Genomic DNA, 115343 nt, shown 5'->3' with positions numbered 1-115343 from the left:
CGCCAGGCGGTGCTTCAAGCGTTCGGCAATGTCGCGGACTCGCTGACCGGGCTGTCGACCGACGCGCAGGCGCTGGATGCCGCACAGCGGGCCAGCAACGCGGCGGGCCAGGCCCTGACCTTCGCCCGGCGGCAACTGGCGCTGGGGGATGTCGGGACGCTGCAACTGCTGAATGCGACCGCCACGGACGCACAGGCGCGGTCGCAGCTGATCCAGGCCAAGGCGGCACGGATGACCGACACGGTCGCCCTGTTCCAGGCAGCCGGAGGGCCGGTTACGGGGTCGTGAGGGTGTGGGGGATGGGCTGACACCGCTCACCCCATCCCCGTTCCGTTCGGCCTGCGCGAAGGTTAGGGGTTCGCGCGGAGGCGCAGAGAACGCGGAGATGCCGTTCTTCGCAGCGACGCCTTCTCCAGATATTGCACTCTTCCCCGGCGAAGGCCGGGGCCCAGGTGCCAGGCACCTGAAGGCGCGCCGCGCCGGTGCAAGGGAGGCCAGGGCAACCCGCTATCGACGGCGCACCGCAACTGGGCCCCGGCCTTCGCCGGGGTGCCGAAAATATTGATATCGGGCTACGCCACCTCTGCGTCCTCCGCGCCTCTGCGCGAACCGAATCCCTTGGCCTTCGACTACGCTCAGGCTGAACGGAGAACAGGATTTGCCCCCCAACGAAAAAGGGGAGGCCCTCGCCCCCCCCCTTTTCAGAACAGCTTGGTCAGCAGGTAGAAGCCTGCCCCCATCGCCGCGGAGGCCGGAATGGTGATGATCCAGGCGATCACCACATTGCCCGCCACGCCCCATCGCACCGCCGAAGCGCGCCGCGCCACGCCCGCGCCGATGATCGAGCCGGTGATGGTGTGCGTGGTCGACACCGGAATCCCCAACGCCGAGGCGCAAAAGATCACGATCGAACCCGCGGTCGAGGCGCTGAACCCCTGATGCTGCGACAGCTTGGTGATGCGGCTGCCCATCGTCTCGATGATCTTCCAGCCGCCGGTCATCGTGCCCAGCGCCATGGCGACATAGCAGGAGATGGCGACCCAGTGCGGCACCTCGAACGGTCCCGTAAGACGGCCGGTCGAATAGAGGAGGACCGTGATGATCCCCATCGTCTTCTGCGCATCGTTCAGACCGTGGCTGAGCGAATAGGCCGCCGAGGAGACGAGGTGCAGCGCGCGGAAGCTGCGCTCCGCCTGCCCCGCCGTCGAGCGGCGCAGCGCCCAGCTGCTCAGCAGCATGACCAGCATCGCCAGCATCATGCCGAGCAGCGGCGACAGGACGATGGCGAGCAGCGTCTTGTTGAGGCCCGCCCACTGGACCGCGCCCATGCCCGCATGGGCGACACCGGCGCCGATCAGGCCGCCGACCAGCGCATGGCTGCTCGACGACGGGATCCCGCGCAGCCAGGTGATGACGTTCCACGCCATCGCCCCGCCCAGTGCGCCGAAGATGACGGCGGGCGTCACCACGTCCTGGGCGATCAGGCCCTTGCCGACCGTCTCCGCCACCTTGTGCAGGCTGGGGAAGGCGACGGTCAGGAAATAGGCCGCGAAGTTGAAGAAGGCGGCAAAACCCACGGCGGCGACCGGCGACAACAGCCGGGTCGCGACCACCGTGGCGATCGAGTTGGCCGCGTCATGCAGGCCGTTGAGATAATCGAACGCCAGCGCGACCAGGATCAGGCCGGCCAGCAACGGAAAGGCGAGTTCGTGCATGTCCCTCGCCTCAGGCGTGGTCGATGACGATGCCGTCGATCTCGTCGGCGACATCCTCGAACGCGTCGAGGATGCGCTCCAGATGCTTGTACACTTCCTTTTCGATGACGAAGCGCAGCGTGTCGCGCTCGCCGCATTCGTCCAGCGTGCGCTTCAGGCCCGCCGCGTGCATCTCGTCGGCGCGGCCCTCCAGGCGGACCAGTTCCTCGGTCAGCGCGTGCAGGCGGTCGCCGTTGCGCGCGACGTCGCGCATCAGCGGCATCGCCTCGACGGTCAGCCGGGCCGCCTCGACCGCGACGGCCGCCATCTCGCGCATTTCGGGCGCGAAGCTGGTCAGGCGGTACAGGCCGATCGCGGTGGCGGCGGCGTGCATCTCGTCGATGGTGTCGTCCATCGAACCGATCAGCGAGGTGATCGAGGCGCGGTCGAAAGGCGTCAGGAAGGTCGAACGCACCGAGGTCAGCACCTGGCGCGTGATCTCGTCGGCGTCATGCTCGCGCGCGGCGACGACCGCGATCTCGTCGGCGGTGTGGCCCTTGGCGTCGAAAAGACGGACGGTGGCTTCCGCCCCCGCCAGGATGGTGGCGGCTTGCGCCTCGAACAGCTCGAAGAAATTCCCCGTCTTCGGCAGGAGGCGTTGGAACCAGGCGAACATCAGTCGGTAACCCCGATAGTGATCCGAAACCGTGCGTGGTCTTTACCCATGGCCGATCGGGCCACGGCGAAACGCCGGACCGCGAAATGGTCATGGACCCAGGTTGGCACGAACGTCGCCCCCCTGACCAGTCGCGGCCCCTCCGTCAAGCAAAACGCTGTTACACCAATGTGACACTCGGGTCATCAGCCGCAGTCATGGCAGGACCGGCGGCTGATAAGGCAATGTGAAGGACAGCGCCCAGAGCAGGAACAGCACGACCGGCAGATGGACCAGCAGCTGCAAAAAGCTGAACCCCACGATATCACGCGCCTTCAGTCCCAATATGCCGAGCAGCGGCAGCATCCAGAACGGGTTGATGAGATTGGGCAGCGCCTCCGCCGCGTTATAGATCTGCACCGCCCAGCCGAGATGGACGTGCAGTTCGTTGGCCGCCTGCATCACATAGGGTGCCTCGAGCAGCCACTTGCCGCCGCCCGACGGCACGAAGAAGCCCAGGATCGCCGAATAGGCACCCATGGTCAGCGGAAAGGTCGCCGCCGTGTTGAGCGCGACGAAGGCGTGCGCGATCTGGTCGGCGACGCCGATCCCCGCCCCGTTCTTCGCGCCCGTCAGCATCGCGGCGATGGCGGCGTAGAAGGGATATTGGATCAGGATACCTGCCGTCGCCGGGACCGCGCGGGACAGCGCGATCAGGAAGCGCTTGGGCCGCCAGTGGAGCACCAGTCCCGCCATCAGGAACAGGAAGTTGTAGGTGTTCAGGTTGGAGATGGCGACCATCCAGTCCGCCCCCGCGAACTCCTGCACCAGCCAGCCCGCCGCCAGCAGGCCGATCAGGACAGTGACGAGCGGCGCATGTTCCAGCCATTCGCCCGGCTGGGTGCGCGGTGGCAGGGCGTCGTCCTCGCGCGCCGGGTCGATGCCCATGTCCTGCGCCGTGACGGCCGCCTCGCGACCGGGGGCGGAGGCCATGGCGATGACGGTCGACAGGACGACCAGCACGCCCGCGATCAGCATCGACTGCCACAGGAAGATCGTCTGGCTGAACGGGATGACGCCGGTGATGGGCAGCAGCGCAGGCGGCAGGCTGGCCGGGTTCGCCTGCAACTGCGCCGCCGAGGAGGAGAGCCCCATCGCCCAGGTCGCGCCCAGCCCCAGATACGCCGCCGCCCCCGCCGCGCGGTAATCCATGCGCAGGTCAAGGCGGCGGGCACAGGCACGCGCCAGCAGCCCGCCGAAGATCAGGCTCAATCCCCAGCTGAGCAGCGAGGACAGCATCGTCGCCAGCGCGATCATCCCGATCGCCCCCCGTGCGCTGCGCGGCCGCTTTGCCAGCCAGTCGATCAGCCGCTGCACCGGCGCGGAGGTGGCGACGACGTATCCGCCGATCGTCACGAACGCCATCTGCATGGTGAAGGGAATGAGCGTCCAGAAACCGTCGCCGAAGCTCTTGGCCACCGTGGGGGCGGAGGCTCCGTTGGCCAGCGCCGCGACCGCCACCACGACGACCGCGATGGCGACGAAGATGAAGGCATCGGGGAACCACCGCTCGGCCCAGCCGGTGAAGCGCAGGGCGATCCGCGCCAGCATACCCTCGCCCGCCGCCCGTTGCGTTCGTCCGTCCGCCATGCCGCTCCCCTTTCTGTTGCACCGTCGAAACGGCCGCAGCGCCAGAATGCGGCAAAGGATCGAACGTTGCACGGCCCCGCGCATACGCTTTCGCCCGATAGTGTGACATGCCCGCATCACCTCTGTCACGCGAGCGCCATAATGCATCCCTAACCGCCCGGCCTACCGGGAGAATAGCAATTAGTCGGGCGCCATGAACGCCCGCCGGAGCGTGGGGAATATATGAAGTCCGTTATCAAGACCGCGGCGCTGCTGGGCGCCGCGTGGGGTACGCTGGCCGCCGTGCCGGCCATGGCGCAGACCGCCGATCAGGGCGCAACCACCGCCGCCGCCGCAGAGGCGCAGGGCGAGCAGCAGGGCCTGGGCGACGTCGTCGTCACCGCCGAGCGCCGTTCGGAAAGCCTGAACCGCGTGCCGGTGTCGGTCGGCGTGGTCAGCGGGTCGAACCTGCGCACCTTCCAGCAGGGTGGCGAGGATATCCTGGCGCTGTCGGGCCGCGTCCCCGGCCTGTATGCCGAGACGACGACCGGGCGTATCTTCCCGCGTTTCTACATTCGCGGCCTGGGCAATATCGACTTCTATCTCGGCGCGTCGCAGCCGGTGTCGATCATCCAGGACGATGTGGTCCTGGAGCATGTCGTGCTGAAGTCGAACCCGGTGTTCGACGTCGACCAGGTCGAAGTGCTGCGCGGTCCGCAGGGCTCGCTGTTCGGTCGCAACACGACCGCGGGCATCATCAAGTTCGACACGATCAAGCCGACGCAGACCTTCCAGAGCCGCGCGACCGCCTCGATCGGCAGCTATAACACGATCAGCATGGATGCCGGTGTCGGCGGCCCGCTGATCCGCGACGTGCTGGCCTTCCGCCTGTCGGCCTTGGTGCAGCACCGCGACAACTGGGTCGACAACACCTATTCGGGCAACAGCTTCGACGGCACGCTGACCCCGAAGAACAACGCCATGGGCGGCTTCACCGAGCGCGACGTGCGCCTCCAGCTGCTCCTCACCCCGACCGACACGCTGTCGTTCAACCTGTCGGGCCATGCCCGCTGGTATGACGGCACCTCGACGCTGTTCCACCGCGGTGCCCTGACGAAGGGTTCGCGCGACGTGTCGGCCGAGCCACGCGACCGCGTCGCCTATGACGAGGGTCGCGGCAACCCGCAGTCCTATGACACGCAGGGTGCCTCGTTGCGTGCCGCCTGGAATTTGGGCGCGGCCGAGCTGACCTCGATCACCGCCTATGAAACGACGGCGGGCTTCAGTAAGGGCGACACCGATGGCGGCGCTGCGGCGAATTTCCCCGTCAATGGCGTGCCGAACGGCTATGGTCTCAGCCAGGGCCAGGTTCGCGGGCTCGACCAGTGGACGCAGGAAGTCCGCCTCGCTTCGAACGGCACCGGCCCGTTCAAGTGGCAGGTCGGCGGCATCTATTTCGACAGCCGCGACATCACCGACTTCTATCAGCGCCGCTTCTTCCTGCTGCCCGCCTATAACCCCGCGGCACCGGGCAATCCGAACACGAACAATCCGGACAACTGGGTCCGCCTGCACGACGTCAACACCTCGTGGGGCGTGTTCGGCCAAGTCAGCTACCAGGCGACCGATCGCCTGACCCTGACCGCCGGTGGCCGGATCAGCGAAGACACCAAGCGGACCCAGCTGCTCAAGGCACCAGGCCGTCCCGATGGTGGCGTGCGCTATCTCGGCCGCCGCGACGTGCGCCTGTCGGACACCCAGCCCAGCTGGGACCTGTCGGCCTTGTATGAGGTCAATCCGAACCTGAACGTCTATGTCCGTGCAGCGCAGGGCTTCCGTGGCCCGACGATCCAGGGTCGCTCGGCGGTGTTCAATTCGGACTTCTCGACCGCCGGTTCGGAGACGAACCTGTCGTTCGAGACCGGCTTCAAGTCGAAGCTGTTCAACAATACGCTGCGCCTGAACGCGGCGGCCTTTGCCTACCGCGTGAAGAACATCCAGCTGAACGGCAATGATTCGGACGGCAACGGCGTGCTGCTCAACGCCAACAAGGCGGTCGCCTACGGCCTGGAAGCCGATGCCGAATGGTTGCCGGTGCGCAACCTGGCGCTGTCGGCGGGCGTCAGCTTGCTCCACTCGGAAATCCGGGACCGCAATGTCAGCGTCCAGACCTGCGGCCTGAACGGCGTGATGGTCTGCACCGTGCTGAACGGTCCGGTGACGACGCGCACGATCTTCGGGTCCAAGGCGTTCTTCGTGCCGATCAACGGCAACCCGCTGCCCAACGCGCCGGAATACAACGTCAACCTGGCGGCCAAGTATGACGTGCCGCTGGCCGATGGCGGCAAGGCGTTCATCTCGACCGACTGGAACCTGCAGGGCTATACGAACTTCGTCCTGTACCGAACCAAGGAGTTCACCTCGAACGGCAATTTCGAGGGCGGCCTGAGCGTCGGCTATTCGGCGCCGGGCGACGCCTGGAGCCTGTCGGTCTTCGCGCGCAACATCACGAACGAGAAGAACCTGAAGGGCGTGATCGAAAACTACATGGCGGCCGTGTTCAACGAGCCGCGCATCATCGGTATCTCGTTCAGCGGCAAGTATCGCTGATCGACCTGACCGGTTAATGGAGAAGGCCCGTCCCTCGGATCGAGGGGCGGGCCTTTTTGTTGGTGTGCGACTGCCGTTCCGCTCGAGCGCGGTCGAAGGCCACGCCCCTCACCCTCCGCGAGCGCCTCCGACCCTCGCTCGCGCATGTCGCTCGGCATGGGCGAGCAGCGTGTCCAGGTCCTCGCGCGCGATGTCGAAACTGTCGTGCATGTCCTCCAGCGCGGCATCGACATCCTCCGCCCGGATGCGCGCGGCATCGTCGACCGGCGGGGCGAGCGCGGGTTCGTGCGGATAGCCGCGCCCGGTCGCCCGGTGGAAGAACATGCCCAGCGCCACCAGCGCGATCGAATTGATCGCCACCGGCGCAAAGGCGAAGGCGAAGCCCGCCGCGTGGATCCCCTGGCTGCCGATCACGGCGGTCAGCGCCGCCGCCCCGCCCGGCGGATGCAGGCAGCGCGCGAGCGACATGACCAGGATCGCACCCCCGACCGCACAGCCTGCCGCCAGCGGTAGCGAGGGGATCGCCTGGAACATCGCCACCCCGACCAGCGTCGACAGGACATTGCCGCCGACCACCGACCAGGGCTGGGCCAGCGGACTGGCAGGCACGGCAAAGACCAGCACCGCCGAGGCGCCCAGCGGCGCGACGATGATCGGCAGGTCCGGGCCGAGCGAGGGCAGGCCGCCGCAGACGATGATGGTCAGCGCGATGCCGATGACCGCGCCGGTACAGGCGATCAGGCGGCCGGACAGCGTGGCTCCAGCGAGCAGGGGTTGGAAGAAGCGCATGATGGGTTTTGTCGTTGGGGGGACAATGATCGTCATGCAAGGACGTAACCCGTCATCAGGAACAACGACTTGGCTTTGGGCCCCTCCTCCCGGCAGGGGAGTTTCAGGTAAACGATGCCGGGTATCGTTTACCTGAAACTGGCTTGGGGTGGGGGCTCGGCCACGAGCGATAGCCTCGGTGAGACACCTTACCCTCCCCCATCCCCTCCCGCATGCGGGAGGGGCGTGTTACGTGGCAAGGGCTGAGCGCGCCTCAGACCTCGGCCAGGAAGACCACGCCGGGAATCGCGATGCTTCGGCGGGTCGGGGTCAAGCGGCCGTCCGGGGCGATGCGGAACGCCACGACCGTCCCCGACCGCTCATTCGCCACCAGCATCTCCCCACGCCCATCACGCAGCAGGAAGAAGCGCGGCCAATGGCCGCCGGTCGGAACATGCTGCACCAGGCTGGGCTCGCCCTTCGCATCCAAGGCGAAGACGGTGATGACGTCGGTCCCGCGATTGGAAACATAGAGCGTCCGCCCCGCCCGATCGATCGCGATATGCGCCGCGTAGGAGGCAGGCCCGCCCTCGGGCACCAGCGTCCGCTCGCCGATCGTTCGGAAACGGCCATCGGGCAGCGCCTCGAGCACAAACAGCCGGGTCTGCAACTCGCAGGCGACATAGGCGCGCGGCAGGGTCGGGTGGCGGACCATGTGGCGTGGCCCCACCCCGGCGGGCGCGACCCAGGCGATGACCGGCTCGGCCAGCGTCCGCGCGACCGGATCGAAGCGATAGGCGAAGATCGCATCCGCCCCCAGGTCGACCGAATGCAGCCAGCGCCGGTCGGGGCTGAACCCCACCCAATGCGCGTGCGGGCCCGCTTGACGCTCGGCATTGGGGCCCTTGCCCTGATGCTGAAAGACCCTGGCTTCACCCGGTACGCCGGTCTTGCGATCGAGTTGATAGAAAGCGACCGATCCGCTGGAATAATTGGCGACCGCAAGGCAGGCGGAGCTACGGTCCAGCGCGACATGGCACGGGTCCGCGCCGCCGGTCGACGCGCCACCCCGGACCTTCCAGCCGGGGCCATAGCCCTTCACCTGTCCCTCGGTCTGTTCGCGCAGCAGGTAGAAGGCGCCGCCGGGCCCGTTGCCGACCCCGTAGGAGGCGTTGACGATCCCCGTCACCGGCGCCCCCACCCGACCATCGACGATCGGGTAGATCCCCTTGCCGCCTTCATTGGCGTAGGTGCCCGCGATCAGCCGATCGCCGCCCGGCAGCCGCGCCATCGCCGGGGAAACCACCGAGCCCAGCCCGATCGCCGCCGCGCCCGCCATCACCTCACGCCGTGTCGTCGTCATGCACCTGCCCTTTCGCGTCCGCCTTGAACGCGAAAGGGGGCGGGAAGGCAATCACCTTCCCGCCCCCTCCGGCTCACGATACGCTCAGCCGATCAGATCGCGACCACGCCGCCGTCATTCTTGGTAATGACGATGGTAGCCGAACGCGGGCGGATGGTCGCCGCCGCGCTGCCGCCCTGGCTGTCGGGCCAGTTGCTGGTCGGGGCCGCCGGGCTGCTGGCATCCTCGCCCGGATGCTGGATATTGACGAAGACCGAGGTGCCGTCCGGCGTCGAGTGGATGCCGGTGATCTCGCACTGCTTCGGGCCGACCAGGAAACGCTTCAGTGTGACGCCGGGCGCCTTGCCGATGCGGGTGGTGACCGTCGCGGACGACCCGCCGGCGCTGCTGGTCACCGAGCGGGTGCCGCCATCGCCGACCCGACCGGGGATCGCGGCCAGCATCATGCAGTTGGTGACGTCGGTGAAGGCACCGTCGTCGGTCTGGATCCACATCACCGGCGTCTGCTGGCCCGCGACGTTGCTCGGCAGGCTGAACCACAGGCCGTCGGGCGACGAGAAGTCGTTGGTCGCGTCCAGCCCCGACAGGTTGATGTTGGTCGGGTCCAGGTCCGCCCCCGCGCCGAAGGCGTACACGTCCCAGGTGAAGCTGGTCGCCTCGGTCGTGTCGTTCGCTTCGCGGATGCGGATGATGTGGCCGTTGCGGTTGCCGACAGAGGTCGAGGGCGGATCGACATAGGCGCGCGGGTTGGCCGCATCGACGGCGGTCAGATTGCCCGAGGCGACCGGACGGCGCGAGGCGTTGTTGGTCAGCGTGCAGTACATCTCGCCGGTCGCCGGGTTCACGGCGGTCCATTCCGGCCGGTCCATCTTAGTCGCGCCCAGCACGTCGGCGGCGAGCCGCGTGTTGATCAGGACATCGGCCTGGTCGGCGAAGGGATAGACGCTGTTCGAGCTGGTCAGCCCGTTCTGGCCGAACACCAGCGGCATCCACATGCCGGTGCCGTCCGCGTTGAACCTGGCGACATAGAGCGTGCCGTTGTCGAGATACTTGTCGCCCACCGCCAGACGGTCGGTCGCGCTGGCGTCCGCGGCGCTCCACGGCGTCGCCGAGACGAACTTGTAGATATATTCGTTCTGCGCATCGTCGCCCATGTAGAAGGCGGGGCGGACGCCCGCGATCATCCGGCCGTTCTGGCAGCCTTCATGATTCATGCGGCCCAGTGCGGTCCGCTTGCGCGGGGTCGAAGTCGGGTTGAACGGATCGATCTCGACCACCCAGCCGAACTGGAACGGCTCGTGGCGGAAGTCGGCGGTGCCGTCGGCGGCGAGGGCCGCGTTGGCGGTCGCGTTCCAGCGGCGGAAGACCGTGCTCGACGCGTCCGACGGCGTCACCGTCGTCCAGCCATAATTGCCCGAGCGCCCCTCGGTGATGCCATAGCGGGCCAGCGAGACATTCTGCTTCGCGCTGGTCGCGGTGCGCACCGCCGCGTCACCGGCGGTACGGCGGAAATAGCCCGCCCAATTCTCTTCGTTGGTCAGATAGGTGTTCCACGCCATCGTCCCATTGGCGCAGTTGTTGATCGTGCCGCGCCCCATGCTGCCATCGGTCGAATAGACGGTCTTCAGCCAGGCCGCGCCCTTGACCGGGCCGCTGAACGCCATCGGCGTGTTGGGCGTGATACGACGGTTCAGCGCCGAGCCCTGGACATAGGCCCAGGTGCCGTTCGCACGCGTGACCTCGACCACCGAGACGCCGTGGCACTCGATCTCCTTGATCGCCTCCGATTCGGGACGCGGGCTGGGCGTCGGACCATTGGCGTGCAGATAGAGCTGGGTGATGTTCTCGTGGTTGAGGACCAGCAGGCCGCGCGTGCTGCTGTTCGGATCGGGATTGGTGCCCGTGGACGCCAGGCCGAAATAGCTCATGCCGTCATGATGGTCGCCCGCGCGCTGGGCATAGTTGGTGTCGGTGCCGTTATTGGCGAAGGCGGGCACGCTGCCGCTGATCGGATCGCCCAGGCGATAGAGCACGGTCACGCTATAGCCCGACGGCACGGTGACGATGTCGGCCAAGCTGTGCGGCACGGCGGTGAAGTCGAGCGCGATCGGGGTCACCGTGACGGTGACGGTGTTGTTGGTGACGACGCCGTCGCGGCTGGTGATCTCCAGCTTGAAGGCGAGCTGCGTCGCGGTCGCGACCGCAGGCGCGCGGAACGAGGCGACCAGCTGGTTGGCGTTGGTCAGCGTGACCGACGGGCCCGCCGTCTGGCTCCAGTTGACGTTGGCGACCTGTCCGGTGCCGACGGTGCCGGTCAGCGTGACCGGGCGGCCCGCCGCCACGCTGGCGGTGCTGCCCGCCGCGGTCGCGGTGACGCCCTGCGGGTTCTCGTCGTCGCAACCCGCCAGCAGCGCGCCGCCGAACAGCGCGGTGGTCATCGCCGACACGCCGTGGCGCAGCGTCTGGCGACGCGACAGGCGCGTGGCGATCAGATCGCTCATATGCGTGTTGGTCGAGCGGTTGGTATCGATGTCGCCATCGTCATAGGCGACCAGGTTGTTGATATCCGACATGGAAAATCCCCCGGTACCGCGCGAGGAGTGCTGCGGTCAGTGTGGCGGGCTTTGCCGCGCAACCAAGTCACGCAAGCTTCATTTCGACGTCATCTGGATGACCCTGGCATGACTCGATGATGACATAGGCTTCATCATGCGGCAGCGCTTGACTCGCCGTCCCGGCTGGCCTAACGGCAGCCCCGCATCCGGCGGGCTTGCCCGTTCGGATTCCGTCCAAGACAGCAGGTGCCGGGGAATATGCCCTAGCTTAATCTCCTGCCGAGACGGGGAAAAGGATTTTGCCGGTCGTGCCACTTGCTGGTCCCGCCCGGTCTGCCCCGCGTTTCTCACGCGTCGGTTGCCCATTCCCCATCGCTGGACACCCCGAGGGGTGGTCACACCCCCCGGTCAAGCAACCGGGATGGTCGTTCGCGGCCGTTCCAACCATGGAGAATGGCATGGATCGCGATCAAAAGACCCAGGCCGTCGCCGAACTGAACCGTAACTTCAACGAGGTCGGCGTGGTGGTCATCACCCGCAACCTCGGCATGACCGTCGCCCAGTCGACGGCCCTGCGCACGAAGATGCGGGAAGCCGGCGCGTCCTACAAGGTCTCGAAGAACCGGCTTGCCAAGATCGCAGCCCAGGGCACCGACTATGCCGGTGTCGCTGACATGCTGACGGGTCCCGTCGGCATCGCCAGCTCGATCGATCCCGTGGCCGCCGCCAAGGTGGCCGTGGATTTCGCCAAGACGACCGACAAGTTCGAGATCGTCGGCGGATCGATGGGTGCGAACGTCCTTGATGTCGCAGGCGTGCAGGCGCTGGCGACTCTGCCCTCGCTGGACGAGCTCCGGGCGAAGATTGTCGGCCTCATCGTGGCACCTGCCACGAAGCTGGCAACCATCACCCAGGCTCCCGCGGCGCAGATCGCCCGCGTCCTCGCGGCCTATGCCGACAAGGACAAGGAAGCCGCCTGATCTTCGGGCGTACACGATTGAACTGACACACTCGGGCCAATTCATGCGGCCCGTATTGGAGATAAGAACATGGCAGACCTGAACGCGCTGGTTGACCAGCTGAGCGAGCTGACCGTCCTCGAAGCCGCCGAGCTGTCGAAGATGCTCGAAGAGAAGTGGGGCGTCTCGGCCGCCGCTGCTGTTGCAGCTGCGCCTGCCGCTGGCGGCGCTGCCGCTCCGGCCGCTGAAGAGAAGACCGAATTCGACGTGATCCTCACCGGCGACGGTGGCAAGAAGATCAACGTCATCAAGGAAGTCCGCGCGATCACCGGCCTGGGCCTGACCGAAGCCAAGGCGCTGGTCGAAGGCGCTCCGAAGCCCGTCAAGGAAGGCATTGCCAAGGACGAGGCCGAGAAGATCAAGAAGCAGCTCGAAGAAGCCGGCGCGACCGTCGAGCTCAAGTAATCGGACTGCGGGGGAGCAACCCCCGCACCCGTTCGCTTGGCGAGCTGAAAGAAAGGGCGGCCCCTTTGCGGGGTCGCCCTTTTCTTTTGGGCGATGGCCCGATCAATGCCAGCGTCCGCTCGTCAGAATCCCGAAGTTTAGCGAGGATCAATGCTCCCCCGAAATTCCTCCCCTGTAAGGGGGGCGGTGGAGAGGTGTCGCTGGTCGCGAGATTTGACCACTTGCTCAGGCGAGGACACCTTCGGCCTGCCATCTCGCCTTTGAGATGAATGTCGACTGGCCCTAGATTCTCGACCAAGGCTGCCGCTGTCGCATGTCGAGGCGACAGACCTGACGCAGTCCATGGCGCGCCAGATAGCGCGCCACTCGCGCGTCGTAATCGCCCCGCAGCGGGTCGGCGAAATTCCAGTCCGGCGGGTTGAAGGTCGAAAAGCCGTTGATCGTCGGCACCCGCCACTGCTCGGCCAGGAACATCGCATCGACATTGTGCGGGTACAGCGCGTTCAACTCGGCATTGATGTAGGTCCGCTCACCCACTCGCGACGCGACGACATAGAAGCTCGCGCAACCTGACGGCGGCGGCGGGATCGCGTCGAGCGCGGCACGCTGTTCGCGGCGACTGAGCTGGGCGGCGGTTTCCGCACTCAGATTCTCGGCCATCAGCAGCGCGACGATCGCCACGCCCCACCAAGGCCGGGTACGCAACAGCGCCGCCATCCGCGCGCGCCAGGCAAAGACCATGATCAGCAGGAACGGCAGCGTCAGCCACAGCTGGTAACGCGATACGACCCGCAGGCCCTTGGCGCCGGGCACCAGGAAGAAGACGAGGTTCCACGGCGATGCGACCCAGAATTGCAGCGTTAACGCCCAGGCAACGACCATCGCCAGCGTAAAGGCGCGCCACGTCACCGAGGGGATTCCCCCCTCACCCACCGGATAACGGCGAAGGATGCGCCACGCGGCGATGACGAGCAGGATGCAGAAGACGGGCGGGAACCCCACCTCATGCTCGCCGCGCAACACCCGGCCGGGCAGTGCGGGATCGTCGGGTAGCAGCTGGTGCACCAACGCCAGCAATGGGCGGAACAGCCACCCCCACAGGTAATTGTCGGGCCCGACATTGACCATGTCGATCACCGGCGTGACGAGATAACCGAGCATCTCATAATAGCCCTCGCCCCCCGTCTCGCGCAGCTTGGGCAGATAGACGGCGAGGAACGGCAGGATCAGCACCGCAAAGCTGCCCAGCCCCCAGGCGATCGTGCCCGCATGGCGGCGGACCAGCCCCAGCATCGCCGACGGCCGAGCATGATCGCTCAGGATCGCCCAGCACAGGACGAACAGGCACGCGGAGAAGATCGTGAACCAGGCCATGTAATAAGAGGTCATCAGCCAGGCCGCCATCAACGCGGCGAGTGCGACGGCCATCTCTCGCGCACGGCGGCGGCGACCGCCGATCTCGGCGCGGACGCAGGCGATCGCCAGCAGCATGGCGACCGGCAATAGCGCGACGCTTTGCAACTGGGCGTGGACCGCCTGGAGCGAGATGTTGCTCGCGATCGTAAAGCCCGCCGCGACGAACAGCCCCGCGCCGCGCCCCCATCCCAGGCCGCGCCGGACCAGCGCATAGGCGCCGACGAAACCGATCGCCTTGAAGGTCAGGATGTTCAGCGTGTCGGCGTGAAACGGATCCGCCAGCATCCGCCAGACGGAGTAGGACAGGCCATAGAGGAAATAGCCGTCATTATACCCCAGCGTGTCGCCATAGGGATGGAAGTAGAAACCGCGGTCCCATAGCGACACCCCCGCCCAGACATTGCGCCAATGCTCGAGGATGGTCATCTCGATCAGCGCATCGCCACGCTCGCCGAAACCCAGGTCGAAGCCGCTGGCGATCGGGACGCGGAAGACGACGAACAGGGCCAGCGCGAAAGTCGCCAACCACAGGGCGGCAAAGGCGAATGATCGGGTCGAGCGGGATGACCAGAGCGGCAAGAGGGTCGAACGGATGGTCGTCATGCCGGTCGCCTAGGCACCGTCCCAATGGCTGTCGAGCGCCGCTTTTCGGGTGTCGTGGGACAGGGAAGATTTGCCGTGGAGTTCCAGCGACATGGCTTTTTGGAGGCTGAGCGATCGTCAATATCGGCGCGCCGCCACATGATCGAGAGGAGCGCGACGCCGTCAGGTCTGCGATCGGGATGATATGGGATGACGTTTGGAAGCCCGCGACATCAGGCAGGATAAGATTGCCGCGTTCGCCCCATGGCTTCAGCCGCTCGACGGCTGTCCTGACCCTGCAAAGAGTGGGGGTTGTCCGTGAGGATGGCGAAGAGGCGTCCCCGGACCTTCGTAAAGTCGCCCTCTCCGGCTCGAAATCCCTCCGGCGATTTTATGCGCCAACACCTCCTCTTGAAGGTTTGAACGGTCCCATACCGGTCGATTGATCACGCAAAACAGCGACAGATAGGGAAGAAAGCTCGAATCGCTTTGGGCATCTGAAAGCGCCGAATTGGCGAAACCGGGTGATCCCGTTTCTTGGCCGATCGGGGCCGAATTGCACAGGTTCCGACACAAGGGGTCGGACTGCCCCACCCCAATTTTTGGAGGGGGCAGTTCGACTTACTCTGCCGCTTCGATCACTGCGCCCGATTGGGGCTGGCTATAGACGCGGTCCAGATAGTGGTTCGCGATGATGTAATGCGCTCGAACCGCGGCAGGGTGGGTCGCCTTCTGGGCCAGTTCGAGTTCGGTTTCGGCACGTTGGTAGAAATAGTCTTCGTCAATCTCAAGCGACGTCATTTCAGGTCTCCGGGGCCCCATCGGCACGCCAATAACCCGCGCGCGTCCGGGATCTTCTCCAATATTCGTATATGGTTGGGAGGGCATTTCGGTTCCCGCTTCTCGGCCCTGCGCGCCCTCCATTCGGCGCAAAACCGCTGATTTGCACGTTACAAATCATGACCCGCAACCGGGGCCGTGTTCCACCTCAAAAAGCAATCGGATCGGCGTCAAAAAAAGCCGCCGCCCGGTTGCCCGGACGGCGGCCCTTGTGTTCCGATCCGTCAGCCGGATCAGTCGTTCAGATACTCACCGGCATCGGCGTCCGTGCCCTGGCCCGAGGGCGCAACCTCGGCCAGCGGATCGTTGCCGGTGCCGCCTGCGTCGCGCACCGAACGCGCCTGTTCGGCGGCACGCTCTTCGGCGGCGGTGACCGGGGCGATGATCGCCTCGGCCAGCTTGCGCTGCTGCGCACGGAGCGCCGCGTCGCGGCTGGATGCCGCCACGCGCAGGCGGTTCATGCCCGCACCGGTACCCGCCGGGATCAGGCGGCCGACGATGACATTCTCCTTCAGGCCCATCAGCGTGTCCTGCTTGCCCTGGACCGCCGCCTCGGTGAGGACGCGGGTGGTTTCCTGGAACGACGCGGCCGAGATGAAGCTGCGGGTCTGCAGGCTCGCCTTGGTGATGCCGAGCAGGACGGGCTTGCCCTGCGCACGTACTTCATTGGCGCCGAGCTTTTCGTTGATCGCGTCCATTTCCTCGCGATCGACCTGCTCGCCCTTCAGCAGCGTGGTGTCGCCGCCGTCGGTGATCTCGACCTTCTGCAACATCTGACGAACGATCGTCTCGATGTGCTTGTCGTTGATCTTCACGCCCTGGAGTCGATAGACTTCCTGGATTTCGCTGACCAGATACTCGGCCAGCGGCTCCACGCCCATCGTTTCCAGAATGTCGTGCGGATCGGGCGAACCGCCGATCAGGTTGTCGCCACGCTTGACGTAGTCGCCTTCCTGAACGTCGATCACCTTCGACTTGGGCACCAGATACTCGACGACCTCGCCGCCATCCTCGGGCTGGATGCCGATCTTGCGCTTCGCCTTGTAATCCTTGCCGAACACCACGCGGCCCGAGACCTTGGCGATGATCGCCGAGTCCTTCGGAATACGCGCCTCGAACAGCTCGGCGACGCGCGGCAGACCGCCGGTGATGTCGCGGGTCTTGGCCGATTCGCGCGCGACACGTGCCAGAACGTCACCGCCCTGCACATGTGCGCCGTCCTCGACCGAGAGCGTCGCGCCCGGCGCCAGCATGTAGCGACCGGCCTCGCCCGAATTGTCGTCGAGCAGGGTCATGCGCGGACGCAGATCCTCCTTCGACTTGGTCGAGGCGCGATATTCGGTGACGACGCGCTGGGCGATACCCGTGGCTTCGTCGACCTGCTCGGTCAGGGTCTTGCCCTCGATCAGATCCTGGAACTTCACCGTACCGGGGTTTTCGGTGATCACCGGCATGGTGAACGGATCCCACTCGGCCATGCGATCGCCCTTCGACACGATGTGGCCATCGTCGAACAGGACATACGCACCGTAGGGGATACGGTCGACCGACAGTTCGCGGCCGTCCATGTCGACGATCGCGATCTCGCCCGAACGGCTCAGCACCACGCGGCGACCACGCTGGTCGGCGATCAGGCGAAGGTCGCGGAACTGGACGACACCGTCCACCGCCGCTTCCAGGTTCGACTGCTCGTTCAACTGCGCCGCACCACCGATGTGGAAGGTACGCATCGTCAGCTGCGTACCCGGCTCACCGATCGACTGCGCCGCGATGACGCCGACCGCTTCGCCGATGTTCACCGGCGTACCGCGAGCGAGGTCACGGCCATAGCACTTGCCGCAGACACCGATCTTCGATTCGCAGACCAGCGGGCTGCGGATCTTGACCGACTGGGTGTTCGCCGCCTCGATCCGCGCGACCATCGGCTCGTCGAGCAGGACGCCCGATGCGATGATGACTTCGCCGGTCTTGGCGTTGACGATGTCCTCGGCCGTGGTGCGCCCCAAGATACGCTCGCCAAGCGACGCGATGGTCGAGCCGCCCTGCACGATCGCCTTCATCTCGAGGGCGCGGGTCGTGCCGCAATCCTCTTCGATGATGACGCAGTCCTGCGACACGTCCACCAGACGGCGGGTCAGGTAACCCGAGTTCGCCGTCTTCAGTGCCGTATCGGCCAGGCCCTTACGCGCGCCGTGGGTCGAGTTGAAGTATTCAAGAACGGTCAGACCTTCCTTGAAGTTCGAGATGATCGGCGTTTCGATGATCTCGCCCGACGGCTTGGCCATCAGGCCGCGCATACCCGCCAGCTGCTTGATCTGCGCGGGGCTACCACGTGCACCCGAGTGGGCCATCATGTAGATCGAGTTGATCGGCTTTTCGCGGCCGACCATCGGGCCGTCCTCGTAATGCCGGACCGCCTTGATCTCGTTCATCATCGAGTTCGCGACCTGGTCGCCGCAACGGCTCCAGGCGTCGATCACCTTGTTGTACTTCTCCTGCTGCGTGATCAGGCCGTCCTGATACTGCTGCTCGAAGTCCTTCACCTGATCGCGCGTCTCGTCGACCAGACGATCCTTGTCCGGTGCGATGATCATGTCGTCCTTGCCGAACGAGATGCCGGCGCGGAACGCGTGACGGAAGCCCAGCGACATGATCGCGTCGGCGAACAGCACGGTCTCCTTCTGGCCGGTGTGACGATACACCTCGTCGATCACCTCGCCGACGTCCTTCTTGGTCAGGACGCGGTTGACGATGTCGAAGGGCACCTTGTGGCTCTTCGGCAGCGTCTCGCCCAGCAGCATGCGGCCCGGCGTCGTCTCGAAGCGCTTGAGATACTGGTTGCCCTGCTCATCGGTCTGCGGAACGCGGCTGATGATCTTGGTGTGCAGCGTGACGGCACCGGCGAAGAGGGCCTGATGGACCTCCTCCATGTCCGCCAGCATCATGCCCTCGCCCGGTTCCTTCTGCTTTTCGAGCGAGAGGTAGTACAGGCCCAGCACCATGTCCTGCGACGGCACGATGATCGGCTTGCCGTTGGCGGGCGACAGGATGTTGTTGGTCGACATCATCAGGACGCGCGCTTCCAGCTGCGCTTCCAGCGACAACGGAACGTGCACGGCCATCTGGTCGCCGTCGAAGTCGGCGTTGAACGCCGAGCAGACCAGCGGATGGAGCTGGATCGCCTTGCCCTCGATCAGCACCGGCTCAAACGCCTGGATGCCCAGACGGTGGAGCGTCGGCGCGCGGTTCAGCATGACCGGATGCTCACGGATCACCTCGTCCAGGATGTCCCAGACCTCCTTGCGCTCCTTCTCGACCCACTTCTTGGCCTGCTTCAGGGTCATCGACAGACCCTTGGCGTCCAGACGGGCATAGATGAACGGCTTGAACAGCTCGAGCGCCATCTTCTTCGGCAGGCCGCACTGGTGCAGCTTCAACTCCGGACCGGTCACGATGACCGAACGACCCGAATAGTCGACGCGCTTGCCGAGCAGGTTCTGGCGGAAGCGGCCCTGCTTGCCCTTGAGCATGTCGGACAGCGACTTCAGCGGACGCTTGTTGGCGCCCGTGATCGTGCGGCCGCGACGGCCGTTGTCGAACAGCGCGTCGACGGCCTCCTGCAACATGCGCTTTTCGTTGCGGACGATGATGTCCGGCGCACGCAGCTCCATGAGACGCTTCAGGCGGTTGTTGCGGTTGATGACGCGGCGATACAGGTCGTTCAGATCCGAGGTCGCGAAGCGGCCACCGTCCAGCGGCACCAGTGGGCGCAGCTCGGGCGGGATGACCGGAATGACTTCCAGGATCATCCATTCGGGACGGTTGCCCGATTCCAGGAAGCTCTCGACGACCTTCAGCCGCTTGATGATCTTCTTGGGCTTCAGCTCCGACTTGGTCGTCGCCAGCTCTTCGAGCAGCGTGACCTTCTCGCCTTCCAGGTCGAGATTCTCGAGCATGATGCGGACCGCTTCCGCACCGATCCCGGCCGAGAAGGCGTCCTCGCCATATTCATCCTGCGCGTCGAGCAGCTCGTCCTCGGTGAGAAGCTGATACTTCTCCAGCGGGGTCAGGCCCGGCTCGATGACGATATAGGCTTCGAAGTACAGCACGCGCTCGAGCTGCTTCAACTGCATGTCGAGCAGCAGGCCGATGCGGCTCGGCAGCGACTTCAGGAACCAGATGTGCGCGACGGGGGCGGCCAGTTCGATATGGCCCATCCGCTCGCGGCGGACCTTCGACACCGTAACCTCGACACCGCACTTTTCGCAGACGATGCCCTTGTACTTCATGCGCTTGTACTTGCCGCACAAGCATTCGTAATCCTTGATCGGACCGAAAATGCGCGCGCAGAACAGGCCGTCACGTTCCGGCTTGAACGTGCGATAGTTGATCGTCTCGGGCTTCTTGATCTCGCCGAACGACCAGGAACGGATCTTGTCGGGCGACGCGATGCCGATCTGAATCTGGTCGAAGGTTTCCGGCTTGGCCACCGGATTGGCGAAGTTGGTCAGTTCGTTCATTTTGCTTTCCTCACAGGGAGGGAAAATTCATCGGGCGAGCGAGAAAGGCGCCGGTGGGGCAGGTGGCCCCACCGGCTCCGTATCTTACTCCGCCGCCTCGGCCAGACCGTCGTCCTGGGTTTCTTCGACCGTCTTGAGGTCGACGTTGAGACCCAGCGAGCGCATTTCCTTGACCAGCACGTTGAAGCTCTCCGGAATGCCGGCCTCGAAGGTGTCGTCGCCCTTGACGATCGCTTCGTAGACCTTGGTGCGGCCGACCACGTCGTCCGACTTCACCGTCAGCATTTCCTGGAGCGTGTACGCCGCGCCATAAGCCTGCAGCGCCCACACTTCCATCTCACCGAAGCGCTGGCCACCGAACTGCGCCTTACCGCCCAGCGGCTGCTGGGTGACGAGGCTGTACGGGCCGATCGAACGCGCGTGGATCTTGTCGTCGACCAGATGGTGCAGCTTGAGCATGTAGATGATGCCCACGGTCACCTTGCGGTCGAACTGATCGCCCGTGCGCCCGTCGAACAGGTCCGACTGGCCCGAGGTGTGCAGACCGGCCAGCTCCAGCATCTCCGACACGTCGCTCTCACGCGCGCCGTCGAACACCGGGGTCCCCATCGGCACGCCGGTGCGGATGTTCTGGACCAGCTCGGCCACTTCCTCGTCATCGCGCTTCTGGATGTCCGCGGCATAGTGATCGCCGTAGATTTCCACGAGGCGCGACTTCACCGCTTCCGGCACTGCGCCCGGCTTGGCGTCGGGATTGGCTTCACGCCAATCCTCCAGCTGCGCCGCGACCTGCATACCCAGGTTGCGCGCCGCCCAGCCAAGGTGCGTCTCGAAGATCTGACCGACGTTCATGCGCGACGGCACGCCCAGCGGGTTCAGCACGAGATCGACCGGCGTACCGTCCGCGAGGAAGGGCATATCCTCCTGCGGCAGGATGCGGCTGATGACGCCCTTGTTACCGTGACGGCCGGCCATCTTGTCGCCCGGCTGCAGCTTGCGCTTCACCGCGACGAAGACCTTGACCATCTTCAGCACGCCCGGCGGCAGCTCGTCACCACGCTCCAGCTTGTCGCGGCGGTCGTGGAACTTGTCCGTGATCCGCTTGGCGGCTTCGTCATACTGCGCCTTGACCGCTTCCAGATCGCTCTGGCGCGCATCGTCGGCGACGGCAAACTTCCACCATTCGTGACGATCGACCGATTCCAGCACCTCGGCATCGATGACGATGCCCTTCTTCACGCCCTTGGGCGCTGCGGTGGCGGTCTGGTCGAGCAGCATCTCGCGCAGGCGACTCCAGGTCGCCCGGTTGAGGATCGTACGCTCGTCGTCGGCGTCCTTCTTCAGGCGCTCGATCTCTTCGCGCTCGATCGCCATCGCGCGCTCGTCCTTGTCAATGCCGTGACGATTGAAGACGCGCACGTCGACGATCGTACCGGCGACGCCCGGCGGCAGGCGGAGCGAGGTGTCGCGCACGTCGCTGGCCTTTTCACCAAAGATCGCGCGGAGGAGCTTTTCCTCCGGCGTCATCGGCGATTCGCCCTTCGGCGTGATCTTGCCGACCAGGATGTCGCCCGGCTCCACCTCGGCCCCGACATAGACGATGCCCGCCTCGTCGAGGTTGCGCAGCGCCTCTTCACCCACGTTCGGAATGTCGCGAGTGATGTCTTCCGGCCCGAGCTTGGTGTCGCGCGCCATGACTTCGAACTCGTCGATATGGATCGACGTGAACACGTCGTCCTTCACGATCCGCTCGGAGATGAGGATCGAGTCCTCATAATTGTAGCCGTTCCAGGGCATGAACGCGACGAGCGCGTTGCGGCCCAGCGCCAGCTCGCCGAACTCGGTCGAGGGACCGTCGGCGATCACGTCACCGGCGTTGACCACGTCACCCACCTTCACCAGCGGACGCTGGTTGATGCAGGTCGACTGGTTCGAGCGCTGGAACTTCATCAGTGTGTAGATATCGACGCCCGACTTGCCCGCATCGACCTCACCGGTCGCACGAACCACGATACGCGCCGCATCGACCTGGTCGACGATACCGGCACGCTTCGCCGCGATCGCCGCGCCCGAGTCGCGGGCCACGGTCTCTTCCATGCCGGTGCCGACGAAGGGCGCTTCCGCCTTCACCAGCGGCACGGCCTGACGCTGCATGTTCGAGCCCATGAGCGCGCGGTTGGCGTCGTCGTTTTCCAGGAACGGAATGAGCGAGGCGGCGACCGAGACGAGCTGCTTGGGGCTGACGTCCATCAGGGTGATCTGATCGGGCAGCGCCATCAGGAATTCGCCCGCCTGACGCGCCGAGACCAGATCCTCGACGAAGCGGCCTTCCTCGTCCGTCGCGGCCGAAGCCTGGGCGACGGTGTGCTTCTGCTCTTCCATCGCCGACAGGTACACGACCTCGTCGCTGACCTTGCCGTCCAGCACCTTGCGGTACGGCGTCTCGATGAAGCCGTACTTGTTGACGCGGGCGAAGGTCGACAGCGAGTTGATCAGACCGATGTTCGGGCCTTCCGGCGTTTCGATCGGGCAGATGCGGCCATAATGGGTCGGGTGAACGTCGCGGACTTCGAAGCCTGCACGCTCACGCGTCAGACCGCCCGGCCCGAGCGCCGAAACACGACGCTTGTGCGTTACTTCGGAGAGCGGGTTGGTCTGGTCCATAAACTGCGACAGCTGCGACGAACCGAAGAACTCGCGCACCGCGGCGACCGCGGGCTTGGCGTTGATCAGGTCGTTCGGCATCACCGTCGACACGTCGACCGACGACATGCGCTCTTTGACCGCACGCTCCATGCGCAGCAGGCCGACGCGGTACTGGTTCTCCAGCAGCTCGCCCACCGAACGCACGCGGCGGTTGCCGAGATTGTCGATATCGTCGATCTCGCCCTTGCCGTCCTTCAGGTCGACCAGCGTCTTGACGACCGCGAGGATGTCCTCGGTGCGCAGCGTCGTCACCGTGTCCGGGCAGTCGAGGTCGAGGCGCATGTTCAGCTTGACGCGACCCACGGCCGACAGGTCGTAGCGATCGGGATCGAAGAACAGGCCGGCGAACAGCGACTCCGCCGTCTCCAGTGTCGGCGGCTCGCCGGGGCGCATCACGCGGTAGATGTCGGACAGCGCCTGCTCACGCTCTTCGGCCTTGTCGGCCTTCAGCGTGTTGCGGATCCACGGACCGGTCGCGACATGGTCGATGTCGAGCAGCTCGATCGTGTCGACGCCCGCCTTGTCCAGCGCTTCCAGATTCTCGGCGCTGATCTCGTCACCGGCTTCGACATAGATCTCGCCGGTCTGCTCGTTGATCAGGTCGTACGCGCTGTAGCGGCCGAAGATCTCTTCCGTGGGGATCAGCAGCTGCGACAGGCCGTCCTTGGCCGCCTTGTTGGCGGCACGCGGGCTGATCTTCTGACCGGCCGGGAACACGACCTCGCCCGAGCTGGCGTCGACGATGTCGAACATCGGCTTGGCGCCGCGCCAGTTCTCGGCCTGGAACGGGATCTTCCAGCCGCCGTCGCCGCGAACGAAGGTCAGGCGGTTGTAGAAATAGTTGAGAATCTCTTCCGAGTTCATGCCCAGCGCATAGAGCAGCGCCGTCACCGGCAGCTTGCGCTTGCGGTCGATACGGACGTTGACGATGTCCTTGGCGTCGAACTCGAAGTCCAGCCACGAACCGCGATACGGGATCACGCGCGCGGCGAAGAGGTACTTGCCCGAAGCATGGGTCTTGCCGCGGTCATGGTCGAACAGCACGCCCGGCGAACGGTGCATCTGGCTGACGATGACGCGCTCGGTGCCGTTGATGAAGAAGGTGCCGTTCTCCGTCATCAGGGGCATGTCGCCCATGTAGACGTCCTGCTCCTTGATATCGATGACCGACTTGGCCTCGGTATCGGGATCAACCTCGAACGCGGTCAGGCGCAGGGTGACGCGCATCGGCGCGGCATAGGTGATGCCCCGCTGGCGGCATTCCTCGACGTCGAACTTCGGATCCTCGAGGACATAGTCGTCGAAGTCGAGATAGGCGGTGCCGGCGAAATCCTGGATCGGGAAGACGCTGCGCAGCGTCTTTTCCAGCCCCGAGACATGGCCCGTGGACTTGTCCGAACGCAGGAACTGTTCGTAGCTTTCGCGCTGAACCTCGATCAGGTTCGGCATCTGCACCACTTCGTGGATGTTGCCGAACACCTTGCGGATACGCCGCTTGGCGGTGCCGCCATCGCCCTTGCGCGGGGCGGAGCCGCTGTCGATCGCCTTGGTTGCCATGGGTCTGTCTGCCTCGTCAGCCGTAAATCACTGCCCGGATGCCTCCGGACCAGACGCAACGACAGACGCCGAAAGGCCGCTCGCAAGTGTCTGCGGCGGCATCCGGCGTCTGCTGAACCAGCAATCTTCCATTCGACCGACACGCTGCGCGAAGGCGCATCATTTCCCGAAGATTGTGGTGGATGATCCCGATATAGGCGCCGGGACCCGCCGTGTCAAACGGGGACACGCGCGCCCACGGGGAAAGTTCCGCCGCGCGCCGCCTCTGCCATATATTGGCCGCATATCGCGCTACACAAGGGGGTTGCATCCGTCGGGCCTACCGGGCACGGCTTGGGTGTTCGGGCCGGTGGTCCGGTCGGCCGGAAGAATATAGTTACCGCGAGGAATGATTTTCATGACATCGTCCGGGCCGCGCCGCGCCGCGCGCCTCCTTGCCCTGACGCTGGCCCCGGTGTTTTCCACCCTGGTGCTTGCCTCCCCGGCGCTGGCCGCCCCCAATCCGGCCGCGCCGCTGCAGACCGGCGGGCAGGACAATGACGCCGCCCGTCCCGCCACGGGAGGGCTCGACGGGTTCAGCCTGAGCCCGCGCGGCACCACGCCGCAGGGCACGCAGACGCCGGTGCCGACTCCGCCCGCGCCGCGTATCGTGCTGCCCGGCCAGAGCGCGCCCGCCGCGACGCCGACACCCGCCCCCACCCCGCGCGCCACACCCAGCCCGCGTGCCACCCCGCGCCCCGCGCCCTCGCCGACACCAAGCCCGGTCGCCACGCCGACCCCCATCGCCTCGCCCGAGCCGCCCGCGACCCGCCTGCCCGATCGCGAGTCCCCGGCGGTCACGCCGTCCGAACCCGACATGACACTGGCCAATGGTCAGGAGCCGACACCTGCCATCGCCGCGCCCGGCACCACCGCCCCCGAGCAGCAGGCCGAGGCGGATCGCGGCCTGCCCTTCTGGGCGCTGCTGATCGGGGTCGGCCTGGGCGCTCTGGCGATCGGCATCTGGCTGGGCCGCCGCGGCCGCCCGGTTCCGGCGCTGCCCGCCCCGGCACCCAAGACGGCCGAGGACCGGCCCGAGCCGATGGCGGCGGCCACCGCCGTCCCCGCCGCTGCGGCGACCCCGCCCGCGCCGCGCCAGCCCGCACCGCCGCCGCTTCCGCCCGAACCCAGCTTCCTGGCGGTCACCGCAAAGCCGCTGCGGGTCGGGCTCAACATGTTGTCCGCCACGATCGAGGCGGAGGTGACCGTCCACAATAGCGGCGCGACCCCGATCGGTCGCGTCGCGGTCGACCTGCGCCTGCTGAGCGCCCATGCGGGCCTGGATGGGGAACTGGTCGACCTGGCGCGCCAGCCGCAGGGACGCCCGATCGTCCCGGCCTTCGCGCTTGCCCCCGGCGAAACCCGCACGGTGCGCGGCGTCACCGCCCTGCCGCGTGAGGCGATCCATGTGATCGACGCGGCGGGACGGCCGATGTTCGTGCCCATTCTGGCGGCAGCGGCGCATACCGACTGGGGCGTGGCCCGCTGCGCCTATGCGGTGGGGCTGGAGCGTGTGGATTCGGCCAAGTTGTCGCCGATCTGGCTCGATCAGCCCGGCCGGATGTTCGACCAGGTCGCGGCGCGCCCGCATGTGATGCGGGGCTGAGACGAAGCCACCGCCTACAACTGCCGGGAAGCGGCGACTAGGCCGTGGCCTTCGACTTCGCTCAGGCCGAACGCAGGTTGGCGATCACGCCCGTGTTTCCGGAACCCGCAACTGGAGTTTGATCCAGCCAAGCTGAAACACCACCCCGGCGGAGGCCGGGGCGGTAGGGCAATGTTTCAGGTCAGGTGGATCAAACGCTAACCCGCGCGCATATCCTCGGTAATCACATGCGGTGCGGTTTCGCCGAAGGTGCGGACCAGCGTCTCGAAACCCCGGCCCTCGACACGGATCTCGTTGAACGCCGGTGGCGTCTTGCGGGTGCGCTTGGATAGGGTGCCCGCACCGATCATGCGGATGATCCGGCCGTCGCGGTCGATCGGCACGTCGAACGGGTCGTGGACATGGCCGCTCAGCACCGCATGTGCGCCCGCCGCCGCCAGCTGGGTCAGCGCGGCATCGCCGTTGCGCGTCTTGGCCGTGCCCTTGGTCGGCCCCTCGATCAGCGGGTGATGCGCGGCGACCAGGATCAGGTGATCCTTGGGCGCGGCCGCGATCAGGGCCAGCGCGCGGCGCAGAGAACCGCTGCTCACCCGCCCCTTCGACCAGTTCCACCGCCACTGCGCGCGCGCGGTGGTCTTCAGCGGCACCACCGTCACGCCCGGCAGGTCGAGCGGCCGTTCGATCATCCGTTCGATCGCGGCATAACGCTGATAGGGCGCGAACAATCGGCGGAACGGGTCCCAGTAATAGGGGATGTCGTGATTGCCGACCTCGACCGTCACCGGCACGCCCAGCGATTTCAGCCAGGCTCCGCCGTCCTGAAACTCGCGCTTGGTCGCGCGCATGGTCAGGTCGCCGGTCATGATGACCGCATGGGGCTTCTCCGCCGCGACTCGCTCGGCGAACCAGGCGAGCGCGGCGGGGTCTTCGGCACCGAAATGCACGTCGCTGACATGAAACAGACGGATCATGCCGTCCGCCCTAGCCCGCGCCGCCGCATCACGGCAACTCGGCCATGGCGCGCGGCTCGTGCATCGGACAGCCATTCACGCGGCCGCGATATTCGGCCGAGAAGCGATAGGTGTCCTTGCGCGCCCGGTTGATGTTGCCCAGCGGCTGGTGCGCGGCGAGGCCATGCCAGATGTTGTAGGACAGGGCATCGTCGATCGCATTGGTCTGGCCGTCCTGCCAGCTGATCTGCGGTTCGGCGGCAAAGGTCGCGACGGTGACATAGGGACTGTCCTCCTCGCTCCATTCGGCGGTCGCGTCCTCGATCGGCATGGCATCGAGATCGCGGTTGAGCTGGACGCGCAGCTCCCACTGCCCGCCCTGCTCGATCATCACCTCGCGAACGACTTCGCGAAGCGCGTCGGGCCGGTCATGCGTGTTAACCGTGTCGCCGGTCAGCTGGGTCAATGCCGGGCTGACCGGGAACAGCGCGAATTTGGCGATATAGTCGCCATAGCGGAACGGCGTCTGGCTGTAATAGGTCTCGCCCAGCGGATGGACCTGTTTCGATCCGCCCAGCGTCTTCAGTGTCGCACTCTCGACCCCGACCGTCTCCAGCGTCGCCTCGATCCCGCGCAGGATGCCGGACAGCAGCTTCTTGCCGCCCTCGAACTTGTCGGTCGTCGAGGCGAGCATCTTGAGGTTCTTGGCAAAGGCGTCCGCCGTGGGCGCGGTGAAGACCGGCGCGTTGGCCATGACGAAATCCTGCGTCGCATCGCCCTGCGACCCCGGCAGTCGCTCGCCCTCGACGCCGATCACCTTCAGCGCCAGCCCTCGCGGCAGAGCGATTGCGTCGTCCAGGATATCGCCCGGATTGGTCGAGATGCGCGCCACCGCATCATATGTGCCACCTTGCGCGAACAACCCTTGCGCCAGTTCCGGCGGCAGGGCGTCATGTACCGTCAGCTTGCCACGGATGATGCCATGCGCCTTGGCATGGACCGCGCGGACACCATGGCCATAGTCCTTGGACGTGGTGTCCAGGATATGTTCGAAGGACTGCTTCATCTGGTCGACGGTTTCGCCTTCCTCAGGCTTCACGTCTTCGACCTGGGGGGTGAAGGGAATGGGGGTCTTCATCGGGGCTCTCCCTGTTGCCCCCCACCAACCCATGTTGGGTGATAGCGTTCCTTTGCATGATGGACTGAGCGATGGCGCACACCCTCTCGTCTTGCCGCTCCCCTCCCGTGAACGGGAGGGGATGGGGGAGGGAAAGGCCACGGGCAACAGTCTCCGTGAGATACCCTGCCCTCCCCCAACCCCTCCCGCCTGCGGGAGGGGAGCAAGAAGAATATGCCGCTCCAAGCCCCGCCTTCCCCCTCCCACTGCAATCCGCTAACCGGGCCGACATGGCCTTTTATCATCCGCTCCTCTTCGCCCTCGATGCCGAACGCGCCCATGGTCTGACGGTCGCGATGCTGTCGCGCTGGGGGTCGCTGGGTGCGCCGATGGGGGCCGATCCGGCACGTTATCCGCGCCTGGCCACCAGGGTCGCGGGGATGGACTTCGCCAACCCATTGGGGCTGGCGGCCGGGGTCGACAAGAATGGCGAGGCGATCGACGGCTTCTTCGGCCTGGGCTTCGGCATGGTCGAAATCGGTACGCTGACCCCCAGGCCCCAGCCCGGCAATCCGAAACCCCGCCTGTTCCGGCTGGTCGAGGACAAGGGCGTGGTCAACCGCTATGGCTTCAACAATGGCGGCCTCGACGCCGGGCTGGCGCGGGCGAAGGCGGCGAAGCGCCGGGGCGTGCTCGGCATCAATGTCGGTGCGAACAAGGACGCGGCCGATCGCATCGCCGACTATCGCCACGGCGTGACCCAGGCCGCGCCGATCGCGGACTATGTCACGATCAACATCTCCAGTCCCAACACGCCCGGCCTGCGCGACCTGCAACATGGCGCGGCGCTCGCCGAACTGCTGGCGGCGTCGCGCGAGGCGGCGGGCACGGTGCCGCTGTTCCTGAAGGTCGCCCCCGACCTCGACCCCGCCCAGATCGACGAGATCGCACGCGCCGCGATCGACAACCGGCTAAATGCGATCATCATCGGCAACACCACCATCACCCGCCCCGATGTGAAAAGCGCCAACGCGACCGAGACCGGCGGCCTGTCGGGTCGTCCCCTCGCCCCGCTCGCCCGCGCGCGGCTGGTCGATTTCCGCAAGGCCACCGGCGCTGCGATGACGTTGATCGCGGCGGGTGGGATCGACAGCGGGGCGGAGGCCTATGCCCGTATCCGCAGCGGGGCCAGCCTGGTCCAGCTTTACTCGGCGCTGGTCTATGAAGGGCCGGGGCTGGCCGCCCGCATCCTGGCCGATCTCGACGCGCTGCTGGCCCGCGACGGCTTTGCCAGCGTGACCGACGCGGTGGGTGCCTGACGTTACGGCTTGGCGCAGGGGCCCGCCTGCCGCTAGGGTCGGGCGGATGAAGCACTCGCTCCTGTCCGTGGCGGCGCTCGCGCTCGCCCCCGCCATGATCCTCGCCGCCCCAGCCGCGGCGCGGCAGCCCGCCAAATCTCCGGCCGAAGGCATGGTCAGTGCCGCCGACCCCCGCGCCGCCGCCGCCGGGGTCGAGATATTGCGCGCCGGGGGCAGCGCGACCGACGCCGCCATCGCCACCATGCTGGCGCTGAACGTGGTCGAACCGCAAAGCTCCGGCATCGGCGGCGGCAGCTATTGGGTGCGCCACGACGCGCGCGGCACGAACACGATCGACGCGCGCGAAACAGCGCCGATGGCCGCCACCCCCGACTGGTTCTACGGTCCCGATGGCCGCCCGCTCAGCCATGCCGATGCCGTCCCCGGCGGGCGCAGCGTCGGCGTGCCCGGCGCGCTGCGCGGCATGGCGCTCGCCCATGCGCAAGGCGGCAAGCTGCCCTGGGCACGGCTGTTCCAGCCCGCGATCCGGCTGGCGCGCGACGGGTTCCGGCTGACCCCGCGCCTGCAGACCGCGCTGACCCGTTATGGCGGTCATGTCGACGCCGCCACCCGCGCGCGGCTGACCGGGCCCGATGGTCAGGTGCTCCCGCTCGGCAGCACGATCCGCAACCCCGAACAGGCTGCCCTGCTGGAGCGGATCGCCAAGCTGGGCCCCGACAGCTTCTATGTCGGGCCGCAGGCGCAGAAGCTGGTGACGACGGTCAATACCGCCACCCGCAATCCGTCGAAGATGACGACGGGCGACCTCGCCTCCTACGCCGCCAAGCCGCGCCCGCCGCTCTGCGCGACCTATCGCGGGTACAAGGTGTGCAGCATGGGGCCCTCCTCGGGCGGCGGCACGACGATGCTGTCGATCCTGAAGCTGCTCGAACGCTTCGACATGGCCAGGCTGGGCAAGGATTCGCCACAGGCCTGGCACCTGTTCGCCGAAGCCTCTCGCCTCGCCTATGCGGACCGCGACATGTATCTGGGCGATCCCGATTACGTCCGGGTGCCGCTGAAGGGGTTGTTCGACCCGGCCTATATCGCCGACCGCTCGGCGCTGATCTCTCCTGACCGGACGATGGCGTCGGTTGCGCCCGGCACGCCTCCGGGCGCTCCGCCACGGGTGCGCGCACCGGTCAGCGAGGTGCCCGGCACCACCGATCTCGTCACCGTCGACGCGGCCGGCAACGTCGCCGAGGTGACGACCACCGTCGAGGGTTCGTTCGGATCGGGGCTGTCGGTCGACGGCACGATGCTGAACAACGAGCTGACCGATTTCGATATCGTGCCGGTCAAGGACGGCGACCTGGTCGCCAACCGGGTGGAGGGCGGCAAGCGCCCGCGCAGCTCGATGGCGCCGACCATCGTCTATGGCCCCGACGGCAAGGTTCGCCTCGCGGTCGGTGCGGCGGGCGGCTCGACCATCATCGCGCAGGTCGCCAAGGCGATCATCGGCGTCATCGACTGGAAGCTGAGCGCGCAGGACGCGATCGCCCAAGGCCTGTTGTTCGCCCCCTACAAGGTCGCGACGGTCGAACAGGGCACCGCGCTGGAGGCGCTCGTCCCCGGCTTGCAGGCGCTGGGCGAGACGGTGGTGGTCGCGCCGCTGGGGCTGAAGGCCAATGCGATCGAGCGTGTCGGGGGCCGCTGGGTCGGGGCCGCCGATCCGCGCAGCGAAGGGGCCGCGATCGACGTGACCGGCCGCTCGGCCGCGATCCGGAGAGTGGGTGACAAGCCGGGACGCCCGGCGGAATAAGAAAACAAAGAGCCCGGTCGCGCGTTGACATGCACGACACGGGCCGATGGGAGAGGCACGGACATGCGCACGCTCGAATATTTCCCCAACCTCGTCACCATGTTCTTCACCCGCGCCGCCGAAAAGGGCGACGCTCCCTTCCTCTGGCGCAAGGAATCCGGGGCCTGGCAATCGATCAGCTGGGCCGAGGCGGCGCGCCGGGTCGCCAGCCTGTCGGCCGGATTGAAGGCAACCGGCCTTCAGCGCGGCGACCGGGTGATGCTGGTGTCGGAGAACCGCCCCGAATGGTGCATCGCCGACCTGGCGATCATGGCGGCGGGCGGTGTCACCGTGCCGACCTACACCACCAATACCGAGCGCGACCATGCGCACATCATCGAGAATTCGGGGGCGCGCGCGATCATCGTGTCGACCCAGAAGCTGGCGACGACGCTGATGCCCGCCGCGCTTCGCTCCAACCATGTCCAGACGGTGATCGGCATCGAGTCGCTGAAACTGGGGCCGAGCCAGATCGAATGCCGCCAGTATGACGCGCTGATCGCCGAGCATCCCGCCGATCCGGTGGTCGTCGCGGCGCAGGCCGATTTCACCCGCGAGGACTTGGCCTGCATCATCTATACCTCGGGCACCGGCGGCGCGCCGCGCGGGGTGATGCAGCATCACGGCGCGATCCTGCACAACTGCGCCGGGTGCAGCGCGGTGATCGCCGAGGATTTCGGCTGGGACGACGAGGTGTTCCTGTCCTTCCTGCCCCTATCCCACGCCTATGAGCATACCGGAGGGCAGCATTTCCCCGTCTCGCTGGGCGGGCAGATCTATTATGCCGAGGGCCTCGACAAGCTGGCCGCCAATATCGAGGAGGTTCGCCCGACGATCATGTTCGTCGTGCCCCGCCTGTTCGAGGTGCTGCACACCCGCATCGCCAAGGCGATCGAGAAGAAGGGCGGGCTTGGCGCGCGCCTGCTCGACCAGGCGCTGGCGCTGGGCGCGCGCAGCTATAACGGCCAGCTCCGGTTGATCGACTGGCCCGCGCAACTGGCGGTCGCCACGCTGTTCAAACCCAAGATCGCCAAGAAGTTCGGCGGCCGGTTGAAGGCGATGGTGTCGGGCGGCGCGCCGCTGAATCCCGAGATCGGGCTGTTCTTCCACTCGATCGGCCTCACCTTGCTGCAAGGCTATGGCCAGACCGAGGCCGCGCCGGTCATCGCCTGCAACCGGCCCAAGGCTGGCGTGCGCATGGACACGGTCGGCCCGCCGCTCGACAATACCGAGGTCCGGATCGCCGAGGATGGCGAGATCCTGGTGCGCGGCGAGCTGGTCATGCACGGCTATTGGCGCAACCCGACCGAGACCGAGCGGGTGCTGAAGGACGGCTGGCTGCACACCGGCGACATCGGCGAGATCGACGCGGCGGGCCGCCTGCGCATCACCGACCGCAAGAAGGACCTGATCATCAACGACAAGGGCGAGAATGTCGCCCCCCAGAAGGTCGAGGGGATGCTGACCCTCCAACCCGAGATCGGCCAGGCGATGATCGCGGGCGACCGGCGGCCCTATATGGTCGCGTTGATCGTCCCCGATGCGGAATGGACCGCCGAATGGTGCGCAAAGTCCGGCACCGGCTGCAACCGCGCCGCGCTGGAGGATGATCTCGATTTCCGGGGCGCCATCTCGGCGGCGATCGACCGGGTGAATCGCGACCTGTCCGTGACCGAGCGCATCCGCCGCTTCATCATCGCCGACGAACCCTTCGCGATCGAAAACCAGCAGCTCACCCCGTCGCTGAAGATCCGCCGCCATGTGTTGCGCGAGGTGTATGGCGAGCGTCTGGACGCGCTTTACAGGAATTGAGGGGGCGGATGGCGATCGCATTCAACGCGTAAATCTTGGCACGCCCCTCCCGCAGGCGGGAGGGGATGGGGGAGGGAAAGGCCGCAAATAATGGCCTCGGAGAGATTCCCTGCCCTCCCCAACCCCTCCCGCCTGCGGGAGGGGCTAAGAAAAAAGAAGCGGTTGCCCCGCCCCCATTACGCCGGGGTCAGCAGGCCTTCCTTGGCGATCTTCTCGCGCCATACCAGCGGGGCGAGCGTGTGGACGTTCTGGCCTTCGGCGTCGACCGCGACGGTGACGGGGAAGTTCTCCACGTCGAATTCGTAGATCGCCTCCATGCCCAGGTCCTCGAAGCCGACGACCTTCGATCCCTTGATCGCGCGGGCGACCAGATAGGCCGCGCCGCCGACCGCCATCAGATAGGCCGACCGGTATTCGCGGATCGCGTCCGTTGCCGCCGGGCCGCGCTCGGCCTTACCGACCATCGCCAGCAGGCCCTGGTCGAGCATCATGCGGGTGAACTTGTCCATCCGGGTCGCGGTGGTCGGGCCCGCAGGGCCGACCACTTCCTCGCCGACTGGATCGACCGGGCCGACATAATAGATCACGCGGCCCTTGAATTCGACCGGCAGTTCCTCGCCGCGATCGAGCATGTCCTTGATCCGCTTGTGCGCGGCGTCGCGCCCGGTCAGCATCTTGCCGTTGAGCAGCAGCCGGTCGCCATGCTTCCAGCTCTTCACCTCTTCGGCGGTCAGCGTGTTCAGGTCGACGTGGCGAGCGGCCTGGAGGTCGGGCTTCCAGTCGACCTTGGGCCATTCGTCGAGCTTGGGCGCTTCGAGATAGACCGGGCCCGAGCCGTCCAGCGTGAAGTGCGCGTGGCGGGTGGCGGCGCAGTTGGGGATCATCGCGACCGGCTTGGACGCCGCATGGGTCGGCCAGTCCATGATCTTGACGTCGAGGATGGTGGACAGGCCACCCAGCCCCTGCGCACCAATGCCCAGCGCATTGACCTTGTCGAACAGCTCGATGCGCAGCGCCTCGACATCGTTCTTCGGCCCACGCGCCTTCAACTGGCCCATGTCGATCGCGCCCATCAGCGATTCCTTGGCCAGCAGCATCGCCTTTTCGGCGGTGCCGCCGATGCCGATGCCCAGCATGCCGGGCGGGCACCAGCCCGCGCCCATTTGCGGCAGCATTTCCAGCACCCAGTCGACGATCGAGTCGGACGGGTTCATCATCTTGAACTTGGACTTGTTCTCCGACCCGCCGCCCTTGGCCGCGACGTCGATGGAGACCGTGTTGCCCGGCACCATCTCGACATGCAGGACGGACGGCGTGTTGTCCTTGGTATTGCGGCGGGTGAAGGCGGGGTCGGCGAGGATCGAGGCGCGCAGGCGGTTCTCGGGGTGGAGATAGGCGCGGCGCACACCCTCATCGACGACTTCCTGAAGGCTACGGTCGCCCGACAGGCGGCAGTCCTGGCCCCATTTGACGAAGACCGTGACGATACCGGTGTCCTGGCAGATCGGGCGATGCCCCTCCGCGCACATGCGGCTGTTGGTCAGGATCTGAGCGATGGCATCCTTGGCCGCCGGGCTCTTTTCGGCCTCATAGGCCATACCCAGGGCGCGGATATAATCCATCGGGTGGTAATAGCTGATGAACTGGAGCGCGTCGGCCACGCTCTCGATCAGGTCGGTGTCGCGGATCAGGGTCGTCATGCGCCGCCTTGTGCGACAGCACGGCGCCGCGCGCAACGCCCGCCGCGCGTGTCATGCGCGATTCGTCCGCCGCAGGGGTGGCTTCAATCTATCTTAACCCCGATTCGGCAGGGTCGGCCGAACCCCCAGTGGAAACACGAAACCCCATGCCGTCCGCCGCCGCCGACCGATTACCCTTCCTGGCCCTGCTGGGCCTTGTCGAGGACAATGACGAGTTGCTGGCGTCCTTGCATCTCGCGCGGTTGAAGACGCTGTGCCGCATCTGGCCGCTGGCGATCCTGCAGAATCTGATCGCGGTCGCGGTGATCGCGGGGATCAGCGTGATGACCGACCCCCAGGCGGTGCAAATCGACAAGGGCGTGGCGGGTGCCGCCATGCTGCTCGCGACATTCGCCTTCGGCCTGGTGCTGTGGCAGGGCCAGGCGCGGCAATGGCCCTTCTACCGATTGAAGCAGTGGCTGGGCGTGATGGCACTGGTCATGGCGCTGGCCACCGCGCCGCTGCTCCTGATCCTGGCCCATGCGCATCATGGCAGCGCCGGCTGGGCCTCGGCGCTGAGCCTGATGGCCGCGATGTGGGCGACCGCGGCGATGCTGCACCCGATACGCGGCGCGATGCTCGGCTATTCCTTCGGCTTTGCGTTCCTGGCGCCGATCGCGGCACTGGCCTGGGGCGTGGCGATCCTGCCCGTGCTGGCCGCCGTCGTCCCGCCGCTGCTGCTGCTGGTCCTGAAGGCCTATCATACCGGCCGGATGGATTACGACGCAGCACGGGCGCATGCGGTCGAGTTCGGCCAGGGGCAACAGGCGGTCAAGATGATCGCCGAGTTCGAGGAGCATGGCACCGGCTGGTTCTGGGAAACCGATCGCCAGGGGCGCCTGACCTATTTGTCGAAGAAGGTCGCCAACGACCTGGTCGGCATCGACAACCGATATCGCGGCCGCCTGTTGACCGAGATGTTCCAGATGGACCCCTCCGCGCCGGGCAGCGAGCGAACCCTGTCCTTCCACATGGCCTCGCGCACCAGCTTTTCGGACTATACCGTCTGCGCGGTCGCCCGTGGTCCAGCCGCCGCCGAGCGTTGGTGGTCGATTTCGGGGCGGCCGATCATCGACGGCATCGGCCGGTTTCGCGGCTTTATCGGCTCGGGCTCCGACCTGACCGAAAAGCGCCGGTCCGAGGCCGAGATCACCCGGCTGGCGCTGTTCGACAGCCTGACCGGCCTGGCCAATCGCCAGCGCATGAAGCTGTCGCTCGACAAGACGCTGAGCCAATCGATCACCCCCTATCGCCCGACCGCGCTGTTCCTGATGGATCTCGACCGGTTCAAGGCGGTCAACGACACGCTCGGTCATCCGGCGGGCGACCTGCTGCTGCAAATGGTCGCGCGGCGGCTGGAACAGGTGGTGGGCGATGTCGGGCTGGTCGGACGGCTGGGCGGCGACGAGTTCCAGATCCTGCTGCCCGGCATCGACGCGCGCGACCGGCTGGCGTCGCTGGCGGGCGAGATCATCACCACCCTGTCGCGCCCCTATGACATTCACGGCAACGAGGTGACGATCGGCTGTTCGATCGGCATCGCCATCGCGCCGGAGGACGGCGCGGATTCGCAGACGCTGATCCGCAACGCCGATCTGGGCCTCTATGCCGCCAAGGGGGCCGGGCGCGGCGTCCATCGTTTCTATGCCGAGGCGATGCTGGAGGGTGCGCGCAGCCGCAAGCGGATGGAGGAGGATCTGCGCATTGCTATCGCGCAGGGCCAGTTCCACCTCGCCTATCAACCCGTCGTGTCGACCAGCGACGCCACGATCGTCGGCTTCGAGGCGCTGCTGCGCTGGCGCCATCCGACCCAGGGCGACATCTCCCCGGCGCAGTTCGTCCCGGTCGCCGAGGAATGCGGGCTGATCGAGCCGATCGGCGAATGGGTGATGCGCACCGCCTGCCTGGAGGCGGCGAGCTGGCCCCGCCCGGCACGGGTGGCGGTCAACGTCTCGTCCATCCAGTTCGCCAAGCCGCATTTGCCCGCCTTGGTGGCGCAGGCGCTGGCGCAATCGGGGCTGGCCCCCGAGCGGCTCGAGCTGGAGATCACCGAAAGCGTCTTCCTGAGCGACGACCAGGAGTCGCAGCGGCGCTTCGCGGCCTTGAAGGCGCTGGGCATCCGCCTGGCACTGGACGATTTCGGCACCGGATATTCCTCGCTCGGCTATCTGCGTCATGCGCCGTTCGACAAGATCAAGATCGACCAGTCCTTCGTGCGCGGCGCGGTGCGCAGCGGCAGCCGCAACGCCGCGATCATCCGCGCGATCGTGACCCTGGCCGACACGCTGGGCATGGAGACGACCGCCGAGGGTGTGGAGATCCAGGACGAGATCGAACTGATCCGCGACCTGGGGTGCAGCCACATCCAGGGCTTCGTCTATGGCAAGCCGACGGACTCGGTCGAGGTGCACCGGATGCTGCACGACCGCGACGGACGCGCCGAACCGGTCGGCCTGAAGTCCCATCGCCGCCCGCGCATGAAGATCCTGCGCACCGCCCAGGTCCTGTCGGGCAGCGCGGTGGTCGATGTGCGGATCCGCGACCTGTCGACGACCGGCATGATGATCGAGGGGCTGCCCCCCGCCTATATCGTGTGCGGCGCCGCGATCGGCATCCGCCTGGGCGCGGACCGCCCCTTGCGCGGCTATATCCGGTGGGAGCGCGAAGGCCGGGTCGGCATCGCCTTTGCCGCGCCGCTCGACGAGGATCACCCCTGGCTGGAGCATGACGAGGAACAGGAGCCCCACCGCCAATCGGCGTAAGGCCTTGTCATTCCTCGCCCGCGCCGGCGTGGGACATCGCGATTACGGGGGAGCGGAAATCCATCCCCGCACGTTCGCGCCATCATGACCGCCACCTCCCCGAATCCCGCCCCGACGCCCGAGGCCGCCTCGCCGCGCATCCCCGCGCTCAGCCTCGTCTTCGGTTATGGGCCGGTGCTCGTCCTGCCGCTGGCCGCGCTCGCCGCCTGGTCGGGTGCGCCGCTGGCGCTGCTGATCGGGCAGATCTGGGGCGCCGCGATCCTCGTCTTCCTGGCGGGGGTGGCGCGCGGGCTCAGCTTCTTCACCCCCGGCGGCACCCATGTCTCGCAGATGCTGACCATGGTCTTGCGCTTCTCGCTGGGCCTGCTGGCGCTGATGGCGGGGCCGCTGACCGGGTTCGGCCTGTTGATTGTCGGCTATGCCTCGATCGCGCTGACCGATCCCTGGCTGGCTCGCTGGGGCGGCGCGCCACAGCATTTCGCGCGGCTGCGCCCGCCCCAGATGCTGGTCGCGATCATCGGCCTGATTGCGCTGTTCATGCTGTCGCTCGGCTGATCGGGCAGCGCTCAAAAAATATTTTTGGGGGTTGCGCTTCGTGAACCCCGCAGACATCCGTGCGTCGCGGCTTTCGAGCCCGCAGGACGACGCGCCGTTCGTCGCAACCAACCCCCTTTCCATGCTTTAGCCCCTTGCGGTGCCGCTCGGGATTTTACACTAAGGATAGTGGAAGAGGTCGGGGGTGGCCCCAAGCACTGGTAGGACAGGGATAAGGACGGCGCAGCGGAAACGATGCTTCGTCCCCTCTCTCGACGGATCGCGACGTGCACGGCGCGAGGTGCTAGACAGCCGATGACCGACTCGAACGAAACAAGAACAAAGGAGCGGCATCATGATGGATTTCAGGGATAGCCGGGATAGCGACATGACGACTGATATGCTCGAGAAGATGGCAGCGGACACGGCCCAGAACCTGGCCGAGAAGACCGCGCCCGCGCCCACCCCGGCGGACACCAAGTCGGTGCGCCCGCAACCCTATCCGGTCGAGGTCGACCATGCGCGCGACGCGCTGCTGACCGACTTCGGCAAGGAAACGCTGAACGACCGTTATCTCCTGCCCGGCGAAAGCTATCAGGACCTGTTCGTGCGCGTCGCCTCGGCCTATGCCGACAATGCCGAACATGCCCAGCGCCTGTACGACTATATCTCGAAGCTGTGGTTCATGCCCGCCACGCCGGTCCTGTCGAACGGCGGCACGGGTCGCGGCCTGCCGATCAGCTGCTATCTGAACTCGGTGCCCGACAGCCTGGACGGCATCGTGACCACCTGGAACGAGAATGTCTGGCTGGCGTCGCGCGGCGGCGGCATCGGCACCTATTGGGGCAATGTGCGCGGCATCGGCGAGCCGGTCGGCCTGAACGGCAAGACCAGCGGCATCATCCCGTTCGTGCGCGTGATGGACTCGCTGACGCTGGCGATCAGCCAGGGTTCGCTGCGGCGCGGTTCGGCCGCCTGCTATCTCGACATCTCGCATCCCGAGATCGAGGAGTTCCTGGAAATCCGGAAACCCTCGGGCGACTTCAACCGCAAGGCGCTGAACCTGCACCACGGCGTGCTGATCCCCGACGCCTTCATGGAGGCGGTGCGCGACGGTGCCGAATGGCATCTCAAGAGCCCGAAGACCGGCGAGGTCCGCGCCACGGTCGACGCGCGCGCGCTGTTCCAGAAGCTGGTCGAAACCCGCCTGGCGACCGGCGAGCCGTACATCGTCTTCGCCGACCATGTGAACAAGAACATGCCCAAGCACCACCGCGAGCTGGGGCTGAAGGTGTCGACCTCGAACCTGTGTTCGGAAATCACCCTGCCGACCGGCATGGACCACAAGGGCAAGGACCGCACCGCCGTCTGCTGCCTGTCCTCGCTCAACCTGGAAACCTGGGACGAGTGGAAGGATAACAAGGGCTTTATCGAGGACGTGATGCGCTTCCTCGACAACGTCCTGCAGGATTATATCGACCGCCACGAGCCGGGCATGGAGCGTGCCGCCTATTCGGCGGGTCGCGAGCGTTCGGTCGGCCTGGGCGTGATGGGCTTCCACAGCTTCCTCCAGGCGCGCAACATCCCCTTCGAGGGCGCGATGGCCAAGTCGTGGAACCTGCGCATGTTCAAGCACGTCAACGCGCAGGTGAACCAGGCGTCGATGACGCTGGCGGTCGAGCGCGGGCCCTGCCCCGACGCGGCCGATGTCGGCGTGATGGAGCGTTTCAGCTGCAAGATGGCGATCGCGCCGACCGCGTCGATCAGCATCATCTGCGGCGGCACCAGCGCCTGTATCGAACCGATCCCGGCGAACATCTATACCCACAAGACGCTGTCGGGTTCGTTCTCGGTCAAGAACCCCTATCTCGAAAAGCTGTTGATCGCGAAGTCGAAGAATTCGGACGCGGTCTGGAACTCGATCCTCGAGCATGGCGGTTCGGTCCAGCATCTCGACTTCCTGAGCCAGGAAGAAAAGGACACGTTCAAGACCTCGTTCGAGATCGACCAGCGCTGGCTGCTCGAACTGGCGGGCGACCGGACGCCCTATATCGACCAGGCGCAGTCGCTGAACCTGTTCATCCCGGCCGACGTGGAAAAGTGGGACCTGCTGATGCTCCACTTCCGCGCCTGGGAGCTGGGCATCAAGTCGCTCTACTATCTCCGGTCGAAGTCGGTGCAGCGCGCCGGTTTCGCGGGCTCGGGCGGCGTCGAGGCGGACAACACGATCAGCGCGCCGAAGTTCGAGATCGGCGAGACGACCGATTACGATGAATGTCTGGCGTGCCAGTGAGGTAATGCCTGCCCGACGGGAAGGTCGAAGCCATGCCCCCTCATTTCTCCGAACCTCCCTCTCCCCTTGTGGGAGAGGGAAGGGGCCCGCGGCCGCAGGCCGTGGGAAGGGTGAGGGGCAACGCTCAAGGCCTGACCAGGCGCCAGCTGCTTGCCCCGACTACGGTCAACCGATCGCGTGAGCTGCGCCAGAACGCCGGAGAGCCCGAACGCCAGTTGTGGCGCGCCTTGCGCGAACTGTTGCCGAGCATGAAGTTTCGCCGCCAGGTTCCGATGGGTCCGTACCACGCCGATTTCTGCTCACATTCGGCGCGGTTGATCGTCGAACTCGATGGCGACGACCACGCAGCCAAGCCGGAGCGCGACGCTGCGCGGACCTGCTTCCTCGAACACGAAGGCTATGACGTGATCCGCTTCGCCAATGCCGATGTGATGACCAACCTCGATGGCGTCGTGGCTGCGATCGGCGCGCGGATCGCACACAAGCAAAAGGGCCGCCCGTAATGGACGGCCCCCTCACCCTCCCACGGCCTATGGCCGCGGGCCCCTCCCTCTCCCACAAGGGGAGAGGGAGTAGAAACTCACTCGGCCTCTTCGAACTGGTCGACGGCGTTCTGTGCGGTGGCCGACAGGCGTACCGTGTCGCCTTCGACTTCGGCGACCAGGCCGAGCGGCAGGTAATGATGCTTGGCGCCCTGCCCGTCCTGGGTCTGGGGGCTGTCGTTCTTGGTCAGCTTGATGCGGTCGCCATCGACATGGTCGACGGTCCCGACATGGACGCCGTCGGCGCCGATGACTTCCGCATGTTCCTTGATCTGGCTGACATCGACCATCGTTCGTCTCCTGTGTTGGGTTCGGTTTGGGAACGCGCCACGCCGGAAATGGTCGCATGACATCGGCGTTCATCATGTACGCGGTGGCGGGGGTGCTGGCCGTGATCGGTGCGATCCTGCTGCTGCAACTCCGTGGCGTTCGGTCGGACCAGGGCCGCTATGCCCGGCTGATCGCGGGCACCATGTTCGCCACGGGCGGGATCATCCTCGCCGGTTTCGCGACCGCGCTCCGCTCCTGGGCGAGCAGCGGCTGAACCGGCCTTCACCCTATTCCCTTATCTGATTTGTATCCGGAGTAACCGCAATGTCCCTCCTTCACGCCTCCAAGCAGTACAAGCCCTTCGAATATCCCTGGGCGTTCGAGTTCTGGAAGCGCCAGCAACAGCTCCACTGGCTGCCCGAAGAGGTGCCGCTGGGTGAGGATTGCCGCGACTGGGCGCAGAAGCTGACCGATCACGAGCGCAACCTGCTGACCCAGATCTTCCGCTTCTTCACCCAGGCCGACGTCGAGGTGCAGGACTGCTATCATGAGAAATACGGCCGGGTGTTCAAGCCGACCGAGATCAAGATGATGCTGACCGCCTTCTCCAACATGGAGACGGTGCATATCGCCGCATACAGCCACCTGCTCGACACGATCGGCATGCCCGAGAGCGAATATGGTGCCTTCCTCGATTATGCCGAGATGAAGGACAAGCATGATTACATGCAGAATTTCGGCGTCGACAGCGACGAGGATATCGCGCGCACGCTGGCCATGTTCGGCGGCTTCACCGAAGGCGTGCAGCTGTTCGCATCCTTCGCGATGCTGATGAACTTCCCGCGCTTCAACAAGATGAAGGGCATGGGCCAGATCGTGAGTTGGTCGGTGCGCGACGAAAGCCTGCACTGCGAGGGCATCATCCGCATGTTCCACGCCTTCTGCCAGGAGCGCCAGTGCCTGACCAAGGCGGTCAAGGACGACATCGCCGACGTCTGCCAGACGACGATCCGCCTGGAGGACAATTTCATCGACCTCGCCTTTGAAATGGGCCCGGTCGAGGGGATGAAGCCCAAGGAGATCAAGAAGTATATCCGCTATATCGCCGACTGGCGCCTCAGCCAGCTGGGCCTGAAGCCGATCTACATGATCGACGAGCATCCGCTGCCCTGGCTGACCCCGCTGCTGAACGGCGTGGAGCATGCCAACTTCTTCGAAACGCGTGCGACCGAATATTCCAAGGCGGCGACGCGCGGCCAGTGGAACGACGTCTGGGACGCCTTCGACACCCGCCAGAAGGCGAAGGGGACCAAGGCCGCCAACGAGGAACCGGGCGAAACCGGCGACATGTTCTCGGCTGCGGGCGTCGCGGCGGAGTGATTTCCGGGAGGGCGGGCTTCGGTCCGCCCTTTTTTGTTCACGCGATGACGCGAAGAGGTTTGGTTCGCGCAGAGGCGCGGAGGACGCAGAGAAGAAGATTATAGCGGGGTGAAATCCCCCCGCTCCGTTCCGCCTGAGCATAGTCGAAGGCCACGGGATGACCTTCGCCACGCGAACCGCCCCCTGGGCGAGCACTTCCAGGAAACAGGTTGGGCTTTCGGCCCGAAACGGCTTTGTGTGGCAAAGGGATTCCCTTGGCCTTCGACTGCGCTCAGGCGGAACGGAGGGGCGGGGATGGCGGGAGAGAAGTCAGCAGCACTTCTTCTCTGTGTCCTCTGCGCCTCTGCGCGAACAAAAATCTCCGCGTCTCCGCGCGAACCAAATCACCGCCCTACCCGCGTCGGCGCGTGAAAGTCCGCTGGCTTGCCCGCAATCCAGCGCAGGAACCGCGCTATCTCCGGGTGCCCACGCAGCAGCGCGAAGTCGGCATAGTCCCGCGCCAGTTCGGCGTTGGAAAAGGTCGCATGGATGGTCCGGTGACAGATCGGGTGCACCGGCACCGTCTCGCGTCCACCCTCGCTCTTGGGGACCGGGTGGTGCCATTCCACCTTCACGCCCAGCGGACGCTCGCAAAGCGCGCAGGATGGCGGTACGATCCGCTCGACCCGTTCGGCCGCCGCCATCAACCCCGCCTTGCGCTTCACCCGTCCGACCATAAGCGGGATATGGGAATGCGGCGCGGACAAGAAAACGGGGCCCGGCATTGCTGCCGAACCCCGTTCCTTTACGCCAACTGGATCCCGGAGGGGATCAGAAGTGTGCGACCACACCCGCCATCGGGCGGAACGAGTGCGCGTCGTCGAAGGTCGAAACTTCCAGACGCAGACGCAGACCCGAGTTGCCGGTCAGGCCACCCAGACCGATGTCCTTCGGGCCGACTTCGGCGCCGACGCCGTACACGGTCGCGTGATAGTCACGCTTCAGGTCGCCAGCGACGCCCGGAGCGAAGTTGTTGAAGTTGTTCCAGCGATAACCGACCTTGCCGTAGAACAGGCCGCTGTCGCCGGCGCGGAAGCCCGCGCGGCCATAGGCGCCATACTGCCAGTCGATGTCACCCGACACGCCCTTGGCGACCGCGCCCTCGGCACCGACGAACACGGGGCCCAGCGGAACGTTGAAACCGACGATGCCCTCGACCAGCGCGCCGTCCAGGTTGTAGCCCTTGGGCTGGGTGGGGATGCCGGCGACCGACTGGCGATCGAACTGCTCCCAACCACCCATGACGGCGACGTACGGCTCGATGCCGAAAGCGCGCGTGCCATCGGGCGCGGTCGCGGCAGGAGCCGGAGCGGCGTCGGTGGTGGTCATGTCCTGGGCCATGGCGGGCACGGCGACGAACGCGGCCGCTGCAGCGGCGAGGACGGAAAGCTTACGCATACGAGATACCCTTCTTTTTTTCTATGTGGGGCGGCGGATCGAACCGCTCAGCCCAGGCCCGCTTAACCGGTAAATTGGCCATGGGTTGCACGATAGAAGAGCTTTTTGGTCAGCTTCTGATCAGCTGTGTCCCGAAAGACACAATTCCTGTCATGAACATGAACCAAATGCGGGCGGAATACGGCAGCCGCGGTTTTCCGCCACTTTTCAGCCGCTATTGTGCCTCTGATCCCGAAGGCATGGCGGTGCAGCGCAGGGAATCACCGGTTGGGCGTGTCAAAACAACCTCACCCCCCTGACCACGAAGGTCGTGGCCAAAGCCCGTATAGTGGATGCCGGAGGCTACCGGCTGTCCGGCCATGCGCAGTTCCAGATCGTCGTCGAGCCGCACCAGCGCACTGTCGTTGCGGTTGTCGAACCGCACCCAAAAGCGGCTGCCATTGTCGCAGCGAAAGGTCTTGGACATCATCGGCGGCAATGCAGCGGCGCGCGGATCGGGCAGCGTCGAACAGCCCATCAGCACGAGGCCGCCCGCCGCCAAGGCGACGGGCAAGCGCGTCATGGCCGAAGCGCGGCGCCGTCGGCGTCGTCGATCTCGCCGTCCGCTACCGTATCGTCTTCGAAATCTTCCTGAAGATCGTCTTCGTCGACATCCTCGGCGTCCATGTCGACCGTGGCGTCGCTTTCGCCGACCTCTTCGGAGTCCATCGACAGTTCGCCGATCGGCTCGTCCTCGACGGTGTCGTCGCCCAGATCGGGGGCGAGATCGGTCACGAGCACGCCGTCGCTGGGGCCATCGCGCGTCACCTCCAGGATTTCGGCACGCTGGCTCTCGTCATAGCCTTCTTCGTCCCAGCCATCGTCGCCGGATCCGTGGCTCGGGACCTGATGTCCGCCCATGTCTGCCTCCTCTTATACTGTGGAGGGTGGAACGGTGCGGCGGGCCGGGCGGTTCCCCTGCCCCGGCTTCTGCGTATTTCAAGCCGGGCGGAACATCCGTCCGCGCTCGGTCACGAAGACGAAGGCGAAGGCGGTCAGCCCGGCGACCAGGAACCCCAGGGTCAGCGGCCGGGTCGTACCGTCGAACGCCTGGCCGATGCCTGCCCCGATCAGCGAGCCGATGGTGACGCTGGTAAAGCCCTGCACGCTCGAGGCGGTGCCCGCGATCCGCCCCATATTCTCCATCGCCATCGCCGAGAAGTTGGAGGTCGCCAGGCCGAAACACGCCATGGTGATCGCCTGGAGCACGGCGAACACGATCAGCGAATCGCCCATGACCTGCGCGATCGCCAGGTGCAGCGCGGACACCGCGATCAGGATGGCGACCGCGCCGTGGCTGATCAGCCGCGTGCCCAGCCGCATGACGATCCGCGAATTGAGCAGGTTCGCCGCCGCCATCGTCACCGAGGTGGTGGCAAAGATCAGCGCGAGCAGCTTCTCACGCCCGAACGTCACCGCCATGATCGGCTGGACCGAGTTCAGATACCCGTACAGCGCCGCCATCAGCGCGGTCGCGGCCAGCGTATAGCCGAGCGACAGCCGGTCGCTCAGCGTCTCGCGCCAGCCGCCGACGATGCGGGACAGCGAGATGGGCAACTGCGCCTCGGGGGCCAGCGTCTCGGGCATCCGCCACGCGAACCAGGCGAGCACCAGCGTCGCGAGCCCGGCGATCGTCCAGAAGATCAGCCGCCAGTTGCCGAACAACAGCACCAGTTCGCCAAAGGCCGGCGCCAGGATCGGTACGATCATGAAGACCATGAAGGCGATCGACATGACCTGCGCCATCGCGCGGCCGTGATAGCAGTCGCGGACCAGCGCCACCGTCGCCACTCGCGTCGCCGCGATCGCCGCCCCGGCACATACCCGCGCGACCAGCAGCAGCGGGAAACTGCCCGCCACCGCCGAGGCGCCATTGGCGATGATGTAGATGACCAGCGCGACGATCAGCACGCGTCGCCGCCCATAGCGATCCGCCAGGGGTCCGTGGACGAGCTGCGCCACCCCGAACCCGATCAGGAACGCGGTGACGACGAACGGCCGCGCGGCAGGCGAAGCGTCCAGCGCCTCCCCGATCGCCGGAAGCGCGGGCAGCATCGAATCGATGCCGAGCGCAGTCAACGCCATCAGCGCCGCGATCAGGAGGACGAACTCGACAAAGCCGATCGGCGCGCCGGGGGGTTCGACGGTGACGGGGGTCACCGGATCAGCGGAACGGACGTTGGACATGATGGCTGCCCCATAAGGGGGAACGCAGATCAGGGGAACCGGGAAAGCGCGCCATGGGCAACGTAACGCCCGGACCTCCGCGCGTTCAGTGCCAGGACAGCTTGCACCGGGCACGCTCTGCCCCCAACTGTATTGGTACAACAGGACGCGTAAGGAGTTTGCCGCGATGACCATGGTGTCTCGAACCGCACTTGTCCTGCCGCTGGTCGCGGCGCTGGGCCTGTCGGCGTGCGATCGCCCGAGCCAGGGTACATCGATCACGGTCAACGGCGCCGATGGCGACACGCTGGCCTCGGTCGATGGCAAGTCGGGGGAGGTCAAGCTGGCGCTGCCCGGCTTCCAGGGCGCGTTCAAGCTGCCCAAGATGTCGATGGAGGCGGACAATTTCGAACTGAATGGCGTGCATCTGTTTCCGGGGTCGACCATCCGCAACGTCGATGTCGGCAATGGCCGCGACAAGGCGTTCACCATGACCTTCGACAGCCCGGCCGACCCGGCAACCGTGCGCGACTGGTTCCGTGACAAGATGGGCGATGCGGGCTTCACCCTCAACGAGCAGGGCGGCACGCTGGTCGGCAAGACGGCGGAGGAGAAGCCCTTCCGCCTGGACCTGCGCCAGACCGGTGGCGACCGATCGACGGGAACGATTACGCTGGGCGGATAAGTCGCGCTGTTCGCGGATGACGGCGACGCTATAGTGGTGTCAGCTTGTTAAATTTTCTGGACATATTGCCATGACCGACACCCGCTCCGCCGAGGTTCCGACCCTCAGCCTCGCCGACCAGGACCGCGATCCCGAAGGCTTTGCCGCCGCGCTTGGGCAATCGTTCGAGCGGTTCGGCTTCGCGATCGTCGCCGATCATGGCGTGCCCGCCGACCTGATCGACCGGGCCTGGGCGCAGACCAAGACGCTGTTCGACCTGCCCGAGGAGGAGAAGCGCGGCTATCACGTCCCCGGCGGCGGCGGCGCGCGCGGCTATACCCCGTTCAAGACCGAGATCGCCAAGGACGCCAAGGTCGTCGACCTCAAGGAGTTCTGGCATGTCGGCCGCGAACTGCCCGAGGGCCACGCTTACGCCGACCGGATGCCCGCCAATATCTGGCCCGACCGTCCGCAAGGGTTCCGCGAGGATTTCATCGCGCTGTTCTCCGCCTTCGACCAGGCTGGCGACCGGCTGCTCTCGGCCATCGCGCGGCACCTGAAGCTGGACCCGCACTGGTTCGATCCGGCGGTAAAGGACGGCAACTCGGTCCTTCGCCTGCTCCATTATCCACCGATCCCCGCCGATGCCGAGGGCGTCCGGGCTGGCGCGCATGAGGACATCAACCTCATCACCCTGTTGCTGGGTGCCGAGGAAGCGGGTCTGGAACTGCTCGACCGCGATTCGGGCGAGTGGCTGGCGATCCGTCCGCCCGAAGGCGCGATGGTGGTCAATGTCGGCGACATGCTGCAGCGGCTGACCAACCATGTCCTGCCCTCGACCACGCACCGGGTGGTCAACCCGCCGGTCGAGCGGCGCGGCTTCTCGCGCTATTCGATGCCGTTCTTCCTGCATCCGGCGCCGGATTTCCTGATCAAGACGCTGCCCGCCACGATCAGCGAGGGGCATCCGGACCGTTATCCGGAGCCGATCACCGCGCATGACTATCTGTTCGAGCGGTTGGTCGAGATCGGGTTGATCAAGAAGTAAGCGGTCGTGAGGGCATCGCCTGTGGCGTGCCCTCCCCCAGCCCCTCCCGCCTGCGGGAGGGGGCCTGTTGGAGAAGATCAAACCGCCGGGCCAGACAACTCCCCTCCCGCAGGCGGGAGGGGCCGGGGGGAGGGAAAGGGGTCTCACCGAGCCCCCCCCTCGATCACCCCAGAATATGCATCAACAGCGGCTGCCCGACCAGGCTCTGGCTCCCGCGCAGCCGCTCCAGCGCCTGGGCGACCGCCCGCTCCGGCCCTTCATGCGTGACGATCGCGATCATCACCCCGCCGTCCGCCGCTTCGCCGCGTTGGATCAGGCTTTCGATCGACACGCCCGCATCGCGCATCGCCGCGGCGATCTCGGCCAGCACGCCGACCTTGTCCTGCACGGTGAAGCGCAGATAAGCCCGGCCGCGCCGTTCGCCGCTATCCGCCTTCACCGCCTCGGTGAGTTCGTGCGCAGGCATGGCGAACGAGGCGCCATATTCGCCGCGCGCAATGTCGATCAGGTCGGCGACCACCGCGCTGGCGGTCGGGCCATCGCCCGCACCCGCGCCCTGGAACAACAGGCGGCCGACATAATTGCCCTCCGCCACCACCGCATTGGTCGAGCCGGTGACATGCGCCAGCGGATGGTCGAGCGGCACGAGATGCGGATGCACCCGCTGGAAGAGGCCATGCGGCCCCTCCTCCGCCACGCCGACCAGACGCACGCGGTAGCCGAGCGATGCCGCCTGCGCGATATCGGCGGCCAGCACATGGCGCACGCCACCGATCGCCACATCGCCGAAGGCCGGTTGCGTGCCGAAGGCGATCGCGGCCAGGATCGACAGCTTGTGCGCGGCATCGACACCGTCGATGTCGAAGCTGGGGTCCGCCTCGGCATAGCCCAGCGCTTGTGCTTCGGCGAGCACCTCGGCGAAGTCGCGGCCCTCGGCTTCCATCTTCGACAGGATGAAATTGCAGGTGCCGTTCAGGATGCCGTAGACTCGCGCGATGGCATTGGCCGCCGCGCCTTCGCGCAAGCCCTTGATGACCGGGATGCCGCCCGCGACCGCCGCCTCGAACTTCAGCGCGGCATTGGAGGCCTCGGCCTTTTGCGCCAGTTCCAGCCCGTGATGCGCCAGCATCGCCTTGTTGGCGGTGACGAAGCCCCGCCCCGCCCCCAGCGCCGTGCGCGCCAGCGTCAGCGCCGGGCCGTCCGATCCGCCGATCAGTTCGACCACCACATCGGCATCGGGGTGCGAGGCGAGCGCGGCGGTGTCGTCCACCCATTCGAAGCGCGACAGGTCGACGCCGCGATCCTTGGCCCGATCGCGCGCGGACACCGCAACGATCTCAATGGGGCGACCGGCCCGCCGGGTAATCAGGTCACGGTTCGCGTCGAGCAGGCGAATAACGCCGCCTCCCACCGTACCCAGTCCCGCCAAAGCCACCCGCAAAGCATCGCCCATCGTCCAAGTCCCGTATCAGAGCGTTTGTTGAGCCGCGGGGGGTAGCGGATAGAAACGGTCGCTGTCGAGCCGACATGCGACCTTTTATTGCTCGAAAGCGACAAAGCCGCTAAGGGCGGGATCATGATCTCCCCCGATTTCGTGGTCATCGACGTCGAAACTGCCTGTTCGCGTACCAGCAGCATCTGTCAGATCGGCATCGTCGGCTATGCCGACGGGGTCGAAGTCCTGGCCTATGAGACACTGGTCGATCCGTGCGACGATTTCAGCGGCTTCAACATCGGCATCCACGGCATCACGCCCGAGCATGTCCGGGGCAAGCCGACCTTCGCCATGCTGCACCCCGAGCTGGCCGGACATCTGGCCGGGCGGGTGACGGTGGCGCATTCGGGTTTCGACAAGGGCGCGCTGGGCCGTGCGTGCGAGCGTGACGAGCTGCCCCTGATCGCCGCCCGCTGGCTGGACAGCGTGACGATCGCCAGGCGGGCCTGGCCCGAACTGCCCAACCACAAGCTGGGCACGCTGGCGACGTTCCTCGACCTTGAGCATCAGCATCATGACGCGCTCAGCGATGCGCGCGCCGCCGGACAGGTGGTGCTGCGCGCGATGGCCTTGACCGGGCTGGGCCTGGAAGACTGGTTCGCGCCGCCACCCTCGGCACGCGCCCGTGCCAAGGCGCGGCGTCATTCCGCTTAATTCCGGCTTTCCTCTCCCCCGGAGGAGGGAAAGCCGAGCCAGGGCCAGCGACATTCCATTTATTCCTCCCCTGTAAGGGGAGGTGGCAGGCCAAAGGCCTGACGAAGGGGTGTCCCGGCCTGCGTAATTGACCGAACCTCGCGACTACCCCCCTCCACCAAGCCGCGCATAACCCCCTCTCCTTGAACGAAGGAATTCACGGGGAGTGGCCTGCGTGGCGAATGGCCTTAGGGTTCCAAGTGACCGCTGGGCCCCGGTGCGTCGAGCGCGATGGGGACGCGCTTGCTCTTGTCGCGGCGCTTGTCGACCAGCTTGCTGATCGCGATCCGCGCCTCGTTCGCCAGGAGCAGGGCGGGCGTGACGACATCGAACCCGACCTGACAGCCACCTTGCAGCGCGGGGCATGGGATCGCCGACGCATGGAGCGCGCCGATCCCACTCATGTCGGGGTTGGACGGCATCGGTCCGTCCGGCACTTCGTCACCCATCGGGGTGATGCGATCATCGGCCTGGCGACGGCCACAGACGACGACGTCCTGCCGGTTGCCGGCGGATCCCGGACAGGGATCGCGCGCCAGGATCGAGAATCGCTGCGTCCCCGAACCGGATGGCGGCAACGGCACGGCGGGCGGCGGCCCCGCCTGCAACGCGATCAAGAGCAGCGCGAGCATCGGCAATCTCCGTGATTCAGGGGGCGGGCTTGCGCAATGTCGGTCCTCCGCCACCGCGCGGGTTCGTATCCATCGTCACACCCGCCAAGCCGCCGCCGACCAGGAAGGGCGACATGTCCTTCACAGGATTGCTTCGCGCGAGCAGCCGCGTGCGTTCCTGCATGACGCCTTCGTGGCGCGGGTCGCCGGGTTCGGGCGGCACGTCGAAGGGGATACGGAAACGGTCGGCGTTGCGACGGCCGCAGACGGTGACGTCGGTGGAATTGGGATCATAGACGCAACGCGTCTCGACACTGGTCAGCCGGCGTGTCCGGGTCAGGATCGTATCCACCGAAGGCGACGCCTCCGCCTCGCCCGGCTGGTGCCCCTGCCCCATGACTTGACCGGTCCCCATGCCCTGACCCGTCATCGCCGCCATCGTCAAGACCAGCATCGTCACACCCATGACGTCCTCCCGCCACCCGGCGCGCCGGAGGGGTCCGGCCTTGGCTGGCAGCCGATCATGCCAGCCACCAAGGTCCGCCGCCAGCGTCATTGCGGCCATGACGGTGCCAATTCGGTATCATCGGGCGGCATCAGGGTCAGCATGGATCGACGCCCCTCCTCTTCCGCCTGCCAGCGAAATGATGACCGGTGGCCAGCCTAGTCGATGGCGGTCCGAAACACCGTGCGCGGCTTGCTGGTGCAATATTTGTCGCCGACCACGGCGCAATAGCTGCCATTGTTGGCGAAGGCGCGCGACTTGGAGTCGATGGGTGCGCTCGACCCCGCGTTCAGGCGATAGGGCGAAGGCCGCTTGCCGCCATGGCAACTCGACAAGGTGCAGGACGGTGTCAGCCGGGGCAGCGTCAGGCCATGTTCCCCTTGCGCCCCGGCGGGGGCGGCCAACAACAGCAACAGCGGCACCATCTTCATTCTCCCCTTCGTTCGCCCGTTCATCCCTGCCGTCGTCAGTCCCGGCCCACCGGCGTCACGCCCAGCCGGGGAATCTCGATCGCGGGACAGCGGTCCATCACGACCTTCAACCCGGCGGCCTCGGCGCGGGCTGCCGCCTCTTCGTTCACGACGCCCAGCTGCATCCAGATCGCCTTGGCACCGATCGCGATCGCCTCGTCCACGATCGGGCCGACCGCATCGGCGCGGCGGAAGATGTCGACGATGTCGATGGGGTCGCCAAGCTGGCCCAGCTCGCGAAAGACGAACTCGCCGTGCACATGTTCGCCGGTGATCTGGGGATTGACCGGGATCACGCGGTAGCCATGATCCTGCATCCGCTTCATCACGCCATAGGAGGGGCGATCCGGCCGGTCGGAGGCACCGACCAGCGCGATCGTCCGTGCGGTCGTCAGGAGTTCGCGAATATCCTCGTCGGCGGTCAACGGCATCGGTGGTCCCCTTCAACCCCGCCGATGCCGTATCGCTGCGACATGAAATGGCGGGCTACACCGACCTAACGCCCCGCCGCTGCGCCGGTTTCACGCCTGCGCATCGAGCCATGTCGCGACCTGCGCGGCCAGGGGTGTGAACACCGCGTCGTCCTCGCCCGCCGCCGGGGGACGCCCGGCATCCGACGCGGTGCGAATCGCGATGGTCAGCGGCACCCGGCCCAGGAACGGGATGCCCAGTTCGGCCGCCGCCGCCTCGGCCCCGCCCGAGCCGAACGGGTCGGAGATACCGCCGCAATGCGGGCAGCAATACCCCGCCATATTCTCGACCAGACCGATGATCGGCACCCCCGCCTTCACGAACAGGTCGATGGCGCGGCGCGCGTCGATCAGTGCCAGATCCTGCGGCGTCGAGACGATGACCACCCCCGCCGGGCGATGCTTCTGCACCATGGTCAACTGCACGTCGCCGGTGCCGGGCGGCAGGTCGAGGACCAGCAGTTCGGTCGCGCCCCAGTCGCCGTCGACCAGCTGGCTGAGCGCACCCGCCGCCATCGGTCCGCGCCATGCGATCGCCTTGTCGGGTTCGACCAGCTGGCCCATCGACAGCAGCGACACGCCGTAAGGGGTCGGCACCGGTTGCAGCTTGCCGTCCTGCGCGACCGGCTTCACCCCCTCGGCGGCCATCAGGCGCGGCTGCGACGGGCCATAGATGTCGGCATCGACCAGACCCGTCTTGCGACCCGCGCGGGCCAGCGCGATGGCCAGGTTCGCCGACAGGGTCGACTTGCCCACCCCGCCCTTGCCGCTGGCCACCGCGACGATGCGACGTTCGCGCTTCTCGGCGGTCAGGACCACGCGGACATCCTCGGCCCCCGACTGGATCGCGGCGGCCTTCACCTCTTCCTCCAGCGCGTGGCGACCGGCCCCGTCCAGGCCGGTGGTGTCGAGCACGACCCCGGCCCGCGCACCCTCCATCCGCACATTCGCGCGCCTGCCCGCCACCGCGGCCACCGCCGCCTTTACCGTCTCGATCATGCTCATGGGGCGCAGATAGGATGCGAAGCGCGGCTTGGCACTGTTTTTGTCGGCGAACCGTTCCTATAACAATGACCATGAGAAAGCTGACGGGCTGGTTCCGACGTCCCCCCATCCTTGCCGCCGAAACGCCTAAAGGCCCCTGGGGCGGGTCCGGCGATGATTCCGAAGGGGGACCGCGCAACCCCTGGGCGGTGCCGCCCGGCGGTCGCAAGACCTCGCCCAAGCCCACCGCGCTGGATGAATTCATCCGCAAGGCGCGCGGATCGGGCGGCGGCGGCCCCGGCGAAGGACCGGGCGGAAGCGGCGGCTTTGGCGGCATTCCCGGCGCGCCGGGCGGCCGGACGCTATGGGCCATCGGTGCCGCGATCATCGTCGGCATCTGGGTGCTCTATACCTCGATCCATCCCATCGGCCCGCAGCAGCGCGGCGTCGTGACCTATTTCGGGCGCTATACCGGCATCCTGGAGCCCGGTATCCAGATCACCGCCCCCTCGCCGATCGCCGCCGTCCGCGTGCTGGACGTGCAGAAGATCCGGACCGAGAATTTCCCCGAGGGCTCGGGCGAGAATCTGGTCCTGACCGGTGACCAGAACATCATCGACCTCAGCTATTCGGTGCGCTGGGACATCGCCAACCCGCGCGACTTCGCGTTCCGCCTCGCTCAGCCGCAGGAAACGGTGCGCGCCGCCGCCGAAAGCGCCATGCGCGCGGTCATCGCCGACACCGCGCTGGACCAGGCGCTGGGTTCGGGGCGCACCGGCATCGAGCAGCGCGTCCAGGAACTGACCCAGTCGATCCTGAACGAATATCGCTCGGGCGTGCGGATCCAGGGCGTCGCCATCAAGCAGGCCGCGCCGCCGCAGCAGATCGTCGACGACTTCAACAAGGTGACCGTGGCGCAGCAGCGCGCGGTGGCCGATGTGAACCAGGCCCGCTCCTATGCGCAGCAGGTCGTCGCCAAGGCGCAGGGTGAAGCCGCGCAGTTCGACAAGGTTTACGAACAGTATCGCCTGGCCCCCGAAGTGACCCGCCGCCGCATGTATTACGAGACCATGGAGGCGGTGCTGGCCAAGTCGGACAAGACCATCGTCGAGGCGCCGGGCGTCGTCCCCTATCTGCCGCTGTCGAAGGCCGCGCCCCGGCCGCTGCCGCCCGAAATCACGGCGACCGCCCCGGCCACGCCCAATCCCACCCCGAATCAGGGAGGTGGCCAGTGAACGGCCTGACCTTGCGCAACCCCATCGTGCTGGCCGTCGCGCTGCTGGTCGCGGTGATCCTCGCGGCGGCGACCTTCTCGGTCGTGCGCGAAACGCAGCAGGCGGTGATCTATCGGTTCGGCCAGCCGCTGGCCGTGATCAACGGCTATCGGCCGGGCGAGGATATCGGCCATAGCGGCGCGGGCCTGATCGCGCGCATCCCGTTCGTCGATCGCATCGTCTGGGTCGACAAGCGCGTGCTCGACCTCGACCTGGAAAAGACCCAGGTCCTGTCGACCGACCAGCTGCGCATGAATGTCGATGCCTTTGCCCGGTTCCGCGTGATCGACCCGCGCCGGATGCTGGCGACCGCGGGCAGCGAGGACGGCGTCATCAACCAGCTGCGCCCGATCTTCGGCTCGGCACTGCGCAACGAGCTGGGCAAGCGGCGCTCGTCCGAACTGCTCAGCCCGGAACGTGGCCAGGTGATGGACGCGATTCAGATGCGGCTCGATCGTATCGCGCGCCAATATGGCGTGCAGATCGTCGACGTGCGCATCAAGGAAGCGGAACTGCCCGAAGGCACGCCGCTCGACAGCGCGCTGGCCCGGATGCGGACCGCCCGCCAACAGGAGGCGATCACCATCTCGGCCCAGGGCCAGAAGCAGGCGCAGATCGTCCGCGCCGATGCCGATGCCCAGGCCGCGCAGATCTATGCGCAGGCATTCGGCAAGGATGCGGACTTTTACGATTTCTACCGCGCCATGCAGTCCTATCGCCATACCTTCGTGTCGGACGGCACCAATCAGGAACGCGGCAGCACCCAGATCATTCTGTCGCCGAACAACAGCTATCTGAAGGAATTCACCGCGCCGGGCCGATAGGTGGAATTTACACCTTTCGGCCTGTTCATATTCAAGCGTCGTTCAGCCAAACCGTGACAAATAGGGCACGGTCAAACTGAATTTTCTTTGAGAGGACCCCAGCCCAGTGCGTTACGCCTACGCCATTACCAGTGCGCTCCTCCTCGGTGGCGCGACCGCGACCCTGGCTCTCCAGCCGGGCACCGCGCAGGTCGCGCAGAACGAACCCGGCGCGATCCAGGCCGTCGCTCCCCGCGCCGGCGCGCCGATGAGCTTTGCCGACATGGTCGCCAAGCTCCAGCCCGCCGTCGTCAACATCTCGACCAAGCAGTCGATCACCACCAAGCCGCAGGCAAACCCGTTCGCGGGCACGCCGTTCGAGGGCTTTTTCGGCGCTCCCGGCGGCGGCGGCGCACAGCCGCAGAAGCGTGAAGGCGCCTCGCTGGGCTCGGGCTTCCTGATCTCGCCCGATGGCTATATCGTGACCAACAACCATGTGATCGCCCCCGGCGCGGCGGGCGCTTCGGTCGACTCGATCACCGTCACGCTCAACGACCGCAAGGAATATACCGCCAAGGTCGTCGGCCGCGACGAAACCTCGGACCTCGCCGTGTTGAAGATCGACGGCCAGAACCTGCCCTTCGTCCGCTTCGGCGACTCGGCACGTGCACGGCCGGGCGACTGGGTGCTGGCGATCGGCCAGCCCTTCGGCCTGTCGAGCACGGTGACCGCGGGCATCATCTCGGCGATCCACCGCGTCACCGGCCAGGGCGGCGCGAATGACCGCTTCATCCAGACCGACGCGGCGATCAACCAGGGCAATTCCGGCGGCCCGATGTTCGACATGAACGGCAACGTCATCGGCATCAACAGCCAGATCTATTCGCAATCGGGTGGCAATATTGGCATCGGCTTCGCCATTCCGGCCGAAGACGCCAAGCCGATCGTCGCCCGCCTGATGAAGGGCCAGAAGATCGAGCGCGGCTATCTGGGCGTGCAGATCGGTGGCCCGGTCAACGACGACGTCGCGGCCTCGCTGGGCGTGCCCAAGGGCCAGGGCGAGATCATCGCCAAGGTCGAACCCAACGGCCCCGCGGCCAAGGCCGGGCTGAAGGCATTCGACGTGGTGACCAAGGTCAACGGCCAGTCGGTGACCCCGGAGCAGACCCTGTCCTATCTGATCGCCAACGTGCCGCCGGGCGGCCGCGTCCAGTTGGAAGTGCTGCGCGGCGGCAAGCCGGTGTCGCTGACCGCGACGGCGGCGACCCGTCCGACGAATGAGGAATTGCGCGCGACGATGGGTGACGGCGCCGACGCCTTCCCCGATGATGACGACGATGCGCAGACCGCACCGACCGCCGGTGGCGGCCTGGGCCTGTCGGTCCAGCCGCTGACCCCGGCGATCGCACGCGCGATCAACGTCGATCCCTCGACGCAAGGCGTGGTGATCGCGGCGGTCGATCCGTCGAGCGACGCCGCCGCCAAGCTGAAGCGTGGCGACGTCATCACCGCGGTGAACGGCACCCCCGTGCGCAGCGCCGCCGACCTTCAACAGGTCGTCGCCGCCGCCAAGGCCGCCGGGCGACCCCAGGTGCTGGCGCAGATCACCCGTGCGCGCATCGCGGGTGCGCTGATCCCGCTGCGGATCAAGTAACGCACCCCCCTCGCCCTTCCCGTCGGAAGGGTGAGGCTATGTTCGGAATCGACAAAGGGCCGTCGCATCCATCGGGTGCGGCGGCCTTTTGCTATTCCCGTCCTCGTCCCGCGCAGTACAATGCGCGTCATGGACGGCATCTTCATCGGCATGGGTGGCGGCAAGCCACAGGCGATCGACCTCAAGCGCGCGAACCGGCACGGGCTGATCGCGGGCGCGACCGGCACCGGCAAGACGGTGACGCTGCAAACCATGGTCGAGGGGTTCTCGCGCGCGGGCGTGCCCAGCTTCGTCGCAGATGTGAAGGGCGATCTTTCGGGCCTCGGCATGGCCGGGTCGGCGATGGGCAAGACCCATGCCGCCTTCACCGCGCGCGCCGCCGAGCTGGGCATCACCGACTGGGCCTATGAGCCTGCGCCGGTGCAATTCTGGGACCTGTTCGGCACGCAGGGGCACCCCGTCCGTGCCACCGTGTCGGAAATGGGCCCGCTGCTCCTTGCCCGCATGATGGGGTTGAACGAAACGCAGGAGGGCGTGCTGACCATCGCCTTCCATGTCGCGGACAAGGAAGGGTTGCTGCTCCTCGACCTGGACGATTTGCAGGCGATGCTGGCCGAATGTGCCGCGCGCGCCGACGAGCTGACCACCACCTATGGCAATGTCTCGAAACAGTCGGTCGGCGCGATCCAGCGCGCGCTGCTCCAGTTGCGCACGCAAGGAGCGGAGCATTTCTTCGGCGAGCCCGCACTCGAACTCGCCGACCTGATCCGCACCGATGATTCGGGTCGCGGCGTCGTCAACATCCTGGCCGCCGACCAGCTGATGGCGAGCCCCAAGCTCTACGCCACCTTCCTGTTATGGTTGTTGTCCGAACTGTTCGAGCAGCTTCCCGAGATCGGCGACCCCGACAAACCCAGGCTCGTCTTCTTCTTCGACGAAGCGCATCTGCTGTTCGACGAGGCCGCGCCCGCGCTGGTCGACACGATCGAGCGGGTAGTGCGGCTGATCCGCTCCAAGGGCGTCGGCGTCTATTTCATCACCCAGAACCCGATCGACGTGCCCGACAAGATTGCCGGGCAGCTCGGCAACCGGGTGCAGCACGCGCTGCGCGCCTTCACCCCGCGCGACCAAGCGGCGGTGCGCTCGGCCGCCGAGACGTTCCGCGCCAATCCCGGTGTCGACGTTGCCACCGCCATTACCGAGCTGAAGGTCGGCGAGGCGCTGGTTTCCCTGCTGCAAGCCGATGGCTCGCCCTCGCCGGTCGAACGCACGCTGATCGCCCCACCGCGCAGCCGCGTGGGCCCGGTGACGCCGGAGGAGCGCAAGGTGCTGGTCGAAACCGACGCGGTGGCCGCGAAATACGACCAGGCGATCGACCGCGAATCCGCCGAGGAACTGCTCGCAGCCAAAACGCAGGAAGCGGCGGCGGCCGCTGCCGAGGCCAAGGCGCAGACCGAAGCCGAGAAAAAGGCGGCGCAAGCCGCCAAGGCCGACGCCAAGGCGGCCAAGGATGCCGAACGCGCGCGCATCGCCGAACAGCGCGCCGCCGCCAACTCGCCCTGGGCCAAGATGGCGAGCAGCGCGGCCCGCTCGGCCAGTTCCTCGATCGGGCGACAGGTCGCCAACGAGATCGGCAAGCAGGTGTTCGGCGGCGGCTCGCGGCGGCGGTCGAACAGCGCGGGTGGCGGGATCGTCGGCGCAGTCGTGCGCGGCGTGCTGGGGAATCTGTTCCGGGGGTGATGCTGGGGCGGGGCGGCATTCGTTTCATTCCTCCCCTGTAAGAGAAGGTGGCAAACCAAAGGCCTGACGGAGGGGTGTCCTCGCCTTGAGAGGTTGGTCCAACTTCGCGACCGGCGACACCCGCCACCATACTGCGCATGCCCCCTCGGCCCGGCCCGGCGAAGGCCGGGATGATTGAAGATGCGAGGCCGCGCGCCACGGATTTGGTGGCCACTAGAATTAGATCCACCGGACCAGACCTGTTGCGTTACCACCCCGGCGGAGGCCGGGGTCCAGTTGCGAAGGCTTCATTGATGAAGCAAGCCGGACCACCACAACGGCACCCCCCGACTGGACCCCGGCCTCCGCCGGGGTGGCGCTTCGGATTGGGCGGATCAAATTCTAGGCCCCCACGGCCGCAGGGCGGCATGGCATTTCGGACAATGGGAATCCCTTGGCCTCTGGCTTCGCTCAGGTTGAACGAAGATAGGGGCGGCGGCAGGACCAAGGACAGCCCCGACCTCTCCAACACGAAACGCTAGGCGAGCGCGCTTCACTCTGCCACATCTGCGCGGATGAGCCGTACGCCAACGACCACCGCCCCCGTCGCCGAACTGACCCTGCGCGGGATCGCATTGGGCGGGATCATCACCCTGCTGTTCACCGCCGCCAATGTCTATTTGGGGCTGAAGGTCGGGTTGACCTTTGCCACGTCGATCCCGGCGGCGGTCATCTCGATGGCGATCCTGCGCTATCTGCCGAACAGCTCGGTCTTGGAGAATAACATCGTCCAGACGGTCGCCTCGGCGGCGGGGACGCTGGCGGCGATCATCTTCGTGCTGCCCGGCCTCGTCATGATCGGATGGTGGCAGGGCTTTCCCTATTGGCTGACCGCCGGGATCACCGCGACGGGCGGCATATTGGGCGTCATGTTCTCGGTCCCCTTGCGCCGTGCGCTCGTCGTCGACACCGACCTTCCCTATCCAGAGGGCCGCGCCGCCGCCGAAGTACTGAAGGTCGGCGCGGGCAGCCGCGAGGGCGAGGCGGAGAGCACGGCCGGGCTGCGGCTGATCGTCGTCAACGCCGTGGCCTCGGCGGCATTCGCCATCCTGACCCAGACCAAGCTGGCGGTGGCCGAGGCCGCCGTCTGGTTCCGCACCGGCGCGGGCGCGACCGGTATTTCGGGCGGGCTGTCCTTCGCGCTGATCGGGGTCGGGCATCTCGTCGGCCTGTCGGTCGGCCTGGCCATGCTGCTGGGCATCGCGATCGGCTGGTGGGTGGCGCTACCTATCCTGACCGCCATGGCCCCTTCGGCGGGGCCGGTTGCCGAATGGGCGGGCGGTATCTTTTCCCGCGACGTGCGCTTCCTGGGTGCGGGCGTCATCGGAGTCGCCGCGATCTGGACGCTGTTGAAGATCATCGGCCCGGTCATCGGCGGTATCCGCTCGTCACTGGCCGCCGCTTCGGCCCGGCGTGACGGCGCGGTGCTGGCGATCAGTGAGCGCGATCTGCCGATCGGGATCGTCGCCACCGTCGCGCTGGCGACCCTGGTGCCGATCGCGGGACTGCTCTGGTCGGTGATCGCGGGTGGACCGCTCGCCGCGTCGGGTGTCGCGCTGATCGGCGGCGCGCTGCTGTTCATCCTCCTCATCGGCCTCGTGATCGCCGCCGTGTGCGGATATATGGCGGGGCTGATCGGGGCGTCGAACAGCCCGGTGTCGGGGATCGGCATCCTGTCCGTCCTGGCCGCCGCGCTGTTGCTGGTCGGGCTGTTCGGGCGCGGCACGTCGCCGGAGACGACGCAGGCGCTGGTCGCCTATGCCCTGATCGTCACGGGCATCGTGTTCGGCGTGGCGACCATCTCCAACGACAATCTCCAGGACCTGAAGACCGGCGAACTGGTCGGCGCGACGCCGTGGAAGCAGCAGGTGGCTCTGGTCATCGGCGTCATCTTCGGCAGTTTGGTGATCCCGCCGGTGCTCGACCTGCTCAACGCGACCCTGGGCTTTGCGGGTACGCCGGGGGCCGGGCCCAATGCGCTGTCCGCACCGCAAGCGGCGCTGATCTCGGCGCTGGCCAAGGGCGTGCTGGGCGGCGACCTCAACTGGGCGATGATCGGCGTCGGGGCGCTGGTCGGCGTCGGCGTGATCATCGCTGACGAGATTTGCGGCAAGCTGGGGTGGATGCGCCTGCCGCCGCTGGGTGTGGGGCTGGGTATCTATCTGCCCATGTCGGCGACGTTGCCGGTCGTGCTGGGCGCGGTGATCGGCCACAGCTATGACCGCTGGGCCAAGCGGACCGCCAACCCCGAGGCGGCCGAACGCATGGGCGTACTGGCCGCGACCGGGCTGATCGTGGGTGAGAGCCTGTGGGGCGTCGGCTTTGCGGGGATCGTCTATCTGACCAATTCCGACGCGCCGCTGGCGCTGGTCGGAGAGGGTTTTGCCAGCCCCGCGCTGATCGGGGGGACTATCCTGTTCCTCGGGATCGTGGCGGCGTTGTATCGGTACACGCGACGTCAGGTCGTCAGCTTGTCGCCAGTGGCAGGGCGCGGCCCTGACGGAGGGGTGTAACCCTCTCGATAGCGGGACACCCCTCCGTGATCCTTCGGATGGTCCCCCTCCCCCAAGGGGAAGAATAGAGGGGGCTTTGCGGCGGCGCGGCATTACCCGCGCCGCCCGGAACGTCACATCGCGGCCAGCAGCTCGCTGATCTTCACGAAGGCAAAGCCGATCGAACTGTCCGCGATGCCGTAAGGCAGGAACAGCGAGTCGCCGTGGCGGATCGCGCCGCAGGAATAGACGACGTTGGGCACATAACCCTCGCGGTCCTGGTCCTTGGCGGCGAGGATCGGCTGCTTCGTCCGGCCCAGCACCTTGGACGGATCGTCCTTGTCGAGCAAAGCCGCGCCGATCGAATATTTGCGCATCGCGCCGACGCCGTGGGTCAGCAGCAGCCAGCCCTCGTCCGTCTCGATGGGCGGGCCGCAATTTCCGATCTGCACCAGTTCCCATGGGAAAACCGGGGTCAGGATCTTCTCGCCCTCGTCCCAATGGGTCAGCGAGTCGGACTTGAGCAGGAACAGGTTTTCGCCGTCCTGCCGCCCGATCATCATATACTGCCCGGCGACCTTGCGCGGGAACAGCGCCATGCCCTTGTTGCGCGCCGCCGAGCCGGTCATCGGCACCAGGTCGAACGCGCGGAAATCTCGGGTGCGCATCAGTTCGGACTGGATGCCCGAGCCGTCATAGGCGGTATAGGTGCCGATCCATTCCATCGCGCCGTCGTCATGCGTGAACTGGACGATGCGCATGTCCTCCAGCCCCTTGGACTGGGCCTGGGTGATCGGGAAGATGACGGTGCCCGAGAGCGTCGAGTCGCGGTGGCGATGGACGGTGATCGGGCCGCTCGGCATATCCTCGTCGCCCCAGCCATGCACGTCGGTCGCGGTCGCGAAGGGGGGCTCGGGCGCCAGGCGCAGCTGGTTCTGGTCGTTGATGATGCCCTCGCGGAACGCGACCGAGGAGATGTGCCCCTCGCCCACGGCACGCATCGACATCAGAATGCGCTGCGACCCCGGCTGGATGCCGGTCTGGTCGAAATGCGGCACCGCCGACGGGTTCATCAGCGCGGCGGCGGCATAGCTGTATTCGTGGCAAAAATACGCACCGATCAGCTGACGCTTCTCGTCGCTGATCTGCGCCCCGTCGAGCTTCAGCAAATCCTCGATCTGGTCGTAGCGGCTCATGAATACGCGCCGCGTCTGCCAGTGCCGGGCCTCAAAATCCTTCAGCACGGCTTCCAGCTGGTCGCGCGCTTCCTGCGGCGACATGGCCAGCACCTCGCCCACCAGACGTTCGGTCCGGCTGGGGGGCGCGCCGTTGCCGCCGCCCCAGGCAATGTGAAACGGCCGCACCACGACACGCGAAGGATCGGCATGAAGCCGCAGCCGGTGGTTGAACAAGTCCATCGCGCTACTGTCTCGCCATCTTAACCAAAACGCTCATCCCATCCCCCGAAGCGCTGGCGCGGATCAGGCGATGTGACGATCGGCTCCTGCCATGGATGACGCGGATTGGCAAAGGCTTGCAATCGCGCAATTGGCGAGCTGGAGCGCCAGGATCGACTCGGCGCCCTGGTTGCGGTTGAGGCCGGTGGGCATCAATCCGTCGAAGCAGCCACCGTCATGCGCGGTGGCCAGCGGCAGGTCGAGGTCGTTGACCCCCAGGAACCAGCCATAGGCGCGCTCGCCCTCTTCCAGCCAGCGCGAATCGTGCGTGGCGAGATAGGCCGAGTAGCAAGCCTCGACCGTTGCCTGGGCTTCCAGCGGCTGCTGATCGAACTGGAGCGGCTCGGCATAGGGGCGGCCAAAGCTCTCGCTGCCGACCGCGCGGAAACGGCCTTCGGGCGAGGTCTGCTTGGACACGATCCATTCCAGCGTCGCGATGCCGCAATCGATCAGGTCCTGGCGACCCAGCGCACGCCCCGCCTCGATCAGCGCCTGCGGTACGCGGGCATTGTCATAGGCCAGCACGATCTCGAACCACTGCCATTCGGGACGCCGTGCCTCTTCGAGCAGCGCCAGGTGCAGCGGCGGCAGCTTTTCGAGGATCGCCCGCGCCAGCTGATGCCCCGGCCGTGCCTCCAGCATGGCGGCGGCACCCAGCATCGCAAAGGCCTGCGCGCGCAGCGAACCCAGGTCGAGCGCCAGCGAAGCGGTCGCGTCGAACCACATCTGCGCCCAGTCGCGATGCTTGCCGAGCTGCGCATCGCGCGCCGTCACGCCCAGTGCCCAGAGGGTGCGGCCGTTCGAATCCTCCGAACCGATATCCTCGCACCAGCTGCGATCGAAGCGCATGAAGTTGCGATATCGGCGTGCGTCCGGGTTCCAGGCATATTGCAGGAACGAGGCGTAGATCGTCGTCCATTTGTCCCGCGTGACCGGATCGATGTCCGGTGCCTGGGTCATGAAGATCAGCGCGCGGGCATTGTCGTCGATGCAATAGCCATGGCGGCGATCGGGCACGGAATAGATGGCATGTTGCAACATGCCGGTCGAATCGCTCATCCGCTCGACGGCCGCGAGATCGGGGGCCAGCGGCTTGATCGCCGCCTGATGGGCGTTACCGATCCGGCGCGGACGCGCGGTGATCGCCGCCCCGAACTGCTCGAGCGCCGCTTCGGCCAGGCGCGGCCAGATCATCGTACGGCCCCGCGCATAGGCGCGGCTCGACAAGCGGTTGCGGGCCGTCTCGTCGGTCAACAGCCGGTCGATCTCGCTTGCGAACGCCTCGACGTCGCAGAAGGGCACCAATACGCCGTGATCGTCGGCCAGTATCTCGGTCGCGTGGACATAAGGGGTCGAAACCACGGCCTTGCCGACGCCGATCGCATAGGACAGCGTTCCGCTCGTGATCTGGGCCGGGTTCGTATAGGGCGTCGCATAGATGTCGGCCGCCTGGAGATAGTCCAGCAGCTCGTCATGCTCGACGAACGCATCGACAAAGGCGATATTGTCGCCGACGCCCAGCGTCTCGGCCAGCGCCTTCAGACGATCGCGATAGGCCTCGCCCTCATGCGCGATCAGGTTCGGGTGGGTTGCGCCCAGCACGACATAGAGAAGTTCGGGATGATTGGCGGCGACTGCGGGCAGCGCCTCGATCATCGTCTCGATACCCTTGTTCGGTGCAAGCAGGCCGAAGGTCAGCACGACCTTGCGCCCTTCCCAGCCGAAGCGCGGCTTGAGCGCCTCGGGCGACATCAGCGCACGATCCGGCACGCCGTGCGGGATCATCGCGATCTGGCGCGGATCGGCGCCATAGACACGCTGTAGAATGTCGCGGCCCTTGTCGGCCATGACGATGATGCGCGTACAGCGGCGCAGCAGCCCCTCCATCACCCGACGCTCGTCGACCGACGGCTTTTCGAGGACGGTATGAAGCGTCGCGATCACGGGCAGCGTGGTCCGGTCGAGCAGCGCCAGCAGATGCTCGCCGGCGGCACCGCCATAGATGCCATATTCGTGCTGGACCCAGATAGCCTGGGCACCGCTCGCCTCGATCCGGCGCGCCATGTCGAGATAGGCGCTGCGCTCGTGCTGCGGGATGGCGGCGGTTACCGCCGGGGGATAGGCATAGCGCCCCGGATGGTCGTCCATCGCATAGACGTCGACGGCCAGATCCGGGTAACGGGTACGAAGTGCGGTGTAGACATCGGTGGTGAAGGTCGCGAGACCGCATTGGCGGGGCAGGAAATTTCCGATCAGCGCCAATCGTTCAATCACGGTTCCGTTCGCATCCACCATATCGTTTGTCCTTGCAGGCGCGGGGGCGGCGGCAAATCCGCACTATGCCCCACGCATGCAAGGTCAACCCGCATGATCGGCGAAGGTTGCAGGGCGTATTACATATTTGCTGCACCGCAACTTGGGCATCGGACGGGTTGACGCTACGGCACGGCGGGCTGCGGGAAGGGATGGCGCGGTTTGGCCCCTGCCCCACCGGCCTAGTGACTGATCTGGATCAGCGTGTTGCCGCAGGCGTCCGTCGTCGGATCGATCCTGTCGATCAAATTGTCCTTCACGCCGAACAGGTCGGCGCCCGCGTCGATGGCGATATCGGCTTCGAACCGGGGTCCTGCGTGATGAAGGGTCGAACGGGACGATATCGCCCCGTCCTTGATCGCCGGTCCGGGATCAGCCCCGGCCGCGATAGCCCGCGACGCCCTGGTCGGGCAGCCAGAGATCGGCGGGCGGCGCCGACGACTGCCAGAACACGTCGATGGGAATACCACCGCGCGGATACCAATATCCGCCGATGCGCAGCCAGACGGGTTTCATTTCCTCGAACAGGCGCACGCCGATGCCGACGGTGCAATCCTCGTGAAAGCCGGCATGGTTGCGGAAGCTGCCCAGGAACAGCTTTAGCGACTTGGATTCGACGATCGTCTCGCCCGGCACATAGTCGATGACGAGGTGCGCGAAGTCGGGCTGGCCGGTCACCGGGCACAACGAGGTGAACTCGGGTGCCGCGAACCGGATCAGATAGGTGAGCCCGGGACGGGGGTTGGGAACATAATCGAGCACCGCCTCTTCCGGGGAAGCGGGCAGCGCGCTGGTCTGGCCGAGATGCTTCATGAAAGGCCCTGTAGGACAGCCATGCCCAAATCGCCAACGCTGATCCCCATTCTAGGCGACCAATTGTCGATGAATCTCTCGTCATTGGAAGGCGCGGACCCCGAACACACCATCCTGCTGATGATGGAGGTGGACGACGAGACGGGGTATGTCCGCCACCACAAAGCCAAGATCGCCTATATCCTGTCCGCCATGCGCCATCATGCCGAGGCGCTGGAAAAGGCCGGCTGGCGGGTCGATTACGTGAAGCTGGACGATCCGGACAATGCGGGCAGCTTCACTGGCGAGGTCGCCCGCGCGGTCGAGCGGCATTCGCCCGACCGCATCGTCGTGACGCAAGCGGGCGAGTGGCGGGTCGCCGCGATGCTGGAGGCGTGGGAGACGATGTTCGCCGTCCCCGTCGATATCCGCCCCGACACCCGATTCATCGCTTCCCAGGCCGAGTTCGAGGACTGGGCGAAGGACCGCAAGGAACTCCGCATGGAGTTCTTCTATCGCCTGATGCGGCGCAAGACCGGCCTGCTGATGAAGGGCGACAAGCCGGAGGGCGGCAAGTGGAACTACGACTCCGAAAACCGCAAGCCCGCACCCAAGAAGGACAAGCCGCCCGAACCGCTGGCCTTCGCGCCCGACAAGATCACCCGCGATGTCCTGACGCTGGTTGCCGCGCGCTTCGACAATCACCCCGGCTCGCTCGACGGCTTCGCCTATGCCGTCACCGCCCAGGATGCGCAGGCCCAGGCCGAGGCGTTCATGGCGCACGCCCTGCCCAAGTTCGGCGACTATCAGGATGCGATGCTGACCGGGCAGCATCAGCTATGGCACTCGGTCCTGTCGCCCTATATCAACTCCGGCCTGCTCGATCCGCTGGAACTGTGCCGGATGGCGGAAGGCGAATATGAGGACGGGCGGGTCAGCCTGAATTCCGTCGAGGGCTATATCCGCCAGATCATCGGCTGGCGCGAATATGTGCGCGGGCTCTACTGGCATGTCGGGCCGGATTATGCGGAGCGCAACTTCCTGCGCGCGAACCGGCCGCTGCCCGGCTTCTACTGGACCGGCGAGACCGACATGCATTGCATGGCCGAGGCGCTGGGCCAGACGCTCGACACCGCGCACGCGCATCATATCCAGCGGCTGATGGTGACCGGCAATTTCGCCATCCTGATCGGCGCGAACCCGGCGGAGGTGCATCGCTGGTATCTGGAAATCTATATCGACGCCTATGAATGGGTCGAACTGCCCAATGTCGTCGGCATGAGCCAGTTCGCCGATGGCGGCATCATCGCCTCCAAGCCGTACGTATCGTCCGGGGCCTATATCAACCGCATGTCCGATTATTGCGGGCATTGCCGCTACGACGTGAAGCAGCGGGTCGGCGAGGATGCCTGCCCGTTCAACGCGCTCTATTGGGATTTCCTGGCGAGGCACGAAAAGCGGTTCGAGGGGAATGTCCGGATGGCGATGGCGTATCGGAACTGGGAGCGGATGGCGGAGGCGGATCGGAAGGCAGTGCGGGCGCAGGCGGCGGGGTTTTTGAAGGGGTTGGGGTAGACGGATTCTCGTGGCCTATCCTCACCTCTAGCCGCTCCCCTCCCGCCTGCGGGAGGGGATGGGGGAGGCAAGCCGCAAGCGACGGTCTCGGTGAGCCCCCTGCCCTCCCCAAGCCCCTCCCGCCTGCGGGAGGGGCTTGATAGAGCCTCGGCTTGCGACCCCGGCCCCAACGCGCCTAGGTACGGACCCACCGACCCAGGGGACCCAAGATGCCGCCACTCCTACGCCCGGAAGACCTTGCCGCGATCATGGGGGACGACGACGTCCGCATCGTCGACGTCACCTACTTCCTCGACGACCCCAGCGGCGAGCGGGCCCGTATAACCTATGAGACGGCCCATATTCCCGGCGCCCGATTCCTGCCGCTGCCATCGCTGGCCGATCCGGAAAGCGATCTGCCGATGACCGTGCCTCAATCGGATGCCTTCGCGCATATGATGAGCAGGGCCGGTATCGGCCACGCCGATCGAATCGTGATCTATGACAATGCGCCCTCCCACTGCTCGACACGCTTGTGGTGGCTGCTGACTTTGTTCGGCGCCGAGTCTGTCGCTTTGCTCGACGGGGGGCTCGGGGCATGGCAGAACGCTGGCTTGCCGGTCGAGCGAGGGGTTCCAGAGGCGTGCGCGACGCCGGGGCTGTTTATCGCCCATGTCGACCTCACCCGCGTGCGCAGCCTGCGCGAAGTCCGTGACCATGTCGAGGCGGGCGATGCTCAGATCGTCGACGCCCGCTCGCCCGGCCGCTTCGCCGGGGCCGAGCCCGAGCCGCGCCCCGGTGTCGAGCCCGGCCATATTCCCGGTGCGCTGAACCTGCCCTATTCCAGGCTGTTCGAGGACGATGGCCGCTGGAAATCCCCTGACGCCATCGCCGCCGAATTTGCCGCCGCCGGCGTCGATCCGACCAAGCCGATGGTCGCCACCTGCGGCTCGGGCGTCACGGCGTGCGTCCTGGCCTTCGGGGCGGAGCGGATCGGCGGGATGATGCCGGTCTATGACGGCAGCTGGACCGAATGGGGTTCCGACCCCAGCACCCCCAAAGCGAAAGACGTTTGACCGCGATGACCGACAACGACCTGCCCATCAAGCCCGCCACCCGTCTGGTCCAGGCGGGCCGCCGCGCGGAATGGACGAAGGGCGTGGTCAACGTCCCCGTCTGGCGTGGCTCGACGGTGCTGTACGACAATGTCGCGCATATGCGCGCCACCGGTGCGGGCGACCTGCACGAAAAGCTGTTCTACGGCCGCAAGGGCCTGCCGACCCAATGGTCGCTGGCGGACGCGCTGACCAACCTGGAGCCCGGTGCGGAAGCGACGTTCCTTTATCCGTCCGGCGTGGCGGCGATCGCGGCGGCGCTGCTGTCGGTGCTGTCGCCGGGCGACGAGCTGCTGCTGGTCGACAGCGCCTATGACCCGACGCGCGGGCTGGCGACCGGATTGCTGGCCCGCATGGGGATCACGACGCGCTTCTACGACCCGCTGGTGGGGGCCGGGATCGCCGAGCTGATCGGTCCGGCGACCAAGGTCATCTTCCTCGAAAGCCCCGGCTCGCTCAGCTTCGAGGTGCAGGATATTCCCGCCATCGTCGCCGTCGCCAAGCAGCATGGCATCACCACGATCCTCGACAATACCTGGGCGACGCCGCTGTTCTTCCCGGCGATCGGGAAGGGCGTCGACCTGACCGTGCTGGCCTGCACCAAATATGTGGTCGGCCACTCCGACGCGATGCTGGGATCGGTGACGGCCGCCCCCTCGCACTGGGCGGCGCTCCGCGACACCAGTTTCCAGCTGGGCCAGGTGGCCAGCCCCGACGACGCCTATCTGGGCAGTCGGGGCCTGCGCACCATGGGCGTCCGCCTTGCCCATCACCAGCAGAGCGCGCTGACCATCGCGAAATGGCTTGGCGAGCAGCCGGGCGTGGCACAGGTGCTGCACCCCGCCCTGCCCTCCTGCCCCGGCCATGAGATTTTCGCGCGCGACTTCCTGGGGTCGAGCGGGCTGTTCGCCTTCGCTCTCGACGGTGGTAACGACGCGGCCCGCACCGCGATGCTCGACGGGCTGGCGCATTTCGGCCTGGGGTTCAGCTGGGGCGGCTATGAGAGCTTGGCGATCCCCGCCGACCCGCACCGCTATCGCAGCGTCACCAAGCGCGCGTTCGCCGGGCCGCTGGTCCGCTTGCAGATCGGCCTGGAGGACACCGACGACCTGATCGCCGATCTCGACCGGGGCCTCGCCCGCTTCCGGGCCGCGCGCGGATGACCTTGTTCGAATGGCTTCAGGCGAGCGGCATCGAACTGCCGACCCGTGCCGAGGCCATAGAGGCGGCGATTGCCTGCGCCCTGACGCTCGTCATGCTGGCGGGCGGCGTGCTGGCGGGGCGCAGGCTGGGACCGCGCCTCGTCGCCATGATGCAGCGATTCGCGATCGGCCAGGGCGACACGCTGCACGCCCGCATCTGCGCGATCACCCGGCACCTGACCGCCGGGCTGCTGCTGCTGACGCTGGGCGAGCTATGGCCCTGGGAGCCGCTGGGCGGGTTTCCGATCGGGCTGGCGCTGGGCCTGTCGGTCGCCAAGGCGGGGTTCCAGCTGCTGCGCGGGCTGGGCCTGGCGCGCTGGCTGGCCTGGGTGTTCGCGAGCGTCTGCTTCGTCGCGCTCTTCAGCCGCGAGATCGGCGGGCTGGGCCCCGTCACCCGGCTGGCCGAGCAGATCGGCTTCACCGTCGGCAGCCGACGCTTCTCGGTCATGCTGCTGGTCACGATGCTCGTCACCGTGGTCGCCATCCTGGCGCTGACCCGCGCGGTCACGCGGATCACCGAACAGTGGATCGGCCACGCACGTGGCCTCGACCCGACGCAGAAGCTGCTGGCGCAAAAGCTGGCTAGCATCGGCATCGTCGTCATCGCCTTCTTTTTCGCGATCGACCTGCTCGACATCGACCTGACCAGCCTGGCGCTGTTTTCGGGCGGCTTCGGCCTGGCGATCGGGTTCGGCCTGCAGAAGACGATCGGCAACCTGATCGCGGGCATCATCCTGCTGATGGACCGGTCGATCAAGCCGGGCGACGTCATCGCGCTGCGCGAGGAAATCGGCTGGGTGAACAAGATCGGCGTGCGCGCCGTCTCGATCATCACCCGCGACGGCAAGGAACATCTGATTCCCAACGAGAATCTGATGACGCAGGAGGTCGAGAACTGGTCCTATTCTGACCGCAACGTGCGGGTCCGCATCCCCGTCTCGATCGCCTATGACGCCGACCTGAAGCTTGCCCAGGAACTGATGCTGCGCGCCGCCCGCGAATCGCCGCGCGTGCTGAAGAGTCCCAAGCCCAATGTCTGGCTGATGAGCTTTGGCGAGCATTCGCTCCAGCACGAGATACTGGCCTGGATCAGCGACCCCGAAAGCGGTGTCGGCAATGTCCGGTCGGACGTGCTCAACCGGCTGTGGTTCCTCTTCAAGGACCATGGCATCGGCCTGCCCTATCCGCAGCGCGACATCCATATCCGCTCACTGCCGGGCACCGAGCGCCACGGCAATCTTGGCACCTGACCTGTGCCCGGCGCGCAACATCGCGTCACCGAAAAGTCATCATGGGTTAGATTATGCTTGTGCAGCGCACCATGCGCTGCCATTCCCTTGGGCCTCGCAACGGCAGACGGTTCGCCGGGTTTCACCCGACATGACAGAAGCCGCACCGGTTGCGGGAATGCAGGTGAGAACATCGAATTTCCGGTTTGGAAGGGAAACGATGCGCTTCTCCACACTTCTCCTCAGCGGCCTTTCGCTGGTTGCCGCCACGCCCGCCTTCGCGCAGGACAGCGGTGCCACCGACACCGCGCCGCCTTCGGCGATCACGGTCAGCGGTAGCGCGGCCATCCTGACCGACTATCGCCTGCGCGGCGTGTCGCAGACCAACAAGAATGCCGCCGTCCAGGCCGCGTTGACGGTCTCGCACGAGAGCGGCTTCTACATCGGCACCTTCGCGTCGAACCTGGCGGGCTGGGGCACGTTCGGCGGCGCCAATATGGAGCTGGACGGCATTGCCGGGTACAAGCACACCTATGGCAACGCGACCGCCGATGTCGGCGTCACCTGGTACACCTATCCGGGTGGTGCTTCTGAGACCGACGTCGTCGAATTCTTCGGCCGCGTGTCGGGCACGGCGGGCCCCGCGACGCTGACCGCCGGTGCCTATTACGCGCCCAAGCAGACCTCGCTCGGCAATTTCTCGAACACTTCGTTCAGCCGTGGCCAGCGTTGGGACAATATCTACCTGACCGGCGACGGCGCGGCGGCCATTCCGAACACGCCGATCACCGCCAAGGCGCATATCGGCTATTCGAAGGGCAATCCGGGCCTGGGCCCCAACGGCACCAGCCTGTCGCCGACCGGCAGCTATTGGGACTGGTCGCTGGGCGCCGATGTCGCGGTGTACAAGAACCTGACCTTCAACGTCTCGTACATCGACACCGACATCACCCGCGCCAAGGCGGCCTATATCCAGCCGAACTTCTCGCAGGGCCAGGTGGCCGGCGGCGCGCCGATTTCGGATGCGACGGTGGTCTTCTCGCTGACCGCCGCCTTCTAAAAGGTACATAGCCTTTCGGGGATGAAGGGGCGGTGCCGGCGACGGTGCCGCCCTTTTCATTCCGCAAAAAACCGGCTCGCTTCCTTGGCCCGGCCGCCATAGGCTGGCATTCGGATCGGCAACCCCGCCGATAGCGTCTGTCCCTCCGGAGCGCGCGATGATCCGATTTCCGCACCTGACCGCCCTGCTGGCCCTACCCATCGTCTCGGGTTCGCCCGTCGCCGCCCGACCGGTCCAAGCCGTCGCGCCGCCACCCCCGCCGATCGTCAGCGTGTCCGACGCGCGCACGCTGTTGCGCTGGGAGCCGGGCGAGGCGCGGTGCGACGGTGCCGTCGTCAACGCGCAGATGATTCGTCGGCCCTGGAACCAGTTGGGCTGGAGCTCCGGCCCGGACACGCGCGACGTCAGCCTGCGCTTCGCGATCGACGCCAGCGGCCGCCCCGTCTCGATCACGCGCGAGACCAAGGGCCCCGTCCCCTTCGGCGAGGACCTAGCGCCCGCGCTGACCGCCAGCCGTTTTGCCGCGCAGGCACCGCACACGAACTGCACGATCACCTATACCATGCGCCAGAGTCCGCTCGCCGGGGCGCCCCTGGACGAGTTGATGGCCTATTCGGTCCATCCCTTGTCGGGGCGACTGCCGGATACGGGGTGGGAGCGGATTCGGCAGGGCGCGGGCGACTGCATGGAAAACCCCCAGCCACAGCCGCTGGAACGGCATTTCCCGGACTTCGCCGCCATCCCCGCGACACCCGGTGCGCGCGACTGGTCGATGATCCGCTACGACGTGGACGCCGCGGGCAAGGTGAAGGGCGCGAGCGTGCTGACCGGGACCGGCAACCGCGCGCTCGATGCCGCCGGAGTGAAGGCGATCCGCGCCTCCCGCTTTACCAAGGGCGCGCGGTCGGGGTGCCTCTATCCCTATTGGAAGGAGGCGGCGACACTGCCCGCGCCCGACATGCCCGAGGCGATCCGGACCGCCAAGGTCGAGGGCAACTGCCCCGACAAGCATGGCTGGGCCGTACCGCCGCAGCTGCGCTTTCCCGAACCCTATCGCCGCCGCGCGATCGAGGGGTGGGCGGTGATCCGCTATGACGTCGCCCCCTGGGGCGAGACGGGCAACTGGACGGTGATCGAGGCCCAGCCCTCGGCCGATTTCGGCGACCAGGCGATCGCGATGCTGCGGGCCGCACGACTGCCCGCGACGACGCAAGGGTTTACCGGCTGCGTCGACCGGGTGCGCTTCGCGATGGGCCCCGCCACCGGGGGCCGGGGCGGCGAAGGCGGGGTGCCAACGTCGTAAAAAGGGACTGTTCCTTCCCTGTAAGGGGAGGTGGCAGGCCGCGGGCCTGACGGAGGGGTGTCGCCGGTAGAGTTTGATCCAGCCAAGCGAAAGCACCACCCCGGCGGAGGCCGGGGTCCAGTGGGGAATGAGGTTGTGATGATCCAATGCGCTTCATCGCTGAAGCCTTCGCAACTGGCCCCCGGCCTCCGCCGGGGTGGTAAGGCAAGAGTTCAGGGCAGGTGGATCACACTCTAGCGAGGTGCCCCTCCGTCAGCCTTCCTTGCACAGGACGTCCCCAAAGAAAAAGGGCCGGTCGGGCGATCCGCCCCCGGCCCTTTTCCCAAATCGACGTGAGACGCTTACTTGGTCGCGGCGCGTGCGTCCTGGCCATCGCCCTCGGGAGCGGCGACGATGTCGCGGGTGGTCGCACCCTTGTCGACGACGTTCGTGGCGGGATCGCCGACCGAGGAGCGGATGCCCGCATCGGCGGTGTCCGCCCCGGCATTCTGGACCAGGCCATATTCCGACTGGCTGCGCGCCGCCTGACCGCCGAACAGCGCATCGAGCGTCTGCTGCTGACCGCCGCGCGTCTGCACCGGGGCCGCACCCGGCTGGGGCGGGACGAGCGCGAAGTCGGGCGGGATGATGAGCGAGGGCTGCCGCGCGACGGCGAACTCGTCGGGACGATCGCGATCGAGACCGCGCCCGGCCCCACATCCCGTCAGCAACGCGGCGCAGGACAGACCTGCGATGACGGGCACCAACTTACGCATTGCTCTTCTCCACGGGAGCGGGCCGGTCGCGCACGAGAAGCGCGCGCGCCAGCAGAACCAGAACGCCTATCGTAATCGCTGCATCAGCGACATTGAAGACCAAAAAGGGACGCCACTCGCCGAAGTGCAGATCGGCGAAGTCGACGACATAGCCGAAACGCACCCGGTCGAGAATATTGCCCAGCGCCCCGCCCAGCACACAGCCCAGCGCGACCTGGTCGACCGGGTTGCGCTCGCGCGTCATCCAGAAGGCCACCGCCAGCGCGATCGCCCCGGTCATCGCGACCAGCGCCCAGCGCGAGGCGTTGCTGTCGGCGGTGAGCAGACCCAGCGAAATGCCGTAATTGGGCACGAAGCGCAGGTTGAAGATCGGCAGGATCTCCCGCACGTCACCCAGCGCGCGCAGGCCCATCGGCCCGGTGATCGCCCATTTGATGATCTGGTCGACCAGGAACAGCGCCAGCGCCGTCGCCAGGCCCCGCCGGGGCAGATTACCCATGAGCGACCACCTGGGCACAGCGCCCGCACAGCTCACCATCCGCCGCGACATCGGGCAGGTGACGCCAGCAGCGGCCGCATTTGTGCTTGGTCGTCCGGGTCACCGAGACCGTGTCGGCCATGCTCACATCGGCGACGATGAACGCCTCGGCCAGCGCGTGCGGCTCGAGCGGCAGCGACGGCACCGTCACCTCGGCCTCGTTGGACGAGCGCACGGTCTTTTCGCGGCGCAGCGGCTCGATCGCCTCGGTCACCTGGGCGCGCAAGGAGCGGATCTCGGTCCAGCGCGCCATCAGTGCCTCGTCCTCGCCCAGCTGCGGCAGTTCCGGCCATTCGAGCAGATGGACCGAGCCATCCTCCGACGGGAAGCGCGACTGCCACACTTCCTCGGCGGTGAAGCACAGGATCGGCGCGGCATAGCGGACCAGCGCGTGGAACAGGATGTCGAGCACGGTGCGATAGCTGCGACGCTTCGGATCGGTCGCGGCGTCGCAGTACAGCGAGTCCTTGCGGATATCGAAGAAAAAGGCCGACAGGTCCTCGTTCGCGAAATCGGTCAGCGCGCGCAGGTAGCGATTGAACTCATAGGCGTCGGCCGCACGGCGCAGCTCGGTATCGAGCGCGGTCAGACGCGCCAGGACATAACGCTCCAGCTCGGGCATCGCGTCGAACGAGATGCGCTCCTCCTCGCCGAACCCGTCGAGCGCGCCCAGCATGTAGCGGAAGGTGTTGCGCAGCTTGCGATAGCTGTCCGAGGCGGTGGCGAGCACCTCCTTGCCGATGCGCACATCTTCGAAATAATCGGTCGAGGCGGTCCAGATGCGCAGGATGTCTGCGCCCGACTCGCCGATGATCTTCAGCGGATCTACGACATTGCCCAGCGACTTGGACATTTTCCGCCCCTGCCCGTCGAGCGCGAAGCCGTGGGTCAACACCGCGTCATACGGTGCCCGGCCGCGCGTGCCGCAGGATTCGAGCAGCGACGACTGGAACCAGCCGCGATGCTGGTCCGAGCCTTCGAGGTACAGGTTCGCACGCGTACCTTCGCCGTAGCGTGCCTCGATCACGAAGGCATGGGTCGAACCGGAGTCGAACCACACGTCGAGGATGTCGTTGACCGGCTCATAATCGGCCACATTGTAGTCGGGGCCGAGCAGCGCCTGGTGATCGGCGGTGAACCACGCATCCGCCCCGCCTGCGCGGAAGGCGTCAAGGATGCGGGCGTTGACCGCCTTGTCGGTCAGATACTCACCGGTCTGGCGGTTCACATACAGCGCGATCGGCACACCCCAGGCGCGCTGGCGGCTGATGACCCAATCGGGACGTCCCTCGACCATCGCGCGGATGCGGTTGCGGCTGCGCTCGGGCACCCAACGGGTGCGTTCGATCGCATCGAGCGCGGTCTGGCGCAGCGTCGCGCCATTGCCCAGCGGCAACGCCATCGGCGCGGCGATGCCGGTGATCGGGTCGATGCTGGCCATCGCCATGGCGGGCTCCAGCGTCGCATCGGCGCGGTCCATCGGGATGAACCATTGCGGCGTGGCGCGGAAGATCACCTTCGCCTTGGACCGCCAGCTATGCGGATAGCTGTGCTGGAAATCGTCCGAGGCGGACAACAGCGCGCCGACCTCGCGCAGGTCCGAGCAGATCGGGCCGTCGGCGGCGACGAACTTCTTGTTGATGACGCTGCCCTGGCCGCCCAACCACGCCCAGTCGGGACGATAGGTGCCGTCACCCTGCACCGCGAAGACCGGGTCGATGCCGTTGGCCTTGCACAGCAGGAAGTCGTCCTCGCCATGATCGGGGGCCATATGGACCAGACCCGTACCCGCCTCGGTCGTGACGAACTCGCCTGCCAGGAACGGACGGGGCTTGGCGAAGAAGCCACCCAGCGCGTGCATCGGATGATGCGCGGTCGCGCCCTCCAGCACCGGGCCCTTCACCAGCGCGAGGAAGCCCTTCATCGCAATGCCGGTGCGCTTGGTAAAGGCAGGCAGCAGCGGTTCCGCAACGAGGTAGCGACGGCCGTCGCACTCGAAATGCAGATAGTCGATCGCCTCGCCATAGCTCAGCGCCTGGTTGACCGGGATCGTCCAGGGCGTGGTGGTCCAGATGACCGCCAGCGCGCCGACCAGATCGGGATATTCGGGGCAGGATATGATCTCGAACCCGACATCGATCTGGGTCGAGACGATATCCTCATATTCGACCTCGGCCTCGGCCAGCGCGGTCTTTTCGACCGGCGACCACATGACCGGCTTGGCACCGCGATAGAGCTGGCCCGATTCGGCGAACTTCAGCAGTTCGCCCGCGATCACCGCCTCGGCGTCATAGGTCATGGTCAGATAGGGGTTGGCCCAGTCACCCATGATGCCCAGCCGCTCAAACTGCGCCTTTTGCGTGCCGACCCAGGTGTCGGCATAGGCACGGCACTCGGCGCGGAACTGCGCGACGGGCACCTCGTCCTTGTTCAGCTTCTTGGCGCGATACGCCTCCTCGACCTTCCACTCGATCGGCAGGCCGTGACAGTCCCAGCCCGGGACATAGGGGGCGTCCTTGCCCAGCAAGGTCTGCGAACGGACGATGATGTCCTTCAGCACCTTGTTGAGGGCATGGCCCATGTGGATGTCGCCATTCGCATAGGGCGGGCCGTCGTGCAGGATGAACCGCTCACGCCCCTCGCGCTCGCGGCGCAGGCGGTCGTACAGCCCCATCCGGGCCCAGCGATCCAGGATCGCCGGTTCCTTGGCGGCAAGCCCCGCCTTCATGGGGAAATCGGTCTTCGGCAGGAAGACGGTGTCGCGGTAATCGGGCGCGTCGCTCATAGGGGACAGGCCCTTAGCGACTTTAGGTTAACACGTCATGCCGGATTATGCGCCGCCGGTATGCGGGCGAGTATGTCCCGCGCACGTGCGCAGTCGGCGTCCATCTGCGTGATCAAAGCATCGAGCGAGTCGAACTTCGCCTCGGGCCGCAGATAGGCGATCAGCTCGACCGACAGGCGTTGTCCGTACAAGTCGCCGCCGAAGTCGAAGAAATGCGGCTCCAGCAATTCCTTGGGCGGGTCGAACTGGGGCCGGATGCCCAGATTGGCGGCACCGTCGAGCACCCGCCCATTGTCCAGGGTCCCGCGCACCGCATAGATGCCATAAGCGGGGCGCAGATATTGGCGCATGTCCAGATTGGCGGTCGGATAACCGATGGTGCGGCCCAGCTTGTCGCCATGCTGCACCACCCCTTCGATCGCGAACGGCCGGGTCAGCAGCCGCGCCGCCGTCTCGGGGTCGCCCACGGTCAGGGCGGTGCGGATACGGCTGGACGAGATCGTCTCGCCGTCCAGCATGACGGGCGCGACCGCATCGGTCGAAAAACCGTGTACCCGCCCCCAGGCGCGCAGCGCGTTCACGTCGCCGCTGCGCGCGCGGCCGAAGGTGAAGTCCTCGCCCGTGACCACGCCGCCGACCCGCAGGCTGCCCAACAAGCGTTGCCGGACGAAATCCTCCGCCGACAGGGCGGCCAGTTCGGCGTCGAAGCCGAACACCACCATCGCATCCACCCCAGCCGCGGCGAACAGCCGTTCGCGCTGGTCGAGCGTGGTCAGGCGGAAGGACGCGGCGTCGGGCCGGAAATAGCGGATGGGATGCGGATCGAAAGTGGCGACCAGCGCGGGCCGCCCTTCGGCACGCGCACGGGCGACGGCGGCACCGACCACCGCCTGATGCCCCAGATGGAAACCATCGAAATTGCCCAGCGCGACGATCCCGCCCGCCAGATGCGCCGGGATGGGCCCCGCGCCGTCAACACGCTGCATGGGCCGCGCTATAACAGGCCGCGCCGAATTGGCTAGGCGCGCGACAGCACGCGATTGCCGATCCCCTCGACCGCCAGCTGGCGCAGCGACTCGGCCTTATGAAAGGTTTCCTCCATCGGCACGCCGATGCCGACCGCGACACCGCCCGACATGGTCACCACGCCGATCGGCTCGCCCGATCCGCGCAGGCGCAACGTACGAGCCTGCATCGCGCCACGCGCATCCTCGATCATGCCCGTCACCATCGACAGCGGCCGCCCGCGCATCACGATGACGAACAAATTGCCCTGCCAGCGGACGATCTCGGCCCCCTCGCAGGTCTGTCGCAACGTGGCGACGAAGGCGCGCAGGACATTGTCGGCGACCGGGCGTCCGTAACGATCGTTGATGCCGTCCAGATCGTCCAGGCTGCACGCCGCGACGACATAGCCATGCGGATCGCTGGCCAGCGACTCCACCAGCGCGCGGGCACCATGGCGGCTCGTCACCCCGGTCAGCTGGTCAACATCGTCATTCTGCGGCACCGCGTCGATGCGCGTGCGCAACGCCGCGACATTGCCCGCCAGCTCTTCCAGATCGCGCTCGGTCTTGGAGATGCGCGCGATCAGCTGTTCCAGCAGCAGCGCCACCGCCCCCGCATCGGGGCCCAGGTCGTTGCTGCCGCGATGCGCGTGGGACAGGGCCGCGACCTGGGTGGTAAAGCCGCTGGTGATCTGGCGCGCATCGAAGGTCAGCGATTCCAGCTGTTCGGCCTGGTCGCCCAGCTCGCGCGCCATCTGCGTCCGGTCGTGTCGCCGCTCGGTCGTCTCATGCTCGCGGACCAGCGGCACCAGGTCGCGGACGTCCTGCTCGGTCAGGCGGATGCCGCCATCGGTCCGCCGCGCCACTTCCAGCCCGAGCGGGCCATAAGGATGCAGCACCGCCTGGAGCGCCATCGCATAGCTGTTGGTGGTCCGCGCCAAGCGGTGGCTGTCGAGGAAGGTCAGCGCCTCTCGACTAGCGTCGAAAAGACCGGGGGGGTCGATGCTCGGCCGACTCTGCCCCTCGGATTCCCAATCCATGACCATTCTCGCCCGATCCGCTCGCCAGAGGAACAGGGTCTGATGCCGCTTTCCTCGTTTTGACGAACCTTACGGCCCTTCGACAGGCAAATGAAGATCAGACGAGGACAAAATTTTCAGAATATTGTTAATGCGTTTTAGCATCGCCTCAGAAGCGTTGGCGTAGCAACGTCACAAAGGAATAGGCCGGGCGACCATCCTGTGCGGGATGATGCTTGCGCGCAACTTCGCGCCAGCCATGAAAAGGCGCGACGATCGTGTCGCCCTCGGGAGCCGCCTCGACCTCGGTCAGTTCGAGGCGGTCGGCACGGTCGCGGAATAGATCGAAGATTTCCGCTCCCCCGATGACGAACACCTCGCCCTCGCCCGCCAGTGCCAGCGCCGCATCCCTGTCGTGGACGACCTCCGCGCCTGCGGCCTGCCAATCGCGGTCGCGGGTCAGGACGATGTGCGGCCGCCCGGGCAACGGCGCGGGGAAGCTGTCGAAGGTCTTGCGGCCCATGATCATCGGCCGCCCCATGGTCAGCGCCTTGAACCGCTTCAGATCGGCGGGCAGGTGCCAGGGCAGGCCGCCGTCGCGGCCGATCACCCCGTTCGTCGCGCGGGCGAGGATCAGGACGATCATATCGCGACCGGCGCCTTGATATGGGGTTGCGCGACATAGTCGTGCAGCACGAAATCCTCCGGCTCGTAACCGTCGATCGCGGGCGGGCGGCGCAGGATTTCCAGGCGCGGCAGCGCGCCGGGCTCGCGGCCCAGCTGGGTCTGCGCCTGCTCCAGATGGTTGAGGTACAGATGGCAGTCGCCGCCGGTCCAGATAAACTCGCCCACCTCCAGCTCGCATTGCTGCGCCAGCATGTGCGTCAGGAGCGCATAGGACGCGATGTTGAACGGCACGCCCAGGAAGATGTCGGCCGAGCGCTGATAAAGCTGCAACGACAGGCGGCCGTTCGCGACATGGGTCTGGAACAGGCAGTGGCACGGGGCCAGCGCCATGGCGTGCAGATCGCCGGGGTTCCACGCCGACACGATCTGGCGGCGCGAGGCGGGCTGGGTGCGGATCTGCTCGACCAGCTCGGCGATCTGGTCGATATGGCGGCCGTCCGCGGTCGCCCAGTCGCGCCACTGCTTGCCATAGACGGGGCCGAGATCGCCCTGCTCGTCGGCCCATTCGTCCCAGATGCTCACCCGGTGCTCCTGCAGCCAGCGAACATTGGTGTCGCCGCGCAGGAACCACAACAGCTCGACGATGATCGAGCGCAGGTGGAGCTTCTTGGTGGTCAGGACCGGAAAGCCCTTGGCCAGATCGAATCGCATCTGATGGCCGAAGACCGACAGCGTGCCGGTGCCGGTCCGGTCCATCTGGCGGACGCCCTGGGTCAGCACCCGGTCCATGAGGTCGAGATATTGCCGCATGGCCCGGCCCTAGCGCCGTGCGCCGTCCGCGCCAAGCAAATGGAACGGAAACGAACCTCGCCGGACGTGCATCGGTTCACGACGCACGGCAGGACTGGTCGTGTCCCGCTTACCCCATCCCACCCTGTCGGTTCAGACGCGTCAGGATGCGCTGAACCTGTTCGGCGGACTGGATCGCGGCGCGCAGGAGGCGATGGCAATCGCCTATCTGGGTTCGGAACGGATGCTGTTGGGCTTGCGCCATGTCGCGGGGCGCGGTGATTCGGTGACGGTCCCGGTCGCGCGGATCGCCCGCGACGCGATCCTGCTGGGGGCCGGCGCGGTGCTGATCGCGCACAACCACCCCGATGGCGACCCCCGCCCCAGTGCCGCCGACCTGGCGCTGACCCGGCGGCTGGCGCAGGGCTTGGCGGCGCTGGACATGGTACTGCTCGACCATTTGATCCTGGCGGACAGCAAGGTCGTCAGCCTGCGGGAAATGGGGTTGGTGTGAAAAGCCCCTCCTTCCGCCAGCGGGAGGGGCGTGCCCGGGGTGAGCGCCTGCGACGATTTAGAAGCTGAAGCGCACCCGGCCGACGACTCGGTCGCCCGAATGGCGCGCATCCGCGAGCAGGAAGGACGATGCCGCCCGCTCCGACACGTCGGTCCCGACATAGTCGAGGCCCAAAGTCACCGGGCCGGTCACATGCTCCACGCCCAGCCGCCAGTCGGCATAGTCGCCGCCGGGCCGCAGCCGCGCGGCGCGAAACGGATCGTTCGTCTTGCCGGAGGAATGGCCGATCCCGGCCAGTACGGTCCACGGCGTACCCGGTATGCCCGCCTGCGCCCCGGCATGGACATACAGATTGTCGCCGCCGATCGCGTCCTGGATCGGCGCATAGTCCACACCCGCGTCGAGCTGGACCGGCCCCAGCGTATAGGCCGCCGAGCCACCCAGCTCGACATAATCGGCGTCGAAACCCGCACCGCCGAACAAATGGCCGGTCACGCGTCCGCGCACCGTGACCAGCCCGATCGTCGTCGACGCGCCCGCGCTCAGGTCGCCCACCACATCCGCGCCGCCATGCCGGTCCGAGTCGCGAAGCGCCACGATCCGGCCGCTCGCCTCGAATGCCCCTTGGGTGGCATAGATGTCGGCGGAGGGCGATACCCGCCCCCCGCTCCAGCTCAGCCCGCGGCGATTCTCGTCGCTGTTCAGTTCGACACCCAGAGCGGGCCGTTCCTGGGCCCGTGCGGGCGAAGCCGCCGCCAGCGCGACGGTGACGCCCGCAGCGGCGCCCAGGGTCAGTTCACGAAACGTCATCTTGGAACATATCTTCCTTTAAGGGTCATCCCGCGCGCGTATCGGGATGGAGGCGATCCATCTCGGCGCGCAGAACACCATGATCTTCCTGCGCCACGGCCTGAAGGTGGTCGCGCACCGCGTCCTGACGCCGGGCGACGTCCTGCGCAATCGCGGTGCGGCTGGTGCTGCACCAGCCCGGACGACTGCCCTCGATCACGCCGTCCTGTCCCGCGCTGCGCATCAGCGTCGCGCCGCTATGGCCCCGCGCCTCGCGGTGGACGGTGACATTGGCACTCCAGAGGCAGCGCAGGGTCGAGGGGCGGCCGCCGGTCGTCACCGCGCCGATCTGCTTGTGGGTTACGCCGACATCGGCACTATAGCGGACCGCGACGGGCCCCGAATGGTGGTCGAGCTGGACCCGGTGTTCGAGCGCGCCGTCGGACGCCGTGGCCGCACCGAGCGCGAGCCCGGCAATCAAGAGCATGTGCATCATCATCTCCTTCATGACGTGCCCCGGCCTATGCTGGCCGGTGGCCTATCGGCACCCAGGGGGCCGATGATGATGCAATACATGACAAAGCTGTCATGTTCCAAATTTGTCGTGGCGACAGCGACAAATGATCACAGCCATTCCTTCCCTTGCAGGGAGGAATTTAGTTGTCCGGCATCCGGCAGGGTCGGATCGCAGCGGGTTGCGGACGCGGGCCGGTGGCGCGGAAGGTGGCCAGATAGCCGCCCGCCGACGGCATGTTCTGGATCGAGACCTGTGTGAAGCCGACCGCCTCGAACTCGCATTTCAGCAGCGATGGCGGGGTGCCGTGCGCCTTGGTGCGGCGGTTCGCATCGACCACCACGACCAGCCCGTCGGACTTGAGCGCCGGGAACAGCCGCCAGAGGAACTCATAGGGCTGCTCGATCTCATGATACATATGGACCATGAGGACGCGGTCGAAGCTGTTCGGCGGCAGCTTGGGATCGGCGGGTTCGCCCAGCCGCACGCTGACATTGTCCAGCCGCTCGCGCGAGACGCGCTCGGCCAGCCGGTCGCGCCAGGCGGCGACGATATCCTCGGCCAGCACGCGCCCGTTCTTGCCGACGCGCTGCGCCAGGCGGACCGTGTAATAGCCCTCGCCTGCGCCGATGTCGGCGACGGTCATGCCCGGGCGGATATTGGCGCGGTTCATCACCTGATCCGCCTCGCGCAGGCGATCGCGCGCATCCTCGTTCGACCAGCGCGACGATACGACGTCGGCGACCGGGCGATCGGCCGCCGGGAAGGGACCGACCTTTTCCTCTTCATCCTTGTGCGGGATGAGCGGCTTCGATCCGTCGCACGCCGCCACCGCGCCGCCCAGCGCGATGACGAGTGCCGCCGCCAACAAGGTCCCCCCGGCCGCGCGCATCTTAATCGACGTCCTCCACCGCGACCGCCTCGCCGGTCACGCGCTGCGACAGCGCCGCGGCCATGAAGTCGTCGAGATCGCCGTCGAGCACGTCGCCCGGCGCGGTCGAGGTGACGCCCGTGCGCAGGTCCTTCACCAGCTGATAGGGCTGGAGGACGTAGGAGCGGATCTGGTGACCCCAGCCGATATCGGTCTTGGTCGCGTTCTGCGCATTGGCCACGGCCTCGCGCTCGGCCAGTTCGCGCTCGTACAGGCGGGCGCGAAGCTGGTTGTACGCCTCGGCCTTGTTCTTGTGCTGCGAGCGCTGGTTCTGGCACTGCACCACGATGCCGGTCGGCAAGTGGGTGATACGCACCGCCGAGTCGGTGGTGTTGATGTGCTGACCACCGGCACCCGATGCACGGTACGTGTCGATGCGCAGCTCGCTCTCGTTGATCTCGACCTCGATATTGTCGTCGATCACCGGATAGACCCATACGCTCGAAAAGCTGGTGTGGCGACGCGCGGCCGAGTCGTAGGGGCTGATCCGCACCAGCCGATGCACGCCCGATTCCACCTTGGCATAGCCATAGGCATTCTCGCCCTTGACCAGCAGGGTCGCCGACTTGATCCCAGCCTGCTCGCCCGCATGATAGTCGATCAGCTCGACCTTCAGCCCTCGCCGCTCGGCCCAGCGCGTGTACATGCGCTGGAGCATACCGGCCCAGTCCTGGCTCTCGGTGCCGCCCGCGCCCGCGTTGATCTCGATATAGCTGTCATTGGCGTCGGCCTCGCCCGCCAGCAGCGCCTTGATCTTGTCGGCCTCCGCCTTCCTGGCCAGGTCGCCCAGGCTGGTGACGGCTTCCTTCTCCAGCTCCTCGTCGCCTTCCATCTCGGCCAGCTCGATCAGCTCGACCGTGCCCGACAGCTCGCTCTCGATCGCGCGGGTGGCGGTGATGGCCTCGTCCAGGCGGCGACGCTCGCGCATCACCTCCTGCGCCTGCTTGGGGTCATTCCACAGGGCCTGGTCCTCGACGCGCGCGTTCAGTTCGTCCAGGCGGCGCAGCGCGCGGTCCCAGTCGAGGAAGCGGCGCAGCAGCTCCAGGGCGTCCTTGATCTTGTCGACATGAGCCTGCGCTTCAGCGCGCATGAAAATTCTCCGAATCGGTCGTACGGCCGCCCGAACGGGGACGGCAAAACGCATATGGGAAGCGGGCTAGTAGATTCCGCCTTCTCTTTGCAAGAAATCGCTGTCGCGCGGCGGTGCGGGCGTCGCCGGACCGGCGGGCGTCGCGGGCGCCTGGACCGCGGCACTGCTGCGGCGGGCCCGGCGGCGCGGCTCGCTTTCGGGCTTGAACGCTTCCCAGATCACGGCGGGCTTGGGATCGTCGCCGGTCGGGAAGGTGCCATAGACCGGCCGTCCGCTCGCCCGGTCGATACGGACCATGCGAATGCCCGGCGCGGCGCGGAAGGGCAGCTTCTCCAACCCCTCATAGGCCTTTTCGGCGAACTGGCGGAAGATCGGCACCGCGACCGTGCCACCCTGCGCGTAACCACCCAGCGAGCGCGGCGTGTCATAGCCGATATAGAGGCCGCCGACGAATTGCGGCGTGCCGCCGACGAACCAGACATCGGTGGGGCCGTTATTGGTGCCGGTCTTGCCGAACATCGGGCGACCCAAGTCGCGCAAGGCGGTCGCAGTGCCACGCTGGATCACGCCCTCGGTGATGTGGACCATCTGGTACGCGGTCATCGCGTCCATCACCTGGCGCTGGCGGCTGACCGGGCGCGGCATCGGCTTGCCGTCATAATCGGCCGCGTTGCACCGGTCGCACGCACGCCAATTCTCCGGCCAGATCACCTTGCCGTGCCGATCCTGCACGAAGTCGATCAGCGACGGATCGCCGCCACGCCCGTTATTGGCCAGGATCGCATAGGCGTTGACCATCTGCGCCACGGTCGTCTCGCCCGCGCCCAGCGCATAGGACAGATAGGGCGGGAAATCGCCGATCCCGACCTGCTTGATCAGCGCGACGACGTTCTTCATGCCGATGGTGGAGGCCGTGCGCACCGTCATCAGGTTGCGCGACTGCTCTATGCCCCAGCGCATGGTGTGCGGCCCGGCTCCGGCCGAATTGCCGAAGTTGCGGAAGCATTTGGTGCCCAGATTGGCACCCTGGTCGACGCAGAACGGCCCGTCGACGATGATCGAGGCGGGCGTCATGCCCTGGTCCAGCGCGGCGGAATAGACGATCGGCTTGATCGTCGAGCCCGGCTGGCGCTGCGCCTGGGTCGCGCGGTTGAAATCGCTGAGCCGCAGGTCGAAGCCGCCCTGCATCGCCAGCACGCGGCCCGTCGCGGGCTCCTCGACCACGAAGCCGCCCGAGATGCGCGGGATCGAGCGCAACTGGAACTGGGTGCCCGCGGGCGACACGGCGATGATGTCGCCGACCTTCAGCGCGCCGAACGCGGTTGCGCCCGTGCCCCGACGCGGCATCTGCGCCAGACTGCGCGGCAAAATGCCGGTGCGCCCATTGGCGAAGCCGATCGTCGCCTCGCCCGAATCCTTGGCGGTGACGATCCCGGCGCGCCAGTCGCGATAGTCGAGCCCGACATTGGTGTTGAGCAGCACCTGATGCCAGTTCGAGTCGTCGATATCCTCGTGCCGGATCGGCCCGGACCAGCCGCGCCCGCCATCGAACCGGACCAGGCCATCACGCAACGCCTCGGCCGCCAAGTCCTGCAGCCGGGTGTCGAGCGAACTGCGCACCCACAGCCCGCCTTCATAGACGCTGTTGGGCCCGCTCTCGGCCTTTTCGCCGTAACGCTTGATCAGCTGGCGGCGCAGTTCCTCGACGAAGTAACCGCCGACCTGCGCATATTTGGGCGTGCGGCGCAGGACGGTGCCAAGCGGTTCGGCCATCGCCGCATCGAACTGCGCGCGGGTGATGAAGTTGTTGGCCAGCATCTCGCGCAGCACATAGGCGCGCCTGGCCAGCGCCCGGTCGGGATGACGGACCGGATCGTAATTGGCCGGCCCCTTGGGCAGCAGCGCCAGATACGCCATCTGGCCCAGCGACAGTTCGTTCAGTTCCTTGTCGAAATAGGCATGGGCCGCCGCCTCGACGCCGAACGCATTCCGGCCCAGCGCGATCTGGTTGAGGTACAGCTCCAGGATCTGCGGCTTGGTCAGCGTATCCTCGATCTTATAGGCGAGGATCGCCTCCTTGACCTTGCGCGTGGGGGAATAGGCGTCGCCGATCAGCAGGTTCTTGGCGACCTGCTGCGTGATGGTCGAGCCGCCGCGCGCGCGCCGTCCGGTGCCCCATTTCTGCGCATAGTCGACGACCGCGCCCGCCAGGCCCGGATAGTCGACGCCGCCATGCTCGAAAAAGGTCTTGTCCTCGGCGGCCAGGAACGCGCGGACGAGCAGCGGCGGATATTCGCTGTACGACAGCTCGACCCGCCGTTCGCGCGCATAGGACTGGATCGGCGTGCCGTCGATTCCCCGCACATGGGTCGGCAGCGGCGGCTCATAGGCCTTGAGCGCATCGACCGAGGGCAGGTCGCGGATGAAGACGAACCAGAACACGCCCGCGCCCACCGCCGCCAGCAGCGCGAGCACGGCGAGCAGCTTCACCCACCAGCGGCGCCAGAGCGGGCGGCGGGGGCGTTCGCGCGTATCGGATGGGGGGGAGGTTTCGACGGCCATGGCTTTGCGGGCGTTCGTGTAGCAGGTTCGCCCCCGCTTGCCACCCGCCTTGCCGTCACGCCGTGGGCGGTTCGTCGCGCGGGTCGACCTGACCGGGGTAGCGCGCCCCGACATGCGCCTGCCCCCGCGCCGCCGCCAGCGCCTCCTGCCGGTGCCGCTCGGCATAGGCGGCCAGCCGCTCTTCGTCGCGCGTGCCGTGGCAGGCGGGGCAGCTCACCCCCTCGACATAGAGCGGCGAGGCGCGGTCCTCGGGGCCGACCGGCATACGACAGCCATGGCACAGCGCGTGGCTTCCCTGCGCCAGGCCGTGCCCGACCGCGACGCGCGCATCGAAGACGAAACATTCACCGTTCCACCGGCTCTGCGCCTCGGGCATCGTCTCGAGATATTTCAGGATGCCGCCGTCGAGGTGAAAGACGTCCTCGACGCCTTCGGCCTTGAGGAACGCGGTCGCCTTTTCGCAGCGTATGCCGCCTGTACAGAACATCGCCACCTTCGACTTGCCCGCCATCAGCTCGTCGCGATGTTCGCGGAACCAGTCGGGGAATTCGCGAAAGCTCCTCGTCCCCGGATCGACCGCGCCGTCGAACGTGCCGATCGCGACCTCGTAATCGTTGCGCGTGTCGATCAGCAGCGTGTCGGGATCCGCGATCAGCGCGTTCCATTCCTCGCCCGCGACATAGGTGCCGACTTCACGGGTCGGGTCGATGCCCTCGACGCCCATCGACACGATCTCGCGCTTCAGCCGCACCTTCATCCGGTGGAACGGCATCGTCTCAGCATGCGAGTCCTTGTAATCGAGATCGGCACAGCCGGACAGCGTGCGGATATGCGCCAGCAGCGCCTCGATCGCGTCATGGGTCCCCGCGACCGTGCCGTTGATCCCCTCCTTCGCCAGCAGCAACGTACCGCGAACGCCGTGTGCCTCGGCCACGGCGAGCAGAGGGTCGCGCAGCGCGGCGGGGTCGGGAAAGGCGGCGAAACGGTAAAGGGCACAGACGCGGATCATCGACGGCCTTTACGCCGAATCGGATGGAGGGGGCCAGATATTACGCCGAACCCAAGCCGATCGGAATTCACGACTTTATCACAGCAGATCGAATCTAGGGCGGATCGACATTCAGTCCCCCTATTAATTCCTCCCCTGCAAGGGGAGGGGAACCAGCGAAGCTGGTGGAGGGGTGTCGCCGGTGGCGAGTGATCCCCAAACTCTCCAACCGGGACACCCCTCCGTCAGGGCTGCGCCCTGCCACCTCCCCTTCCAGGGGAGGAATAAAATGAATGTCGATCCGGCCTAGGGAAACGCGGCGTCAGCCCGCGGTGTACCGCTCCAACATCGGCGGTCGATGCAAGCACTCCGAGAAGCTGAAAGGTCGGGTGGATAGCGGCGCCACGTTCGCCGCTTCAGGGTGCAAGGGGTTCATCAGGATTATGTCGGCTTCGGGTAAGACGGCGGACTGGACGGCAACTGCGAGCGACCGCCGCTGCGCTGCCCAAGCGTCGACGAAGGCAACCTTTGCTGCGCCGCTCAAGTCGTTGGAAACCCGCTCGACATCACAATCGATGGTCGTCCAACCCAAAACGAAATCGCCGTCGGAGAATGCCGGGCTGGCCTGGACATAGCGCAGTGCCACCAGGACCGCCAATCCCGGCTCACTGGCGAAGTTGACCAATGGGATGCCGGGCGACGAATATCGCCCACCCGATTTTGCCGCACCCGCCCCATCAAGGGCGACATATTCCGGTCGCGTGAGCCGCCATAGTTTCATTCGGCCGCGTCTATCAGGCACGGCACGTTTGCCTCAACACACCAGCCTTCCCGATCGGGAACGACCAGCGAGGCGGCAAGAACCGTCTCGTTTGGGATAGTGATACGAAAATTCGGCAGGCTTCTCCCAACCGGCTCGGTGGCCGAAACCAGAAGCAATCGGTGACATCCTGACGCTGTCCAAACCATTCCCTTGCATTGCAAGCCACCTTTCGCCAATATCCTTGCATGACAAGGCAATCAGACGATTCGCAGGATGCGATCAGCAGATGGGAGGTCCAGCTCCGCAAAGGCGTGCTGGAGTTCGTCGTCCTGTTGTCGCTCAGCGACCGCGAGCAGTATGGCTTCGAGCTGATCTCCGGGATCGCCAAGCGCGCCGCGATCGACCTGCCGGAAGGGACGCTCTATCCGCTGATGCTGCGCCTCGCGAAGGACGGGCTGATCTCGTCCCGTCTCGCTGATGGCGATGGCGGTGCGCCCCGTAAATACTATGCCCTGACAGCTCAGGGCCGGGACCTGCTGCGGGATATGATCCCGTCATGGTCGAAGCTCGCCGCCTCCGTCGATCGCCTGCTGCCAGGAGCGTCCGCATGATCCCCGCTTTTACCGATAGCGCCGCGCGCCGTCGCTTTGACGCCTATTTCTCCGAAGTCGATCGCCTGCTCGCGCGGGCTGGTGCCGACGCAGCCGAACTGCGCGGCGATCTGGAAGCGCATGTTGCCGACAGCATGGCTGCTGCGCCGGGTGGAAGCGAGGGCGAACGGCTGGACGCGGCCTTGTCCCGTCTCGGTCGGCCGATCGACTATCTGCGACCGCTGCTCGCCGACGAGCTGATCGAACGCGGCACCCGAAGCTACAGCCCGGTCACGATCGCGCGCGGGCTTTCCCATGCTGTCCTGGCCGGATCGCGCCGGGCCGGTATCGGTTTCGCATTTGGCCTCGGCTATCTGCTGCTCGCCATCTTCACCGCCATGGCGTTGCTCAAGCCGCTTTGGGGTGAGCATGTCGGTGTGTTCCGCAATGCGGATGGCACGATCAGCGCGGGCATCGTCGCGCAGTCCGATGGCGCTCGCGAACTGCTCGGCTGGTGGTCGATCCCTATCGCGTTGCTGTTGGCAGCACTGCTCTACGTCGCCCTCACCAGGGGACTTCGGGCTCTCCGACAGCGACGCTGAAGCTTTGCCCCAAAACCTCGCATAACAAGGAAATCATGATGGCTTATAGGACGGCCGGTCGTACGCGACCGGGTGCGATGGCGTTCGTCTTGCTGACGGTGTCGTTGAGCTGGTCGATCTGGATCGCGACATGGCTGGCAATTGGAAAGCCAAGCGCTTTGCACGGTTCGGGAATCATGATGGCGGCGATCTATGCCGGATCGTTCGGACCAGGCGTGGCGGCGGCGATTCTGTCTGCGATGTCGCGTCCCGGTTCTCTCAAGGAGTGGCTGGGCGGGTTCATCCGGTTTCGCTGCGGATGGCGGGCCTATGCCGCCGCGCTGCTGCCTTTCCCGCTGGCGCTGCTCATGCTGACGATCGCCCTCGGCTATGCCCCACGGCTTGAAGGACTGCATGGTCAGCCCCCCATCCTCCTCTATCTGACGGTGTTCCCGGTTTCGATCTTCAACGGCGTGGCGACCGCTATCATGGGGGCCGGTCCACTGGGAGAGGAAGGCGGGTGGCGCGGCTATCTGCTGCCTCGGCTGCTGGAGCAGGGTGGCGAGGTCCGCGCATCGCTCATCATCGGTATCGTCTGGGCGCTGTGGCACCTGCCGATCATGGCGATGTTCGCCGACTGGCGAAGCGGCGTTCCGTTCTTTGCCTATCTTCCGCTCTACACGCTCGGCGTCATCGGCCTGGCCTTCGTGATGTCGCGGGTCTGGCGGATCGGCGGTGGCAGCCTGATCCCCTGTATCTGGCTGCACGGGCTGGTGAACGCCGTGGGCGGCATCGCCTTTGACCGCAGCCTGTGGACGAGCCGCTGGTCACCGGAAGCCAGTACAGGCCACTTCGCCATCGCTGCGGCTCTTACCGCCGCCTTCCTGTTCTGGGCCGCACGTCATCGCGCGACATAAGCGGATGCTTCTCCGAACGTGTTCAGGCATTCGGGCTTGAACACGACGACGTGCGAAAGGTCGGGCCGGGATCGCGAAGAGTAGAGCATCGCATCTGCCCCCAAATTCCGTGCCTCGTCCGAAAGCAGCCAGGTGGGCGAATGCTCGCCGGTGCTTCGCAGGTCCTGCCAGACGATCGAGGCCGATGGCATATCTCGCGCATCGGCCACCCGTGTCGCCGTCAAACGCATGGGGATCAGCACGCGTTCGACACCATCCCCCAAATAACGTTGGATCGCAACGACGGCGCCTTCCGCACTGAGGGAAGCATAGGCGGCGACTTGTCCGGAATGATGAAAGCGTCCCTCCGGGGCAGATGCCGGAACCGCAGGTTGGGCGGCCAGTCCTTTCGGCAACAGCCGCCACACGGGCCCATCAAATGAGATGATCGGGAAAACCATGCGGGTGGAATAGCCCTATCTGTGCCGATGGAGCCAGTTCCCGCAAAGAAACGGCCGGAGCATTTCCATTGGGATGTTGAGGCAGGAAAGCTGCTGCCGACCCATTAACGGGCTGGCGTCTGCATAAGCTCTATCGTGATGTGATCGGGGCCTGAAACATAGGCCACCAACGTTCCCTTCCGTGGACCACCCGCGATCGGCAGCGGATGCCCCTTGGCCTTCCATCCTTCTGCCTCGACGCGGGCGATGGCGGCATGGATATCCTTCACGGTCAGAGCCAGATGGGCGGCTCCGATCGCTCCCGCGCTGTTGGGCACCGTCCCGTTCCGGGGCCCGTTTGAGTATTGCAACAGTTCGACCACATAGCCGTCGGGTGCCTTGACGATCGCCGTTTTCACGCTCGGATCATCAACACCTGTCACCTGATGCAGGAAGTCGCCCCCCATCTCCGATTGCCGCTCAAGCGTGAAACCGAGCGCTCCCGTCCAGAATCGAACGGCTTCGTCCAAAGACGATACAGCGAAGCCTGTGTGGTCCACGGCCATTACGTTTGCGGCGTCGGTCATTGCGGCACTTTCGTTAGGTCGCGGTCGCGGTGTCAGGGACTGCGGGTTTCGCTTTCTCGAAACTGCAGATCTCAACGCGGAAACGGGAAAGACGCTCCCCTTACCGCGACGCCATGCGCCGCGCGAAATGCACTTCGACCGCTTGCAGCACGGCCTTGGCGATCCGGTCCTGACCTTCCTTGCTGTCCAGGAACGCCGCGTCCTGCATGTTCGAGATATAGCCCGTCTCGAACAGGATCGACGGCATGTCGGGCGCCTTCAGGACCATCAGCGAGGCCATGCGGTGGAAGGCCGGCTTGACCGGGATCAGCGGCTGCGCCTCGCGGCCCAGCAGGCGGGCGAAGCTGGCCGAGGCGTTCATCGTCTCGCGCTGGGTCAGGTCGATCAGGATCGAGGACACGTCGCTGTTGCCGCCCAGGTCGACGCCCGCGATCACGTCGGCCTTGTTCTCGCGCGCGGCCAATCGCGCGGCTTCCTTGTCGGAGGCGACGTCGGACAGGGTATAGGCGGTCGCGCCGCGCGCTTCCCCGGCGCCCGCGCTGTCGCAATGGATCGAGATGAACAGGTCGGCATGCAGCCGCCGCGCGATACCATAGCGTTCGCGGTGGAGGATGTAGCGGTCATCCTCACGGGTCAGCGCCGCGCGCACCCGGCCCGATGCGACCAGCGTGTCGCGAATCGCCCGCGCGATGGCCAGCGTCACGTCCTTTTCGCGCAGCCCCGTCTGCGGATTGATCGCGCCCGGATCGACGCCGCCATGCCCTGCGTCGATCACCACCAGCGGCCGGTTGTCGGCCCCGCGCACGCGCGGCAGCGGCAGGGTGCGCGCCGGGGTCGGCACCGGTACGCTCAACGTGTAGGCGGGCTTGCGCTGGAAATGGAACGGGAAGAAGTCGAGGACGCCCGCGAAACTGGCCTGGCTATAACCCTGGCGCACCGGCTTCAGGGTCAGCGACAGCTGTCGCCCGTCATCGTCGAAGCCGCCATCGAAGATCGCCGCATCCTGCGCCAGCGCGAAGGTCAGGCGGGTGACGTCGTGGCGCACCCGTGTCTGGGTCAGCCCGCGCACCGCGCCATGGGTTACGGTGACATCGCCGGGCGACGCGCCGGTCACGTCGATCGCCACCCGGCGCTGTTCGCCCAGCATGACGCTGCGCGCCCGCTTCACCGGTACGTCGAAACGGATGATCAACTGCGCACCGCGCACGACCACCTTCTGCACCGTCGCGGCAAAGGCGCTGACCGGCGCGAACAATCCGAACAGGAAAGTGAACAGCATCAACACGACCCGGCGACCATGCCGCGACCGCCCGCCGCTGGTCCAGCGAAAAGCCATCGTATCCTAACCCTTTTTGGCGATCCTGCGATCGACCAACTCGGGATAGGCGAACGCCCCTGTCGGGAACTTTCTACCAATGGTTAACCGGCAATTCGGCATTTTTCGGCCGGTGAAAACGGCACTTTTCCGCCTGTTGCGCAAACGTTCCGATGATGCTAGCACATCTGCGGACCCCGGCCCCGATCACCTCTCCCAACCGATCGGGGCGGGGCCATCTTCAAAGGACCGGAACTGCGAGGCTTTCGCGCCCGGGCCAACCAGGTTGACGCTCGCATGACGCATATGATCCACCCCGCTGACCGACCGGCCTTTGCCGGTGGGATCGCGGTGTCGTGGGTCCGCACCGGCCCCGTTGCCGGTGCTGCGGCTGTGGCCGACACGCTTTCCGTTATTTCCAGCGGACCGGCGCCCCGCGCCGCCGCCCACCCCATTTACCGCGCGCGACGGCTGCCACAGGGCCCGGCGCGCGCGTGGAGACTTCATAATGACCACGCGTATGCTGATCGACGCACGCCACCGGGAAGAAACCCGCGTGGCCGTCGTCAAGGGTAACCGGATCGAGGAATTCGACTTCGAGTCGGCCGAGCGCAAGCAGCTCAAGGGCAATATCTACCTCGCCAAGGTGACCCGCGTCGAACCGTCGCTGCAGGCGGCGTTCGTCGATTACGGCGGCAACCGTCACGGCTTCCTGGCCTTTTCGGAAATCCACCCCGACTATTACCAGATCCCGAAGGAAGATCGCGAAGCCCTGCTCCGCGAGGAAGCCGAGCATGCGGCGGAAGAAGCCGCCCTGCGTGCCGAGCTGGACGACGATGACGATCACGACGACCATGAGGATGACGGCGACCACGCCGACGACCATCATGACGACGAGGAGGGCGAAGCCGCCCCGCGCCCGCGCAAGTCGACCGTCAATGACGACCAGGTCGAGGCGCTGCGCCAGCGTCGCCAGAATCTGCGCCGCCGCTACAAGATCCAGGACGTCATCCATCGGCGCCAGGTGCTGCTGGTCCAGATCGTCAAGGAAGAGCGCGGCAACAAGGGCGCGGCGCTGACGACCTATCTGTCGCTGGCGGGCCGTTACTGCGTACTGATGCCCAACACGTCGCATGGCGGCGGCATCAGCCGGAAGATCTCGAACGCGGCCGATCGCAAGCGGCTGAAGTCGATCATGGCCGACATGGCGCTGCCCTCGACCATGGGCTGCATCGTGCGCACCGCAGGGCTTCAGCGCACCAAGACCGAGATCAAGCGCGACTTCGATTACTTGGCGCGCCTGTGGGACGGCATCCGCGAAAAGACGCTGCATTCGTCGGCGCCCGCGCTGATCTATGGCGACAGCGACCTGATCAAGCGCGCGATCCGCGACATCTATAATCGCGAGATCGAGGAAGTGATCGTCGAGGGCGAGGAAGGGTATCGCCAGGCGAAGGAATTCATGCGCCTGCTGATGCCGACGCATGCCCGCCGGGTGAAGCAGTATGCCGACGCCGTGCCGCTGTTCCAGCGCGCGCATGTCGAGGATCAGCTGGCCGCGATGTACAATCCGGTCGTCCAGCTGAAGTCGGGCGGCTATCTGGTCATCAACCCGACCGAGGCGCTGGTGTCGATCGACATCAACTCGGGCCGCTCGACCCGCGAGCATAATATCGAGCAGACCGCGACCGCGACCAATCTGGAAGCCGCGCAGGAAATCGCGCGCCAGTTGCGTCTGCGCGACATGGCGGGCCTCGTCGTCATCGACTTCATCGACATGGACAACAATTCCAATGTCCGGAAGGTCGAGAAGGCGATGAAGGAGGCGTTGAAGAACGATCGCGCCCGTATCCAGGTCGGCCGCATCTCGTCCTTCGGGCTGATGGAAATGAGCCGCCAGCGCCTGCGCACCGGCGTGCTCGAGGCCTCGACGCGGCCCTGCCCGCATTGCGAAGGCACCGGCCTGGTCCGCACCGCCTCGTCGTCGGGCCTGTCCGCGCTGCGCCTGATCGAGGACGAGGCCGCACGCGGTCGCGGCTCGATCCTGACGCTGCGCGCCAGCCAGGAGGCCGCCGTCTATGTGCTGAACCGCAAGCGCGCCGACATCGCCGAGATCGAGGACCGCTACGGCGTGACCGTCGAGATCATCCCCGACCGCGAGGAAGAGGGTGCGCGCATGACGGTCGAGGCGTCCGGCCCGCCGCCCGCCTATGCGCCCAAGATCGACATGCTCCTCCCCGTCGAGGAGGATGAGGACGATCTGATCGACGAGATCGAGGAAGAAGAGGACGAGGAAGAGGTCGAGGAGGCCGCGACCGAAGCGCCGAGCCAGCGCGAACCGCGCGAGGATGGCGAAGGGGGCGGCCGCAAGCGCCGTCGCCGCCGTCGTGGCCGCCGCAACCGTGGCGGTGAGGGCGAACAGGCCGAGGGCGAGGAGCATGGCGACGACTCCGACTCGGACGGTGAGGATGCCGAAGAGGCGAACGACACCGACGCCGATAACGACGCTGCCGAGACGGTCGAAGCCACCGATGCCGAGCCGCGCGAAGGCGGTCGCCGCCGCCGTGGGCGTCGGGGTCGTCGTGGCGGTCGCCGCAACGAAGGTGGCGCGAACGACGCGATCGAAGCCGCCAGCGATGCGTCGGCCGACGAGGATGCGGCGGACGAACCGCTGACCATCGCCGAGCCGATCGAGGCTGGTGATGCCGCGCCGGTCACCACGCCGCTGGCCATTGCCGAGGTCGAGGCGAGCGACGCTCCCAAGACCCGCCGCCGTCCCCGCGCCCGCAAGGCCGCGCCGGTGGTGAGCGATGCCACGCCGACCGAGACGGTCGAGGCACCGGTCGTCGAGGAACCGGCCCCAGTCGTCGAGGCGGAGGCTCCGGTGGAAGCGCCGGCCAAGCCCAAGCGCGTCCGCAAGAAGGCCGCGCCCAAGGTCGCCGCCGAACCGGTCGCGGAAGAAGCAGCCCCCGTGGCCGAAGCCGAAGCCCCGGCCAAGCCCAAGCGCGTCCGCAAGAAGGCTGCGCCCAAGGTTGCCGCCGAACCGGTCGCCGAGGAAGCCCCGGCCGCCGAGCCCGAGGCACCGGAGCCCGCCCCCGAACCGGCGACGTCCGAGGACGGTACGTCGACTGACACGCCGCGTCGCGGCTGGTGGCAGCGCACCTTCGGCGCCTGATCGCTGAGCAACTGAACGCAAAGACGCCCTCCTTCCCCAGCGGAAGGGGGGCGTTTTTCGTGTACGGTTCGATTGTGCTGAAAAACGCTCGGTTGAGCATTCAACCATGCCTATCCCCCCTCGCCCCTTGCAGAGAGAAGAGGAAATGAATGGGCGGTTATGAATGTCGATACGACCTGAAACCGCAAGATCGGTCGAGCGCATAATATCCGGGAGCGCGTAACTGGCGTCGCCACGGAGGATAGGACAATGACGGCAGCGCTGCACAACTATGACGCCAGGATGCAGCGGGTGCTCGATCACATCGACCGGCATCTGGACGATAATCTGGACCTAGATGCGGTGAGCCGGATCGCAGCCTTTTCGAAATATCACTTCCACCGACAGTTCACGGCGGCCTTCGGGCTGTCCTTCCATCGCTATGTCCAGCTCGCCCGCATGAAGCGGGCATCCTACCAGCTGGCCTATCGGGACGAGCAGACCGTCACCGATATCGCGATGGATGCCGGTTACGATGCCCCAGACGCCTTCGCCCGCGCCTTTCGACAACGGTTCGGTCAGTCGCCATCGTCGTTCAGGAAATCTCCCGATTGGGAACCGTGGCTTGCGGCCTTCGGGCCTCTCGACAACGCCAGGAGCAAGCTCATGCAGACCACCTACACCCCTGACGACGTGACGATCCGCGATGTAGCCCCGACGCCAGTGGCGATCATGGAGCATCGCGGCGACCCGGCAACGATCGGCGCAACCATCCAGCGGTTCATCGCCTGGCGCAAGGCGGCCGGACTGTCGCCCAAGACCGCCCCGACTTTCAACGTCTTCCACTCCGATCCGCGCACGACGCCTCCGGCCGAATACCGCATGGACCTGTGCGTCGGCACCGATCGGCCGATTGAAGCCCATGGTGAGCGGATCGAAGCTGGCATCATTCCCGGCGGACGCTGCGCGGTCCTGCGCGTCGTCGGCCATACCGACAATCTGGAGCCTGCCGCCCTGTATCTTTATCGCGATTGGCTACCGGCCAGCGGCGAGGAAGCGCGTGATTTCCCGCTCTATTGCCAGCGCATCACCTTCTTCCCCGAGGTGCCGGAACATGAAGTAGTCGCCGAACTGTTCCTGCCTCTGACATAAGCGGGTGGAAGGGGCAGCATAGTCGATAGCGAACAGGCCGTCTTTTGAGGGCCAATCCACCCCTCTCCCAGCGAAGAGGGGTGGGCGTGCGCAAGTCAAAGGCTCGCCCCCTTCCGGGAACACCGCGCCCGGCCGATCGTCATTCCCTCACGCCCCCACTCGTTCGTCCTGCATTCAGCCGCCGGATGCCAAAGCCCGCCCATCGCGGCATGATACGCAAAGCTGGTTGTGTCCCGTCACCGACCCGTCGATAGAGGAACCATGAAGCGTCTGATCGCCGCCTTCGCCGCCACGGCCGTCCTCTGGGCACAACCGGCGGCTGCGCAATCGATCCTGCGCGATGCCGAGACCGAGGCGCTGTTCGCCGATATGTCCGCGCCGATCGTCAAGGCCGCGGGCCTGTCGCCCCGCGACGTGAAGATCGTCCTGATCAACGATGATTCGATCAACGCCTTCGTTGCGGGCGGGCAGATCGTCTATGTCCATTCGGGCCTGTTGCGCGCGGCGGACAATGTGAACGAGGTGCAGGGCGTCGTCGCGCACGAACTGGGCCATATCGCCGACGGCCATGTCGTGCTGAGCGAGCAGGCGATGAAGCCCGCGATGAAGATGCAACTGCTCTCGATGGTGCTGGGCCTGGCGACGGTCGCACTGGGCGGCGGTGCGGCGGGCATGGGCGTGATGGCGGCCGGGCAGCAGGCGGCGATGGGCCAGGTCCTGTCGTTCAGCCGAAACCAGGAATCGGCCGCCGACGCGGCGGGCGCGCGCTACCTGACCACCGCCGGGGTGACCGGCAAGGGAATGCTGAGCTTCTTCAAGAAGTTGCAGAACCAGGAATATCGCTACGGTTATACCAATATCGATCCGTTCGCGCAGACCCACCCGCTGTCGGCGGTCCGTATCCAGTCGCTGACCGAGGATTTGAAGGCCTCGCCCGCCTGGAACAAGCCGGTCGACCCGAAATTGCAGGAGCGGTTCCTGCGCGTGAAGGCCAAGCTGCTCGGCTATGTCTCCCCGCCCGAGACCACGCTTCAGAAGTATCCCGACAGCGACCAGTCGATCTATGCGCATTATGCGCGCGCCTATGCCTATCACAAGGGCGGCTATCCCGACAAAGCCGAGGCGGAGGCCGCCGCGCTGATCGCGCGCGATCCCACCGATCCCTATTTCCAGGAGATTCAGGGCCAGATCCTGCTGGAATCGGGCAAGCCACAACTGGCGCTGGCGCCGCTGCGGGCCGCGACCATGGGATCGGGCCAGAACGCACTGATCGCCACGACCTTCGGCCACGCGCTGATCGCAACCGAGGACAAGCGCAACCTGCCCGAGGCGGTGAAGGTCCTGCGCGTCGCGGTCCAGCGCGACGAGGACAATCCCTTTGCCTGGGTCCAGCTCGGCACCGCCTATGAGCAGTTGGGCGACACGCCCCGCGCCGCGCTGGCCACCGCTGAACGCGCGAGCATGATGGGCGACAGCCGCACCGCCATCCAGAGCGCACGCTATGCGATGGCCAACCTCACCCCCAATACGTCCGAATGGATTCGGGCGCAGGATATCGCCATGACCTCTGCCGACGCCGCCGCCAGCACAAAGAAGAAGCGCCGCTGATGGGGGTGAAGACACTGGCCGCCGTCGCGGTCCTGGGTGGCCTGGTCGGCGGCGGTGCCGCGTTGACGCTGGCCCCGCTGGTCGCACCCGGCGGCTCCTCGGGCGACAGCGTCCGCGCCTATCTGCTCGACCATCCCGAGGTCATTCCGGAGGCGATGCAGCGGCTCCAGGACCGCGAACAGGGCAAGGCGGTGGCGGCGATCGGCGGCGACCTGATCAAGCCGTTCGGTAGCGCCTATACCGGCAACCCCCAGGGCGACGTCACGCTGGTCGAGTTCTACGACTATAATTGCGGATATTGCCGGGCCAGCCTGCCGCAGCTGAAGGCCCTGACCCAGGCCGATCCGAAACTGCGCATCGTCTATCGCGAACTGCCGATCCTGGCCCCGTCGAGCCGCGCGGCGGCGCGCGCCAGCCTGCTCGCCGCAGACCAGGGCAAGTTCGCCGCCTTCCACGACGCGCTCTATGCCGGTGGCCCGGTCAGCGATGCGACCATTGCCGCCGCCGCCGCGAAAGCGGGCGTCGACATGGGCAAGATGGCCGCCTTCCAGCCCCAGGCCGATGCCGAAATCCGCCGCAATCTGGAGGCCGCCGGACGGCTGGGGCTGAACGGGACGCCCAGCTGGATCGTCGGCAATCGCATCCTGTCGGGTGCGCAGCCGATCGAGGAATTGCACAAGGCCATCGCCGCGGCACGAAACGGTTGATAAAGCGGCAGTCTTCCAACGGGGGACTGCCGAATGACCGACCCGATCCTGTCCGTCGCGGGCGTGACCAAGACCTATAAGGGCGGCGTCACCGCACTCCACCCGGTCGACTTGGCCATCCGGCGCGGCGAAATCTTTGCGCTGCTGGGTCCCAATGGCGCGGGCAAGACCACGCTGATCTCGATCGTGTGCGGCATCGTCACGCCCTCGGGCGGGACCATCCAGGTCGATGGGCATGATGCCCTGCGCGACTACAAGACCGCCCGCCGCAAGATCGGACTGGTGCCGCAGGAATTGTCGGTCGACATGTTCGAGCGCGTCATCGACACCGTCAATTTCAGCCGGGGCCTGTTCGGCCGCGCCCCCAACCCCGCCTATGTCGAGCAGGTGCTGCGCGACCTGTCGCTATGGGACAAGCGCCATGCCAAGCTGATGGAGCTATCCGGCGGGATGAAGCGCCGCGTGCTGATCGCCAAGGCGCTGTCCCACGAACCCGACCTCCTCTTCCTCGACGAACCCACGGCGGGCGTCGATGTCGAGCTGCGCCGCGACATGTGGAAGCTGGTCCACCGGCTTCGCGAGCGCGGCGTCACCATCATCCTGACCACCCATTATATCGAGGAGGCCGAGGAGATGGCCGACCGGGTGGGCGTGATCGCCAAGGGCAAGCTGCTCCTGGTCGAGGAAAAGGCCGAGATGATGAAGAAGCTCGGCAAGCGTGAAATGGTGCTGACCTTGGCCGAGCCGATGACGACGATTCCACCCGACCTGGCCGAATGGAGCCTGTCGCTGGAGGATGAGGGCAGGCGCCTGCGCTATATCTTCGACGCGCGGGCCGAGCGGACCGGCATCCCCTCGCTGCTGCGCAAGCTGGGCGACATGGACATCGGCTTCGTCGACCTGGAAACCTACAAGTCCTCGCTGGAGGATATCTTCGTCGATCTGGTCGAGGGAACACGCGCATGAACCTGCATGGCATCTGGTCGATCTATCGCTTCGAAATGGCGCGCTTTCGGCGGACGGTATGGACCAGCCTGATGGTGCCGGTCATCACCACGACCCTGTATTTCGTGGTGTTCGGAACCGCGATCGGATCGGCGATGAACCAGGTCTCGGGCGTGCCGTACGGCGCGTTCATCGTGCCGGGGCTGATGCTGCTGTCGATCTTTTCGGAAAGCATCCTGAACGCCAGCCTGGGCATCTACATGCCCAAATTCACCGGCACGATGTACGAGATCCTGTCCGCACCGCTCTCCCCGATCGAGACGGTGCTGGGCTATGTCGGGGCGGCGGCAAGCAAGTCGATGGTGATCGGGCTGGTGATCCTGGCCACCGCCTATCTGTTCGTGGACCTCAGCATCCTGCACCCGGTGGCGATGATCTTCTACCTGCTGCTGGTCGCGACGACCTTTTCGCTGTTCGGCTTCGCCATCGGCATCTGGGCGCGCGGGTTCGAGCAGTTGCAGGTCATCCCGCTGTTGATCGTCACCCCCCTCACCTTTCTGGGCGGTGCCTTCTACTCGGTGACGATCCTGCCCGAGCCGTGGCGGACGGTGACGCTGTTCAACCCGGTCGTGTATCTGATCAACGGCTTTCGCTGGACCTTCTTCGGCACCTCGGACGTGACGCCGGGGGTCAGCCTGGCCGTGACGGCGTTGTTCCTGCTGGCCTGTCTGGCGTGGATCGGCTGGATCTTCCGCACCGGCTGGCGGTTGAAGAACTGATCCTGTTCCTCCCCTCGCACGGGGGAGGAATTCAGCGCCGCCACACCCCGCCCATCAGTGGCAGGACGACCAGACCGTTCACGTCGACCAGCGTGTGGACCAGCATCACGACCCACAGGCTGCCGGTCATCAGGTACAGCCCGGTCATCACCGCCCCCAGCGCGGTGGTGGCCAGCACCCCGGCCCAGCCCTGATAGCGGTGCATCGCGCCGAACAGCGCCAGCGACGCGGCAAAGCCGATCCATGCCTGTCCGGTCAGGATCGCGATCAACAGCGGCAGATAGAGGCGGAAATACGCCTCCTCGGTCACCCCCGCCATCACGCTGAGCGCCAGCGCGTATTTCACCTCGCGCCGATCGCGGGGCAGCAGCGCGGAGACATTGCCGATCGGCTTGCGCCGCCAGAACCGGGCGAGCAGCGCACCGGTCACCAGCCCGCCGATCGCACCGCCGATCAGCAGTGATGGCAGCGCACCGTCATCGTCGATGATCGACGGCATGATGCCCGCCGCCCCGGCGAACTCGCCCGGCATAGCCGTCAGCGCCCCTGTCCGACCGAGCAGCACCAGCCCGATCAGCACCGGCACCAGAAAGGCCAGCGCCGCCCGCACGAGCCATAGCCGAAACCGCATCCGCCGCGAATGACCGTCGTTCAGCGCGCAAAAGCGACGATACTCCCCCAGATCGCCCTTCTGGAACCACCAAATCCCCGCCAGCGAGGCGAAGAGCAGCAGGGTGGGCAAGACGAACGACATGAAATCCATTCCCCGCTCCCCGGAAGTGGGAAGGCCTGGTTCTTATCGCGGGCATGGCGCGAGGCAAGGCGGGCTGCCCCGTGCCGCAAGGGAGGTGCCCCTGGTCGCGAGGCAGCCCCGCCTCTCCTACCGGGACACCCCTCCGTCAGGCCTGCGGCCTGCCACCTCCCCTTACAGGGGAGGAATGGGGTGAGGAGTGGCACTCGCCCAAGCTGCGCTATCCAGAAGAGAGGAAGGTCAGATAACGATCGGCATCGACATCACAACCGATGCTGCCCCTTCACCCAGCGCACCGTGCCGGACGAGGCGCGCATCACCACGCTCTCGGTCGTCATCACCTTGGGCCGCCGCTTCACGCCCGCCAGCAGCGAGCCATCGGTCACGCCGGTCGCCGCGAAGATACAGTCGCCGCGGGCCAGCTCGGTCAGGTCATACTGCTTGTCGAGGTCGGTCACACCCCATTTGTGCGCCCGCGCCCGTTCGGCATCGTTGCGGAACAGCAGCCGCCCCTTGAACTGGCCACCGACGCAACGCAGCGCGGCACAGGCCAGGACGCCCTCGGGCGCGCCGCCCGACCCCATATAGACGTCGATCGTCGTATCCGGATCGGTCGTCGCGATCACGCCCGCGACATCGCCGTCGCCGATCAGCACCACGCCGCAGCCAAGCGACCGCAGCTCGGCGATCAGCGCCTCGTGACGCGGGCGGTCGAGCACGCACACGACGATATCCTTGGCCTCGACCCCCTTGGCCGCGGCGATGGCGCGGATATTGTCGCTGGGGCTGCGGTCCAGGTCGATGACGCCCGCCGGATAGCCGGGGCCGACCGCGATCTTGTCCATATACACGTCGGGCGCGTTGAGCAGGTGGCCCTTCTCCGCGATGGCCAGCACCGCCAGGCTGTTCGGCCCGGCCTTGGCGCAGATGGTCGTGCCCTCCAGCGGATCGAGCGCGATGTCGATCTCCGGACCCTGGCCGGTGCCGACCTTCTCGCCGATGAACAGCATCGGCGCCTCGTCGCGCTCCCCCTCGCCGATGACGACGGTGCCGTCCATGTCGAGTTCGTTGAGCGCGGCGCGCATCGCCTCGACCGCCGCCGCGTCCGCCGCTTTCTCGTCCCCGCGCCCCACCAGGGTCGAGGCCGCGATCGCCGCCGCTTCGGTCACGCGCACCATTTCGAGGACGAGGACGCGGTCGAGAACCTGGCTGGCGGTCTGGGTCATCTTACTCTCCTGGCGGCGTTTTCGGCCGCCGTGTTGAACATGTTTTACACGCTTTATCGCCTGGTGCGGGCAAGGCATAGCCCCGAATCGTGACGGGCATACAGAGCGGGTGAGGCGGAATGATCGGATCCCGCGTTAAGGGCGGCGTGAACGCCCCCGCCCCCATCATCACGCTCGACGATGTCAGCCGCCGCTATGGTGCAGTCGCGGCGGTCGACCATGTCTCGCTGGAAATTGCGCGTGGCAGTTTCGTCGCGCTGGTCGGCGCGTCGGGTTCGGGCAAGTCGACGCTGTTGCGCATGATCAACCGGCTGGAGGAGCCCGACACAGGTCGCGTCCGGATCGATGGTCGCGACGTCACCGCCGGGCCCGCCCCCCGGCTTCGCCGCCGGATCGGCTATGTTTTTCAGCAACATGGCCTGTTCCCGCACATGACGGTCGCGGCGAACATCGCCATCGGGCTGACGATCGCGGGGCGCGGCGTGGGCGGCCGGGTGGGCGAATTGCTCGATCTGGTCGACCTGCCGCACGAGGTCGCCGGGCGGATGCCCGATGCGCTGTCGGGGGGGCAGCGACAGCGTGTCGCCATCGCCCGCGCGCTGGCGGCCGAGCCGCCGATCCTGCTGCTCGACGAGGCGCTGGGTGCGCTCGACCCGGTCACGCGCGATGCGGTGGCGGGGCGGCTGGTCGAATTGCACGAGCGGTTGGGCCTGACGACAATTCTGGTCACGCACGACATGGCCGAAGCATTGCTGACCGCGACGCGCGTGCTGGTGATGGAGACGGGCCGGATCGTCGCCGATGCGACGCCCGCGCAACTGGTGAACGGCGAAGGCGGCGACGCGGCGCAGGAGCTGATGGCGGTTCCCCGGCATCAGGCCGAACGGCTGGCGGCGCTCAAGGCATGAGCGCCTTTCTCGACGCGCTTGGCCGGGTGCCGCCGCTGCTCGCGCAGCATGTGCTGGTCAGCATGGCCGCGCTGCTGCTCGGTATCCTGATCGCCGTGCCGCTCGCCTTTGCCTGTGCGCGGCGGCCCGGACTGTCGCGGGTGGCGCTGGGGTTCGCCAGCCTGGTCCAGACGATTCCGGCGCTGGCGCTGCTGGCGCTGTTCTATCCGGTGCTGCTCAGCCTGTCGGGACTGGTGGGCGGCGGGATACCGGCGCTGGGCTTCCTGCCCTCGCTGCTCGCGCTGACGCTGTATGCGCTGCTGCCGATCCTGCGCAACGGCGTGACGGGGCTGGTCGGGCTCGATCCGGCGGTCCTACAGGCGGCCGATGCGGTGGGGATGACGCGCGCCCAGAAGCTGCGGCTGGTCGAGGCGCCGCTGGTCGCCCCGGTGCTGGCAGCGGGGATACGGACGGCGGCGGTCTGGACGATCGGCGCGGCCACCCTGTCGACGACGGTGGGGCAACCCTCGCTCGGCGACCTGATCTTTGCCGGGCTTCAGACCCAGGCCTGGGCGCTGGTGCTGGCGGGATGCTTCGCCGCCGCGGCGCTGGCGCTGGTGGTCGATGCGCTGATCGGGCTGATCGAGCGCGGGCTGGCGACACGGCGGCGCTGGATGTGGCTCGGCGGGCTGGTCGCGCTCGGGCTGGGCATCGCGCTGGCGACCCAGCCGCTCTGGCCCCGCGGCCACGATGCGCGGGCTCAGGTGGTGATCGGGGCGAAGAACTTCTCCGAGCAATATATCCTGGCGCGGCTGATCGGCGACCGGCTGACGCAGGCGGGCTATGATGTCAGCTATCGCGATGGCCTTGGCTCGACCGTGGCGTTCGAAGCGACGGCGAGCGGGCGCGTGGATGTCTATGTCGATTATGCGGGCACGCTGTGGACGACCGCGATGCACCGGCAGGACGCGCCGCCGCGTGCGGCGATGTTGGGCGCGCTGAAGGACTGGGCGGCCACCCGCGATGTCACGATGCTGGGGCCGCTGGGGTTCGAGAACGCCTATGCCTTTGCGATGAAGACGCCGCTGGCGCAGCGGCTGGGGGTGCGCTCGCTCGCCGATCTGTCGGGCCGCGCACCGTCGTTGAAGCTGGGCAGCGACCTGGAATTTCTCGACCGTCCCGAATGGGCGGCGGTGCGCAATGCCTATGGCCTGCGATTCGCGAGCATGACGCCGTACAGCCCGACCTTCATGTACCGCGCGCTGGAGAGCGGGCGGGCGGATGTGATCTCGGCCTTTTCCTCGGACGGGCGGATCGCGGCGGAGCGGCTGACGGTGCTGGCCGATCCCAAGCGGGCGATACCGGGCTATGACGCGGTGCTGCTGGTGGCGAAGGACCGGGCGGGGGATGCGCGGTTCGTGCAGGCGCTGGGGCCGATGCTGAACCGGATTCCGGTCGAGGTGATGCGCGAGGCGAACTACCGGGTGGACCGGGACGATGCCGCGAAGGAGAGCCCGGAAGCGGCGGCCAAGTGGTTGGCGAAGCGGGTGGGGTTGTAGGGAAACCCTATCCCCAAGCGGTAAGCCCCTCCCGCAGGCGGGAGGGGTTTGGGGAGGGCGGGAGTCTCACTGAGCCCGTCGCCCGTGGCCTTGCCCTCCCCCATCCCCTCCCGCTTGCGGGAGGGGCGTGCCAAGGGTCAAATGTCGGAAACCATCAATCCCGCAGCAGGTCGTTGATGCTGGTCTTCGACCGCGTCTGCGCGTCCACCCGCTTGACGATCACCGCGCAGTACAGCCCCGGCTTGCCGTCGACCGACGGGGTCGTGCCGGGCACCACCACCGAGTAAGGCGGCACATGGCCCCGGAAGACCTCACCCGTCTCGCGGTCGATGATCTTGGTCGAGGCGCCGAGGTACACGCCCATCGACAGCACCGCGCCCTCGCCGACGCGGACGCCCTCGGCCACTTCGGCGCGCGCACCGATGAACGCGCCGTCCTCGATGATGACGGGATCGGCCTGGAGCGGCTCGAGCACGCCGCCGATGCCGGCACCGCCCGACAGGTGGACATTCTTGCCGATCTGCGCGCAGCTGCCGACGGTCGCCCAGGTGTCGACCATCGTGCCTTCACCGACATAGGCGCCGATGTTGACGAAGCTGGGCATCAGGATCGCGCCCTTGGCGACATGCGCGCCGCGTCGCACGACCGAGCCGGGCACCGCGCGGAAACCGGCGGCGCGGAAATCGGCTTCCGACCAGCCGCTGAACTTCGACGGCACCTTGTCGAACCAGTGGCCCGCGCCCGGACCATTGTCGATCAGGACGTTGTCGTTCAGGCGGAAGGACAGCAGCACCGCCTTTTTTAGCCATTGGTTGACGGTCCAGCCGCCATTACCGTCGGGCTCGGCCACGCGCGCCTCGCCCCGGTCGAGCAGCGCCAGCGCACGGTCGACGGCGATCCGTTCCTCACCCTGCGTCGCGAAGGTGAGCTCGGCACGGTTTTCCCAGGCGGCGTCGATGGTCGCGGCCAGATCCTGGCTCATGGTCATTCCTCCAATATGCTGGTCAGCCACGGCGTCAGCGCGTGGACGGTGTAATCGATATGCTCGCGGGCGGCCTCGGGCCCCTGTTCGGACCCGTTGTCGACCCACACGGTCGTCATCCCGATCGCCTTGGCGGGGATCAGGTTGCGGGCCATGTCCTCGAAGAAGATCGCCCGTGTCGGGTCGATGTCGAACGCCGCGCACAGGCCCGCATAGGCGGACGGCTGCGGCTTGGGCACTAGGCCCATGGCGGTGATGTCGTGCACCGCCTCGAAATGGCTGCCCAGCCCCAGCCGATCGAGAACCTTCAGCGCATAGGGCTTGTCGCCATTGGTGAAGACCAGCTTGCGCCCCGGCAGCTTGGCCAGCGCGGCGGCGAGCGGTGCATCCGCCTCCAGCACGTCCATCTCGATATCGTGGACATAGGACAGGAAGGCGGCGGGATCGACGTCATGCTCGGCCATCAATCCGGCCAGCGTCGTGCCGTGCGCGTGGAAATAGGTCTTCTGGATGCGGAACGCCTCTTCGGCCTCCACCCCCAGCAGCTCGCCGACGAACGCCGTCATCCGCCGGTCGATGTGCGAGAACAGATTCGCGCTCGCCGGATAGAGCGTGTTGTCCAGATCAAAGATCCAGGCGTCGATATGGGCAAGCGCGGGCAGCATCGCGGCCAGCGTGTAGGCGCGGCCGCGTGGGGTCGCAAGCCATGGCGGACGGCCGGGTGTCGCGCCCCCAAATCCCGACAGTGTCCATAACCGTCACATTTGCACCCCTTGATGGACCAAAATCATGCTTTCGTAATCGTTTGTCGCGTAAAGGCGGGCAAATCGAAGAGCGAATCGGGGCAAATGGGGCAGGACTATCGGATGCGCGGTGCGCAGAAGGCGGAGCGTATCGCTCGCCTGGGAATTGCGTTGGGCTGCGCGGGTGCGACGTTGACCGCATGCGGCGGTGGCAGCGGGGCGGTTCAATCTCCCTCCAGCCAGCCGGTGACGACCACGACGCCCATTTCCACGACGATCACGACGCCGACACCCACACCCTCACCGACTCCCACGGCAACGCCCAGGCAGAATTACGATACCGCCGGTTACCGCGCGACGCAGGGCGCGGTGGCGATGAATGCGCTCGCCGCCTATCAGCGCGGCGCGACGGGGGCGGGCGTCACGCTGGGCGTCATCGACTCCGGGCTCGATACGCGGACCGGCCTGTTCGACGGCCGTATCTCGTCGGCGTCGGCCGATGTGGCGGGCGGCTCGCGCGGCACGGCGGACGAGGGAGGCCATGGCACGGCGGTGGCCTTCACGGCGGTCGGCGGTCGCGGCGGCAACAAGGCGCAGGGCGTCGCCTTCGATGCCACGCTGGTGGTCCTGCGCGCCGACCAGCCGGGCAGTTGCGCCAGCGGCACGACCAGCGCAGGGGTGGGCAACTGCGCCTTTTCGTCGGACGCGATCGCCCGCGGGCTCGACACCGCACGGCTGGCGGGCGCGCGGGTCGTCAACATCTCGCTGGGGTCCAACGACACGCCGCCCGCCGCGCTGCTGAGCGCGATCAACCGGGCGACGGCGGCGGGCATGGTCCTGGTCTTCTCGGCGGGCAATAACGGCGAGTCCAACCCGACGCTGATGGCGCAGATCGCCAATGACAACACGGTATCGCGCGGGCAGGTGATCGTCGCCGGATCGGTCGGGACCACGGGCACCATCTCGACCTTCAGCAACCGTGCCGGGCAGACCGCCGCGCATTACCTGACCGCGCTGGGCGAGCAGGTGGAGGCCCCCGACGCCAGCGGCAAACGCTACCTTTGGTCGGGCACGTCCTTTGCCGCACCGCAGATCAGCGGCGCGGCCGCCCTGCTGGCCCAGGCCTTTCCGAACCTGACCGGCGCGCAGATCGTCGACCTGCTGCTGAAGACCGCGCGCGACAGCGGGGCCAGCGGCACCGACGACGTCTATGGCCGTGGCACGCTGGACCTGACCGCCGCGTTCCAGCCGGTCGGCGCGTTGAACGTGGCGGGCAGCGTCGCGGGGACGACCGCCGCCGTCGCCATGGGCATCAATGCGCGCCTGTCCCCCGCCATGGGCGACGCGCGCACCGGCACGCTCAGCCTGGTCGCGCTCGACGGCTATGCCCGCGCCTATCGGGTCGACGTGTCCGGCACGATCGCACAGGCCAGCCCGCGCGCGATGCTGTCACCCGCCTTGCTCGGCCGGGTCGAGGGCGCGGTGGTCGGCGATGGCCGCCGCTCGATCGCCCTGACCAGCGCCATGCAAATGCCGGGCGAGGCGCGACTGCGCTCGACCGTACCGGGCGATGCCGCCGCACCGACGCGCCGGATCGTCGCGGGCAGCGTGACCCAGGTGCTCGATCCCGCCACCGCCATCGGCGTCGGCTTTTCCAGCAGCGGAGACGCGCTGGTCGCCGGGTGGACCGGACAGGCCGGCGCGCCGTTCCTGTTGAACGATCCGGGGTTCGGTGCGGACCGCGCGCCCACCGCCTCGGTCGCGATGCGGCACATGCTGGGCGGCATCGGCCTGAACGTCATGGCCGAGAGCGGCCGCTTCGCCTCGTCGGTGCCCGGCACCGCACCGCCACGCTACGACCAGAGCGCGGTAACCCTCGACCGGCGCCTGGGCGCAGTCGCCCTGTCGCTGGGCATGACCCGGCTGGACGAGCGGGCGACCGTGCTCGGCGGCTGGTTCGGCGGCGCGCTGGGCCAGGCGCGCGGGGTCAGCTGGTTCGCCGACACCGCCACCCGGTGGAGCGATGCGAGCGGCTGGGCGCTGGGTGCGCGTTGGCGCCAGGGCTGGACCCGCGCCAGCGGCGGGCTGGGCGGTGGCCTGTTGCAAAGCCGGTCCTGGTCGGTCGAGGCGGGCAAGGCCGGGCTGTTCGGCGGCGACCGGTTCGACCTGCGCCTGTCGCAGCCGCTGCGCGTGAACAGCGGCGGGCTCGACCTGCTGCTGCCCGCACATTGGGACTATGCGACCGCCGCGGTCGATGGCTGGACGACCCAGCGCATGAGCCTGGCCCCCACCGGCCGGGAATTGCTGGTCGAGGCGCGGCACGGCGTGATGGTCGGTCGCGGCGAACTGTCGACTCATCTCTTCTGGCGGCGTGATCCCGGCCATATCGCGGCGCTTCCGCCCGAACGCGGCATGGCGGTGAAGTATGGCTTGACCTTCTGATACCCGGTCTTGGCTGGCGGGGGCGCTGCGGCGTCCCCATCTGTCTCATATGACACGTTATTCCCTGCTCGATCTGGTGCCCGTCATTGAGGGCGGCACCGTGGCCCAGGCGCTGGCCAATGCCGCCGACTTGGCCGTTCATGCCGAGGCGGTCGGCTTTCACCGTTATTGGACCGCCGAGCATCACGGCATGGCGGGCATCGCGTCGGCGGCGACCGCCGTGGTGCTGGGCCATGTCGCGCAGGCGACGAAGACCATCCGCGTCGGGGCGGGCGGCATCATGCTGCCCAACCATGCGCCGCTGACCATCGCCGAGCAGTTCGGGACACTCGACGCGCTGTTCCCCGGCCGCATCGACCTGGGGCTGGGCCGCGCGCCGGGATCGGACCAGCGCGTCGCGCGCGCACTGCGCCGGACACTGGACAGCGATCCCAACGCCTTCCCCCGCGACGTGATGGAGCTGCAAAGCTATTTCGCCGATGACGGCCAGACCGGCATCGTCGCGACACCCGGTGCGGGCGCGAAGCCGCAAATGTGGATCCTGGGATCCAGCCTCTACGGCGCGCAGCTCGCCGCCGCACTGGGCCTGCCCTATGCCTTCGCCTCGCACTTCGCGCCCGACGCGCTGGACGATGCGCTGGCCGTCTATCGCCGCGACTTCCGGCCATCGGCGGTGCTCGACAAGCCCTATGCAATGGCGGGCTTCAACGTTTTCGCCGCCGACACCGACGAAGAGGCCGAGTTCCTGGCGAGCTCGCAGCAACAGGCCTTCGTCGCACTGCGCACCGGCCGCCCCGGCAAGCTGCCCCCGCCCGTCCCCGGCTATCGCGAGAGCCTGGGCGCGCAGGGTTCGGCGATCCTCGACCACGTCCTGTCCTGCTCGGCGATCGGTGCGCCTGCCACCGTGGAACGCCAACTCGCCGCCTTCATCGAGCGGACCAAGGTGGACGAGGTGATGGTGGTCAGCTCGATCTTCGACCACGACGCGCGCAAACGCTCGATCGGGATCGCGGCGCGGGCGATGGATGCGCTGGAGACGGTGGCGGCCTGATCTTGGTTCGCGCGGAGGCGCGGAGGACGCGGAGGGGTCTGGCTTGTTGGATCGGCGGTCCGCTTCCCCGTTATTCCTCCCCTGTAAGGGGAGGTGGCAGCGCGGAGCGCTGACGGAGGGGTGTCCCGCTCTCGATAGGGACGACACCCCTCCACCATCCTTCGGATGGTCCCCCTCCCCTTGCAGGGGAGGAATAGTTACGGTTGACGGCTATGCCCACCGAAGATGGGCAAATCCCTACATCACCGCGCGTCCGCCCCCCTCCGCGCCTCCGCGCGAACCGCAATCACCCCACCGCCGCCGGAAGCCTGAGCCGCACCAGCAGGCCACCCAGGTCCTCGCTCTCCTCCAGCGAGACGGTGCCGCCGTAAATCTCCGCCACGTCGCGGACGATGGCGAGGCCAAGACCCGTGCCCGGCTTGCCCGTATCCAGCCGGACGCCCCGGTCGAATATGCGGACGCGTTCATTCTCGGGGATGCCGGTGCCGTCATCCTCGACCAGGATTTCGACAAAGCCCGCCTGCGCGCCGACCGTCACGAAGACGCTGCCGCCGCCATATTTGGCCGCATTCTCGACCAGGTTGCCGAGCATCTCGTCCAGATCCTGTCGCTCGACATGGACGACCAGATCCTTGGGGCCGTCGATATCGATGCGGACATGGCGATAGAGGCGGCCGACGGCACGCTCGACCGATTGCAGGCTGGGCCAGACCTCCGCGCGGCTATGCGCCGAGCCACGCCGCCCGACCGCACGGGCACGCGCCAGGTGATGGTCGACCTGGCGGCGCATCGTGCGCGCCTCGCGGATCACGGTCTCGGCCAGATCCTCGGACTGCGCGGTGGCGGCGTTCATGATGACGGTCAGCGGCGTCTTGAGCGCATGGGCGAGATTTCCCGCGTGACGGCGCGCTTCCTCGGCCTGCTTCTCGTTATGCTCGATCAGCGCGTTCAGCTCTTCGACCATCGGCGCGACCTCGTTGGGCATCGCGTCGGACACCCGGTCCGCCTTGCCCGCACGCATCGCCGCGATCTCATCACGCACGCGGCGCAAGGGGTAGAGGCCGTAGAAGGTCTGCATCGCCGCCATCAGGAGCAGGCCGACGCCCAGCAGCGCGAAGCTGCGGATCAGGATGCGGCGCAGCGCGCTGACCTGCGCATCGAGTTCCGTTGTTCGCTGGGCCACCTGAAAGCGCCAGCGGACATTCGATCCGGGCAGCTTTACGTCACGCTCGACGATGCGCAGCTTTTCGTCCGCGAACTGGGTACTGGTATAGACGTGGATGTCGTCGTCGCTCCGTACCGGGCCGTAAGCAAGTCGCCGATCCCATAACGACCGTGACGGAAAGGGGTCATAGCCCTTGCCGGAAACCTGCCAGTAGATGCCCGAGCCAGGCTCCAGAAACCCCTGATCGGCGGGCTCCCGATTGAACCAAACCTCGCCGTTCGAATCGATCCCGGCGGACACCAGCAGCGACTTCAGCACATAGGCCTGGCGATCGTCGAAATTCTGCGTGACGGCGGACACCAGCACTCGGTCGAGCGCAAAGCCGCCGCCCGCCAGCAGGACCATGATCCACCCCGCGGCGATCAGGATCATGCGGCGCGACAGCGAGCCCGTGCGCAGGGTCGGGCGCATGATGGGTCCGTCCTTCACCGGGAATGGCCGATCAGGCCGCCCCGCCGGTCGGTGCACCCGCCGCCGGGTCGTCCAGGCTGTAGCCCAGGCCGCGAATGGTGGTGATGACGTCTTGGCCCAGCTTCTTGCGGATACGCGTCACGAACACCTCGATCGTGTTCGAATCGCGGTCGAAATCCTGGTCGTAGATATGTTCGATCAGCTCGGTGCGGCTGACCACCTTGCCCTTGTGATGGAGCAGATAGGACAGCAGTTTATATTCCTGCGCGGTCAGCTTCACCGGTTCGCCAGCCCGTGTGACCTTGCCCGAACGGGTGTCGAGGCGCACGTCGCCCGCCGTCAGCTCGGACGAGGCGTTGCCGCTGGCGCGCCGGATCAGCGCGCGAAGCCGGGCGATCAGTTCCTCGGTCTGGAACGGCTTGGCGACGTAATCGTCGGCGCCCGCGTCCAGCCCGGCGACCTTGTCCGACCAGCTGTCGCGCGCGGTCAGGACCAGGACGGGCGTCGTCTTGCCCTCTTTCCGCCAACGATCGAGCACCGTCAGCCCGTCGACCTCGGGCAGGCCCAGGTCGAGGACGATCGCGTCATAGCTTTCGGTCGAACCCAGGAAATGCCCTTCCTCGCCATCGGTGGCGAGGTCGATGGCGTAGCCTGCGCCCTCCAGCGTATTCTTCAACTGCTGGCCGAGATTGGGCTCGTCCTCGACGATCAGAACGCGCATCGCAAAACTCCCTGTAAATTCATTGGGGTGCCGGACGACACGGCCATCAGCCGTCGGTCCGACCGATGACCTTGCCCGTGCGGCCGTCCACTTCCACCCAGATGACCGTGCCATTGCGCAGGAATTTGAGCGTGTAAACCGCCGCACCCGCATCATAGTCGAAGCCGATATACTGCGAGTCGCGCATGGTGGGCACCACCCGCGCCTCGATCTCGCGCAGCGACAGGTTGCCTTCCTTGCGCTGCTGATAGGCGCGGATCTGGTCGCCGCGACGCTGATCGCCACCCACGTCCAGGGGCGGTTGGATCATCGGCGGCGAGCCCATCGGTGCGGCGAGCAGAGCCAGAAGGACGGTCATCGGCATGAAACTGGCATAGCGGGCAACCGTTGAACAGCCTCTGAATGGATCATACAGCGGCGCGACAGCGCATGGGGCGCTTGCCGGGTTCCCGATCCGCCCCTAACTGCCACTTATCATGGCAGCACCCGTTCTTTCCTACGAAGACCTGGGCCTTGTTCAAGGCTCGGGCTGGCTCTTCCGGCATCTCGATATCCATGTCGGTCCGCGCGACCGGCTGGCGCTGATCGGGCGCAACGGCGCGGGCAAGTCGACCCTCCTCAAGCTGATGGCCGGAATCATCGATTCCGACGAGGGACGGCGCGTGATCGTGCCGGGCACCCATGTCGTCTATCTGGAACAGGACCCCGACCTGACGGCGTGCAAGACGCTGGCCGATTATGTCCTGGCAGGCGACGATGCGCCCGAAGCCTATGAGGCGGATGCCATCGCCGGACAGCTGGGCATCGACCTGACCCGCGACGCCGCGACCGCCAGCGGCGGTGAGCGTCGCCGCGCCGCGATCGTGCGCGCGCTGGCGATGAACCCGGACGTGCTGCTGCTCGACGAGCCGACCAACCATCTCGACCTCGCCGCGATCGAATGGCTGGAGGACTGGCTGAAGCGTTTCACCGGCGCGTTCGTCGTCATCAGCCACGACCGGACCTTCCTGACCCGGCTGACCAAGTCGACGCTGTGGCTCGATCGCGGACAGATGCGCCGCAACGAGGTCGGCTTCGGCGGGTTCGATGCGTGGACCGAACAGGTCTATGCCGAGGAACAGCGCGCCGCCGAAAAACTGGACGCCAAGCTCAAGATCGAGGAGCACTGGCTCCACCGCGGCGTGACCGCGCGGCGCAAGCGCAACCAGGGCCGCCTGGAAAAGCTGGTCCAGATGCGCGCCAGCCGCGCCGCGATGATCGGGCCGCAGGGCGCGGCCAAGCTCGGCATCACGTCGGACGACGTGAAGACCAAGGAGGTCATCAAGGCCGAGCATGTCACCAAGCGTTACGGCGACCGCACGATCATCAAGGACCTGACCCTGAAGGTCACGCGCGGCGACCGGATCGGCATCGTGGGTTCGAACGGCGCGGGCAAAACGACGCTGCTGCGCCTGTTGACCGGCGAGATCCAGCCCGACGAGGGCAGCGTGTTCCTGGCCAAGACGCTGGACGGCATCATCATCGACCAGCAGCGCAAGTTGATGGCGCCGGAAAAGCGGGTTCGCGAGGTCGTGGCCGATGGCGGCGACTGGATCGACGTGCGCGGCGTGCGCAAGCACATCCACGGCTATCTGAAGGAATTCCTGTTCGACCCCTCGCTGGCCGAGGCCAAGATCGGGACGCTGTCGGGCGGTGAACGCTCGCGCCTGCTGCTCGCCCGCGAGTTCGCGCGGGAATCGAACCTGCTGGTGCTCGACGAGCCGACCAACGACCTGGACCTGGAGACGCT

General features: G+C 66.7%; 95 protein-coding genes (2 of these 95 cut by a window edge). 43 read left to right on the top strand and 52 right to left on the bottom strand.

Annotation, left to right across the window (positions count from 1 at the left end):
• Positions 1–288: the 3' portion of an efflux transporter outer membrane subunit gene (locus SOM26_RS04985; RefSeq protein ID WP_320451631.1), read on the top strand. Its footprint begins 1146 nt before the window's first position; the window shows 288 of its 1434 coding nt (coding positions 1147–1434); its start codon lies beyond the left edge, outside the window; it ends in the stop codon at positions 286–288.
• A 413-nt stretch (positions 289–701) separates the two neighbouring features.
• On the opposite strand, the gene SOM26_RS04980 is transcribed toward SOM26_RS04985, so the two are convergent.
• From SOM26_RS04980 to SOM26_RS04970, 3 genes are all read right to left on the bottom strand, one after another.
• Complete coding sequence (locus SOM26_RS04980) at positions 702–1715, bottom strand: inorganic phosphate transporter (protein ID WP_320451630.1); 1014 nt, start codon at positions 1713–1715, stop codon at positions 702–704.
• A 10-nt stretch (positions 1716–1725) separates the two neighbouring features.
• Positions 1726–2370: a DUF47 domain-containing protein gene (locus tag SOM26_RS04975; protein ID WP_320451629.1), complete on the bottom strand. Its 645-nt coding sequence runs from the start codon at positions 2368–2370 to the stop codon at positions 1726–1728.
• 195 nt (positions 2371–2565) lie between these two features.
• Positions 2566–3999: a short-chain fatty acid transporter gene (locus SOM26_RS04970; protein WP_320451628.1), complete on the bottom strand. Its 1434-nt coding sequence runs from the start codon at positions 3997–3999 to the stop codon at positions 2566–2568.
• Positions 4000–4221: 222 nt separating this feature from the next.
• On the opposite strand from SOM26_RS04970, the gene SOM26_RS04965 reads away from it, so the two are divergent.
• A complete protein-coding gene (locus SOM26_RS04965) occupies positions 4222–6588 on the top strand; it encodes a TonB-dependent receptor (RefSeq protein WP_320451627.1) in 2367 nt (788 codons plus the stop codon).
• A 108-nt stretch (positions 6589–6696) separates the two neighbouring features.
• On the opposite strand, the gene SOM26_RS04960 is transcribed toward SOM26_RS04965, so the two are convergent.
• From SOM26_RS04960 to SOM26_RS04950, 3 genes are all read right to left on the bottom strand, one after another.
• Entirely contained in the window at positions 6697–7377 is a 681-nt protein-coding gene (locus SOM26_RS04960; RefSeq protein ID WP_320451626.1) for an HPP family protein, read from the bottom strand.
• Between the two features lie 253 nt (positions 7378–7630).
• Entirely contained in the window at positions 7631–8719 is a 1089-nt protein-coding gene (locus SOM26_RS04955; RefSeq protein ID WP_320451625.1) for a lactonase family protein, read from the bottom strand.
• Between the two features lie 92 nt (positions 8720–8811).
• On the bottom strand, positions 8812–11292 hold the full coding sequence (locus SOM26_RS04950) for a PhoX family protein (RefSeq protein WP_320451624.1): 2481 nt from the start codon (positions 11290–11292) through the stop codon (positions 8812–8814).
• Between the two features lie 440 nt (positions 11293–11732).
• Here SOM26_RS04950 and rplJ point away from each other — a divergent pair, with 440 nt between their 5' ends.
• Together rplJ and rplL are read left to right on the top strand one after the other, a co-directional pair.
• Positions 11733–12254 (top strand): 50S ribosomal protein L10, encoded by a 522-nt coding sequence (gene rplJ, locus SOM26_RS04945; protein WP_175313710.1) that lies wholly within the window; start codon positions 11733–11735, stop codon positions 12252–12254.
• Between the two features lie 69 nt (positions 12255–12323).
• On the top strand, positions 12324–12698 hold the full coding sequence (gene rplL / locus SOM26_RS04940) for a 50S ribosomal protein L7/L12 (RefSeq protein ID WP_007403895.1): 375 nt from the start codon (positions 12324–12326) through the stop codon (positions 12696–12698).
• 282 nt (positions 12699–12980) lie between these two features.
• Here the strand turns inward: rplL and SOM26_RS04935 are convergent, their stop codons facing one another.
• The 4 genes from SOM26_RS04935 to rpoB all read right to left on the bottom strand — a co-directional run bounded on the left by SOM26_RS04935 (position 12981) and on the right by rpoB (position 24319).
• The gene (locus SOM26_RS04935) at positions 12981–14717 is read right to left on the bottom strand and encodes a hypothetical protein (RefSeq protein WP_320451623.1); all 1737 of its coding nucleotides are present in this window, start codon (positions 14715–14717) and stop codon (positions 12981–12983) included.
• Between the two features lie 600 nt (positions 14718–15317).
• Entirely contained in the window at positions 15318–15497 is a 180-nt protein-coding gene (locus SOM26_RS04930) for a hypothetical protein (RefSeq protein WP_320451622.1), read from the bottom strand.
• 272 nt (positions 15498–15769) lie between these two features.
• Positions 15770–20056: a DNA-directed RNA polymerase subunit beta' gene (rpoC, locus tag SOM26_RS04925; RefSeq protein WP_320451621.1), complete on the bottom strand. Its 4287-nt coding sequence runs from the start codon at positions 20054–20056 to the stop codon at positions 15770–15772.
• An 84-nt stretch (positions 20057–20140) separates the two neighbouring features.
• The gene (rpoB, locus tag SOM26_RS04920; RefSeq protein WP_320451620.1) at positions 20141–24319 is read right to left on the bottom strand and encodes a DNA-directed RNA polymerase subunit beta; all 4179 of its coding nucleotides are present in this window, start codon (positions 24317–24319) and stop codon (positions 20141–20143) included.
• A 397-nt stretch (positions 24320–24716) separates the two neighbouring features.
• Between rpoB and SOM26_RS04915 the strand changes: the two genes are divergently transcribed.
• On the top strand, positions 24717–25964 hold the full coding sequence (locus SOM26_RS04915) for a hypothetical protein (RefSeq protein WP_320451619.1): 1248 nt from the start codon (positions 24717–24719) through the stop codon (positions 25962–25964).
• Positions 25965–26161: 197 nt separating this feature from the next.
• Here the strand turns inward: SOM26_RS04915 and SOM26_RS04910 are convergent, their stop codons facing one another.
• The gene (locus tag SOM26_RS04910) at positions 26162–26935 is read right to left on the bottom strand and encodes a metallophosphoesterase family protein (RefSeq protein WP_320451618.1); all 774 of its coding nucleotides are present in this window, start codon (positions 26933–26935) and stop codon (positions 26162–26164) included.
• A 28-nt stretch (positions 26936–26963) separates the two neighbouring features.
• Complete coding sequence (locus SOM26_RS04905; RefSeq protein WP_320451617.1) at positions 26964–28052, bottom strand: catalase family protein; 1089 nt, start codon at positions 28050–28052, stop codon at positions 26964–26966.
• 269 nt (positions 28053–28321) lie between these two features.
• On the opposite strand from SOM26_RS04905, the gene SOM26_RS04900 reads away from it, so the two are divergent.
• The 3 genes from SOM26_RS04900 (at position 28322) to SOM26_RS04890 (ending at position 33002) form a co-directional block, all read left to right on the top strand.
• Entirely contained in the window at positions 28322–29350 is a 1029-nt protein-coding gene (locus SOM26_RS04900; protein ID WP_320451616.1) for a quinone-dependent dihydroorotate dehydrogenase, read from the top strand.
• A gap of 46 nt (positions 29351–29396) precedes the next feature.
• The gene (gene ggt, locus SOM26_RS04895) at positions 29397–31151 is read left to right on the top strand and encodes a gamma-glutamyltransferase (protein WP_320451615.1); all 1755 of its coding nucleotides are present in this window, start codon (positions 29397–29399) and stop codon (positions 31149–31151) included.
• Positions 31152–31214: 63 nt separating this feature from the next.
• Positions 31215–33002: an AMP-dependent synthetase/ligase gene (locus SOM26_RS04890; protein WP_320451614.1), complete on the top strand. Its 1788-nt coding sequence runs from the start codon at positions 31215–31217 to the stop codon at positions 33000–33002.
• 176 nt (positions 33003–33178) lie between these two features.
• On the opposite strand, the gene SOM26_RS04885 is transcribed toward SOM26_RS04890, so the two are convergent.
• Positions 33179–34702, bottom strand: coding sequence for a fumarate hydratase (locus SOM26_RS04885; RefSeq protein WP_320451613.1), 1524 nt, complete (start codon positions 34700–34702; stop codon positions 33179–33181).
• A 146-nt stretch (positions 34703–34848) separates the two neighbouring features.
• Between SOM26_RS04885 and SOM26_RS04880 the strand changes: the two genes are divergently transcribed.
• The 4 genes from SOM26_RS04880 (at position 34849) to SOM26_RS04865 (ending at position 40833) form a co-directional block, all read left to right on the top strand.
• A complete protein-coding gene (locus SOM26_RS04880; protein WP_320451612.1) occupies positions 34849–37503 on the top strand; it encodes a putative bifunctional diguanylate cyclase/phosphodiesterase in 2655 nt (884 codons plus the stop codon).
• Between the two features lie 84 nt (positions 37504–37587).
• The gene (locus tag SOM26_RS04875; RefSeq protein WP_320451611.1) at positions 37588–38058 is read left to right on the top strand and encodes a DUF3429 domain-containing protein; all 471 of its coding nucleotides are present in this window, start codon (positions 37588–37590) and stop codon (positions 38056–38058) included.
• Positions 38059–38425: 367 nt separating this feature from the next.
• Entirely contained in the window at positions 38426–40330 is a 1905-nt protein-coding gene (locus SOM26_RS04870) for a ribonucleoside-diphosphate reductase subunit alpha (protein ID WP_414712012.1), read from the top strand.
• Between the two features lie 110 nt (positions 40331–40440).
• On the top strand, positions 40441–40833 hold the full coding sequence (locus SOM26_RS04865; RefSeq protein WP_320451610.1) for an endonuclease domain-containing protein: 393 nt from the start codon (positions 40441–40443) through the stop codon (positions 40831–40833).
• A 77-nt stretch (positions 40834–40910) separates the two neighbouring features.
• On the opposite strand, the gene SOM26_RS04860 is transcribed toward SOM26_RS04865, so the two are convergent.
• Entirely contained in the window at positions 40911–41162 is a 252-nt protein-coding gene (locus tag SOM26_RS04860; RefSeq protein WP_320451609.1) for a DUF2171 domain-containing protein, read from the bottom strand.
• A 56-nt stretch (positions 41163–41218) separates the two neighbouring features.
• On the opposite strand from SOM26_RS04860, the gene SOM26_RS04855 reads away from it, so the two are divergent.
• Positions 41219–41416, top strand: a complete 198-nt coding sequence (locus SOM26_RS04855) for a hypothetical protein (protein ID WP_320451608.1) — start codon at positions 41219–41221, stop codon at positions 41414–41416.
• Between the two features lie 50 nt (positions 41417–41466).
• Positions 41467–42522, top strand: a complete 1056-nt coding sequence (locus SOM26_RS04850) for a ribonucleotide-diphosphate reductase subunit beta (protein WP_320451607.1) — start codon at positions 41467–41469, stop codon at positions 42520–42522.
• 383 nt (positions 42523–42905) lie between these two features.
• Here the strand turns inward: SOM26_RS04850 and SOM26_RS04845 are convergent, their stop codons facing one another.
• The 5 genes from SOM26_RS04845 to SOM26_RS04825 form a co-directional block, all read right to left on the bottom strand.
• Positions 42906–43238: an HNH endonuclease gene (locus tag SOM26_RS04845; RefSeq protein WP_414712011.1), complete on the bottom strand. Its 333-nt coding sequence runs from the start codon at positions 43236–43238 to the stop codon at positions 42906–42908.
• 94 nt (positions 43239–43332) lie between these two features.
• Positions 43333–43959, bottom strand: a complete 627-nt coding sequence (locus tag SOM26_RS04840) for an outer membrane protein (RefSeq protein ID WP_320451606.1) — start codon at positions 43957–43959, stop codon at positions 43333–43335.
• Positions 43960–44173: 214 nt separating this feature from the next.
• On the bottom strand, positions 44174–44521 hold the full coding sequence (locus SOM26_RS04835; RefSeq protein ID WP_320451605.1) for an MliC family protein: 348 nt from the start codon (positions 44519–44521) through the stop codon (positions 44174–44176).
• A complete protein-coding gene (locus SOM26_RS04830) occupies positions 44518–44859 on the bottom strand; it encodes a DNA primase (protein ID WP_320451604.1) in 342 nt (113 codons plus the stop codon). The genes SOM26_RS04835 and SOM26_RS04830 overlap by 4 nt, the downstream gene beginning before the upstream one ends.
• A gap of 78 nt (positions 44860–44937) precedes the next feature.
• Positions 44938–46185, bottom strand: a complete 1248-nt coding sequence (locus SOM26_RS04825; protein ID WP_320451603.1) for a multidrug effflux MFS transporter — start codon at positions 46183–46185, stop codon at positions 44938–44940.
• 166 nt (positions 46186–46351) lie between these two features.
• On the opposite strand from SOM26_RS04825, the gene SOM26_RS04820 reads away from it, so the two are divergent.
• Together SOM26_RS04820 and SOM26_RS04815 are read left to right on the top strand one after the other, a co-directional pair.
• Positions 46352–46849: a hypothetical protein gene (locus SOM26_RS04820; protein WP_320451602.1), complete on the top strand. Its 498-nt coding sequence runs from the start codon at positions 46352–46354 to the stop codon at positions 46847–46849.
• 70 nt (positions 46850–46919) lie between these two features.
• Positions 46920–47876, top strand: coding sequence for an isopenicillin N synthase family dioxygenase (locus tag SOM26_RS04815; RefSeq protein WP_320451601.1), 957 nt, complete (start codon positions 46920–46922; stop codon positions 47874–47876).
• Between the two features lie 163 nt (positions 47877–48039).
• Here SOM26_RS04815 and SOM26_RS04810 read toward each other — a convergent pair whose 3' ends face one another.
• Entirely contained in the window at positions 48040–49329 is a 1290-nt protein-coding gene (locus tag SOM26_RS04810; protein ID WP_320451600.1) for a homoserine dehydrogenase, read from the bottom strand.
• Between the two features lie 123 nt (positions 49330–49452).
• Between SOM26_RS04810 and SOM26_RS04805 the strand changes: the two genes are divergently transcribed.
• Positions 49453–50025, top strand: coding sequence for a 3'-5' exonuclease (locus SOM26_RS04805; RefSeq protein WP_320451599.1), 573 nt, complete (start codon positions 49453–49455; stop codon positions 50023–50025).
• A gap of 227 nt (positions 50026–50252) precedes the next feature.
• On the opposite strand, the gene SOM26_RS04800 is transcribed toward SOM26_RS04805, so the two are convergent.
• From SOM26_RS04800 to SOM26_RS04780, 5 genes are all read right to left on the bottom strand, one after another.
• The gene (locus SOM26_RS04800) at positions 50253–50696 is read right to left on the bottom strand and encodes a hypothetical protein (RefSeq protein WP_320451598.1); all 444 of its coding nucleotides are present in this window, start codon (positions 50694–50696) and stop codon (positions 50253–50255) included.
• Positions 50697–50712: 16 nt separating this feature from the next.
• Positions 50713–51240, bottom strand: coding sequence for a hypothetical protein (locus tag SOM26_RS04795; RefSeq protein WP_320451597.1), 528 nt, complete (start codon positions 51238–51240; stop codon positions 50713–50715).
• Positions 51241–51338: 98 nt separating this feature from the next.
• Positions 51339–51611, bottom strand: a complete 273-nt coding sequence (locus SOM26_RS04790; RefSeq protein WP_320451596.1) for a hypothetical protein — start codon at positions 51609–51611, stop codon at positions 51339–51341.
• 35 nt (positions 51612–51646) lie between these two features.
• Positions 51647–52081: a CoA-binding protein gene (locus SOM26_RS04785; protein ID WP_320451595.1), complete on the bottom strand. Its 435-nt coding sequence runs from the start codon at positions 52079–52081 to the stop codon at positions 51647–51649.
• 90 nt (positions 52082–52171) lie between these two features.
• Entirely contained in the window at positions 52172–53125 is a 954-nt protein-coding gene (locus tag SOM26_RS04780) for an Mrp/NBP35 family ATP-binding protein (RefSeq protein WP_320451594.1), read from the bottom strand.
• A gap of 71 nt (positions 53126–53196) precedes the next feature.
• Here SOM26_RS04780 and hflK point away from each other — a divergent pair, with 71 nt between their 5' ends.
• The 5 genes from hflK to SOM26_RS04755 all read left to right on the top strand — a co-directional run bounded on the left by hflK (position 53197) and on the right by SOM26_RS04755 (position 61127).
• A complete protein-coding gene (gene hflK, locus SOM26_RS04775; RefSeq protein ID WP_320451593.1) occupies positions 53197–54339 on the top strand; it encodes a protease modulator HflK in 1143 nt (380 codons plus the stop codon).
• Positions 54336–55202 (top strand): protease modulator HflC, encoded by an 867-nt coding sequence (gene hflC, locus SOM26_RS04770; RefSeq protein WP_320451592.1) that lies wholly within the window; start codon positions 54336–54338, stop codon positions 55200–55202. The genes hflK and hflC overlap by 4 nt, the downstream gene beginning before the upstream one ends.
• A gap of 106 nt (positions 55203–55308) precedes the next feature.
• Positions 55309–56835, top strand: a complete 1527-nt coding sequence (locus SOM26_RS04765) for a Do family serine endopeptidase (RefSeq protein WP_320451591.1) — start codon at positions 55309–55311, stop codon at positions 56833–56835.
• A 129-nt stretch (positions 56836–56964) separates the two neighbouring features.
• Entirely contained in the window at positions 56965–58575 is a 1611-nt protein-coding gene (locus tag SOM26_RS04760; protein WP_320451590.1) for a helicase HerA-like domain-containing protein, read from the top strand.
• Positions 58576–59129: 554 nt separating this feature from the next.
• Positions 59130–61127, top strand: a complete 1998-nt coding sequence (locus tag SOM26_RS04755) for an OPT family oligopeptide transporter (protein WP_320451589.1) — start codon at positions 59130–59132, stop codon at positions 61125–61127.
• Between the two features lie 113 nt (positions 61128–61240).
• Here SOM26_RS04755 and SOM26_RS04750 read toward each other — a convergent pair whose 3' ends face one another.
• From SOM26_RS04750 to queF, 3 genes are all read right to left on the bottom strand, one after another.
• The gene (locus SOM26_RS04750) at positions 61241–62524 is read right to left on the bottom strand and encodes a glycoside hydrolase family 130 protein (protein ID WP_320451588.1); all 1284 of its coding nucleotides are present in this window, start codon (positions 62522–62524) and stop codon (positions 61241–61243) included.
• A 63-nt stretch (positions 62525–62587) separates the two neighbouring features.
• A complete protein-coding gene (locus SOM26_RS04745) occupies positions 62588–64858 on the bottom strand; it encodes a glycosyltransferase family 4 protein (RefSeq protein WP_320451587.1) in 2271 nt (756 codons plus the stop codon).
• A 390-nt stretch (positions 64859–65248) separates the two neighbouring features.
• Complete coding sequence (gene queF, locus SOM26_RS04740) at positions 65249–65689, bottom strand: preQ(1) synthase (protein ID WP_320451586.1); 441 nt, start codon at positions 65687–65689, stop codon at positions 65249–65251.
• Between the two features lie 21 nt (positions 65690–65710).
• Here queF and SOM26_RS04735 point away from each other — a divergent pair, with 21 nt between their 5' ends.
• The 6 genes from SOM26_RS04735 (at position 65711) to SOM26_RS04710 (ending at position 73131) form a co-directional block, all read left to right on the top strand.
• Positions 65711–67243 (top strand): cryptochrome/photolyase family protein, encoded by a 1533-nt coding sequence (locus tag SOM26_RS04735; RefSeq protein WP_320451585.1) that lies wholly within the window; start codon positions 65711–65713, stop codon positions 67241–67243.
• 209 nt (positions 67244–67452) lie between these two features.
• Positions 67453–68298, top strand: coding sequence for a sulfurtransferase (locus SOM26_RS04730; RefSeq protein WP_320451584.1), 846 nt, complete (start codon positions 67453–67455; stop codon positions 68296–68298).
• A 5-nt stretch (positions 68299–68303) separates the two neighbouring features.
• Positions 68304–69500, top strand: coding sequence for a cystathionine beta-lyase (gene metC / locus SOM26_RS04725; protein WP_320451583.1), 1197 nt, complete (start codon positions 68304–68306; stop codon positions 69498–69500).
• On the top strand, positions 69497–70789 hold the full coding sequence (locus SOM26_RS04720; RefSeq protein ID WP_320451582.1) for a mechanosensitive ion channel family protein: 1293 nt from the start codon (positions 69497–69499) through the stop codon (positions 70787–70789). Before metC ends, SOM26_RS04720 begins: the two co-directional genes overlap by 4 nt.
• A gap of 199 nt (positions 70790–70988) precedes the next feature.
• The gene (locus SOM26_RS04715) at positions 70989–71828 is read left to right on the top strand and encodes a TorF family putative porin (protein ID WP_320451581.1); all 840 of its coding nucleotides are present in this window, start codon (positions 70989–70991) and stop codon (positions 71826–71828) included.
• 157 nt (positions 71829–71985) lie between these two features.
• Positions 71986–73131 (top strand): energy transducer TonB, encoded by a 1146-nt coding sequence (locus SOM26_RS04710; protein ID WP_320451580.1) that lies wholly within the window; start codon positions 71986–71988, stop codon positions 73129–73131.
• A gap of 341 nt (positions 73132–73472) precedes the next feature.
• On the opposite strand, the gene SOM26_RS04705 is transcribed toward SOM26_RS04710, so the two are convergent.
• The 7 genes from SOM26_RS04705 to SOM26_RS04675 all read right to left on the bottom strand — a co-directional run bounded on the left by SOM26_RS04705 (position 73473) and on the right by SOM26_RS04675 (position 80672).
• Positions 73473–73886 (bottom strand): DUF3035 domain-containing protein, encoded by a 414-nt coding sequence (locus tag SOM26_RS04705; protein ID WP_320451579.1) that lies wholly within the window; start codon positions 73884–73886, stop codon positions 73473–73475.
• Positions 73879–74385, bottom strand: coding sequence for a signal peptidase II (gene lspA, locus SOM26_RS04700; RefSeq protein ID WP_320451578.1), 507 nt, complete (start codon positions 74383–74385; stop codon positions 73879–73881). The genes SOM26_RS04705 and lspA overlap by 8 nt, the downstream gene beginning before the upstream one ends.
• Positions 74378–77209: an isoleucine--tRNA ligase gene (ileS, locus tag SOM26_RS04695; protein WP_320451577.1), complete on the bottom strand. Its 2832-nt coding sequence runs from the start codon at positions 77207–77209 to the stop codon at positions 74378–74380. The genes lspA and ileS overlap by 8 nt, the downstream gene beginning before the upstream one ends.
• Positions 77210–77244: 35 nt before the next feature.
• On the bottom strand, positions 77245–78195 hold the full coding sequence (locus SOM26_RS04690) for a bifunctional riboflavin kinase/FAD synthetase (protein WP_320451576.1): 951 nt from the start codon (positions 78193–78195) through the stop codon (positions 77245–77247).
• Positions 78196–78227: 32 nt separating this feature from the next.
• Complete coding sequence (locus tag SOM26_RS04685) at positions 78228–79256, bottom strand: GGDEF domain-containing protein (RefSeq protein ID WP_320451575.1); 1029 nt, start codon at positions 79254–79256, stop codon at positions 78228–78230.
• 148 nt (positions 79257–79404) lie between these two features.
• Positions 79405–79881: a dihydrofolate reductase gene (locus SOM26_RS04680; RefSeq protein ID WP_320451574.1), complete on the bottom strand. Its 477-nt coding sequence runs from the start codon at positions 79879–79881 to the stop codon at positions 79405–79407.
• Positions 79878–80672 (bottom strand): thymidylate synthase, encoded by a 795-nt coding sequence (locus tag SOM26_RS04675; RefSeq protein ID WP_320451573.1) that lies wholly within the window; start codon positions 80670–80672, stop codon positions 79878–79880. Before SOM26_RS04675 ends, SOM26_RS04680 begins: the two co-directional genes overlap by 4 nt.
• A gap of 100 nt (positions 80673–80772) precedes the next feature.
• Between SOM26_RS04675 and SOM26_RS04670 the strand changes: the two genes are divergently transcribed.
• Positions 80773–81165, top strand: coding sequence for a JAB domain-containing protein (locus SOM26_RS04670; protein WP_320451572.1), 393 nt, complete (start codon positions 80773–80775; stop codon positions 81163–81165).
• A 57-nt stretch (positions 81166–81222) separates the two neighbouring features.
• Here the strand turns inward: SOM26_RS04670 and SOM26_RS04665 are convergent, their stop codons facing one another.
• The 7 genes from SOM26_RS04665 to SOM26_RS04635 form a co-directional block, all read right to left on the bottom strand.
• Positions 81223–81975: a TorF family putative porin gene (locus SOM26_RS04665; protein ID WP_320451571.1), complete on the bottom strand. Its 753-nt coding sequence runs from the start codon at positions 81973–81975 to the stop codon at positions 81223–81225.
• A 25-nt stretch (positions 81976–82000) separates the two neighbouring features.
• Positions 82001–82441, bottom strand: coding sequence for a hypothetical protein (locus SOM26_RS04660; RefSeq protein ID WP_320451570.1), 441 nt, complete (start codon positions 82439–82441; stop codon positions 82001–82003).
• A gap of 169 nt (positions 82442–82610) precedes the next feature.
• The gene (locus tag SOM26_RS04655) at positions 82611–83360 is read right to left on the bottom strand and encodes a class I SAM-dependent methyltransferase (protein ID WP_320451569.1); all 750 of its coding nucleotides are present in this window, start codon (positions 83358–83360) and stop codon (positions 82611–82613) included.
• 1 nt (position 83361) lies between these two features.
• On the bottom strand, positions 83362–84489 hold the full coding sequence (gene prfB, locus SOM26_RS04650; protein WP_320451568.1) for a peptide chain release factor 2: 1128 nt from the start codon (positions 84487–84489) through the stop codon (positions 83362–83364).
• Positions 84490–84555: 66 nt separating this feature from the next.
• Positions 84556–87051, bottom strand: a complete 2496-nt coding sequence (locus SOM26_RS04645) for a penicillin-binding protein 1A (protein ID WP_320451855.1) — start codon at positions 87049–87051, stop codon at positions 84556–84558.
• Between the two features lie 55 nt (positions 87052–87106).
• Entirely contained in the window at positions 87107–88060 is a 954-nt protein-coding gene (trhO, locus tag SOM26_RS04640) for an oxygen-dependent tRNA uridine(34) hydroxylase TrhO (RefSeq protein ID WP_320451567.1), read from the bottom strand.
• Positions 88061–88361: 301 nt separating this feature from the next.
• On the bottom strand, positions 88362–88820 hold the full coding sequence (locus SOM26_RS04635) for an RES family NAD+ phosphorylase (RefSeq protein WP_320451566.1): 459 nt from the start codon (positions 88818–88820) through the stop codon (positions 88362–88364).
• Positions 88821–89113: 293 nt separating this feature from the next.
• On the opposite strand from SOM26_RS04635, the gene SOM26_RS04630 reads away from it, so the two are divergent.
• From SOM26_RS04630 to SOM26_RS04620, 3 genes are read left to right on the top strand one after another with little or no spacing between them, the layout of a single operon-like run.
• The gene (locus tag SOM26_RS04630; protein WP_320451565.1) at positions 89114–89413 is read left to right on the top strand and encodes a PadR family transcriptional regulator; all 300 of its coding nucleotides are present in this window, start codon (positions 89114–89116) and stop codon (positions 89411–89413) included.
• The gene (locus SOM26_RS04625; protein WP_320451564.1) at positions 89410–89994 is read left to right on the top strand and encodes a hypothetical protein; all 585 of its coding nucleotides are present in this window, start codon (positions 89410–89412) and stop codon (positions 89992–89994) included. The genes SOM26_RS04630 and SOM26_RS04625 overlap by 4 nt, the downstream gene beginning before the upstream one ends.
• Before the next feature lie 35 nt (positions 89995–90029).
• Complete coding sequence (locus tag SOM26_RS04620; protein ID WP_320451563.1) at positions 90030–90890, top strand: CPBP family intramembrane glutamic endopeptidase; 861 nt, start codon at positions 90030–90032, stop codon at positions 90888–90890.
• Here SOM26_RS04620 and SOM26_RS04615 read toward each other — a convergent pair.
• The 3 genes from SOM26_RS04615 to SOM26_RS04605 all read right to left on the bottom strand — a co-directional run bounded on the left by SOM26_RS04615 (position 90875) and on the right by SOM26_RS04605 (position 93232).
• Positions 90875–91330: an RES family NAD+ phosphorylase gene (locus SOM26_RS04615; RefSeq protein WP_320451562.1), complete on the bottom strand. Its 456-nt coding sequence runs from the start codon at positions 91328–91330 to the stop codon at positions 90875–90877. The two genes, SOM26_RS04620 and SOM26_RS04615, sit on opposite strands and share 16 nt — an antisense overlap.
• A gap of 104 nt (positions 91331–91434) precedes the next feature.
• Positions 91435–91896, bottom strand: a complete 462-nt coding sequence (locus SOM26_RS04610; RefSeq protein ID WP_320451561.1) for a VOC family protein — start codon at positions 91894–91896, stop codon at positions 91435–91437.
• Positions 91897–91996: 100 nt separating this feature from the next.
• Complete coding sequence (locus tag SOM26_RS04605) at positions 91997–93232, bottom strand: N-acetylmuramoyl-L-alanine amidase family protein (RefSeq protein WP_320451560.1); 1236 nt, start codon at positions 93230–93232, stop codon at positions 91997–91999.
• Between the two features lie 499 nt (positions 93233–93731).
• On the opposite strand from SOM26_RS04605, the gene SOM26_RS04600 reads away from it, so the two are divergent.
• From SOM26_RS04600 to SOM26_RS04575, 6 genes are all read left to right on the top strand, one after another.
• Positions 93732–96386, top strand: coding sequence for an Rne/Rng family ribonuclease (locus SOM26_RS04600; RefSeq protein ID WP_320451854.1), 2655 nt, complete (start codon positions 93732–93734; stop codon positions 96384–96386).
• Between the two features lie 249 nt (positions 96387–96635).
• Positions 96636–97517 (top strand): AraC family transcriptional regulator, encoded by an 882-nt coding sequence (locus tag SOM26_RS04595; protein ID WP_320451559.1) that lies wholly within the window; start codon positions 96636–96638, stop codon positions 97515–97517.
• Between the two features lie 261 nt (positions 97518–97778).
• Positions 97779–99125 (top strand): M48 family metalloprotease, encoded by a 1347-nt coding sequence (locus tag SOM26_RS04590; RefSeq protein ID WP_320451558.1) that lies wholly within the window; start codon positions 97779–97781, stop codon positions 99123–99125.
• Positions 99125–99832 carry a DsbA family protein gene (locus SOM26_RS04585; protein WP_320451557.1) on the top strand — a complete coding sequence of 236 codons (708 nt, stop codon included), beginning with the start codon at positions 99125–99127 and terminating at the stop codon, positions 99830–99832. Before SOM26_RS04590 ends, SOM26_RS04585 begins: the two co-directional genes overlap by 1 nt.
• A 33-nt stretch (positions 99833–99865) precedes the next feature.
• Complete coding sequence (locus SOM26_RS04580) at positions 99866–100798, top strand: ABC transporter ATP-binding protein (protein ID WP_320451556.1); 933 nt, start codon at positions 99866–99868, stop codon at positions 100796–100798.
• Positions 100795–101556, top strand: coding sequence for an ABC transporter permease (locus SOM26_RS04575; protein ID WP_320451555.1), 762 nt, complete (start codon positions 100795–100797; stop codon positions 101554–101556). The genes SOM26_RS04580 and SOM26_RS04575 overlap by 4 nt, the downstream gene beginning before the upstream one ends.
• Positions 101557–101587: 31 nt before the next feature.
• Here SOM26_RS04575 and SOM26_RS04570 read toward each other — a convergent pair whose 3' ends face one another.
• Together SOM26_RS04570 and glpX are read right to left on the bottom strand one after the other, a co-directional pair.
• Positions 101588–102310: a CPBP family intramembrane glutamic endopeptidase gene (locus SOM26_RS04570; RefSeq protein ID WP_320451554.1), complete on the bottom strand. Its 723-nt coding sequence runs from the start codon at positions 102308–102310 to the stop codon at positions 101588–101590.
• Between the two features lie 260 nt (positions 102311–102570).
• Positions 102571–103533, bottom strand: a complete 963-nt coding sequence (glpX, locus tag SOM26_RS04565) for a class II fructose-bisphosphatase (RefSeq protein ID WP_320451553.1) — start codon at positions 103531–103533, stop codon at positions 102571–102573.
• A 119-nt stretch (positions 103534–103652) separates the two neighbouring features.
• On the opposite strand from glpX, the gene SOM26_RS04560 reads away from it, so the two are divergent.
• Both SOM26_RS04560 and SOM26_RS04555 read left to right on the top strand, forming a co-directional pair.
• Positions 103653–104441: an ATP-binding cassette domain-containing protein gene (locus tag SOM26_RS04560; protein WP_320451552.1), complete on the top strand. Its 789-nt coding sequence runs from the start codon at positions 103653–103655 to the stop codon at positions 104439–104441.
• Entirely contained in the window at positions 104438–105979 is a 1542-nt protein-coding gene (locus SOM26_RS04555; RefSeq protein WP_320451551.1) for a glycine betaine ABC transporter substrate-binding protein, read from the top strand. Before SOM26_RS04560 ends, SOM26_RS04555 begins: the two co-directional genes overlap by 4 nt.
• Before the next feature lie 154 nt (positions 105980–106133).
• On the opposite strand, the gene dapD is transcribed toward SOM26_RS04555, so the two are convergent.
• Positions 106134–106961: a 2,3,4,5-tetrahydropyridine-2,6-dicarboxylate N-succinyltransferase gene (dapD, locus tag SOM26_RS04550; protein ID WP_320451550.1), complete on the bottom strand. Its 828-nt coding sequence runs from the start codon at positions 106959–106961 to the stop codon at positions 106134–106136.
• 2 nt (positions 106962–106963) lie between these two features.
• Positions 106964–107626, bottom strand: a complete 663-nt coding sequence (locus SOM26_RS04545; RefSeq protein ID WP_320451549.1) for a pyrimidine 5'-nucleotidase — start codon at positions 107624–107626, stop codon at positions 106964–106966.
• A 201-nt stretch (positions 107627–107827) separates the two neighbouring features.
• Between SOM26_RS04545 and SOM26_RS04540 the strand changes: the two genes are divergently transcribed.
• Both SOM26_RS04540 and SOM26_RS04535 read left to right on the top strand, forming a co-directional pair.
• On the top strand, positions 107828–110146 hold the full coding sequence (locus SOM26_RS04540) for a S8 family serine peptidase (RefSeq protein ID WP_320451548.1): 2319 nt from the start codon (positions 107828–107830) through the stop codon (positions 110144–110146).
• A gap of 49 nt (positions 110147–110195) precedes the next feature.
• Entirely contained in the window at positions 110196–111197 is a 1002-nt protein-coding gene (locus SOM26_RS04535; RefSeq protein WP_320451547.1) for an LLM class flavin-dependent oxidoreductase, read from the top strand.
• Positions 111198–111483: 286 nt separating this feature from the next.
• Here the strand turns inward: SOM26_RS04535 and SOM26_RS04530 are convergent, their stop codons facing one another.
• The 3 genes from SOM26_RS04530 to SOM26_RS04520 form a co-directional block, all read right to left on the bottom strand.
• Positions 111484–112794, bottom strand: coding sequence for a sensor histidine kinase (locus SOM26_RS04530; protein WP_414712021.1), 1311 nt, complete (start codon positions 112792–112794; stop codon positions 111484–111486).
• Between the two features lie 70 nt (positions 112795–112864).
• Positions 112865–113554 (bottom strand): response regulator transcription factor, encoded by a 690-nt coding sequence (locus SOM26_RS04525; protein ID WP_320451545.1) that lies wholly within the window; start codon positions 113552–113554, stop codon positions 112865–112867.
• A 46-nt stretch (positions 113555–113600) separates the two neighbouring features.
• The gene (locus tag SOM26_RS04520) at positions 113601–113918 is read right to left on the bottom strand and encodes a hypothetical protein (RefSeq protein ID WP_414712010.1); all 318 of its coding nucleotides are present in this window, start codon (positions 113916–113918) and stop codon (positions 113601–113603) included.
• A gap of 112 nt (positions 113919–114030) precedes the next feature.
• Between SOM26_RS04520 and SOM26_RS04515 the strand changes: the two genes are divergently transcribed.
• A protein-coding gene (locus SOM26_RS04515) for an ABC-F family ATP-binding cassette domain-containing protein (protein ID WP_320451543.1) crosses the window boundary here: on the top strand, positions 114031–115343 show its 5' portion. Its footprint extends 472 nt past the window's final position; only the first 1313 of its 1785 coding nucleotides appear in the window; its start codon is at positions 114031–114033; its stop codon lies beyond the right edge, outside the window.

The organism is Sphingomonas sp. CFBP8993 (genome assembly GCF_034044895.1).
Classification (GTDB): domain Bacteria; phylum Pseudomonadota; class Alphaproteobacteria; order Sphingomonadales; family Sphingomonadaceae; genus Sphingomonas.
Note: the sequence above shows the minus strand (reverse complement) of the source record. Positions and strands in the feature narration are given on the sequence as shown.

Excerpts from the sequence above, each read along its gene's own strand:
- SOM26_RS04980 (WP_320451630.1), bottom strand. The coding sequence starts at position 1,715 with ATGCACGAACTCGCCTTTCCGTTGCTGGCCGGCCTGATCCTGGTCGCG.
- SOM26_RS04975 (WP_320451629.1), bottom strand. The coding sequence starts at position 2,370 with ATGTTCGCCTGGTTCCAACGCCTCCTGCCGAAGACGGGGAATTTCTTC.
- SOM26_RS04970 (WP_320451628.1), bottom strand. The coding sequence starts at position 3,999 with ATGGCGGACGGACGAACGCAACGGGCGGCGGGCGAGGGTATGCTGGCG.
- SOM26_RS04965 (WP_320451627.1), top strand. The coding sequence starts at position 4,222 with ATGAAGTCCGTTATCAAGACCGCGGCGCTGCTGGGCGCCGCGTGGGGT.
- SOM26_RS04960 (WP_320451626.1), bottom strand. The coding sequence starts at position 7,377 with ATGCGCTTCTTCCAACCCCTGCTCGCTGGAGCCACGCTGTCCGGCCGC.
- SOM26_RS04955 (WP_320451625.1), bottom strand. The coding sequence starts at position 8,719 with ATGACGACGACACGGCGTGAGGTGATGGCGGGCGCGGCGGCGATCGGG.
- SOM26_RS04950 (WP_320451624.1), bottom strand. The coding sequence starts at position 11,292 with ATGTCGGATATCAACAACCTGGTCGCCTATGACGATGGCGACATCGAT.
- rplJ (WP_175313710.1), top strand. The coding sequence starts at position 11,733 with ATGGATCGCGATCAAAAGACCCAGGCCGTCGCCGAACTGAACCGTAAC.
- rplL (WP_007403895.1), top strand. The coding sequence starts at position 12,324 with ATGGCAGACCTGAACGCGCTGGTTGACCAGCTGAGCGAGCTGACCGTC.
- SOM26_RS04935 (WP_320451623.1), bottom strand. The coding sequence starts at position 14,717 with ATGACGACCATCCGTTCGACCCTCTTGCCGCTCTGGTCATCCCGCTCG.
- SOM26_RS04930 (WP_320451622.1), bottom strand. The coding sequence starts at position 15,497 with ATGACGTCGCTTGAGATTGACGAAGACTATTTCTACCAACGTGCCGAA.
- rpoC (WP_320451621.1), bottom strand. The coding sequence starts at position 20,056 with ATGAACGAACTGACCAACTTCGCCAATCCGGTGGCCAAGCCGGAAACC.
- rpoB (WP_320451620.1), bottom strand. The coding sequence starts at position 24,319 with ATGGCAACCAAGGCGATCGACAGCGGCTCCGCCCCGCGCAAGGGCGAT.
- SOM26_RS04915 (WP_320451619.1), top strand. The coding sequence starts at position 24,717 with ATGACATCGTCCGGGCCGCGCCGCGCCGCGCGCCTCCTTGCCCTGACG.
- SOM26_RS04910 (WP_320451618.1), bottom strand. The coding sequence starts at position 26,935 with ATGATCCGTCTGTTTCATGTCAGCGACGTGCATTTCGGTGCCGAAGAC.
- SOM26_RS04905 (WP_320451617.1), bottom strand. The coding sequence starts at position 28,052 with ATGAAGACCCCCATTCCCTTCACCCCCCAGGTCGAAGACGTGAAGCCT.
- SOM26_RS04900 (WP_320451616.1), top strand. The coding sequence starts at position 28,322 with ATGGCCTTTTATCATCCGCTCCTCTTCGCCCTCGATGCCGAACGCGCC.
- ggt (WP_320451615.1), top strand. The coding sequence starts at position 29,397 with ATGAAGCACTCGCTCCTGTCCGTGGCGGCGCTCGCGCTCGCCCCCGCC.
- SOM26_RS04890 (WP_320451614.1), top strand. The coding sequence starts at position 31,215 with ATGCGCACGCTCGAATATTTCCCCAACCTCGTCACCATGTTCTTCACC.
- SOM26_RS04885 (WP_320451613.1), bottom strand. The coding sequence starts at position 34,702 with ATGACGACCCTGATCCGCGACACCGACCTGATCGAGAGCGTGGCCGAC.
- SOM26_RS04880 (WP_320451612.1), top strand. The coding sequence starts at position 34,849 with ATGCCGTCCGCCGCCGCCGACCGATTACCCTTCCTGGCCCTGCTGGGC.
- SOM26_RS04875 (WP_320451611.1), top strand. The coding sequence starts at position 37,588 with ATGACCGCCACCTCCCCGAATCCCGCCCCGACGCCCGAGGCCGCCTCG.
- SOM26_RS04870 (WP_414712012.1), top strand. The coding sequence starts at position 38,426 with ATGACGACTGATATGCTCGAGAAGATGGCAGCGGACACGGCCCAGAAC.
- SOM26_RS04860 (WP_320451609.1), bottom strand. The coding sequence starts at position 41,162 with ATGGTCGATGTCAGCCAGATCAAGGAACATGCGGAAGTCATCGGCGCC.
- SOM26_RS04855 (WP_320451608.1), top strand. The coding sequence starts at position 41,219 with ATGACATCGGCGTTCATCATGTACGCGGTGGCGGGGGTGCTGGCCGTG.
- SOM26_RS04850 (WP_320451607.1), top strand. The coding sequence starts at position 41,467 with ATGTCCCTCCTTCACGCCTCCAAGCAGTACAAGCCCTTCGAATATCCC.
- SOM26_RS04845 (WP_414712011.1), bottom strand. The coding sequence starts at position 43,238 with ATGGTCGGACGGGTGAAGCGCAAGGCGGGGTTGATGGCGGCGGCCGAA.
- SOM26_RS04840 (WP_320451606.1), bottom strand. The coding sequence starts at position 43,959 with ATGCGTAAGCTTTCCGTCCTCGCCGCTGCAGCGGCCGCGTTCGTCGCC.
- SOM26_RS04835 (WP_320451605.1), bottom strand. The coding sequence starts at position 44,521 with ATGACGCGCTTGCCCGTCGCCTTGGCGGCGGGCGGCCTCGTGCTGATG.
- SOM26_RS04830 (WP_320451604.1), bottom strand. The coding sequence starts at position 44,859 with ATGGGCGGACATCAGGTCCCGAGCCACGGATCCGGCGACGATGGCTGG.
- SOM26_RS04825 (WP_320451603.1), bottom strand. The coding sequence starts at position 46,185 with ATGTCCAACGTCCGTTCCGCTGATCCGGTGACCCCCGTCACCGTCGAA.
- SOM26_RS04820 (WP_320451602.1), top strand. The coding sequence starts at position 46,352 with ATGACCATGGTGTCTCGAACCGCACTTGTCCTGCCGCTGGTCGCGGCG.
- SOM26_RS04815 (WP_320451601.1), top strand. The coding sequence starts at position 46,920 with ATGACCGACACCCGCTCCGCCGAGGTTCCGACCCTCAGCCTCGCCGAC.
- SOM26_RS04810 (WP_320451600.1), bottom strand. The coding sequence starts at position 49,329 with ATGGGCGATGCTTTGCGGGTGGCTTTGGCGGGACTGGGTACGGTGGGA.
- SOM26_RS04805 (WP_320451599.1), top strand. The coding sequence starts at position 49,453 with ATGATCTCCCCCGATTTCGTGGTCATCGACGTCGAAACTGCCTGTTCG.
- SOM26_RS04800 (WP_320451598.1), bottom strand. The coding sequence starts at position 50,696 with ATGCTCGCGCTGCTCTTGATCGCGTTGCAGGCGGGGCCGCCGCCCGCC.
- SOM26_RS04795 (WP_320451597.1), bottom strand. The coding sequence starts at position 51,240 with ATGGCCGCAATGACGCTGGCGGCGGACCTTGGTGGCTGGCATGATCGG.
- SOM26_RS04790 (WP_320451596.1), bottom strand. The coding sequence starts at position 51,611 with ATGAAGATGGTGCCGCTGTTGCTGTTGTTGGCCGCCCCCGCCGGGGCG.
- SOM26_RS04785 (WP_320451595.1), bottom strand. The coding sequence starts at position 52,081 with ATGCCGTTGACCGCCGACGAGGATATTCGCGAACTCCTGACGACCGCA.
- SOM26_RS04780 (WP_320451594.1), bottom strand. The coding sequence starts at position 53,125 with ATGAGCATGATCGAGACGGTAAAGGCGGCGGTGGCCGCGGTGGCGGGC.
- hflK (WP_320451593.1), top strand. The coding sequence starts at position 53,197 with ATGAGAAAGCTGACGGGCTGGTTCCGACGTCCCCCCATCCTTGCCGCC.
- SOM26_RS04760 (WP_320451590.1), top strand. The coding sequence starts at position 56,965 with ATGGACGGCATCTTCATCGGCATGGGTGGCGGCAAGCCACAGGCGATC.
- SOM26_RS04755 (WP_320451589.1), top strand. The coding sequence starts at position 59,130 with ATGAGCCGTACGCCAACGACCACCGCCCCCGTCGCCGAACTGACCCTG.
- SOM26_RS04750 (WP_320451588.1), bottom strand. The coding sequence starts at position 62,524 with ATGGACTTGTTCAACCACCGGCTGCGGCTTCATGCCGATCCTTCGCGT.
- SOM26_RS04745 (WP_320451587.1), bottom strand. The coding sequence starts at position 64,858 with ATGGTGGATGCGAACGGAACCGTGATTGAACGATTGGCGCTGATCGGA.
- queF (WP_320451586.1), bottom strand. The coding sequence starts at position 65,689 with ATGAAGCATCTCGGCCAGACCAGCGCGCTGCCCGCTTCCCCGGAAGAG.
- SOM26_RS04735 (WP_320451585.1), top strand. The coding sequence starts at position 65,711 with ATGCCCAAATCGCCAACGCTGATCCCCATTCTAGGCGACCAATTGTCG.
- SOM26_RS04730 (WP_320451584.1), top strand. The coding sequence starts at position 67,453 with ATGCCGCCACTCCTACGCCCGGAAGACCTTGCCGCGATCATGGGGGAC.
- metC (WP_320451583.1), top strand. The coding sequence starts at position 68,304 with ATGACCGACAACGACCTGCCCATCAAGCCCGCCACCCGTCTGGTCCAG.
- SOM26_RS04720 (WP_320451582.1), top strand. The coding sequence starts at position 69,497 with ATGACCTTGTTCGAATGGCTTCAGGCGAGCGGCATCGAACTGCCGACC.
- SOM26_RS04715 (WP_320451581.1), top strand. The coding sequence starts at position 70,989 with ATGCGCTTCTCCACACTTCTCCTCAGCGGCCTTTCGCTGGTTGCCGCC.
- SOM26_RS04710 (WP_320451580.1), top strand. The coding sequence starts at position 71,986 with ATGATCCGATTTCCGCACCTGACCGCCCTGCTGGCCCTACCCATCGTC.
- SOM26_RS04705 (WP_320451579.1), bottom strand. The coding sequence starts at position 73,886 with ATGCGTAAGTTGGTGCCCGTCATCGCAGGTCTGTCCTGCGCCGCGTTG.
- lspA (WP_320451578.1), bottom strand. The coding sequence starts at position 74,385 with ATGGGTAATCTGCCCCGGCGGGGCCTGGCGACGGCGCTGGCGCTGTTC.
- ileS (WP_320451577.1), bottom strand. The coding sequence starts at position 77,209 with ATGAGCGACGCGCCCGATTACCGCGACACCGTCTTCCTGCCGAAGACC.
- SOM26_RS04690 (WP_320451576.1), bottom strand. The coding sequence starts at position 78,195 with ATGCAGCGTGTTGACGGCGCGGGGCCCATCCCGGCGCATCTGGCGGGC.
- SOM26_RS04685 (WP_320451575.1), bottom strand. The coding sequence starts at position 79,256 with ATGGATTGGGAATCCGAGGGGCAGAGTCGGCCGAGCATCGACCCCCCC.
- SOM26_RS04680 (WP_320451574.1), bottom strand. The coding sequence starts at position 79,881 with ATGATCGTCCTGATCCTCGCCCGCGCGACGAACGGGGTGATCGGCCGC.
- SOM26_RS04675 (WP_320451573.1), bottom strand. The coding sequence starts at position 80,672 with ATGCGGCAATATCTCGACCTCATGGACCGGGTGCTGACCCAGGGCGTC.
- SOM26_RS04665 (WP_320451571.1), bottom strand. The coding sequence starts at position 81,975 with ATGACGTTTCGTGAACTGACCCTGGGCGCCGCTGCGGGCGTCACCGTC.
- SOM26_RS04660 (WP_320451570.1), bottom strand. The coding sequence starts at position 82,441 with ATGCTCTTGATTGCCGGGCTCGCGCTCGGTGCGGCCACGGCGTCCGAC.
- SOM26_RS04655 (WP_320451569.1), bottom strand. The coding sequence starts at position 83,360 with ATGCGCGCGGCCGGGGGGACCTTGTTGGCGGCGGCACTCGTCATCGCG.
- prfB (WP_320451568.1), bottom strand. The coding sequence starts at position 84,489 with ATGCGCGCTGAAGCGCAGGCTCATGTCGACAAGATCAAGGACGCCCTG.
- SOM26_RS04645 (WP_320451855.1), bottom strand. The coding sequence starts at position 87,051 with ATGGCCGTCGAAACCTCCCCCCCATCCGATACGCGCGAACGCCCCCGC.
- trhO (WP_320451567.1), bottom strand. The coding sequence starts at position 88,060 with ATGATCCGCGTCTGTGCCCTTTACCGTTTCGCCGCCTTTCCCGACCCC.
- SOM26_RS04635 (WP_320451566.1), bottom strand. The coding sequence starts at position 88,820 with ATGAAACTATGGCGGCTCACGCGACCGGAATATGTCGCCCTTGATGGG.
- SOM26_RS04625 (WP_320451564.1), top strand. The coding sequence starts at position 89,410 with ATGATCCCCGCTTTTACCGATAGCGCCGCGCGCCGTCGCTTTGACGCC.
- SOM26_RS04620 (WP_320451563.1), top strand. The coding sequence starts at position 90,030 with ATGATGGCTTATAGGACGGCCGGTCGTACGCGACCGGGTGCGATGGCG.
- SOM26_RS04615 (WP_320451562.1), bottom strand. The coding sequence starts at position 91,330 with ATGGTTTTCCCGATCATCTCATTTGATGGGCCCGTGTGGCGGCTGTTG.
- SOM26_RS04610 (WP_320451561.1), bottom strand. The coding sequence starts at position 91,896 with ATGACCGACGCCGCAAACGTAATGGCCGTGGACCACACAGGCTTCGCT.
- SOM26_RS04605 (WP_320451560.1), bottom strand. The coding sequence starts at position 93,232 with ATGGCTTTTCGCTGGACCAGCGGCGGGCGGTCGCGGCATGGTCGCCGG.
- SOM26_RS04600 (WP_320451854.1), top strand. The coding sequence starts at position 93,732 with ATGCTGATCGACGCACGCCACCGGGAAGAAACCCGCGTGGCCGTCGTC.
- SOM26_RS04595 (WP_320451559.1), top strand. The coding sequence starts at position 96,636 with ATGACGGCAGCGCTGCACAACTATGACGCCAGGATGCAGCGGGTGCTC.
- SOM26_RS04590 (WP_320451558.1), top strand. The coding sequence starts at position 97,779 with ATGAAGCGTCTGATCGCCGCCTTCGCCGCCACGGCCGTCCTCTGGGCA.
- SOM26_RS04585 (WP_320451557.1), top strand. The coding sequence starts at position 99,125 with ATGGGGGTGAAGACACTGGCCGCCGTCGCGGTCCTGGGTGGCCTGGTC.
- SOM26_RS04580 (WP_320451556.1), top strand. The coding sequence starts at position 99,866 with ATGACCGACCCGATCCTGTCCGTCGCGGGCGTGACCAAGACCTATAAG.
- SOM26_RS04575 (WP_320451555.1), top strand. The coding sequence starts at position 100,795 with ATGAACCTGCATGGCATCTGGTCGATCTATCGCTTCGAAATGGCGCGC.
- SOM26_RS04570 (WP_320451554.1), bottom strand. The coding sequence starts at position 102,310 with ATGTCGTTCGTCTTGCCCACCCTGCTGCTCTTCGCCTCGCTGGCGGGG.
- glpX (WP_320451553.1), bottom strand. The coding sequence starts at position 103,533 with ATGACCCAGACCGCCAGCCAGGTTCTCGACCGCGTCCTCGTCCTCGAA.
- SOM26_RS04560 (WP_320451552.1), top strand. The coding sequence starts at position 103,653 with ATGATCGGATCCCGCGTTAAGGGCGGCGTGAACGCCCCCGCCCCCATC.
- SOM26_RS04555 (WP_320451551.1), top strand. The coding sequence starts at position 104,438 with ATGAGCGCCTTTCTCGACGCGCTTGGCCGGGTGCCGCCGCTGCTCGCG.
- dapD (WP_320451550.1), bottom strand. The coding sequence starts at position 106,961 with ATGAGCCAGGATCTGGCCGCGACCATCGACGCCGCCTGGGAAAACCGT.
- SOM26_RS04545 (WP_320451549.1), bottom strand. The coding sequence starts at position 107,626 with ATGCTGCCCGCGCTTGCCCATATCGACGCCTGGATCTTTGATCTGGAC.
- SOM26_RS04540 (WP_320451548.1), top strand. The coding sequence starts at position 107,828 with ATGCGCGGTGCGCAGAAGGCGGAGCGTATCGCTCGCCTGGGAATTGCG.
- SOM26_RS04535 (WP_320451547.1), top strand. The coding sequence starts at position 110,196 with ATGACACGTTATTCCCTGCTCGATCTGGTGCCCGTCATTGAGGGCGGC.
- SOM26_RS04530 (WP_414712021.1), bottom strand. The coding sequence starts at position 112,794 with ATGATCCTGATCGCCGCGGGGTGGATCATGGTCCTGCTGGCGGGCGGC.
- SOM26_RS04525 (WP_320451545.1), bottom strand. The coding sequence starts at position 113,554 with ATGCGCGTTCTGATCGTCGAGGACGAGCCCAATCTCGGCCAGCAGTTG.
- SOM26_RS04520 (WP_414712010.1), bottom strand. The coding sequence starts at position 113,918 with ATGCCGATGACCGTCCTTCTGGCTCTGCTCGCCGCACCGATGGGCTCG.